Source organism: Flavobacterium sp. B183, from assembly GCF_023539155.1.
In the GTDB taxonomy this organism is placed as follows: Bacteria; Bacteroidota; Bacteroidia; order Flavobacteriales; family Flavobacteriaceae; genus Flavobacterium; species Flavobacterium tructae.
The window spans coordinates 1,095,758-1,211,100 of the sequence record NZ_CP097434.1 but is presented as its reverse complement, the minus strand read 5'-3'; the positions used below and the strand labels follow the sequence as shown (position 1 = coordinate 1,211,100).

Sequence of the window (115,343 nt, the reverse complement as noted above, 5' to 3'; positions counted from 1 at the left end):
TGTAAGTTTAGATTTAAACAACGAAAAAAATACTTTGCTAAACAAAAGCACTTCGTTGTTTAACAATAATCCGGATTTAAAATGTATTCAGGTGGATGACGAAAGTTATTCAAATACAAATTGGGCAAACTTAAAAGACGCAACCGCTTCATACAATAAATTTTGTAACTCATTTACAGCAATTCCGGATGCTAATTTTGAAGGAAAATTAATTGCTTTGGGAATAGATACTGACGGGAAAAATGGCAAAGTATTAAGTTCAAGCATTGCCGCTGTAACCACTCTTAATGTTTCAAACAGCAATATATCAAACTTAAAAGGAATTGAAGGTTTTACGGCTTTAAAAGAATTAAATGTTTCTTCAAATTTATTAGTCGAAATAAATCTGACAAAAAATCTTAAACTGACTACTTTAAATTGTAACTCAAATAAAATTTTAAGTTTAAATCTTTCGGCAAATACCGAACTTACACAAATACAATCGTCTTCAAACAATTTATACAGCCTGAATCTGAAAAATGGTAAAAACACCAATTTAACCAACATGACTCTAGGCAATTTCACCAACAACCCTTCATTGACATGCATTGAGGTTGATGATATAAATTATTCGACTACAAATTGGGCAAACGCAAAAGATGCTAATGCAAACTACTCTGTAACCTGTACCTCGGTTGCTTTTACCATTATTCCGGATGCTAATTTTGAGAAAAAATTAATAGCCCTTAAAATTGATACTGATGGGGTAAATGGAGCCGTACTTACTTCAAGTATTAACACACTTAAAGATCTTAATGTAAGCGATTCAAATGGCAGCCCTGTAAATCCTATTCAGGATTTAACCGGAATTCAGGATTTTGTTGCCCTGGAACAATTAAATTTCTCTTATAATTATATTTCAAAAGTAGATCTTTCAAAAAACACTGCATTAAAAACACTGTATTGTAATAAGAACCGCTTAACAGAATTAGATCTTTCTAAGAACACCTCTTTAAGGTTAATCTATTGCTTTGAAAATCAATTAACCTCTTTAGACTTTTCAAACAATACTGCCATTACGGAGATAATTTGCAGAGACAATGTACTGCGCAATTTGAATGTTACAAAAAATGCTTCTTTGAATTTATTAAATTGTGATCATAACCAATTAACGACTCTTGATCTTTCAGGAAACAAAAATTTATCTTATCTGCAATGTCAGGTAAATAACCTTACAAGCTTAGACTTTTCAAACAACTTGTATTTAGTGCAATTAACTTGTAACAACAATCAGCTGAAAAAACTGGATATGTCGAAACAGGTCTCATTACAGCATTTCATTTGTAATTCTAATCAGTTAACAGAATTAGATTTAACCAAAAACAAGGATTTATATGCCTTTAATTGTCAATCAAATCAGTTGTCTTCAATTGACATTTCAACTAATTCAAAAGTTGGCTTTCTAAATGTTTCTGATAATAAACTGACTTATCTAAACATTAAAAATGGTAATAATACTAAATTGAGCACCACTGGATACAGTAGTCTTGATTTTAGAAAAAATCCTGATTTAACTTGTATCCAGGTTGATGATGTTACCTACTCTAACACAAACTGGTCTACGCTAAAAGATGATACTGCAACTTACAACACTAGTTGCGGCGCTATCTTGACATTACCAATTGATAATTTTACTGTTGAATCTAAAAGTGAATCCTGCTTAAATGAAAATAATGGTGAAATAAACATTACTGCAAAATCTACTCAAAACTATACGGCTGTAATAAATAGTAAAAACTATGATTTTACCAATAATAGTCTAAAAGTTTCAGGTTTAGCGCCGGGAACTTATAAAGTATCCATTACGGTTGCAGGCCGCACATTCGAGCAAAATTTTACGATTACAATTGCAAAAGCAACTACCGTTTCAGGAAAATCTGTTGTAACTGATAAAAAAGTTAATGTTGAAATCATTGAAGGAACAGCTCCGTTTACTGTATTTGTTAACGGAACAGAACAGTTTCAAACCAATGATGCTTCTTTTTCTGTAGATGTTACTAAAAATGCTTTAGTAGAAGTAGTAACTGCAAAAGCCTGTGAAGGTGCTTTTGCTAAAAATGTTTCTGTTTCTGATTTCGAATCACAAATTTTATCTGCTTATCCAAACCCTACTTCAGGAAGTTTTGAGATAGAAATTCCAGGCGCTAAAAGTGAAGTTCAAGTAGAATTATACAATTTCTCCGGTCAATTAATTTCAACCAAAACACTTATTATCGAGAGTGGAAAAATAAAATTAAATCTTGAAAATCAACCTTCAGGAATCTATGCTATAAAAGTTTATTTAGATACTCCTGAATACATTAAAATTATAAAAAAATAAAAATGAAAAATCTTATATACCTCACAATCATTGGTCTTTTATTTGCGGCTTGTGGTGGCAGTGATGATTCAGGATCATCCGAAGCTATCAATGTAGCGCCAACGGTACCTGCATTAAAAGTTCCGGCTGATAATAAATTATGTGTAGACAATACTGTTTCTTTTCAGTGGGATCTTTCTACCGATGCTAATAAAGATGTTATTACCTATCAAATTCAGGTAGCAAAAGAGAATACGTTTGCTCAAATTGTAAAATCATCTGAAGTGACTACTAATAACACTTCAATAGCACTGGAAAAAAACACGGCCTACTACTGGAGAGTAAAAGCAACAGACAGTAAAGGACTGGCAAGTACTTATTCCGCTACTTTTAAACTCTATACCAGTGGTGAAACAGTAGTAAATCATATGCCATTTTCTCCTGAATTGATATCACCGGTTTTAAACGCTACACTAAACGCAACAACTGTTTCCTTAAAATGGAATGCAACTGATGTTGACACTGCAGATGCACTGACTTATGACGTTTATTTTGGAACAACAAATCCGCCAACAGAAAAAGTAAGTGAAAATAAATCTGAAAAAACAATTGATGTTACAACGGTAGCGACCAAAGAATACTTCTGGAAAGTTGTTGTAAAAGATAACAAAGGAGGAGAAACTGTTGGTCAAATCTGGAAATTTAAGACCAATTAAAAGCCTTAATAATTACAATTAGTTAACCAAAAAATCCTGTTTTCGATATACTGAAAACGGGATTTTTTATGCCTCCTATGATCCGCTCCGAATTACAACCATGTCCATTACGTCTTCCCGTAAGGAAATACCGATCTAATTTTGTAGACTTGCGCGATACTATCATAAATCAAGTCTATGAAAACAAAACTACTCTTGTTGCTGTTACTGGCAAGTTTTTCTATTTATGCACAACAGTATACTTCTATTCCTGATGTGAATTTTGAAAACAAGTTAATCGCATTAGGAATTGATTCCGGAACTGCTGATGGAAAGGTATTAACTGCCAATATTATAAAAGTTAAAATTTTAGACCTTGGCACCACAATAATTTATGACTTAACAGGGCTTGAAGATTTTTCTAACTTAGAAACCTTGTATTGCTCTGGAGCTTCCAACCCTAGTGGAGGAGTAACAGGTAAATTGACAAAATTAAACGTTACTAAAAACACAAAGCTAACCACATTATACTGCTCCGGAAATCAGCTAACAGACTTAGATGTATCCCAAAATTTAGCCTTAAAATTGCTCTATTGCCCTTATAATAAACTGACAACAATTGATATCACTAAAAACTTATCATTAGAGAAATTTTTTATTGCAGGAAATAGTCTAACCACTATAGATGTTACCAAAAACCTTTCATTAATTCAATTAAATGTGAGCTCAAATCAAATTTCAAATATTGATTTAACCGCTAATACAGCCCTGGAATGGCTTACTATTAATCAAAATAAAATAACAGATCTTGACATATCTCAAAATTTAAAACTTACTTATTTGTCCGTATCCGGAAACAATTTAGCAAAAAGTCCTGATCTAACCAAAAACAAAGCTCTTGAATCTTTCACTGCAGCAAACAGTCAATTAACAACGATAGATCTTTCTCAAAATAAAGCTTTGCGTAGTCTGGACCTTCGTCAAAATAAGTTCGAAACATTAGACGTTTCCAATAATCCGACCCTAACTACTTTATATTTACAAGAAAATCTATTGACAAGTTTAAATCTCACTAACAATACATCCTTACTTGCCAATCAAATCTCTTTCATATCAAATCCAAAATTAACTTGTATTCAGGTTAGTGATGTTACAGCTGCAAATACAAATTGGTCAATCAAAAAAGACCCAACGACATCCTTTTCCTCGACCCCTTGTATCGCTCCTGGATCATACACCTTAATTCCGGATATTAATTTTGAGAAAAAACTAATAGCATTAGGAATCGACTCGGGAGCTCCAGACGGAAAAGTTCTAACTTCAAAAATTTCCACTATCACAGAAATAGATCTTTACTATAGTAATATTAGCGACTTAACCGGAATTCAGGATTTTAAATCTTTAACGTCATTAAGCTGTATGTCCAACAACATAACCAGTCTTGACATCTCTCAAAATTTGCAATTATTATCCCTAGAAGCAGGTTTCAATAATTTAACAACATTAAATACATCAAAAAACCTTACTCTACTATACTTATCACTTGCTTACAATCAAATAACAAATCTCGACCTTTCGCAAAATGTTAATTTGAGACTTCTAAGCGTTGATTCAAACAAACTAACCAATATTGATACATCCAACAATAAAAATCTATCTGCATTATGGTGCGCTTCAAACCTGTTAACAAGTTTAGATCTTTCTAAAAACCGATCTTTAACATCTTTAGAATGTCCTGAAAATAAATTATTGACCACAATAAATTTAAAAAATGGAAACAACCGCTCTATGCAAATTACTTACAATGCTACTAATTTTACAAAAACACCATTATTAACTTGTATCATAGTCGATAATGCTCTTTACTCAAATGAAAAATGGAAAGACTTTAAAGAAACTTCCGCATCGTACTCAACTGTAGACTGCTCTCAGGTCACGGCAATTCCAGATCCCGCTTTTGAAGATAAGTTAATTTCATTAAACATTGACAAAGACGGTAAAAACGGTACAGTTTTAAACAGCAGTATTGAAAATATAGCTTCTTTGGACGTTGCTTCAAGCACTATAAAAGACTTAACCGGAATTAAAGGTTTCACCAATTTAAACGCTCTAAATTGTTCAGGGAATCTATTGTCTCTTGTAGATGTTTCTCAAAATAAAGCTTTAACCCTTCTTAATTGCACCAATAATTCTTTAGAAAGTTTAAATCTAAAGAACGGGAATAATATAAATTTTGATGTAAATTCTAATTTTAAGAACAATCCTAATTTAAATTGCATTCAGGTTGATGACGATGTTTATGCCAATACGAATTGGAGTACTTTCAAAGATACGGCTGCGAACTACAATGTAGACTGTACTATATACACCCTAATTCCAGATTCTAATTTTGAAGATAAATTAATTGCCTTAGGAATTGACAAAGACGGTAAAAATGGAAAAGTTGCAACTGCAAATATTCGCAAAATTAATATATTAGACCTCTCCAGTTCTAATATTAGTAGCTTATCGGGAATAGAAGATTTTACAGCATTAACTAGCTTAGACTGTAGTTCCAACAAAATAAACAGTATAAATATCACAAAAAATGAAGCTTTAACTGGTTTAGAACTTCGTGAAAATAATTTGACCAGCTTAGACGTTACCCAAAACAAAAAGTTAGTTGCCTTACGCTTTAGTAAGAACCAAATTTCATCAATTGATTTATCGCAAAATAGAGAACTGCAATTTTTATCATGTGATGAAAATTTACTAAACGATCTGAATATTTCTTCAAATACTCTATTAGGCTATCTTTATTGTGGCCGTAACAATTTAACAGTACTAGATGTATCTAAACACCCCAACTTAAGAGGATTATACTGTACCAATACTACAATCTCAAAATTAGATGTTTCTGTTAATACCAAATTGGAAGATTTATATTTCAACAATGCTCAATTAACCAGCTTAGATTTAAGTAACAACCCACTATTAAAAAGAATAAACCTATGTTGGAATCAACTAACCTCATTAAATTTATCGCACAATCCTATTTTAGAATTGGTTTTCTTAGAATTTAACCCATTAACAACTTTGAATGTTAAAAATGGTAATAACAAAAATTTTATATTACCCACTCAAACCGGGAAAAATGCCGCTACGGCCATATACACCAGCTTCTTAGGAAATAAAACACTAAACTGTATACAAGTGGATGATGCCGATTATTCAAATGCCAATTGGGCAAACATTAAAGAAAAAAACGCTACTTATTCTAACACTTGTAAAACATTAGGTATTGATACCAACAATTTTGAAAAAGTAACAATCTATCCAAACCCAACTAAAGGCGAAGTAAACATTCAAAATGCAAGTTTAGAAAAAGCAAATGTTTATAACAGCTTAGGCCAGCTTGTAAAATCATTTACGTTAAATTTAAGTACTACCCATAATACGATCGATTTATCCGGTCTGCCAAAAGGCGTTTATTATGTGTACTTAATCAATGGGGATGCTGCCTCAGCCAAAAAAGTAATTGTCGAGTAATTATAATTTGTTGAATTAAATTTGTTAATAAAAAGTCCCACTTTCGACATCATGAAAATGGGACTTTTTTGCATTTATAGCTTTAATTTTAAAGAATTTCTTCGCAGGTAAATACTTCTTTTAAGCGAACACCTTTTTCGGTCTGTTCTACTGTTATAATTTGATTATGTGCATCATGCTCTAAAAACAAATAATAATTGTGGTCTGCAGCCGCGTTCAAAAATTTAGATTTCTCCGGCATTGTCAATAAAGGTCGTGTATCATAACCCATTACATAGGGTAACGGAATATGCCCGGCAGTGGCTAACAAATCGGCACAGAAAACAATCGTTTTATCCTGATATTGGATATGTGGAATCATTTGCTTTTCGGTATGGCCATCCACATAATAAATTCCAAAATTCATTTCTTCAGAAAAACCAAAATCACTTTCGGGACGCTTTATAAAATTCAGCTGTCCGCTTTCCTGCATAGGCAGAATATTCTCTGAAAGAAAAGAAGCCTTTTCGCGTGCATTGGGTTTTGTTGCCCATTCCCAATGATTTTCATTCGTCCAAAACTTTGCATTTTTAAAAGCAGGCTCGTAAAAAGTCCGGTCTGAATTCCATTGCACACTTCCTCCACAATGGTCAAAATGCAAATGTGTCATAAAAACGTCTGTAATATCGTCTCTCTGAAAACCATATTTTGCCAACGATTTGTCTATCGAATGCGATCCCCACAGCGAATAATAGCCAAAAAACTTCTCCGATTGTTTGTCTCCCATTCCGGTATCAATCAAAATCAGACGATTTCCATCTTCAATAAGCAGGCAGCGTGCAGCAATATCAATTAAGTTATTTGCATCGGCAGGATTGGTTTTGTTCCAGATGGTTTTAGGAACTACGCCAAACATAGCGCCTCCATCTAACTTAAAATTTCCGGATTCTATAGGATAAAGTTTCATGAGAATAGATTTTTAATAGGAAAACAAAACTAGGAAATACTATTTCATTTTTACAACAAACCATCATAAAGTCTTCAAAAAACAATAATAAAGTCTCATTCTTTTATCAATATAACATATATCTATTTTAACATTTGTTATAATAATGTGAACCGTTATGGAAAAAGGTTTTTAAGTCGTATCTTTGCCGATAATTTCATTTCAACATTGAAAGACAGCACTTTAAAATCGTAATCTTCGGATTACTATTTTTAAGAGCAAAATTGAGGTGAAAGCAAAAATAAACACGATAAACAATGATAAAAGTTTCTGATACTGCCAAAAATAAAATCATCGATTTGATGAGAGAAGATGGTTTTGATGCTGCTAGCGACTACGTAAGAGTAGGCGTAAAAAGCGGTGGATGCTCTGGTTTGTCTTATGATTTAAAATTCGACAAAACCAAAGGCGACGACGATAAAATATTTGTAGACAACGACATAACAATTGCAGTTGAAAAAAAATCATTTCTATATCTGGCCGGAACAATTCTTGAATTTTCAGGTGGATTAAACGGAAAAGGTTTTGTATTCAATAATCCGAATGCAAGCAGAACTTGTGGTTGCGGAGAATCCTTTTCACTATAAAATAATTAAACGATTGCAAAATTTAAAGATTTAAAAATTACAGAAGTGATAGTATTTAAATCCTTCAATTTTTGAATCTTTCAATAAAGAAACAATGAGCAAATACACAGAAGACGATTTAAAAATCGAACTCGAAACTAAAGAATACGAATACGGGTTTTATACTGATATTGAATCGGAGACCTTTCCTATTGGCTTAAACGAAGACATCGTAAGAGCTATTTCCCTTAAAAAAGAAGAACCTCAGTGGATGACCGACTGGCGCATTGAAGCTTTTCGTACCTGGAAAGAAATGATTGAACCGGAATGGGCAAATGTACATTATGAAAAACCAGATTTCCAAGCCATTTCATACTATTCTGCTCCAAAACAAGTAGATCCGAACAAAACTTTGGACGATGTAGATCCTGAACTTTTAGAAATGTACAAAAAGTTAGGTATCTCTGTCGATGAACAAAAAATGATGAACAATGTCGCTATGGATATTGTAGTCGATTCTGTTTCTGTAGCTACGACCTTCAAAAAAACTCTTGCTGAAAAAGGAATTATTTTTTGCCCAATTTCAGAAGCTATAAAAGAACACCCTGAATTAGTTAAAAAATACTTAGGAACTGTTGTACCTCAAAAAGACAACTTCTATGCTGCCTTAAACTCAGCTGTTTTCTCTGACGGAAGTTTTTGCTATATTCCAAAAGGCGTTCGTTGCCCAATGGAACTTTCCACTTATTTCAGAATCAATCAGGCAGGAACTGGTCAGTTCGAGAGAACACTAGTTATTGCTGATGAAGGAAGTTACGTTTCATACCTTGAAGGCTGTACCGCTCCAAGTCGTGACGAAAACCAACTTCACGCTGCTGTGGTTGAACTAATCGCTTTAGATGACGCTGAAATTAAATATTCTACCGTTCAAAACTGGTTCCCTGGAAACAAAGAAGGAAAAGGTGGTGTTTATAACTTCGTTACCAAAAGAGGTTTATGCGAAACAAATGCTAAAATTTCATGGACACAAGTAGAAACAGGTTCTGCTGTAACCTGGAAATATCCTTCTTGTGTACTTAAAGGAGACAATTCGGTTGGAGAATTTTATTCAATTGCCGTTACCAATAATTACCAACAAGCTGATACCGGAACTAAAATGATCCATTTAGGAAAAAATACTAAATCGACTATTATTTCTAAAGGTATCTCAGCCGGTAAATCACAAAACAGCTACCGCGGACTAGTTCAAATTAGCCCAAGAGCTGAAAATGCCAGAAACTTTTCGCAATGTGATTCTCTTTTAATGGGGAACAATTGTGGTGCACATACTTTCCCATATATCGAAAGTAAAAATCCATCAGCCAAAATAGAGCACGAAGCAACAACAAGTAAAATTGGAGAAGATCAGGTTTTTTATTGCAACCAGAGAGGTATCCCTACTGAAAAAGCGATTGCCCTAATTGTAAATGGTTTCAGTAAAGATGTATTGAACAAATTACCAATGGAATTTGCAGTTGAAGCTCAAAAATTATTAGAAATTTCTTTAGAAGGATCTGTTGGTTAATTGCGAGATGGAAGATAAAAAAGTAATCATTTTAGGTTCCTCCAGAAAAAACGGAAATACAACCAGAATCGCGGATGAAATTTCTAAAGAAACCGGAATAGAAGTAATTAATCTGAGTGATTATAATATTTCCTATTATGATTACGAAAGTAAAAACAGAGAAGATGATTTTTTTCCTTTAATAAAAGGTATCATCGAGAAGTATGACACTTTAATTTTTGCAACGCCTATATATTGGTATAACATGAGTGGAATCATGAAGGTATTCTTTGACCGCTTTTCGGATTTAATCCGAATTGAAAAAGAAACCGGAAGAAAACTCAGAGGGAAGAAAATTGGTGTGATCTCCAATTCACACGATAATGAAATTGAAGAGAGTTTTTACATTCCGTTCAAAAAATCAGCCGATTATCTAGGCATGGAATATTTAGGACACGCGCATTTTAATGCCAACATCCTAAACGAAACAACAAAAATAGAATTGACATTTATATAAAATAAAAAGACAATGTTATCAATAAAAAACCTTCACGCCTCAATTGGTGATAAAGAAATCCTTAAAGGAATTAATATAGAAGTAAAAGCTGGCGAAGTACACGCTATCATGGGACCAAACGGTTCAGGAAAAAGTACACTTTCGGCTGTAATTGCCGGAAATGAAAACTATGAAGTTACTGACGGAGAAGTTTTCCTTGACGGAGAAGATCTTGCTGATCTTGCTCCTGAAGAAAGAGCACACAAAGGAGTTTTCCTTTCTTTTCAATATCCTGTAGAAATTCCGGGAGTTAGCGTAACTAACTTCATGAAAACTGCCATCAACGAAACCCGTAAAGCAAACGGTCAGGAAGAAATGCCTGCAAACGAAATGCTGAAAGTGATTCGTGAGAAATCTGAATTGTTAGAAATCGACCGTAAATTTCTATCACGTTCTCTTAACGAAGGATTTTCCGGAGGAGAGAAAAAAAGAAATGAGATTTTTCAAATGGCAATGTTAGAGCCAAAATTAGCCATCCTTGACGAAACAGATTCTGGACTTGATATCGATGCCCTTAGAATTGTTGCCAATGGTGTTAACAAATTGAAAAGCGAGAAAAACGCCATCATCGTAATCACGCACTACCAACGTTTATTAGACTATATCGTTCCGGATTTCGTTCACGTTCTTTACAACGGAAGAATCGTAAAATCTGGTGGAAAAGAGCTAGCCTACGAATTGGAAGAAAAAGGATACGACTGGATTAAAGCGGAGAATTAATTTTTAGTTTCAAGTTTCATGTTTTTTTAGTTTCAAGTTGATTTATGTTTTGTAAGTTTAAACTTAAATTATTTAAACAGAAATTATGGCGACAATAACTCGATTTGAAGATTTAGAAATTTGGAAAGAAGCTCGACGATTAGCGAAAGAAATTCATCTTATTGCAATTCACAGTGAGTTAAAATCAGATCTCAGATTCAAAAATCAAATAAAAAGCTCTTCTGGTTCAGTAATGGATAACATTGCTGAGGGTTTCGAAAGGGATGGAAACTTAGAATTTAGACAATTCTTATCCATCGCAAAAGGTTCAGCCGGAGAAACAAGATCACAATTATACAGAATTTTTGATTTTGAATACATTTCAGAACAAAAATTTGAGGCTTTAAAAACAGATTATGAAAATTTAAGTGGTAAAATAAAAAACTTTATCTCTTATCTAAATAAAAAAGATTTCAAAGGAAATAAGTTTCAGTAGATTAAACGTGAAACTTTAAACCTGAAACAAAAGGATTCAAAGGAATTTAAGTTCCGGCAAACAACCTGAAACTTGAAACCTGAAACTCCGAAGGAAACAACAGAAAAATGGATTTAAAAGAAAAATTAGTATCGTCTTTTATGGCTTTTGAAGAGCGTGTCGATGTACATTCAGATTTGCATGACATTCGCACCAAAGCACTAAAAAACTTTGAAAATAAAGGTTTCCCAACCAAAAAGGAAGAAGCTTGGAAATACACATCGTTAAACGCCATCTTAAAAAATGACTTTACGGTTTTTCCTAAGCAGGAAAGTGCAATCGAATTTAATCAGGTAAAGAAATATTTTTTACATGAAATCGACACTTATAAATTAGTGTTCATCGATGGTGTTTTTAGCTCACATTTGTCTTCAACTACACATGACGGAATCGATGTTTGCTTAATGTCTTCGGCATTGACCAAACCAAAATATAAAATGATCATTGATACCTACTTCAATCAGATTGCAAGTAAAGACGATAGTTTGACTTCGTTGAATACTGCCTTTGCAAGTGAAGGAGCCTTCATCAATATCCCAAAAAAGAAAGTAGCCGACAAACCTATCGAAATCATGTATTTCTCTACAGGTAATGAAGCTGCATTAATGGTTCAGCCTAGAAATCTGATTATTGTTGGTGAAAACTCACATGTTCAGATTATCGAGCGCCACCAGAGTTTGAATGAGAATCCCGTTCTGACCAATTCGGTTACAGAGATTTTCGCTCAAAAACGTGCCATTGTGGATTATTATAAAATTCAAAACGACAATAGCGAAGCGAATTTAGTAGACAACACTTACGTTTCTCAACAACAGGAAAGTCATGCTTATGTTCATACCTTTTCATTTGGAGGAAACCTAACGCGTAACAACTTAAACTTTTATCATTTTGGTGAAAGACTGACAAGTACACTTAACGGAATCTCGATCCTAAACGACAAACAGCACGTTGATCATTATACTTTAGTGAATCACGCAACGCCAAATTGCGAAAGTTTCCAGGATTATAAAGGAATTTTCTCTGATCGTTCAACAGGAGTTTTCAACGGAAAAGTTTTAGTAGAGAAAGAAGCTCAAAAAACAAATGCTTTTCAAAAAAGCAACAACATTTTATTGAGTGACAAGGCTACGATCAACGCCAAGCCGCAATTGGAAATTTTTGCCGATGACGTAAAATGTTCTCACGGCTGTACAGTTGGACAATTAGACGAAACAGCAATGTTCTACATGCAGTCACGCGGAATCCCGAAAAAAGAAGCAAAAGCGTTATTGATGTACGCCTTCTCAAATGCCGTAATCGAAAGCATTAAAATACCGGAATTAAAACAACGAATTACTAAAATCATCGCTACAAAATTAGGCGTTAATTTAGGATTTGATTTGTAAAATGATTTAACCGCAATCCCGATAGCTATCGGGAGCTAAGAGTTACGCAAAGTTCGCAGGGTTTAGTTTTAAACTTTGCGAACTTTGCGCTTTTTACTTGGCATCTTTGCGGTTAAATTTATTTTTTAACCCTAAAGAGAAGTAAAAATCCAAGAAAGAACAGACCTAATCCCACGCAAAAAGAAATTGTACTTATTGGATGTCCCAATGTTGTAGTAAATCCAAAACCTGCAAGAAACCAACCAAAAAATATCATAAAAACAGCCAACAAAAGATTATTCTTTCTCATTATAAAGCTTATTTCTTCACACTCTCAATAACCTCCTTCAAAAATTCATTAAAATCAAAATAATGATCTCCTTCATTCACTCCCATCCTAACAATTACCATATCCAGAGACGGAATAATCGCTACCATTTGCCCCTGATAGCCATTACAATAAAACATATCACGAGGTGCATCGGGAAACTTCCCTCCGGCATTTAACCAAAACTGCGCTCCATAACCTCCATTTGAAGTATTCGTTGGAGTTGCGGTATACTTTACCCAGCTTTCCTCTAAGACCTGCTCTCCGTTCCAGCTTCCCTTATGTAAATACAGCAGTCCGAATTTTGACCAGTCTCTCGCTGTTGCCCACGCATAAGAAGATCCTACAAAAATTCCCGACATATCCTGCTCTACAATCATCGAGTTCATCCCAATTTTATCAATCAAGGCACTGTACCAGAAATCAAGATACTCCTGTTGTGTCTTAAACTGACCTCTTAAAATTCGGCACAATAGATTAGTGGTTCCCGAAGAGTAGTACCAATGGGTATTAGGCTTAAATTTAGCGGGTTTATCCATTTGCACTTTCCCCATATCTTCTGCCTGAAAAAGCATTTCTGTCGCATCACAAATTTTAGTATAATCTTCCTCCCATTCTAAACCTGAGTTCATATGAAGCAAATCATTAACGGTAATATTTTTACGATCGTCATTTCGCCATTCTGCAATTGGAGCAGGTTTATAAATGTCAATTTTTCGTTGTTTCACTAAAACACCAAAAGCCGAACTGGTGATACTTTTAGTCATCGACCATCCTAAAATTTTACTGTCTTTATTAAAACCTGTATCGTATTTTTCTGCAATTAGTTTGTCTTTATATACCACTACCACAGCACGTGAACGTTTATTCTTTTGGCCTTTTACATCAAACGAACCGTCAACAGCCTTTTTCAGTTTGGCATAGTCAATATTTGAAAAAGTGGTATCCTTTGGTTCTTTATTCCCATAAGGAAAAGAAAGATTGTTAACCAATTTTGTTCTTTTTGGAAGCAGGTACGGCTTCGAAATATCATAATCATCGTCAATCAAAGTAGCGCCCAGTCCTTCTCTGTAAATTGCTTTTCTTTCTTTCAATCCATAAACTGTAGAAACAGCAAACTTACCGGCATCATCAATAGTATTCTCCGCTAAATCAATCATGTGGATATCATTATCCGTTTTTTCGATCAATTCCTTCGAACGATTGTCAATAAAATGACCTGATGCGACACTCTTGGCCGAGAAGCCTGAAATCAAATCCAGTTTGGGATAAGTAGTAAACCCGAAATATAAAAAAGCAAGAATTAAAACAAGTACAAGTAATTTAAGAATTCTTTTCATCTGGTTGTGGTATTTTTAATGCAATATAAATAATTTACAATCAATATTATACAACTCAATTTAGATTTAAAATTCACAAAACATAAAAAAAAGAATCAATTTTTAAAGAATCTATAAGCAAACGTTCAATTAATAGCATCATAAAAGGAAATTATAGTTTTAATGGATAAACCAATTTTGTTTTAGTACTTTTGTAGGTAGAATTTTTCTAAATAAGACATGTTAGACATCCAAAAAATAAGAGCTGATTTTCCGATACTTTCAGAAAAAGTGAACGGAAAACCTTTAGTATATTTCGACAACGGCGCAACTTCACAAAAACCACAAGTTGTGATTGATGCGATCGCAAAGTATTATCAGGAAATAAATGCCAACATTCATCGTGGTGTTCATACTTTAAGCCAATTGGCGACTGATGCTTACGAAATTTCAAGAGTAAAAATCCAACATCATATCAATGCGAAATTCTCGCACGAAGTACTTTTTACTTCGGGAACAACTCACGGAATTAACTTAGTAACCAACGGTTTTGCTTCTATTTTAAAACCCGGAGATGAAGTTATTGTTTCTTCATTAGAGCATCACAGTAACATCGTGCCTTGGCAAATGTTATGTGAGAAAACAGGAGCAACACTTAAAGTTATTCCAATGAATGAAGAAGGCGAACTAATAATAGAAGCTTATGATGCCTTATTGTCAGAAAAGACAAAAGTGGTAACGGTAAACCATATCTCGAACGCATTGGGGATTATCAATCCGATCAAATACATGATCGAAAAGGCTCATGCTGTTGGCGCTGCTGTTTTGATCGATGGTGCACAGGCCGTCCCGCATTTAAAACCTGATGTTCAGGATTTAGATTGTGATTTTTATGCTTTTTCAGGGCATAAAATGTGCGGACCAACGGGAACCGGAATTCTTTATGGAAAAGAAGAATGGCTCAATAAATTACCTCCCTATCAAGGTGGCGGTGAAATGATCAAAGAAGTTACTTTCGAGAAAACGACTTATGCCGATTTACCTCATAAATTTGAAGCAGGAACTCCAAATATTGCAGGCGGAATTGTTCTAGGAACGGCAGTTGATTATTTGAACCATATTGGTTTTCATAACATTCATCAGCATGAAACACATTTATTACAGCACGCAACCAAACGTTTATTAGAAATCGAAGGATTGAAAATTTACGGAACCGGAAAAAATAAAGCTTCCGTGATTTCGTTTAATATTGATGGAATTCATCCGTACGATATTGGTTCCATTATTGACAAACTGGGAATCGCAGTAAGAACCGGACATCATTGCGCACAGCCAATCATGAATTTTTTCTGCATTCCGGGAACGATCCGTGCTTCATTTTCTTTTTACAATACCAAAGAAGAAATTGACATAATGGTTGAGGCCATTAAAAAAGCGAAAGCTATGTTAAGCTAAAAAAATCTTTTATGAGGATATTATCTTTGTTACTCTTAACCTTTTTTATTGGAACAAGCTGTTCCAGCCAAAAAAAAGCCGACATGAAAGCTACCGAAATTGAATACTCTGCAGTTTCCCGAGGCACTTACAAAGTAATCGTGGTACAGAATAAAACAGTTTTAGTAACCAATGGCCGCAATGCTCAACCGGTAGAGAGCAAAATAGATGATTTAAAATGGAAGCAGATTGTAGCTGAATTTTCAAAAATCAATCTCAAAACTATTCCGGACTTAAAAGGCCCAACACAAAAACGCTTTCATGATGGAGCTGCTCTGGGAAATTTAAAAGTCACTCAGGATCAGAAAATATATGAAACTCAGGGTTTCGACGATGGATACCCTCCAAAAGAGATAGAAAATTTGGTAAATTTGCTACTGGATTTTACGAAAAAATAATTATGACGATAAAAGAAATACAAAACGAAATAATCGACGAATTTTCGATGTTTGATGACTGGATGCAACGTTACGAGTACATCATCGAATTAGGAAAAAGTCTTCCGTTAATCAAAGAAGAATATAAAACCGACGACAATTTAATCAAAGGATGTCAGTCGAAAGTTTGGCTGCAAGGAGAACAGAAAGAAGACAACATTGTCTTTACTGCCGATAGTGATGCCATTTTAACTAAAGGAATTATCGCGATTTTAATTCGTACATTCTCCAATCAAAAAGCATCCGATATTTTAAGTGCCGATGTTGATTTTATTGACGAAATTGGTCTAAAAGAACATTTATCTGCAACACGTGCGAATGGTTTGGTATCGATGATTAAAAACATCAAAATGTACGCATTGGCTTTTGATTCAAAAAATAAAAATTAAATCATTAAGACATTAAGTTTCGTAAAGACTTATACTTAATATCTTAATGATAAAACAAAAAACTTACGTTGAAAAACAAAAAATAAAATGGAACAAGAAATAGACACAAACGAATTAGGAGAATCTATCGTAAAGGTTTTAAAAGGCATTTACGATCCGGAAATTCCTGTAGACATATACGAGCTGGGATTGATTTACGATGTAATGGTCAACACCGATTACGAAGTAAAAATCTTAATGACTTTAACTTCTCCAAACTGCCCTGTCGCAGAAAGTTTGCCAAGAGAAGTAGAAGAAAAAGTAAAAACAATTGAAAACATAAAAGATGTTGATGTTGAAATTACTTTCGATCCGCCATGGAGCAAAGACTTAATGAGCGAAGAAGCAAAATTAGAATTAGGAATGCTTTAATAAAATTTGTTTCAAGTTTCAAGTTTCAAGTTCACACAACCTGAAACTTGAAACCTGAAACTAACTTTTCACATGGAAGAAATCATCAATAAAGTTGCCAATAGTGCCTTGGAGGTTTTTGATCTTGAAGATTATTACCCAAAAGGAGCACGTGTGCAAATCGATATATCACAATGGCTTTTAGAAGGTTTTTTATTAAAAGAAAAAGACTTTAGAGAGCATTTAAAAAATCACGACTGGTCGCAATATCAAGATCAATATGTGGCTATAAACTGCAGTACAGATGCAATTGTACCTGCCTGGTCTTCTATTCTGGTTGCAATCCATTTGGCCCCATATGCTAAAAAAGTGGTGAACGGGACTATAGAAGATCTCGAAGCAAGCTTATACGAAGAAATATTAAGCAAACTTGATTACACTCCCTATAAAGGCAAACCTGTTATCGTAAAAGGCTGTTCCCGTAAACCTGTACCTACCCGTGCCTACATTTTAGCAGCAACCTATTTGCAGCCTTTTGCAAGAAGTATCATGTATGGTGAGGCTTGTTCGGCGGTACCCCTATACAAAGAACCAAAGAAATAACACTCCTTACCAACTGCATCCCATAAGGCTTTTTAACGATTATTTAGTATATTTGTTCTTACACATTTAAACCAGATATCATGAAAAAGCTAGCGTTATTACTTCTTATTTTAGCAAACTTTACTTTTGTTCATGCGCAAAATTCAGAAAAGGAACTGATCCAGAATACTGAAAAAGCAGTAAAAAAAATAAATGATACTATAGAAGATGAAGGATGGAAGGCAAAAGGTACTGTGTCTCTTTTACTGAATCAATCGAGCTTTAACAATTGGGTTGCCGGGGGCGAAGACAGCTTCTCCGGAACTTTAGGAATCAATTATGACTTTAACTATAAAAAAGACGATCTCACCTGGGACAACAAGATTCTGGCTTCGTATGGTCTTTTGCAAACTAAAAATGCCGATTTCGAAAAAAAGACTGATGACCGTTTAGAATTTAATTCAATTGTAGGAAAGAAAGCTTTTGGAGATTGGTATTATTCGTTCTTTTTAAATTTCAGAACCCAATTTACAACTGGTTATCTTTATGGGAAGGATGTAAACGGGAAGGAAATCCGAACTGAAAACACCAAGTTTATGTCTCCGGGGTATCTAACTACAGGACCTGGTATTTACTGGTCTAAAACGGAGAATCTAAAAATAAACTTTGCTCCTTTAACTTCAAAATTCACTTTTGTAGACCGCGCTTATACTTCGGGAATTGATCAGGCAACAGGGCTTCCTTATGTAGACGGAGCCTACTTTGGAGTAGATGCTAATAAAAGTATGTTATACGAACTCGGATTTTATACTTCAGTTTATTACAAACTGGCTATTATGACCAACGTAACTGCCGAGAATACCCTGAATTTGTATTCTAACTATTTAAGAGATCCGCAAAATGTAGATATCAACTATTCGTTGAATGTTATCATGAAAGTTAACAAATTTCTATCGGCAAACTTATCCTTCCAGGCCATCTATGACGATAATGCTTTCAGTGGATTCCAAACCAGGCAAGTATTTGGTGTAGGAATAAATTTCGGCTTCTAATAAAAACCAAAACGGCTTTTGATTACTCAAAAGCCGTTTTTTTATTCTTCTTCTTTTTCGATTGCATCTTTATAATCCGGATACAAAAACTTATTATACGGAAATCTGGTGATATGAATCTGGCGGACTGCCTCGTAAACCATTTCTCTGAATTCTTCAAAATTCTGTTTTTGTGTTGCCGAGATAAACAGTGTTTTATCTTCTCCAACATTACTCATCCAGGTCTGTTTCCATTCCTCAAGAGTATAATGTCTTCTTGTTCTCTCCGTAATTAAATCATCTTCATCAATCGTCAAATGTTTGTAGGCATCAATTTTATTAAAAACCATAATAGTTGGTTTGTCATTACTCTTAATCTCTAACAAAGTTTGATTTACCGATTCGATATGGTCTTCAAAATCAGGGTGTGAAATATCTACAACATGCAATAATAAATCGGCTTCACGCACCTCATCGAGTGTACTTTTAAACGAATCTACCAGTTGCGTTGGCAATTTTCTAATAAAACCTACGGTATCTGATAATAAGAACGGTAAGTTTTTAATCACTACTTTTCGAACAGTGGTATCTAAAGTTGCGAATAATTTATTTTCAACAAAAACATCACTTTTACCAATCGCATTCATAAGGGTCGATTTTCCAACATTGGTATATCCTACCAATGCCACACGAACCATCGCACCGCGATTACTGCGCTGAATGCTCATTTGTTTGTCGATGGTCTTGATTTTATCCTTTAATAACGAAATTCGGTCACGCACAATACGTCTGTCCGTTTCGATCTCGGTTTCTCCCGGACCACGCATACCAATACCCCCTTTTTGACGCTCAAGGTGTGTCCATAAACCTGAAAGTCTAGGCAGTAAATATTGACATTGTGCCAACTCAACCTGTGTTCTTGCATAAGAGGTCTCTGCTCTTTGTGCAAAAATATCCAGAATTAAATTCGTTCGGTCTAAAATTTTACAATCGATAATTCTGGAAATATTCTTTTGTTGTGATGGTGATAATTCGTCATCAAAAATCAACGTCGATATATTGTTTTCTTTTACAAAAAGATTGATTTCATCTATTTTTCCTGTCCCTACAAAAGTCTTCGGATTTGGACGTTCCATTTTTTGAGAAAAGCGCTTAATCACTTCACCTCCAGCGGTAAAAGTCAAAAACTCTAATTCATCCAGATATTCGTTAAGTTTTTCTTCACTTTGATTTTGAGTTATAATACCTACAATGGCTGTTCTCTCAAAATTTATAACTTCTTTTTCTAACATAGCTTTGAATAAGGTGCAAATTTAATGATTTGTAAGGTACTAACACTTATAGAACTTCTTTTTTAAACTGTATTTGAAAAATTACCTTATTCTTTAAAAAATCCAAATCCCAAATTCCAATTGTTAATCGAAGTTTGGGATTTGGGATTTGATTTTTCAGTTTTAAAATTTACGTTACTCGTAAATAAAAGTCTTTTCTGTTTTTACAATTCCATTCTCCTCTATCTGAGAACAAGAGATTGGAAAGTTCAACTTGTTGTATTTGTATTTTCTACTCACTCCGACCAATACAGTAGAGGAAGGACTAAAAACAATTTCGTTATTAGGGGAGATGGATTCAAAGCTAAATTCTTCCTCATGATAGGAGATCATTGGCACAATCACTTTATAATTGTCTCCAAATAAGCTTTTAACAATTAAAACGTCAACAGAGTTTTTATCATCAAAAATAAAACTTTTCGAAATTTTATCTCCTACCAAACCTTTATGCTTTATGACATTATCGTTGAAGTAAACATATTCAATTTTACCAATGATGGCTTTATTTCTGTCTCGGGAAGTACGTCGCACAATAGCACCATTTTCAACAATATACTCGATATCATCAACTAAGTTCTGGTGATTAGTGCTCTTTTTCGTAATTACCTTTACTCTGGCTCCTTCGTAGGTAAAAGTTACTACCTTGGTAATATAATCGTTCCCTTCCTGGTATTTTTTTACAAACTTTGTAATGTTATTATCGGCATCATACGTATAATTCACCACTTCTTTCCAGTCACTTCCTACCTTATCTTTAACCGTCATATCCAATAATCCTTTGGTATTGTAAAAGAAATGCTGAATGACATCTGAAGTAGTAATGGTTTGTATTTTTCCGTCTTTAAAAACTACTGTTTTGTTTACAATTTCACCATCTTTAGAATTCTGGTAATTTGTTTTTACAATATTAATTTGTTTCAGTCTCACAGGTTTAGCATCCTGATTCTGACTATGTACTAAACAAGGGAAAACCATCATGATGATGGCAAGAAAATAGATTTTCATAGTGGTATTTGTATTGATTTGGGGTGACCAAAATACAAAATTCTATTAAAATTTAACCGTTTAAATCTCAAAAACAATACCGCATTAAATTATCATCTAAAAATCAACACCTTAACTGAATCTCTATTAAAAACAGCCTTATTTTTCGGCAAAAATCCTAATATCATCAACCATAAAAGCGCCATTCAAAGTTTTATCCTTACCTGAACCCATATATTTAAATGCAATATTAATATTTCCTGAATAGGAAGATAAATCAATTGCTCCGGAACTGATAAAAACCCGGGACGGTGTTGACAATGATGGAAATTTTGCTGTTAGTTTTGTCCATTTTGCTTTGGTTACACTAGAACCATCAAAATTAGTTGAAACATAGACTTCAAGCACATTTAATGGCGAATCAATCTTTAAGTCGTGCTGTGCGCTTCTAAAGGATAATACTGCATTTTTATAACCGCTCAAATTGATTTTTGGAGTAACCATCCAGGCGACATTTTCGGCTGCGGTTGTACTTGTAGTATTAAACTCTGTATAACCGTTTCCGGCATACAGCATACTCTCCCATAATTTTGATGCTTTTTCAACAATGTTACTCCAACCCGGCAAAGTAAAATTCACATTGTTTTTTACGGATTGGAAATCTTCGGAAAAAATCGGAATATCTCTTTTTCCGTTCATTTCCAGATCTTTTTCTGATCTGCTCATTAGTTGATAATCTGATCCGTATTTGGTCAAAACTCCTCTCACTTTTCCACTTCCTTCCGGTACTAATTTATTAGCAAAACCAGCATAACCGCTTGTTCTGAAAATAATCTGATTGCCACTTTTATCCTGAAGGTTCCAGTTTGTAGAACCTCCTACATTGTTAGACTCTTCAAAATAATGACGTCCAATCGCTTCCTCGGCAAACTGGACTCCGCTTAACTCCACGAGCGTATTAAGCTTATCATCATTTAGCACTTCTTCTACAGAAATTGCTTTCACCAGCTTACTTTCATCCATTATTGTACAAGACGCATTAAGTACATTTTTATAATCGGTCTGCGAAATTCTGCCAATCGTTGGATCTCCCGAATTGCTTACTGACAAACTTCCAATACGCAAACCACCAAAATATAAATCTGTAAACTGATTCTTTAATTTTATATACACTTTATTCCCTACCCGAAAATCGATATAGGTGTTGGTAACATCAACCGCAACACTAAATCCTATTGCCGGTGTTTCATCAGTTGCGATAGTTTGCAGGAAAAGTATCTTAAAGAAATTCCCCCCCTCATCGCTTGACACTACGTAAGCCTCAATAGTATCATCGTAGCCATATTGTTTCGGAACGGGCCCTGAAAAATCTTTGACTTTCTGAACCTTTTGATTAATAACTAAATTGGGTTGTGTACATTCCAATTTTGGAATTTCAATTTCATTATTACAGCTATAAATTATCGGCAACAAGAATACATAACCGAAAACTAAGAATCTATTTTTCATTTCAAATTGGTTTTAAAATTTTACAAACTCATTGTAAGGTTCACAAAATATGTTCTTCCATATCCATAATAATATTTAGAACCAAATGAGGGAGTTCCGCTGGAAACATCCTGATTGAGAGCTCTGAAATTAGCATTTCGGGCTTGTTCAAAACCACCTGTTTTGAACACCACATTCAGAACATTATTAACACTCCAGAAAAGCCCAATATATTTGTGAGCGATACGCCAGGACTTTCCTCCTGTAATATTTAATAATGAAACCGGATTAAATCTTTCCTGTTTCAGCAAAGCAGCTGTCCGTTCTTCTGTCGCTTCCGGAAAGAGGTGACCATTCACAGCGTTTACATAAAACCGATTGGTTCGTGCAACTGGCGAAACGTCAATATAAGCTTCAGACAAATAATTAATATTCGCTCCCAGCCACCAAAATTTAGGATCTCTGTATTCTAATCCAATCGAATAAGCTTGTTGGGGCATACCGGGCTGTTTGTAGTTTTTAAGATAGGATTTTCCAAAATCAAAAGTGGTCTGGGTACCGCCTTCTGCCACATTTGCATCGTTAGTTATACATACATTAGGATTACTGCTATAGACATAATTACCGTATGCCGCAGATGAAGTCACTTTTAAAGTTGATGAAATTTGCCATTCAAGACTAAACTCCATACCAATATTTTTCTTGTCCAGATGTGTTAAAGTCTGACTAACAAATGCATCCGTATTGTTGTAAGCTGCGCCCTGATCAAAAATTCCTTCAGCGAAGAAAAAGGAAGTTCGGGTCGTATTTTTAATCAATGAATAATAAATTGTAGAACGAATTTTAAAATTTGGAGAACGAAAAACATAATTTCCTTCGGCACTACTTATACTTTCATTTTCAATTCCGTCAACTATTGAATTATTCAATCTGGAATTTAAAAACGTGTTTCGCAAGGATGGTGCTCTGCTAAGATGCATTCCGTTAAAAAACAACCATTGTTTTCCTGAAATTTTATAAGTCAGACCTCCTTTAAAACCAAAATTTTCAAAATTCACTTTGTTACTTTTTCCAAGTGATGATGTCGGATAAATCCCATTTTGATACAAACCTTCTCTCTGGTAATTGGAAACAGAATAAGACTGTCCTAAATAAAAATCTGTTTTATTATAACTGAATTTAAACTGTGTGAAAGCATCAATTGTGGTTGCAAAAAGATTATAATTGTAACCATAAGTATCTCCTTCTTTTACCTGACGATTTGGATGTTGTAAATCAGACTGTCCTTGATCACCTTGGTAAAACGCATCAATGTCTTCAAAATATTGTCCTCCCAACAAATCTAAAAGATATTGAAACTGATGTGATTTTAAATTTCTAAAAGTAATTCCTCCATCAAAAGCAGTATTCTCTGTTAATTGTATATTCAGATTTGAATTTGCAGCTAGGGTTTTATCAGCTGTCCGGTCTTCGTATAAAACATAATGACTTTGTGCAGGTTCAAATCCGCTAATTGTTCCATCAGCATTTAAAATTGGTTTCTGATTGGCACGATATAATTCATCCCAATTGATTTGGCGGTCTTCGAGAAAATTTGCTTTTGCTTTTTCGGCACTTATAAAATCGGGGGTGAAATCTCCTGAAAACTCCCCTTTGTCTTTTCCGTAGATTGAGTTATAATAACGGGGCATTTTTTGATAATACACCGGATCAGGACTGGCTGCATTTTGATAATCAATAGTACTGTTTCCTACCTGACCAAATTGATACATTAAACTGGAATTCAGATTTGTTTTCTCATTTATTTTGTAATAATGATTTAACATCAATACCGGTTCTTCGACTCTTTTTACTCGCGCATTTCTCTTTTTCCCGTTTTGAAATCCCCAATAAGAATTGTATTTCTCATTGGTTAGTTGGGTAACTTCATCTGTATTTGCTGAATTTTTCCCTCTTGAATTGGGCGTATAAAACCCTGTAAAGTTCAATGAATGGTTGTCATTCAGTTTCTTTTCTACACTAATAAAAAAAGATTCTGCTTTGAAATTTGTTCCGTCAAAATAACCTTCATCCGACCAGCGTTTTCCTGCTGAAAGTACATAAGCCCAACCGGAAGCATTCATTCCGGAAGCACAAGTAGCGATAGTCCGCCAATTGTAGGCTGTATTGCTCCCGGAAAAAGAAATCTGGCTACTTTTTCTGTACAATGAAGCACGTGTATTTATTTGCTGGGTTCCTAAAACTCCTCCAAAAGTATAACTTGAAGCGGCTGCTCCGACTGAAAATTCCTGATTTCGCAACACATTGTTCAAACCTCCCCAATTGCCCCATTGTGGTCTTCCGTCGTAAATTTTATTCATGACCATACCGTTAAGCATCATCGTCCCATTTTCGCTGTCCAGGCCCCGAACTCTAAATCGGGCCTGTCCCCAATTGAAAGCTGAAGCCTGCATAAAAGCATCTCTTGAAGATTGCAAAAGACCCGAAGTCATTTCAGAAGAACTATTATCATCCAAAAAATCGCTGTCTAATAAGGTGATGAGTGCTGCCGGTGTCTCCTCTGAAAAATTATCTTCTAACGGTAAAATCCCCAGTTCAACCTTTTGACCCGGGTTCGATTGTATTTTTAAAAGAAGATCTTTATAACCCTGACTGTGTATCCATAATAATTGTTCTCCCTTTATAGCAGAGTGTAATTCAAACTTTCCCTTTGCACCAGTTAATTGTGTTATGGAAGAATTTTGAATGTTTACCACAATATTTTCCAATGGATTTAGAGTCTTTGAGTCAACTATAGTTCCTGAAAAAGTGGTTTGTTCTTGTGCAAACAAAAGACTAATAGGCAATAAAACAAATAGTAACGTTTCTTTTTTTATCATGAAAACCCCAATTTACTTTTATAATTTTAGTTTTAGGATTGGAGGTTTTTAAAAACAAAAACATCCAATCTCTTACATCAAAAGATAAAATTGGTTTTTGGAAGAGATAAAAAATAATAAGCTAATACTCCTTATTTAGTTTCAGGATTCAAATATAAACAAAAAACAACAAGAAAGTATTTTCTTGTTAAATAAAATTCAACTTCAAAACAATCTCTCGCTTTTTTTTAGCGTACAAACTAAGAGGCTATCCTGATTTTGGAAACCATAAAAGCAATCAGAACTCCGAAAATTCCAATAAAAGCGAATGAAAACTGAAGTCCAAAAGTTTCAGCGATATGTCCGATAACCGGTGGTCCCATTAAGAACCCCAAAAAACTTACACTCGAAACGATAGTTAAAGCTTCTCCGGGTGGAACTGTCGGGTTTTTCCCTGCCATACTATAAACGGTAGGAACTATAGTGGCAACTCCTAAACCAACTGCCATAAAAGCAATGGTACAAGGTATAAGATAAGGAAGAAAAACGGCTGTAAAAAGTCCGGCAGAAATCATAACACCACTAATTTGCATCACACGTTCACGTCCAAATTTATTGATCAAACCGTCTCCCAGAAAACGTCCGCTTGCCATCATAATCATGAAGGAAGTATATCCTAAAATCACCAACGGACCGGGTGCTTTTACGATATCTTTAAAGTATACTCCACTCCAGTCAAACATTACACCTTCGCTTGCCATACTACAAAATCCAATCACTCCAAGCCAGATTAAAGCGCTGTCCGGTTTTGCAAATAACCTCTTTTTCTCGTTCTTAACTTTGATTTTTTCTTTGGCTTTAATTAAAAACTTAAAGTTAAAGGCAATCATTATTAATACGATTCCCGCTACGATCAGGAAGTGATGAAGAGGGCTTAGTTTTAAAGCCAGCATTCCCAACCCTACTAAAGCCCCGGTAAATCCGGCAAAACTCCACATGCCATGAAAAGACGACATGATTGTTTTCCTAAAAAGAACTTCGGTATAAACGCCTTGTGTATTGACTGCGATATTGGCCAGATTTCCAAACAATCCAAACAGAAATAATCCTAATGACAATTGTAAGGCGGTAGTAGCCAAACCTAAATTGGCCAAACATAAAACATACATGATTAAGGAAAGAATCAAAATTCGATGACTGCCAAATTTCGTAACCATCTTGCCTGAAAATGGCATAATTAGTAATTGTCCCATTGGCAAAGCAAAAAGAATAGAACCTAGATCCCCCTCAGTTAAATGCAATGCTGTTTTAATGTCCGGAATCCTGCTTGCCCAGGTCGCAAAACTTAAACCCATTCCAAAATAAAACATCCCAACAGCCAAACGAATTCGGTTCAAATAAGAGATTTTAGCTTCTCTGTAAGCTTTCTTAATTTTTCCTTTGGTTTGGAATAATGCTAATGGATTGAAGTCGATCAAAATAATGGGTTTTGGATTTAACACTATAAAAGTACTAAAAAGCTGCTTTATGGCCTATAAAACCTGACTGTTCCTCAATTTACAACGTTGTATGTTTATAATTTTTTTGAGGGACAAAGGTTCTGAGAAGCAAAGGCGCAAAGTTTTTTATCGTTAACTACTTCTAATTGTTTTATTTTATAGACTATGATACTTCTTTTCAGATTTCAAGAATTAAAAAATCCGTGACAATCTGTTTTATCCGTCAAATCTGTGCGCAGCTTCACGACAAATGAATTACTTTTTGCTGCGTATGACTTGCGATTGCTGCTTCGATAATCTGCATTACTTTTACTCCGTCCTGTGCGGTAACCGGTTCTTTTTCATTCTTTACGATAGCCTCATAAACACCATCAAAGAAAGAAAAATAATTGCCCTGAAGCGTTGGAATTTTTTCCCTGATTACTTTTCCCTCAATTTCGGTGTGTAAAAGGCCTTGTAAAACCTCTGATTCTGTACCCCAGGATTCCAGATTTGGTTTTTTACCTAATTTTAAATCATCTTCCTGAACATCTCCACGAGGTTTTAAAAATGATCCTTTTTTACCGTGAATCACATAAGCAGGATTAGCTTCTCTCACAAAAAAACCGGCTTTTAAACGGACTCTGAAATTTTCATAAATCAGCAATAGATCGATCCAGTCGTCCACCAAAGTATCGGCTCTGGTAAAACGAATGTCTCCAAAAACTGCATTTGGAGAACCGAACAAACAAACGGCCTGATCAATTAAATGCGGACCTAAATCTTTCAGGATTCCGGCACCATCATTTACAGTTTCTTTATGTGCTTTAGGGCTTAATAACGGATTGTATCTGTCAAAATGAAATTCAGCTTCGATCAAATCTCCTAAAGCTCCTTCATGGATTACTTTTTGAACCGTTTTAAAATCACTGTCCCATCTTCTGTTTTGAAAAACGGCTAATTTCAGTCCTTTTTCTTTTGCAATTGCAGCCAGTTCCTGAGCTTCGGCTACAGTTGTGGTAAATGCTTTTTCAACTACGGCATGTTTTCCGCTCAAAAGCACTTGTTTTGCATATTCATAATGCGTTCCCACCGGTGTATTTACAATCACCAAATCGACATCATCCGCCAACAAGTCTTCGATCGAGGTATAACTTTTTACAGCCGGATAATCCTGCTGAATAAGCTTTTTGCTTCTTTCCCAGGAACCTAATAGTTCAAATCCGTCGTGTATGTTTAAAAATGGGGCATGAAATACTTTACCCGACATTCCGTATGATAATAATGCTGTTCTAATCTTTTGCATTGGTTTTCTTTTTGTTTGGTTGCCACGACCCGAGCGATAGCGAACGGACGAAGTAATTCATAAATTAAATTCGTGAATTCGTGGCAAATAAAAATATTAAAGTTTCGCTCTTTCGTATTGTTTTGGCCACTGAATATTGTCGTTTAATTCTTTAGCAAAATCTAAAGGTAAATTCGGATTTCTGAGCGATTCTCTGGCAAACAAGATCACATCGGCCTGACCACTCTCCAAAATTTCTTCTGCTTGCTTAGCTTCTGTAATTAAACCGACAGCCCCTGTTAAAATAGAAGCTTCTTTTTTTATTTTGGCTGCGAAAGGAACCTGATAATTGGGCTGCAAAGGAATCTGCTGATGCGAAACTAATCCGCCTGACGAGGTATCAATTAAATCAACACCTTTTTCTTTTAAGAGTATCGAAAGTTGTACGGATTCCTCTGGATTCCATCCTCCTTCTGCCCAATCTGTAGCTGAAATTCGAACCAATAAAGGCAAATCAGACGGCCATTCGGATTGTACAGCTTCAACAATTTCTAAAGTCAGACGGATTCTGTTTTCGAAACTTCCACCATATTCATCATCTCTGACATTCGTTAAAGGTGACAAAAACTGGTGCAGCAAATATCCGTGCGCTCCATGAATTTCCATGACCTGAAAACCGGCTTTAACCGCTCTTTTTGTTGCTGCTTTAAAATCTGAAATTACTTTTTGAATTCCATTTTTATCTAAAGCTTCCGGAAGAAAAGGCTCATCATCATGATACGGGATCGTACTTGCCGAAACAGTCTGCCACCCACCTTGTCCAATATCTAATTTTTTATTGCCCTCCCATGGAATCGAAACACTTGCTTTTCGTCCGGCATGTGCCAATTGAATTCCGGGTACAGCATTTTGAGAAAGAATAAATTCGTTAATTGTTTTTAATTTTTCAATATGTTCGTCTTTCCACAAACCTAAATCAGAAGGAGAAATTCTTGCCTCAGGAGAAACTGCGGTAGCTTCCTGGATGATTAAACCTACTCCGCCACTGGCACGACTACCCAGATGAACCAAGTGCCAATCGTTTGCAAATCCGTCTATGGCTGAATACTGGCACATAGGCGAAATAACAATTCTATTTTTTAAAGTAATCTTTTTTATGGTTAAGGGAGTAAATAATAATGAGGTCATATTGTAACTTTTAATTGTTTTAAACCGTCTGTTGGCTATGACGGCACTCTAAAAAGTAAAGTTACGGTATCTGCTTAAAAGTAAAAATTCAAATGTTTATTAATTAACAAACATTTAAAACAAGTCTCGCTTGTTCCAAAGAGCTTAATATTCCTTTTTGATCGGGCTGAATGTTAGAATTCCAGGATTTTAAAATATTAAAGTATTTTATCAATCATTCTTCCCACCAAATCATTAACTTTTTTAATGCGCCACAGTGAATAATACATGACCCATCACTTTCGTCACGAAATAAAACACTGCCATAAATATTGAACAGGCATAAAAAACAATTAGTGTCCCTAAAAACAAGCTTTCAATTTTTGTCATTTTCTTTCTCATCGTAGTTTATTTTAGTTTAATTGTAAAAGAAAAAAGCAAACAAAACCAATTTCTTTATAAGTATTATACTACAACAAACTTAGTGGACTTCCGTCTAATAACATTGGACGGAACTCTTAACCTCCGAAAATTTCTTTCCTTTCTTCGTCTTTAATTATACTGGGCGAATAATGCACTATTAGCTCAAAGGAAGTTTCATAATAAAAGCTCTCTCTTTTTTTACAATATTTTAATGGCGCATCAAATCCTTTAATTATTTCCAATTCATTGTAAAGCTGGCTTCTGCTTAAAAGCATTTTTTTTGCAAAAGCAGCCGGCGAGCCTGTTTTCTCCTCACAGATTAACTGATGAATCCTTTTCATTCGCTCTATTTTCTCTATAAAACTCATCGGCTGCCATAAAATTAAGTGAAACATAAAATCATTAAACACCTGTTCTTTCTTCTTCATAGGAAAGTAACGACATCAAAAAGTAGGAAAATTACAAAGTATTTTTACAACAAATTGCCTCAATAAGCCATAAGACTATCATAATAAGACTTATTTCACACCCAAGTATCTTTCTATCACGAGGCAAGAGAAAAAAACATTATCTCTTTCATTTTTATGAAGAAGACTTTAGTTCTGTTTCAGAAAAATAAGAATGAAGTATTAACAAACATTTAAAACCTTATGTATTATATTGCACTATCAAATTAAAATAGAAACGTTACTTTTGTGCGTTAAATACGAACTAAAAATACAAAATGGATATAGTTATCAAACTCTCTCAATTTCTATTGAGTTTATCTTTACTTATTATTCTTCACGAATTAGGGCATTTTATTCCCGCAAAATTATTTAAAACAAGAGTCGAAAAATTCTACTTATTTTTTGATGTTAAATACTCTCTTCTAAAAAAGAAAATTGGCGAAACTGAATACGGAATTGGTTGGTTACCTCTTGGAGGTTATGTAAAAATCTCCGGAATGATCGACGAAAGTATGGACAAGGACCAAATGGCTCTTCCTCCACAACCTTGGGAATTTCGTTCGAAACCGGCGTGGCAACGTTTAATTATTATGTTGGGTGGTGTTACGGTAAACTTTATTCTGGCCTTTATTATTTACATTGGAATGGCATTTGCTTACGGTGATATTTATGTAGCCAATGCGGATTTGAAAGATGGTGTTTTGGTTGAAAATCCTGTAATGCTAAAAACAGGTTTTAAAACCGGAGATAAATTCCTGGCTGTTGACGGACAAAAAATCGAAAATTTCGATAATGATATCAACATGAAAATTATCATGGCCAAAGAAATCTTAATCGAAAGAAACGGACAGCAACAAACCATAAAAATGCCAACTGACTTTGTCGATCAATTGTCGAAACAGGAAAAAGCACATCTTGTAGACATGAGAATCCCTTTTGCAGTGGCAAGTGTTACGGAAGAATCCGGAAATACAGCTTTAAAACCAAAAGATTTAATTGTTAGCCTTAACGGTCAGGACGCAAGATACTATGATCAGGTAAAAACAATTTTAGAAAGCAACAAAGGCAAAAATATTCCTGCTGTTGTTTTACGTGATTTAAAGAAAGTACCAATTACAGTTAAAATTTCTACAGCCGGAAAACTTGGTGTTGGCGTTGGAGGTTTAAATATCGAATCCTTAGAAAAATTAGGATACTATAAGGTAAGCAAAAAAAGCTATACTTTCTTAGAATCAATTCCGGTTGGACTTACAAAAGGTAAAGATCAGTTGGTAGGTTACGGAAAACAACTTAAAATGATTTTCAATCCTGAGACGAAAGCTTACAAACAAGTGGGTGGTTTTGCAGCTATTTTCAACATTTTTCCAAGCAGCTGGAGCTGGGAAACCTTCTGGTCGATCACTGCTTTATTATCAATTATGCTTGGAGTAATGAATTTATTGCCAATTCCTGCTCTTGATGGCGGTCATGTAATGTTTTTATTATACGAAATAATTAGCGGCAGAAAACCGAGTGATAAATTCCTAGAAAACGCCCAAATGGTTGGTTTCGTTTTACTTATAGCACTGCTTTTATTTGCTAATGGGAACGACATTTATAAGGCAATTGTGAAATAGAAAAAAAAATCAATAAAAAGTGCTAAAATATTTTTGAGAAACTAAAAAACGTCTTATATTTGCACTCGCTAAAAAGAACAGCAACTTCCTCCTTAGCTCAGTTGGTTAGAGCATCTGACTGTTAATCAGAGGGTCCTTGGTTCGAGCCCAAGAGGGGGAGCAACTTTTTAGCAAACATATTTACCTTTAAGGTGATTCCTCCTTAGCTCAGTTGGTTAGAGCATCTGACTGTTAATCAGAGGGTCCTTGGTTCGAGCCCAAGAGGGGGAGCTTACTAAAAACCACTTACAAACGTAAGTGGTTTTTTTTTATTCTTTATATTTCACACAATACCAGGATCACAATCTAAAACTTTCGCTTTTGATAAGGCATACCCTCACCGTCTTCACAATAACCTTTAAGACTCAAAAGAAACATCGCCCAGTTGTAATTGCACCATTGATAGAATTCCGTTAGCTCGCGCCAGCCAAAATGCTTCAAAACAACCGCCGTTACCCCATCCTTCTCCGTTAGATCAAACGAAACACCTGTTCCAATCCACTCCGGGTCCGAATCTACACATTCCCACAACACTCTTTTATTTTCAATCAATTCGACCACCTTCATTTTTGTCACATCCTCATCTCCGAAACCAAACTCATTTACAAAACCCACTTCTGACTTAGCAACTAATTCCTCCGTCCAGACAGCAGCCAAACCTTCCTGCACCGTCAATACCTTATAAACCTCCGCGATAGGTGCTTTAATATAATTGATATGCTCTATTTTTTCCATTTTCATAACTAGATTATTATTCACATACTCAAAGTTAACAAGTTTTACACTACTTCAACACAAGCCGTTATCTCAAAATTCCAAGAACTTTAATTCACCTCTTCAACAAAGAACACACCCCTTCACAACATCAATAGACCACAAACCCACACAAACACAACAAAAAAACCCGCAGTTTCAACCGCGGGCAATATTCAAATCAAAGATCAAATTCAAAATTTATAAAGCACAAAAAAAAGCCCCTTCTAAACAGAAGAGGCTTTAAGTACCCGGAGCCGGAGTCGAACCGGCACGGTTTCCCACAGGTGTTTGAGACCAGCGCGTCTACCAATTCCGCCATCCGGGCTTAGCAGACGAAAAAACAATCAAGATTTGATTATTTCAACGCAATAGAATAAGTTCATTATGATGTCATAACTGTGCTTATTCCTTTAACACGGTGCAAATGTAAAAAATAAAATTAAAAATTCTAATAAAAATACTTAATTTTTTCCTTTCAGTGTCCAATAAATTTTCTAAATTTGCACCTCGTTAAAACGAAGCACACACAACTAACTACAAAACAACAAATTAAATGTCGCACCTAGAACCAGAAGCTAAAATTTTTGCTTGTTCACAAAGTGTCTATCTTGCAGAAAAAATTGCAGAACAGTACGGAATTCCGTTAGGAAAAGTAACGATGTCGAAGTATAGTGATGGAGAATTCCAACCATCGTACGAAGAATCAATAAGAGGATTACGTGTTTTTATCGTGTGTTCAACTTTCCCATCTGCTGATAATTTGATGGAATTGTTACTCATGATTGATGCAGCGAAACGTGCATCAGCAAGACACATTACAGCTGTCATGCCTTATTTTGGTTGGGCAAGACAAGACAGAAAAGATAAACCAAGAGTTCCGATTGGAGCAAAATTAGTAGCTAATTTATTAGATGCTGCCGGAGCGACAAGAGTAATGACAATGGATTTGCACGCAGATCAAATTCAGGGGTTTTTCGAAAAACCGGTAGATCATTTATTTGCATCTACAATCTTTTTACCATACGTAGAAAGTTTAAAGTTAGACAATCTAACCATTGCATCTCCGGATATGGGAGGTTCAAAAAGAGCATATGCTTACTCTAAGTTTCTAGAATCAGATGTAGTAATCTGCTACAAACAAAGAAAAGCAGCCAACGTTATCGACACTATGGAACTAATTGGTGAAGTAAAAGGCCGTAACGTAATATTAGTAGACGACATGATCGATACAGGTGGAACATTAGCTAAAGCCGCAGATTTAATGATCGAAAAAGGAGCATTAAGCGTTAGAGCCATTTGTACACACGCCATTTTATCAGGTGAGGCCTATGAAAAAATTGAAAACTCTAAATTAAGCGAATTAATCGTTACCGATTCTATTCCTTTAAAAAGAGAATCAAAGAAAATAAGAGTCGTGAGTTGTGCACCTCTTTTTGCCGAAGTTATGCACATGGTGCACCACAACAATTCCATCAGTGGAAAATTTATAATGTAAATTTTGGACGTAAGCTTTAAGCAATAAGCCGTAAGCACTCCAATAGTTACTTTATAAAAAGCTTAAAGCCTACTGCTTAAAGCTTATAGCAACATAGAATATTTATTAATAACTATATTTTTTTTACAATGAAATCGATTACAATTAAAGGATCAGAAAGAGAAAGCGTGGGCAAAGTGTCAACTAAAGCCTTACGTAATGCTGGAGCGGTTCCTTGCGTGTTATACGGAGGAAATCAAGCAGTACACTTCTCAGCAGACGCTGCAGCGTTCAAAAACTTGGTTTACACTCCAAACGCACACACAGTTGTGATTGAGCTTGGAAAAGGAAAATCATTTACAGCAGTTTTACAAGACATTCAGGTTCACCCTGTTTCTGACAAAATTTTACACATTGACTTCTTCCAATTATTTGATGATAAAGAAATCACAATGGAAGTTCCTGTGAAAATCGTTGGTACATCTAAAGGTGTTCTTGCAGGTGGTGTTTTACGTTTAAACCAACGTAAATTAAAAGTTAAAGCTTTACCTAAAAATCTTCCTGATTTTGTTGAAGCTGACATTACTCCACTTGAAATGGGTAACAAATTATATGTTACTAAAGTTGGAAAACCAGAGTACAAAGTTATGCACCCGGACAACACAGTAGTTTGTCAGGTAAGAATCTCTCGTGCTGCTATGAAAGCTGCTCAAGAGGCTGCAAAAGCTGCAAAAGCTCCTGCAAAAGGAAAGAAAAAATAATTTTTTTCAATTCAAAATACAAAGCATCAATCGAAAGGTTGGTGCTTTTTTTTTGAGGTTCTGAGATGCTGAGATACTAAGGTTCTAAGATTTTTTACTACAGGACGGTTTCGACTCCGCCCAGTCCGACATTTTTGACAAATATTAAGTGTGTCCGGCTGAGCGAAGTCGAAGCCCTTTAAAGCTAATTCTCTAATTATCTGTTTTTTTTTCTTAGAAGCAGAAAATCCCGTTTTCATAAAACGCGACACTCCTGCCATCCGCTATATCTTTTTATCCGCAAAAAAAAGCGGCTAAAAAGGATACCGCTTCTGTCAGGGCTAGCCGGAAGTTTCGTTTTTCATCAGACCAGAGGCGTAAAGGTTCAGAGGTACAAAGGCGCAAAGGTTTTCAAACAATCTTGTCAGTATGATAAAAATGATAAAAAATAATCCGCGCAAATCCATTCAAATCCGCGTCATCAGCGTGCCATTCTTTGCCGTTAAACGCAAATTATCTAATTAACAAATTGGCACATTCTCTAATTAACCCTATTTTTGTATCATGATAAAATGGATAACAAAACTGTTTTCATCAACCCAAAAAGAAGAGAACACTGATTATATGAAAAAATATTTAATCGTTGGATTAGGCAATATTGGTGCCGAATACGTAAATACAAGACACAACATAGGTTTTAAAGTACTTGATTTTTTAGCTAAAAAAGAAAGTCTTTCATTCGAAACCGTAAAACTGGGCGCTTTGGCCGAATATAAATTTAAAGGAAGAACTTTTTTTCTGCTCAAACCAAATACGTACATGAACCTGAGCGGTAAAGCCGTAAAGTACTGGATGGACAAAGAAAACATTCCATTAGAAAATATCCTGGTAATTACAGACGATCTAAACCTCTCTTTTGGAACTATCCGAATCAAACCAAAAGGCAGTGACGGAGGACACAACGGACTTAAAAACATCAATTTAGTTTTAAATACTCAACAATATACCCGCTTTAGATTTGGGATCAGCGATCAATTTAAAAAAGGACAACAGGTCGATTATGTTTTAGGAGATTGGGATGAAGAAGAAAAAGCAAAATTGCCCGAACGTTTAGAAGTAGCTTCAGAAATCATTAAATCTTTTGGTACCGCCGGCTTAGAAAACACGATGACTACTTTCAACGGAAAATAAAGAATTACAATACGTTAGCATTCCGAAAAACGAATTATCAATTAATTAAATGGAATAATAACGAAATAGTATTTCCAATTCCAAAGTTAAATGTCTAAATTTGGAATAAATAATTATAAATCATAAAATCATAATATCATGGCTTTTGAATTACCTCAATTACCTTATGCATATGATGCATTAGAACCACATATTGATGCCCGTACAATGGAAATTCACCATTCAAAACATCATAATGCTTACACAACAAATCTTAATGCAGCAATCGCCGGAACAGATTTAGAAGGTAAAACTATCGAAAACATCTTAATCAATCTAGATAAATCAAATGCAGCAGTTCGTAACAATGGTGGAGGTTTTTACAACCACAATTTATTCTGGACTGTAATGTCTCCAAATGGCGGTGGATTACCAACAGGTGATTTACTTGCTGCTATCGAAGCTTCTTTTGGAACTTTTGAAGAATTTAAAGCAAAATTTGCTAAAGCTGGTGCTACTCAATTTGGTTCAGGATGGGCTTGGTTATGCGTACAAAAAGGTGGAAAATTAGACGTTTGCGGAACTCCAAATCAAGACAATCCATTAATGCCGGAAGTAGGTTGTGATGGAACTCCAATCTTAGGAATGGATGTTTGGGAGCACGCTTACTACCTAAACTACCAAAACAGAAGACCTGATTATATTGAAGCTTTCTTCAACGTAATCAACTGGACTGAAGTTGCAAGAAGATTTGCTTTAGAGAAATAAGAAAATAGAGTAAAGATTATAGAAAAAAGACGAATTGCCTAACGGTTATTCGTCTTTTTTTATCGTTTAATTTCGCTCAAACATTTCATTTACATAATACTGGATATAACCAGCATATAGATCAGCAGTGCCATAAAAAATAATATCAAATTAATATTACGTAATTCTTCCTCTTTCTTCATTTGTAAAGCTATGGTTTCAGCAAACATATAGGCAAACCATACTATCGGAGCAAATATACTAAGCAACAGAAATTCAAACTCACTTCTATTACTCAAATCAGGAAGCGACAATAGCACGAGTGGCCCTCCCGCAATAATAGCCAAAATTATAATCCGGACAAATAAATGTCTGACTCCGCTTTTTGCTTTTAGAATTACACCCCTTGAATTTCCATTATCTGCTTCAAAAGACTCCTTAAGTTCCTGATTCATTTTTTTTCGAGTTAACCTATTCTTCCCTATTCTTTACACAAGAAGCATTGCACTTCTAATTGAGTCCTAATATACCGCAAGAAAGGGTAATAAAAAAATTACAAAAAAGAGAAATGTGTGAAAATTAACCCATCGTATTGTTTGACTTAATTCAGAGTCATATTACTATTTAGAATCCAACTTTCTTGTCGTTAAAAGCCAATTCTTCTTAATACAGAAGAAAATAGAACAAAGATTATAAATAAAAAAAAAGACGACTGCCAAATGGTACTCGTCTTTTTTGTCGTTATATTTCATCTTTACTCTATTCTCTTTGTTCTATGCTCTATTCTCTAAAAAAAAGAAAATAAAAAAGGCGGAATCACTTCCACCTTTTTTGCCCCAAATCTACCATAAACTTAACCTACTAATGTTATGGTTCTGTAAAGGTATGGCAGCTATTCGAATGAAAAAAACTTTCTAGACGAATGGCAAATATATCCGATAAAGTGAATGTAATATCTTACTTTAGAAATACTTGAGTTTATTCCAATAAAAAAGGTGGAATTACTTCCACCCTTTTTGCCCCAAATCTACCATAAACTTAACCTACTAATGTTATGGTATTTCAAAAGTATTGCAGCTTTCCAATTTCACCAAACAAATAAGACGAACGGCAAAAAAAATCGATGAACTGCACAATTTAACCTTTTGTTAGTATTTTATTAATACGCTCTCGCGTCTTTTCCTTCGTAAAAATTCATGAAAGCTCTGTTAACCACACGGTTCCCTCCTGGAGTTGGATAATCCCCTGTAAAGTACCAATCTCCTAAATTTTTCGGACAAGCAATATGCAAATCTTCTACTTTTTGGAAAATAATTTTTACTTCGGCATTAATTTCAGGCGAGCTTAACATTTCGGCTATTTTATCTGAAATCTCTTCAGGAGTAAACTGATCGTAAATTGCCGTAACGTAGTTTACAACATCCGTATCTACATAATTCTCCTGAGCTTTACACTTCGCATAAACCTCGTCAACAATATGATACAAGTTTCTTTCTTTCAACAAAGCCAGAGCCGCTCTAAAAGCTACAAGGCCTTCCAGTTTCGCCATATCGATTCCGTAACAGTCAGGATAACGAATTTGTGGTGCCGATGAAACGATTACGATACGTTTAGGTTTCAAACGATCCATCATCTTTATGATACTCATCTTTAAAGTAGTACCACGAACAATACTATCGTCAATAATAACCAGATTGTCCGTTGGCTTAATTACTCCATACGTAACATCATACACGTGAGCAACTAAATCATCACGACTACTGTCTTCTGTAATAAAGGTTCTTAGTTTAGCATCTTTAATCGCTACTTTCTCTGTACGAATCTTTACAGCCAGTAATTCCTGTAAAGTCTCAGCATTAAGTGTATTTCTGTTCGCTAAAATATAATTGTTTTTTCTTTGATTTAAAAAATCCTGAGCCGCTTCAACCAAACCATAAAAAGAGGTTTCAGCTGTATTTGGAATATAAGAAAACACCGTATTATCGGTATCACTGTCAATTGATTCCAAAACAGCAGGTAAAATTAATTTTCCTAAATTTTTACGTTCCTGATAAATTTCAGCGTCACTTCCTCTTGAGAAATAGATTCTTTCGAATGAACATGCTTTTTTAACAGTTGGCTCTAAGATTTGATTCATAGAAACTTTTCCGTTTTTCTTAATGATCAAAGCATTTCCCGGTTCGATTTCCTGTACACTTTCAAAAGGCACATTAAATACGGTTTGAATAACCGGTCTTTCAGAAGCCACCACTACCACTTCATCATCCTGATAGTAATATGCCGGACGAATTCCTGCAGGATCTCTAAAAACAAAAGCATCACCATGACCCAATAATCCGGCCATTGCATATCCTCCGTCTAAGTTTTTAGCAGAACGGGCTAAAATTTTCGCAATATCCAATCGGTCTGCAATTACCGGAGAAGCCTCTCTTTTAGAATATCCTTCGAGTTTGCAATCCTGATAAAGCTGCATTACTTCTTTGTCTAAGAAGTGTCCGATTTTCTCCATTACAGTAACCGTGTCAGCCATTTCTTTCGGATGCTGCCCCAGTTCTACTAAATTTTCGAAAAGCTCCTTAACATTGGTCATGTTAAAGTTCCCTGCCAAAATTAAATTACGGTGCATCCAGTTGCTTTGACGCAGGAATGGATGTACACTTTCAATGCTATTCTTTCCGAAAGTTCCGTAGCGAACATGCCCCAGAAACAACTCTCCTATATAAGGTATGTTTGCTTTCTGTTTGGCAACATCGTCTGCATATTCCGGATGAGAACTCATCTCTTCATTAATACGCTCATTGATTTGCTTGAAAACATCCTGAATGGGCTGTGAATGATTGGAACGAACTCTGCTGATATAACGTTCACCGGGAGCCACATCTAATTTAATGCTTGCAAAACCGGCTCCGTCTTGTCCACGGTTGTGCTGCTTTTCCATCATCAGGTACATTTTCTGTATCCCGTAAAAAGCGGTTCCGTATTTTTCTTTGTAATATTCAAGCGGTTTAAGAAGTCTAACCAAAGCTATACCACATTCGTGTTTTAAAGCGTCGCTCATTGTGTTGTGTATTTTGTGTTGTTGTAAGTTGTGTGTATAAACGTAATAAAAAAGCCCCGTTATTATTCGAGGCTTTTGGGCATTATATTTCTATGTCAAACTGAGTTAACGACTTAAACTGTTGTAATCGAATCGCTACTTCAGCTTTACTTAAACTCTCCATCCTTTCTGTTCCAAATTTCTCTACACAGAATGATGCTAAATTTGAACCGTAGATTATTGCATTTTTCATATTGCCAAATGAAATGTTTTCACTTTGCGCAATGAATCCTGAGAAACCACCTGCGAAAGTGTCTCCCGCTCCTGTTGGATCAAAAACATCTTCTAATGGTAATGCCGGAGCAAAGAATACTTCTCTGTTGTGGAATAAAAGCGCACCGTGCTCTCCTTTTTTGATCACCACATATTTTGGTCCCAATTCCTGGATTTTAGCTGCTGCTTTTACTAAAGAATATTCTCCCGAAAGCTGTCTTGCCTCTTCATCATTGATCGTGATTACGTCAACACGTTTGATAACGTCTAACAATTCAGGTAAAGCACAGTCCATCCAGAAGTTCATAGTATCTAAAACTACTAATTTTGGTTTTTTCTCTAACTGATCCAAAACACTGCTTTGTACTAATGGATGTAAGTTTCCTAACATCACCACATCGGCATCTTTATAGTTTTGAGGAACTTTTGGTTGGAAATCAGCCAAAACATTAAGTTCTGTCACTAAAGTATCTCTGGAATTAAGATCGTTGTGGTACAAACCGCTCCAGAAAAATGTTTTACCGCCTTTTACAATTTCGATACCTGAGATATCAATATTTTTTGAAGTCAATAAATCCAAATGTTCTTGAGGGAAATCGTCTCCAACTACAGAAACAATAGCCGATTGCAGGTTGAAAAAAGATGCTGATAAACCAATGTAAGTCGCAGCACCACCTAATATTTTATCTGTTTTTCCGAAAGGAGTTTCAATCGCGTCGAAAGCAACCGTTCCAACAATCAATAATTTATTCATTTTATGAATTTCGAATTAGGGTGCAAAGATACTTCATAAGTTACAATATTGCAACGGTTTAGGTTCTCAAAATTTTCATAAATAAACAAGAGTGTTTTTCAACACAAAACAATTGTAAATGAAATACTTACACCATAATATTTTAGGAAGTCAAAATATGTTTTACAGATTTAAAATACAAGATTTATTTTTACGAAATACTTTTGAAGCTTTTACTGATTTACAACACCAAGACCAGTTTTATACCTGATATTTTTTATCAAAATAATTTTTCAAAACTCCCACCTGAATCAAAACCATAAAAGGAACCACTAAAATCGCATATAAAACATTTTTAGATAAATGTATCCCTGAAAACAGCGTCGAAATCTTATCCGTATATGATTTTCCAATTTCCAGGTTATTGTTGGTTCCGCCAAAGAATACTGCGTAAACCATCAAAGCAATCAAACCTAAGCCAATCACAAACCAAGTCGATTTAGAAATCAGAGGTTTATACCCTTTGGCCGCACTCTTTTCAGTTACCTGAATCTGAGCCATTACTTTTGAGGTAAAATCAATTGAAGGCGAATCTAAAGTGGTTTCGCTCATCATTTTATCAATAAGATTTTCTATATTTTTATCGCTCTCTTTCATCACATTACACTATTTCGGGTTCTAATTTCTTTTTCAATATCACAGCTAATTTTTGTCGGCTTCTAAATAATTTCACCTTAACATTATTGGCTGTAATCCCCATAACTTTTCCAATTTCTTCTAAACTCTGATCTTCGAAATAAAATAAAGTCAATAAAAAATTCTCTTCTGCCGGCAGCAAATTCAAACAGTTCTGAATCGTTTGCTTTCGTTCTTTATCTTCTAAAGCACTCAAAGCATTGTCCATGGTCTTAATTAAATGTGCCGAAAATTCATCTATCGAAATATTCAGATCTTCTTTTTTATTTTTCTTCAAACGATCCAGACACGTATTATAAGCTACTTTGTAAACCCAGGTCGAAAATTTCGAATCTCCTTTAAATTTACTCAATGAATTATAAATTTTAATAAAAGTGTCTTGCGAAACTTCTTCAGCCTCTTCTCTGTTTTTAACCATTTGAAGCGCCAGAGTAAAGATCATATTTTTATAGCGATCTACCAGCACGGCAAACGCATTAGTCTCGCCCCGCAAAATTCTATCGATATAATGTTGATCCGGTATTGTACTCATATTATATAGGACGACAGTTTATTATTGCAGGTTACAAGAATTTTAAAATAAATCTCAAAAAATAAATTCCAAATCTCAAAATCCAAGTTTCAAGTTTCAAGTTTCAAGTTTCAAGTTCTAAAATCTGATTATTGAATACATTAGCGCTTTGTCAAAGTTTCGATATTCAAAATTAACTCATAATCAGCAAGTTTTGGAATTTGGAATTTATTTTTTGATTTTTTTTACCTAAAGTTGTAACCTAAAATTTAAAGCTGTCGTCCTATGGAGTATCAATCAATTAAACAATAAAAAATATGGGACCAGAAATTTTAGTACCAATAAGCCTGTTTCTAATGATCTTCGGGATTATTTATCTTATTTATTCCACCAGAAACAGAGAGCGCTTAGCGCTTATAGAAAAAGGCGTTGATGCCAGTATCTTTTTAAAAGGAAGCGGAAAAGGCGTTCCAACCTGGAAGGTTCTTGTTTTAAACCTGGCCTTCTTATTAATAGGAAGCGGTGTCGGGATTTTCGTTGCTTTACTGATTACAACCTACACTTCACTGGAAGATTCAGCGGTATACCCGTCTATTATTTTTATCATGGCAGGAGTTGGTTTACTTGCCGGATTCAGCAAAGCAAAAGAATTAGACAAAGAGTAAAAACAGTACGTAATACTTTTAACAACAAAAAACGCGTCGAAAGAATTGTTTCCGACGCGTTTTTTTTTATGACTTTGAACCTATGGTTTCGTAGTAAACGTCTACAGAAAGTTTTTTCTGCATCGATGCCATAACAGCCAACTCATCACAGCGTTCGTTCTGCGGATGATTGTTATGACCTTTAATCCATTTAAAATCGACCTGATGTTTGCGGTAAATAATCAGGAAGCGTTTCCATAAATCCGGGTTTTTCTTACCGGCATAGTTTTTTTTCTCCCAGCCAAAGACCCATTTCTTTACCACAGAATCGATGACATATTTAGAATCTGAAACCACCAGAACCTTCATATTGGGCTTTTTTAGCTTTTCAAGCCCCACAATTACAGCCAAAAGCTCCATTCGGTTATTAGTAGTAAGGCGAAACCCTTCATAGAATTCTTTCTTATGCGGAGTTCCAACTAATTCCATCACCACTCCGTACCCCCCGTTTCCGGGATTCCCTTTTGCAGCACCATCTGTATATATATGTACTTCGTGACTCATTTTTTTTTGACTTCTTAGATATTTAGATTGTTAGATTTCTTAGACTGTTAGAATTCTAGATTGTTGGATTGTTAGACTATTCGATTTTTAGACTTCCTTGATTTAGCAAAATCTAAAAAACATTAAGCATAAAAAAAGAAATCTAAGAAACCTAAGCTTCTAATAATCTCGAAATAATTTCCGGAAAGTACTTTTGTTCGAGTTCATGAATCTTTTCAGCCACAGTTTCCGGGGTATCTTCTTCGGTTAAGACCACACTTTTCTGAAAAATGATACCGCCTTCATCATAATTTTCATTTACAAAATGAATAGAGATTCCGGTTTCTTTTTCTTTATTATCCACTACAGCCCTGTGTATGTGCATTCCATACATTCCTTTGCCCCCGTAGTTAGGTAAAAGCGCAGGATGAATGTTTATTATTTGATCGGGATATTGCTCTATTATGTTCTCCGGAAATTTCAACAGGAAACCTGCAAGAACTATCAGATCCGGACCTATTTCTTGTATTTTTTGTAATACATTTCGCTCCAAAAGTTCGTTTTTAGAGAAGATTTCGACTGGAATTTGATGATTTTTTGCTCTTTCTATAACTTTTGCCGAAGCGTTATTTGTAAAAACCGAAACAACCTTTGCAATTTTGGTTCTCGCAAAATACTTTATAATGTTTTCAGCATTAGTCCCTGATCCTGAGGCAAAAACAATAATTTTTTTCATAATCCAATTTATTTTTAGACTGCAAAAAACGGAATAAAAATCGAAAATAAATAGTCTTAAAAAGTCTTTCTTGAAATTAATTTTATAAATTAGTGTTACATTTATAAACTAAATAGTTGTTTTAAAATAAAGTTTTTTATTTTTGCCAACAAATTAAATTCTAAAATTAAAGATTATGTCAGACATTGCATCAAGAGTAAAAGCGATTATCGTAGACAAATTAGGTGTTGACGAAAACGAAGTTGTAACAGAAGCAAGCTTCACTAATGATTTAGGAGCTGACTCATTAGACACTGTTGAGCTTATTATGGAATTCGAAAAAGAATTTGATATTCAAATTCCAGACGATCAAGCAGAAAACATTGCTACTGTTGGTCAAGCTATTTCTTATATCGAAGAAGCTAAAAAATAATAATACCGCACCCGATTTCTAAAAATCCCCATTTTTTGAAATTCCAAACTCCAGTTATTGGTATTTGTTTTTTAAAATTTGAAATTTTTAAGGATCGGGTGTTATTATTTTTTCTCAAAATTAAATTTCGATTGATTTTCAATCAAAAAGATATATTTATATTGTAATGCCCATGGCTCTTAAGTAAACAGTACAGTTAAGAAAGCGTGGGTTTTATTTGTTTAAAGTACAAAATACATATTTATGGCATTAAGGCGAGTTGTTGTAACAGGATTAGGTGCACTTACTCCTATCGGGAATAATATCCAGGAATATTGGAATGCACTTGTGAATGGAGTTAGCGGAGCCGCTCCTATCACATATTATGATACAGAGAAGCATAAAACGAAATTTGCCTGTGAAGTAAAAAACTTCAATATTGAAGATTTTATGGATCGTAAAGAATCTCGTAGATTAGATAAATTCGCTCAATATGCAGTTGCTGCAAGCGATGAAGCTATTAAAGATGCCGGACTTACTAATGATAATATAGACAAAACAAGAGTTGGTGTTATCTGGGGAGCAGGAATTGGAGGTCTGGAAACTTTCCAGGAGGAAGTAATTTATTATGCTAAAGGAGACGGAACACCAAAATTCAATCCGTTTTTTATTCCTAAAATGATTGCCGATATAGCACCTGCACACATTTCGATGCGTAACGGTTATATGGGACCAAATTATACTACTGTTTCTGCATGTGCCTCTTCTGCAAATGCTTTAATTGATGCTTTCAACTACATTCGTTTAGGAATGTGTGATGTTATTGTATCAGGTGGTTCAGAAGCTGCCATTACCATTGCAGGTATGGGAGGTTTTAACTCTATGCACGCTTTATCAACAAGAAACGAAAGCCCTGAAACAGCTTCAAGACCTTTTGACGGAACCAGAGACGGTTTTGTATTAGGAGAAGGAGCCGGAGCATTAGTTCTTGAAGATTACGAACATGCAAAAGCAAGAGGAGCAAAAATTTACTGTGAAATTGGTGGTGGCGGTATGTCATCTGATGCTTACCACTTAACAGCACCACATCCGGAAGGAATTGGGGTTATTGCAGTAATGAAAAACACTTTAAGAGATGCCGGAATGAATCCTGAAGATGTTGATCACATCAACACACACGGAACTTCTACTCCTCTTGGAGACGTTGCGGAATTAAAAGCAATTAGTGCTGTTTTTGGAGATCATGCAAAAACAATCAATATTAACTCTACAAAATCAATGACAGGTCACTTACTGGGTGCTGCCGGAGCTATTGAAGCAATTGCTTCTATTCTGGCTATGCAACACGGAATTGTACCTCCAACGATTAATCATACTGTAGTGGATGAGAACATTGATCCTTCATTGAATCTTACCTTAAACAAACCTCAAAAAAGAGAGGTAAATGTTGCTATGAGTAACACTTTTGGTTTTGGTGGACACAATGCTTGCGTATTGTTTAAAAAATTAGTGGACTAATTTCTGCATATGAATATTATCAAAAAAATATTTTCAAAATCCCGTTCTCAAGAAGACGGGATTTTTTTTGACACTATTCAGAAAATACTTGGATTTCAGCCTGTTTCTATCGATTTTTATAAGAAAGCTTTTACACATCGCTCTTCCAATAAATTAGACGAATCAGGACATCCGATTAATTACGAACGTTTGGAGTTTTTAGGAGACGCAATGTTAAGTGCCGTTATCGCAGCACATTTGTTTAATAAAGCGCCCAAAGGCGACGAAGGTTACCTTACCAAAATGCGCTCGAAAATTGTGAGTCGCGAACATTTGAATGAATTGGGCAAAGACCTCAATCTCGTTCGATTTGTAGAAAGCAAAGTTCCTATTCAGCATTTTGGCGAAAATATTCATGGTAATATTTTTGAATCTCTTATTGGAGCTATTTATCTGGATAAAGGATATTCGTTTTGCGAAAAGTTTATTCAAAAAAGAGTGATCACTCCTTATGTCGATATAGCACGACTTGAAGGAAAAGTAATTAGCTATAAAAGTTTGGTTATCGAATGGTGTCAGAAAGAAAAAAGAATCTTTCATTACGACATTTTTGAAGATAACGGCATTGATGGCCAACGTTTGTTTGGCGTAAAATTAAGCATAGACGATAAAGTCATTGCAAGAGCAAGAGCAACCTCAAAAAAGAAAGCAGAAGAAAAAGCCTCACAAAGGGCATATTTTGCATTTCAGGAAAAAATAGACAAGAAATAGCTACAAAACACTTGTAACTATCTTAAAGCTATAACGTTTTCGTTTATAATTTAACAAAAACATACACTTCTTAACTATTGATGCTCCGTTAGAAATAGTATATTTACACTTTATTTTTCATGACATGGCTATTCATAGATTGGATTTAGACGAATTTGACGAAATTGATTATTATTTAATGGCAATTCACACTTCATTAGAAGATTACAGATTGGCCTATTTTATCAATAAAAACCTTCCGATAAACTTAAGTAAGAGCAAAAACGAGATCCATGCTCAGACTAAAGAAGGCGAGGCAAATTTTTCGAGATTTTATTATTATGACTCCGAAAAAGCAGTTTCATGGAATCTGATTCAGAATAAAAATGAGATCATTTCAGTGAGTAAAAATGATTCTCAAGATTTGTTTTCCAATGAAACAAGTGAGGTTTCAACAACAATTCATTTACTTCCTGAATTCAAAAAAGTAGATTTTTTCCTGAAAATAGACAATAGCGAAGAAGCTCTTGACTTTTCAGAAATTCAACAGCAATTAAACAAAATAGAAAGTATTGCAGCAATTTATGCTGTAGATACTGACAAGATAAAATCAAAAAACAATCTAATTTTTTAAAAAAAATGCTAAAAACAAACAAAAAAACCAAAATTGTTGCTACACTTGGGCCTGCATGTAGTACGAGGGAGATTATCAAGGATATGATCGAGGCAGGGGTTAATGTGTTTAGAATCAATTTTTCGCATGCTGATTACGACGGAGTAAAAGATAAAATTAATATTATTAGAGGTCTTAATGAAGAGTTTGGTTACACTACTGCAATCTTAGGTGATTTACAGGGACCAAAGCTTAGAGTTGGGGTAATGGAGGAAGGAACAGTAGTAAATGATGGTGATGTTATTACTTTTACAACTGCTGAAGATATCATAGGAAACGCTCAGAAAGTGTTCATGAAATATCAAAATTTCCCAAATGATGTTAATCCGGGAGAACGTATTTTATTGGATGACGGTAAATTAATCTTCGAAATTCTTACCACAGACAAAAAAACAGAAGTTACCGCTAAAGTAATTCAGGGAGGAGAATTAAAATCTAAAAAAGGAGTTAATCTTCCAAACACTAAAATTTCTTTACCGGCTTTAACAGAAAAAGATATTGCTGATGCGATTTTCGCGATCGAACAAAAAGTAGACTGGATTGCGCTTTCGTTTGTAAAAACACCTCGTGATTTACAAGATCTTCAAGAATTAATCGCAAAACATTCAGAACATAAAATTCCAATTGTAGCTAAAATTGAAATGCCGGAAGCTCTTGAGAACATGGATAAAATTGTAGCATATTGTGATGCCTTAATGGTAGCTCGTGGAGATTTAGGGGTTGAACTTCCTGCTCACGAAGTACCATTGGTACAAAAAGATCTGATCCGCAGAGCAAAAACGGCAAGAATTCCGGTTATCGTTGCAACACAAATGATGGAAACAATGATTACTAGTTTAACGCCTACAAGAGCTGAAGTTAACGACGTTGCTAACTCAGTAATGGATGGAGCTGATGCAGTAATGTTGTCAGGTGAAACAGCTACAGGAAACTATCCGGTACAGGTTATTCAAAAAATGACACAAATTTGCGAGGCAGTTGAAGACTCTCCGCTTATTCAGGTTCCGCAAAACACACCACAAATTAAAACAAAACGTTTTGTTACTAAAACAGTTTGTCATCAGGCAGCTTTATTGGCTAATGAAATCAAAGCAAAAGCGATTTGTACTTTGACAAATAGTGGTTATACTGCTTTCCAAATTTCAGCCTGGAGACCATCTGCACATATTTTAGTATTTACTTCAAACAGAAGAATCCTGACGCAATTGAATTTGTTATGGGGAGTAAGATCTTACTTCTATGACAAAGACGAAAGCACAGATGATACTGTAACTGATGTTAACGAAATTGCAAGAGAAAAAGGATATGTTGTAAAAGGAGATTATTTAATCAATCTTGCAGCAATGCCAATTAAAGAAAAAGGAATGGTAAATACCATGAGAGTTTCTGAAATAGAATAGTTTACTTCTTAAAGTTTACATGGAAAGCCATTCGATAATCGAGTGGCTTTTTTTTATTCCTGCATTTTAATACCAATTGTATATTGATAATAGTCCTGTTGCATTGTACTATTTTCATATTACATCGGCATTTATATCAGAAAACATTGGGCTAAAATATAAGTAAAATTGATTATACTCTCCTCTTTTCATCAAAAGCAAGGACCTCGCATTATGCCATTTAAATAAAATCATTTATCTTTGATAGAGAAGCAATTAACTAAATTACAACAACTTACAACAAACACCACTATTTTCATTTAACACAACTTTACCTATACTCCGGATTTAATCAATATTTTAATAATATCAAATTAAACTAATTTAATCATTAATTTAAATACCAAAAGATGAATATTAAAAGAAAGAATCTTCGTATAATCCCACTGTTTTTATTGGGTTTACTGTACAGCTGCTCTCCAACTGTACGAGTTACCACCGATTACGATCGTGACACCAATTTCAGCGAGTATAAAACTTTTGCCGTTTACGACTTAAAAGCACAGGAAGGCCAGGTTAGTCAATTAAACGTTGACCGTGTTACAAAAGCCATCCGCAGCGAAATGCTGAGTAAAGGTTTTACAGAAACTACAGCTAGCCCGGATCTAAAAATCAATGCTATATCAATCTTAAAAAACAAAACTGAGGTATCGGCAAACACTGACTTCTATGGCTATGGTGGCATGTATCGTCCGTATGGATATTGGGGCAGAGGTGTCATGATGGGAGGCGCCAATACTTTCGTCAACACCTATGATTATGTCGATGGCTCACTAATCATCGATATTGTATCAACGAAAACAAAAAAACTGATATGGCAAGGAATAGGTAATGCTAAAATAGACAGCCAACCTAACAATCCGGAGGAATTTATTGCGTCCTCTGTCAAAAAAATCCTGGCAGGATTTCCTCCCGGACTAGCAAAAAAATAAAATTATCTACTTCTAAATCTAAAATCTGTACAGATGCTAATACGGCAAAAAAACCTCAAGACTTAGCAACTAGTAAGAGGTTACCTAGCAGATTCTCTATCAACATCAAACCCTACCGGTTGAAAAACTGGTAGGGTTTGATGCTGTTTGTATTTTGCGTATTTTGTAAGTTTATATAGCTTAACAAAAACATTTTATAAAAATTAACGGTTACAGGTTAGTTTTATTAGTTAAAATTTAATTGTTTTGTAACAAATTAGAAACACGAGAGACTAATTTATCAAAATCTTAAACATAAATTATGAATACATTTTCATTCAAATCAGTACTGGCAGCTTCTGTATTTTTTGTTGGGGCAACTGGATGTTTTGCACAGGACATTTTAGTGAATTCACTAAAACTGAATGCAAGCGAAAAAAGTAAAGAAAACTTTAAATTCACTGAAGTTATTAATCTTGGAACTACCTCAGTAAAAGCTCAGGGTTCATCAGGAACTTGCTGGAGTTATTCGACCAACTCTTTCTTAGAATCAGAAATGATTCGTCTAGGAAAACAACCGGTTGAATTGTCTCAGATTTTTTCGGCAAGAAACGTTTATGTTGAAAAAGGAATCAATTACGTACGTATGCACGGAGCGGTTAGCTTAGGCGACGGTGGTGCATTACACGATGTAATTAATATGTACAAAAAATACGGAACTGTTCCGAGAGAAGTTTACACAGGATTAAACTACGGAACCGACAAAAATAAATTTGGCGAAATGGCCGCTCTTATCGAAGGTGTTTTGGCTGCTGTAGTGAAAAATCCAAACGGAGAATTAACTCCAAACTGGCAAAAAGCATACGCTGCTGTTATCGACTCTTATTTAGGAAAAACACCGGATAACTTTACTTACAAAGGAAAAAACTATACTCCGCAATCTTTTGCTAAAGAAGTAGTAGGAATTAATCCTGATGAGTATATCGAAATGTCATCTTTCACAACTTCTCCGTACTACCAAAAAACAACTATGATGGTACCGGACAACTGGTCATTTGATCAAGTTTACAACGTAAAAGTAAACGACATGACAGATGTTATCGACAATGCTTTGAAAAAAGGATACACGGTAGCATGGGCAACTGACGTAAGCGAAAAAAGCTTTAGCTGGAAAAATGGTGTAGCTTATGTGGCGACTAAAAAATTCGACGACATGACGGCTGAAGAAAAAGCAGACATGTTCAACGGACCAAAAGCGGAACCAGAGATTACTCCGGAAATGCGTCAAACAGCATTTGACAACTACACTACAACAGATGATCACGGAATGCACATCATTGGTTTAGCCAAAGATCAAACTGGAAAAGAATATTACATCGTTAAAAATTCATGGGGAGAAACAAACGACTACAAAGGTTTCTTGTTTGTAACTAAAAACTTCGTGAAATACAAAACGACTGCCTTAATGGTAAACAAAGGAGGAATTCCTTCTGATCTTGCTAAGAAATTAGGGGTATAATTACCTTAGAGTTTTAAAAAATAAAGAAGCGCTGCAATGAAAATTGTGGCGCTTTTTTATTTTAACCGCAAAGAACGCAAAGGTTTACGCAAGGAACGCAGAAAACTTTTATCGGTAACCAATAATAAAAATCCGTGCTAATCCGTGCTTTCGTGAAACGAATCCGTACAATCCGTGTGCTGTTTTTTTAACCGCAAAGACCGCAAAGATTTACGCAAGGAACGCAGAAACCTTTTATCGGTAACCAATAATAAAAATCCGCGCTGATCCGTGCTTTCGTAAAACGAATCCGTACAATCCGCGGGCTATCTTTTTAACCACAAAGGGCGCAAAGGTTTACGCAAGAAACGTTAAGCACTATTTTTTCGCATAAATCAGGTATAAGTACTTGGATGAGTTGTTTTTAGTATCCATAAATTCGTCTTGCTTAAGCAATTAAGAGGCACCTCCGAAAAGCCTGAAAAGAGTAGGACAAACAAATCAACTATTAAAACATGTCAACATCACAAGTAATTACAGTACCTATTACAGAGCAACAACATCTGCTATTTTTATTTCTTCCGTTAAAAAAAGGCCTTTTGGCAGAGGCACTAAAAGCTTCTCAGCTAATTAGAGAAGCTGCAGCTCCTGCAACAGCTCCAAACGGAGATCTCCGCAAAACAACCGGCGTGCATTATTTTACAATTTATGCACAAGAAGACGGAAAACCTACTCCGGGAATTCCGGTTCCGGGATTTCAATCTTTTCCGGGAAAAGACGTAATGGTAGTAATGTCAATCTACGACGGACAATTTGATGCTTATATCAATGCTTTTTTTGAAATTGACGCCGTAGTAAATGGTTTAAATGGGCTGTTACATTTAATAGATGAAACAGGAATTCCTGGCGTAGACCCGGACGGACCGACCTCAGCAAAACATATCATAAAAAAGAAAGGAGTTAAAAAAAATGCAGCAGCATTCTTTTGTTTCCTAATGCGTTATAATTTTGGAGATCCTGTTTTTTCTGCCGGCGATAAAAACGGAAAATATACTTTTGGCACCAATTTCCCGGGTCTTACAGTCGCCAAGATTATTGATAAATATCCAAAAGCCAGTGAAATATGGCCACCAGCTCCAAGTGATATCACTTATAGTTTTCCAAAAGCCCAAAAACCGGATTGCAAATAATTCCTAATCTTATTGCGATAAAAAATGAGCAATTCAAATCAGGCTGAGATGAATGATGTGCAGGGATTAATACTCAAAGGGTATAATTTTCCACATATCAGATACATTATTCTAAGCATAAAAGACGTTAATGGAGCAAAAAAATTCTGTGCCGGTCTTGCTTCACAAAATAGTACCACAGGTTTGCATATTACTACTGCTGAACCTTGGGAAAACATGGTTAAACCCGATTATTGTCTGAATATCGGGTTTACGTATTGGGGTTTGGAAAAACTCATAGGGACAGTCAATTGCGACGAAATAAATGATGATTCAAGTGCCGAAGTCTTTGCATCCTTTAAAAAAGGAGCTATAGCTGACGCAACCGAAATGGGAGACACAGACGAAAGCGCTCCGGCTAACTGGTGGAAAAATGGAGGCTGGATACCAAAGCAAAAACCGAAACCGGACGGCAGTGATCTTCATATTCAATTAACGCTTTTTACTTTAACACCCAAAAACAGAGAAAAATATTATACCGATTTGTTGCAAATGATTCCCAAAGCAGCATCGGGAGGAGCATCAGTAATTCCGGTCTACTATCAGGATTCAGATCCTATAACGGTCGATGGTAATTCAGATTATGTACATTTTGGTTATCGGGACAGTTTATCTCAGCCACGTATTGATGATATTGTATGGAACAAACCCAAACTAAAAAAATTAATGGGAATAAGCAGTATCGACGACAGACCAAAAGTTCCGCTGGATCGTTTTGTAATAAGTTCGGATGCCGATGATTATAATGCACATCCCCTTTTGGTAAACGGTTCCTTTGCGGCATTTAGATTATTGTATCAGGATGAAGCGAAGTTCAACAAATTCATCCATTCAGACCCTAAAACGTCACCCGAATTGATGGCTGCCAAAATGTGCGGACGCTGGCGCGATGGTACGCCTCTTGTGGTCTCTCCTGACAAGGAAGATAAAACTCTGGGAGAACCAAGTTCTAAAAATTTCAATTTTACGAACTTCAATTATTTAGCACCAAGTCCCAACCAACATGGCGATCAAAGCAGTGACGAAAACGGGTTAAAGTGTCCTTATGCAGCACACATACGAAGAGCAAACCCACGGGACGATTTTAATGTAACCGGAAACAACAACAATGCCGAAACCCACAGAATTGTAAGACGCGCTTCGCCTTATGGTCCCGTGTATGATCCTAATGAAAAAGCCGGTATACAAAGAGGACTCGTTGGACTGTTTATTGGAGCTGTTCTCGATTTTCAATTTCGCTTCGTTACGAAACTCTGGTTAGAAATGGGCGGTTTCAGAAATCCCGATGATTCTCCAAATTACAGCGGTGTTGATCCACTATTTGGTCCACAAGTTTCGGATACCAATCCCTATGATTCCGCTTTTGCTTTCAATAAAAACGGCACCTATAACGAAGTTCCTGGTCTGACCCGTTTCATTCGTACTGATGGAAGTTTGTATTTGTTTTTACCGGGAATTACTGGTTTAAAATATATTGCAGAAGGGAAAATTCCACCGTCATCATAGATTGAGAATTCTTTTTGATCTTGCTGAGAAATTAAGGGTTTAATTACCTTAGAGTTTTGTAAGGATAAAAGCGTTGTAATTTTCATTATAGCATTTTTGTAGCCTCAAAAAGTATCATAACTAATATATCCTCATATTTTCAGAAAGAAAAACATTAGATGTTGATGATTCTTTAATCACAAATGAAAAATGATAATTAAAGTTCTTACCTCATGTTTTTTTAATATAAACAAATATCTTTTATAACAAAATTAATAAGATATTTACTTTAATTTAAAAAATTTGGACAATTATGGAATATAAAATTAAAAAGCAACAAGTACACAGGCTTCCTGTTTATTTAGCAAATTCATTCCTTACAAGAAGTGATGCTGAAAACTTTCTTGAGGAAATTAATAATGAAGACCCAGATATCGTTTATTCAATTGTATATGGTAAAAGTTATCCTTGGAACGGAACATTTGCAGAATTTCCAGAACCTATTAAAAAATAAAAAAAATGATAGAAACAGTTATTGATTTTGATTTAACAGAAAATTACGATGAGAATATTTTTGACAACTTTATGTCAACTGTTGAAAGATTAAATTTAAGTGGAGAAACTTCTATTGAAGAATCAAAAAAATTAGAGAATCTAGTTCTTAAACTTGAAAGAAATGTTCAGGATTTGACAGATCTAAGTACAGAGTTTAATTCTCTTATTTTAAATAATGTTAAACGAATATTGTCAGACTATAATAAAATTTTAATACATAGTCAATCAAATGAAATGTTAGGTTTAGCTTTTAATACTTTTCAAACGCTCAACAATAGTATTTACCATTATCAACATGACAATGCCTTTAACAAGTTAGTAGATGTAACTAATCGATTATCGATTAGCAATAATTTAAACGGAAATTTATCTTCTTTAGAAAATATAAAAAAAACGGCTTTTATAGGGCTCACAAGCTTAGAATATGAATATTCTTACGTTAACAATCTCTTCGATAATATACTTTATGAATCAAGTGAGATTTTAATAAATTTTAAAACTAAAGAAAACGAAACTCATAAGCCTTTAGAATTTATTTATCAATTTATTGAAATATTAAATAAAATAGAAGGAGTTAGAGTTGAAATAGAAGAAATAAAAAAGGGATCACTTGTTGTTACTTTAAGAGCATATTTCAATTCTAAAAAAGCTAAAGATGATGCATGTGAATTATTAGAAGGTGCAAAGAAGTTTGCGTCAGGGAAATTAGAAAAAGAATATGAGGAGAAAGAAAAAATAAAGGAAGAAAAACTGAAAATAAATGTTGAGAAAAAAATATTACAACAAGAATTAGATCAAAGTGTAAACTTAGACTCACTCTATTTAAAGGCATTAAATATTAAACAATCCGAGGAAGATTTAAAAAGAAAACAATTAGAAAATATAAAGCTAGGTTTAGAGGTTTTAAAGGATAGTCGTGATTTATTTACTGAATTAATTGGTGAAGGGTTTGTCTCTCAATCTGATTTTGATATGTTTATAAATCAAATACCTTTTCTTCAGAAAATTGATGGAAAGCTAACGGTTGGTGAGAATGCTTTAATAGATAAAAAAGATCAAAATTAAAATATTGTAGTCTTAATGCAATAAATAGAAAGAATAATACAATTCCTCTTTTAGGCATTTGAAAAGTTTTGTTGATTTTTGTTCAAACTAAAAAAGAGGCTTAAAAGCCTCTTTTTTTTAAGAAAATATCTTTAAAAGACCTACTTCCCTTTCATAAACTTCTCTAAATACTCCTCTTTATCCTTTTCAGCCTAAATCAAACGATCGTAAAGTTCTACAACTTTATCAATCGAACTTTGATTGCCATTTCATTTTCAAAAAGAACCTGTAACAAATTATTTTTTTCTTCCAATTTGTTTCAAAAGCTGTAACAATTTTTAAAAAATTTCAATTTTGTTACAAAAACTGAAACAAAATATTTTTATTTCGTTTTTTGTTACAAGAACTTTGAAATGTAAACAGACGCACTAAACAAAAAAAAGAGAGATCTCAAACGAGACCTCTCTTTTATATAAATGATATGTTTAAAAAGAATTACTTCCCCTTCAACAATTTTTCTAAATATTCTACTTTCTCTTTCTCAGCCAGAACCAAGCGTTCGTAAAGCTCCACCACTTTATCGAGAGGGTTGAAATTACAGCTATATGCACTTCCATTAACAACATTGCTGTCGTGATAAGTATTTCCAATAATATTTAAAACTGCCTCATCTGAAAAGTTTTTGATAGCTTCCGCAGAAACACCAAGTACCTCAGCAATTTTCGCCAATTTCTCCTCATCAACTGTTTCGCTTCCTTCAATATTTGAAACCGATTGCTGGCTTACACCAATAGCAATTGCCAGGGCTTCTTGTTTCATTCCTCTAAGCTCTCTGATTCGGCTAATGTTTCTGCCGATATGTTTTGGTTTTGTTGCTGTGCTCATAATTCAAAGATATTTAAAATTGTTGAGAATTTATGGAGATTGTGAAACACAAGCTTTGCTTAGTGGTTTACAATCTTACGTTTTTCGATACCATGCTATCTATCGCTTAATTGCGGCTTAAACAAAAGTACGTTTTTTCGTATAATTATTAACCATAAACTAAACGCCATGCCAAAAGAAAATCAAAGCCCTAAAGATCAAAATAACGTAATAACTGCTGTAGCTCAATTTCTATCGACACTCTGGATGGAAGGAGAATTTAGAGATCAGCCCGCTTATTTAACCGAGATTTTCGAAGAGATTCTTAAAACCGAAATTGGAGATGATCTCGATCTGCGAACCAAAATGATCAGCTGTATCAAAACCAGTAAAATGCTGGCAAAAGCCTTAAATCCTTTTACCGATCAGGAAATCGAAAAAGCCTGTATCGAAATGTTGAACACAAATTAGCACTAAAAAAAGGAACGCGGATTACGCAAATTCGCTTTGCGAAAACGCTGATAAAAACGGATTTCTAAAGGACATCTAAAAAGAACTTATAACATTAAGAATAAAAATTATCCTCAGACAAATAATATAAAAAAATCCGTGCTGATCCGTGTTTTCGTGAAACGAATCCGTACAATCCGTGGGCTATTTTTTAACCGCAAAGAGCGCAAAGGTTTACGCAAGGAGTGCAGAAACCTTTTACTGATCAGGAAACAGAAAAAACCTGCCTTAAAATCAGGAATATTTAGAAGGATTAAGCAGTCCGAAAGAGCGTTTTAACGTTTTTAAAAGGTCGTTGGTAGATTAAATAAAATATACCAAAGAACTATAAGTACCTTTAAGTAAAGTTCTGATATTTTCAACAAACTAATTTAAACATCATGAAAACGTATGCAACACTTTTACTCATTATGGTGCCTGTTTTTTCGTTTAACTCATTTGGTCAGCATTCAGCTCCCACTCCGGCAGCAATCGAAAACGCAACTTTACTATTGGACGGCACCCCTAAAGACGGACTTGTTATTGTGGGCTATTATGTCGAAGAAACCGTTAATATGGCTTTTGGAAAAAGAATTACCCAATACGAAGTCCCAAAAATAAGTATGATCGATACCTACAATCTGGGTCCGAACAACACCCGAACAGTAACTCCCATTTATGGAAAAGCAAAAGTAAAAATAGCGGAAGAAAACTTGCAGCCTAAAACTGTTTCTAAAACGGTTACCAATGTCATTAACCCCGTTAAAGTCGCGGTAATTGCTCCCACTAAACCTCAGAAATACATCAATGTAGATGTGGTAACGACCTACGAAAAAGTAATCGACAAAGGTTACAAAACACCGGAAATGCTTGCAAAAGTGGCTGACAGAGCTTATTTTGAAGGTGATTTGGTTACGGCTGCTAAATATTATGGCCAGCTTATTGAAATGAATGCTGATCTGGAGGCCATGTATTATTACCGCTATGCACAATCCTTAAAAGAAATTAATCAGATCGAAAAAGCCAATGAAATAATGAAACTGTTCGAAATTAAAAATTCGGCTAGTAAAGTGGCCCGAAAATAATATAACTGTAAAGTTGAGACTTCTACTTATTTGCTGTTGCTTTAAAATCACAGAAGTTCACTAACAGAAATAAAGGTTCTAAACCTCACAACTTCCGTAATGTGAAACAGGAAAATTGCAAGAATTGGCAATAAAACACAATTGGTTGGCCTTGGTATGAAGTGCATTGGCCAGTTCAATCTGATCGGCGTTTGCAATTTTTACTTTTGGGTAGAGGTGAACGGCAACAAAGCGCCCGCTTCCATCAGGAGAAACTTCAAGGGTTGCTTCTGCATGATCTGAATATTCCAGAACTTCTATTCCGTTTTGAAAACATACATACAGATAGGACATCATGTGACAGGAAACGAGGCTGCTCAGCAATAAATCTTCGGGATTATACAATTCAGGATCTCCTTTAAAAGCTTTGGCAGCCGAAACATTTAAAACTGGTTTCCCTTCTATGGTAATCTGATGGCTTTTGCTGTAAAATCTTTTTGTTGCGTCTTCTCCTTTTTCTTTAAAAGTCCATTTTACGGCTGCCTTGAATAAATGTTTCATCACGATTGCATTTTTGTTCTTGCGAAGTTAAGATTTTATATGGTTTACGAATTAGTCTTATCTGAATGTGACATTTTTTACAAACTCATCCCAAACAAAAAATGGCCGGAATTTCTTCCGGCCATACTTACTCAATTAGAAACTTGAGTTTACTATTATTTTGTTGGATGTGGAGCTATTAAATTAACTGTAACAGAACCTCCGCCATCTAAAGTAGTTCCTTTTTTGAAAGCTCCTGTAGCAGGATCAACTTCGTAAATTGAGGCTACAGCATCAACAGGACTAATTGCGGTGTAATACTTTCCTTTGTATACCAATGGTGAACGCACCATTGAAACTGGGCTTAAAGGTGTATTAATCAACGAAACTGTTTTGTTTTTCAAATCAATTCTAACCAACTGCCCTACGTTTTTTAAACGGTCTCTTACTGAAGTCATTAACTCTTCGTATTGAACGGTACCAATTGCAATTCCGTTACCCACATAATTGATTCCCATCAAACAGGCTTGTTTTCCTAATGGTGTTGTTACATCAATAAAATAATCTTTATCAAAATCTGCTGCGCCTTTTTTAATACGTACCACTCCTGATTTTCCGCCTACACCTGTCCAGAATTTACCGGCACTCGCTACAAAGTAATGGTTTCCTTCTTCGTCTTTGTCTAATGAATTTAAGTAGTCATAACCCACTCCACCTTCAGTTGCAGTACTTTTGATTACTTTTAAGTTATTCATTGCAGGATAATCGTAAACTAAAGCTCTTACGCCATCAACTGTATATGATTTTGATTCGTTGTCGTAAAAATAACCACCAAGAATAAGCTTCCCGTTGTCTACGAATGCTCTTCCGACAGAAAACTGAACTCCTTTTTTAACGGCGTCGTATGGTACGGCCAATGTTCCTTTTGCTTCGATTGTGAAATCACTTAGTTTGATTCTGGCCCAGCCCACAGTACCATTATTGATATCCAGTCCTCCAAGAACCAACATGGTATTATCGTCTACAATATTCAGCGATTGAAAGTAATTCGGAACCACTCCGTCTGTAAGTATAGCCCCTTTTTCTTTTAAACTTCCGTCTTTACCCATTTCGTATTGGATGAATTTTTTCTGCGGAAGGTTCATCAAATAAACATACTGTTTGTGCCAGATATAACGAGATCCGTTGGCCTCAATACCTTTGCCTTTAAAAGTTAAAGATCCTTCTGATAATGAAGGTACCGATGCGATATATTGCAAATCCTGAGTCCAGCTGGCAATTGTAAAATGCTGTGCCGTTTCGACTTCTACTTCATCTGACTTTGAACTGCAAGAACTTACAACTGCAGCAAACACAGTAACAGCAGAAACCATAAATGTTGTTTTCTTTAAGAACGATTTCATTTTCATTGATTTTAAATTTAATTGGTTATTGTAAAAAATATCTTAGTTTCAAACTGAAAAACCTTCCCGGCTTTTGCAGTAAGTAATTGTCATAAACTTGCTTGTCTAAAATATTGCGGCAGGCGAAATTGGCACTGTAACGTCCGTTTCCAAAAGTGTAACCAAAACCGGTATCCTGAACGAACTGGGTTGGAATGTACATTTTCTCGCGTGCTTCTCCCAGACTTGGCCAGCCTAAGTAATACTGATGAACATAATGTGTGCTAACAAAAAATGAAATTTTAGGTTTCATTTGAAACATCTCATCCAGAAATAATCTCGCCTCTGCATTTGCCATTACGTAAGGCGTATTTCGTAATCGGTCTCTATAAACATGATTTGGTGCACCGTTTCCTTCAAAACGTTGCATGTTTCTGATATCCTGATACGTAAAATTGAATGATGTTTCAAGCCATTGCTTTCGGGCATAATTGGCTTCAACCTCAACCCCAAGCGTACGTATTTTTCCTAAATTTTCGTAGCGGGCGGTTCCCATCAAGTCCCCCTCTGTTAACCAAATCAGATTTTTGGTGTCTCTGAAAAAAACATTAAGACCGAAATTTACATTCTGAACCGTATTACGGATTGTTTTCTGAAGGGATGCATTCACATTGAAACTTCTTTCAGGCTGTAAATCCGGTGCATTTACAATCGTATTACAATTGCCCAGAAGCTCTATGGCTTCAGGTAACCGGGCAGTATTTTCGGCAGAAAATTTTATGGTATAGTCTTTTGGTAATAACCATTTAGAGCTGTATCCAAAAGCCCATGCATTGTCTTTTGTATTCTGATAAAAAGTTTCCTTAGAACTCCCGCCATTGTAATCAAATACAACAGCATTGGCTTCATAAGCAAAATACTTTGTAAAGAAAATATTCTTCCAACGGTCCTCAAATGAAGAAATCTCATACGATAAACCTGCGATATGTTTGTTCAGATCCTGAGGTTGTCTAAGCGGAATTGTCCAATCAGCTTCCGCAATAGCGTCACTGCCTTTTCTTCTGGTACCGGTAAACACATAATTTAAGTTAACCTCCTGATTTTCTTTTAGGTGATATACAAAATTAATTCTCGCCAACTGTGTACGATCCTGAAACGAATAAATGGACTTTCCTGATCTAATTCCGCCCAATTCTCCATCTACTGTTCCGATAGGTTTTCCTGTCCAGTTGTATTTATAAGAACTGGTATCTGTAGTTGTACCTCTTAACTTGTTTACAGAAGCGTACAGATCTACATCTAAATTTGAAAATAAAAACCCTTTCTTAGAATAGCGCAAAGAAGGCATAACAAACTTCTCATTATAGCGCACGTCTCCATACACATAAGCCATTGTTCTTCCGGTCTGTATTCCTCTGTCCTGATCTGCTAAAGTAAAACCTAACAGCAAGGCATCTGCCCATTTGACATTGGTAAACCCAATATCAGTTCTAATGGTGTACGATTTATAATCGTCATTAAATCTTCTGAATCTTGGATAACCCGGAATCGGTCTTCCATTTTCTCCCGCAACTTCTACCGTTGGACCCCAAACTTGATAATTATTATCGGAATAATTAAAAAAAGAATTGGTTTGCAACGTAAAGCCGGATTCATTTCTCCATTTTCCGGAAACTGCTGTACGATAAGTATTAAATGAACCTATGGTTTGCGACACATCGATATAATTTTTAAGTCGGCTGCGTGTTACCAGGTTTACAGAACCCCCCAGTGCATCGGCACCAAAGGACACCGGAGTAACTCCTTTATAGATTTCGATTCTTTCGAGTGTATTGATGGAAAAATTGTTGATGCTGAAGGATGATCCGAAGTTTTCCATCGGAATTCCATCTACAAAAAACTTTACGGCTTTACCTGATAATCCATTAATCGAATAATTGGTTTCAGAGCCCATTCCACCAGATTCCTGTACGCGAATACCAGATACTCCATCCATTAAACGATTTAAATCGACATCGCGTTCGGCTAATTTTTTTGTACTGATAACAGAAACGGCAAACGGCTGTTCTTTGATTTTGGTTTCAATCGTTTTGCCAAACAAATCAACAGAATTTAACACAACCGAATTCGATTTTAACGCTATAACAATTTCTTCTTTCTGATTCTGTCCGACAACAACAGCCATTTCCCGGATTTGATAACCCGTCATCGATACCACTAACTGATACTTTCCTGATGCAATATTTTGAAAAACAAATTTCCCTGAGCTATTACTTTTCACTACCACGGCAGTATTTTGCAATTGAATTTCGGCACCGGCAACAGGCTGATTGTCATCGTCAAGTATATAACCTGTAAAACTGGCATTCCTATTATTCTGAGCATAAACTGCAGTACATATGATCATTAAAATAACCGTTAAAAAAAATCTTTTAAATTGCATCACTGATAATTTGTTCCCTAAACCAATAACATCTCTATTTCAGTTATATCGGTTTTTCTATACTTCTTATTTCTATTTTTTTATAATTTAAAACGTTCCGACAGCCTGGAGCTAAATACTCTTGGTAAACCTTCGGCAATTTCATCTCTGGTTGCCGTTATCACCTCATAGTCAGCATCTGTCATGGCGAGATACGTTTGTCCTTTTTGCAATTTTACCTTGTCCTGATACACCGTTGTACAACCTGAAGTTCCGGTGCCAATATTAAATTCCTGTACTTTTGCCGAATCGCTAATAACCGAAACGGCCCCGCAAAACTTAACATCGCTTGCCTCACCCAAAAAATCCATTGAAATGTTGCACTGGCTGCCCGGCTCAACCAAGAAAGATAAACTACCAATGTTTATTTTCTTAATCTCCTGACCGTTTAAATTGTTTACTAAAATCTGCGAAGCAAATGTTGATGAATTGTAGTAATGTAAACTGACAATCCCAAATAACACACAGGCCGCAGTTGTTAGGGCAGCATAAAGAAATCTGTTCTGAGATTTTGGTTTTGCAAGAATCGTTCTGGAAGCAATATTGCTCCAAATCTCTTCTTTTAACCCGGCTTGTTGCGGAGAGGTAATAACTTCACGTTCTAAATCTATAACACTTAACCACTGCTCCACTGTTACCCTTTCGGCAGCGTTGCATTCCTTTCGCGCATATTTTTCTAATAAATCGGATGTAATAAACACAGTCTTGGTTTTGTTATATAATGATGTAGTTGCACAAGTCCTCGCTAACCCTACATAGGGGAGTAAAAAAAATGACCAAACTGCGAAAAACTTTTAAATGGTCGCGAATGTGCCGAAGCGCTCTTGTAATATTTCCTTCAACGGCTTTTTCTGTAATAACAAGAGAGGCGGCAATAGAACGGTTATCCATCCCGTCTTCTCTGCTCATTAAATATACCTGCCTGCAACGTTCCGGAAGTGTGCTGATGGCCAACTGTAGTTCCCGAAGCAAATCTTTATGCAAAATGTGCTCTTCTGTATTGTTGGAAACTTTATTCATTTCGGCAAAATGAGTACTTTCGTGCTTCTTTTTAGTAACCTGCTTTCGATGATATTCTACTATTTTGAGTTTTGCAGCACCGTATAAATATGCTCTGACGGAAGTTTCGATTTGTAGTTGTTCCCGCCTTTCCCAGATACTGATGAAAATTTGCTGTACAATTTCCTTTGCTGCTTCTTCGTCGCCGGTATGATGTCTGCAAAAACAAAACAGTTCATTCCAATACAAATCATAAATCTCCGGGAAATTTTTGGCGTTAATGTTTAGATATTGCTTTTCCATAGAAATAAAAATATGACGCAAAACTATCTTATTTAGACTAAATAAAATTAAGAATTTTTAAAATTTGTGCTGTCTTTTTAAATCTGCTTGCGTAATAATCTGGTAATTTGCCTTTTAAAAAAGCAAAAAAAATCACGATATAGCCTCTATTTTACTGGGATTAAACCAATATTTGTCTTAGAGTCGTAAGGAAATACCGCAATGTTTTCTTTGTTATAAATTGTATTTCCTTTCACCAGGTCCTATCAGAATCGTCTTTCTTTTTCAGGAATGCTTATTCATTTCGCCAATGCATCCCTCGTTCAAAAATTGATCAATTGACAGCGCCAACTCGTTTCGCTTCGCAATCAATTTAGCAGCAAAAAACGGTCCTGAAAGCATTTATAACAAGTAAGAATTATCTTCTTATTTTATTGTGTAAAAGTGACGCTTTGCCATGTAAAATGATATTTTATTTAAAAAAACTTGTAAAAAAGGTTAAAAAATGACCGCTTTAATAATGATTTTAGCATTAAAAAACCATTACTTTTGTAACTGAAGTCTCAATCAAAGCAGTTAATGTAACTTTTACAGACGGTTACATTTATTAAGTGTATACACAACGTTTAAAAAATTGAGAAACGAAATTAACAGGATTATATATTTACCACTAAAAATTTGAATATGCTTAACAGTTATAGCTCTGCAGATAAAGTTTTATTAGCAGTAGATTGTATTATTTTTGGGTTTGATCGCGAAGGTTTGAAAATTCTCTTAATCAAAAGAGGATTCGAGCCTGAAAAAGGAAAATGGTCTTTGATGGGAGGTTTATTAAAGCAAGACGAAGTACTCGACAATGCTGCGATAAGAGTTTTAAAAATGTATACGGGATTAAACGATGTGTATATGGAACAACTTTATGCCTACAGCGAAATTGATCGTGACCCTTTAGAAAGAACCATTTCGGTTTCGTACTATGCTTTGATTAATATTGAAGATCACAATGCCGAACTTATTGAAAATTATCATGCACAATGGTTTAGTGTTGCCGATGCTCCGAGTTTAATTTTTGATCATAACGAAATGGTGCAGCAAGCGATCAGAATATTACGTTATAAAACTTCGATCAAGCCAATTGGTTTTGAATTACTTCCCGAGAAATTCACCATGCGCCAATTATTAGAGTTGTACGAAGCTATTTTGAGCAAAGAACTGGACAAAAGAAACTTTATCACTAAGATTAACACGATGGGAATCCTGAACAAACTGGACGAAAAAGACATGCAGTCTTCCCGAAAAGGATCGTATCTCTACACTTTCAATAAAGAAAAATACGAGGAAAAACTACGCAACAATTTTGTTTTAAACTTGTAAAGTAATTCGTCTGTAGTTTCTTAAATCCGGAAGCGCAGACGGAATAATTATAATGAGTTTCGAATCAAAAGAGACGATTTATTTTCTATCTGCTGCTTGTGTCCGTGAAGCACCATATCGGCTAAAATTTCTCCCATCATTTCAAAATCGGTCGAAATGGTGGCAATGCCGTTAGCCACAATCTTTTTCAAAGGAGTTTCGTTATAAGAAATAATTCCAAAATCCGTTCCAAGTTTAAGGCTTTGCGATTGGGCATTTTCAATAACGCGAACCAAATCACGATCGTTTGGTATAATGTACAAGTCACCTGCATTGATTTCTCCGTTTGTAAATTCTGTGATGATATCAAACTTAAAATCATACTTTGTACAAAAAGCAATAAAACCGGTTTTCATTCCCAACGGTTCTCTAAATCCCGGAAAAATCAAAATAAGTTTTTTGTACTTATCCATTCTTGCTTTCCCGTTAACTAAACCTTCAAAAATATCTTTTTCGTGATTTTGATAAACTGCCGGATACAATTTCAAATCCGGATTGGTCTGATCCAATATGATAACCTCCCCTACTGGTAGGTTTTTTATTGCCTCTGCCACATCGGTTAAATTGGTAGGCATAATAATGTACTTGGTGTAATTTCCGTTACTGTCGGTAATCAGTTTTTGAAATACCTGAACATTAAAATGATGAAAGAAAATATCAACCTGAACGTTCTTTCCAATATTTTGTATAAACGAATTATAGATGTCTTCTTTGAAACTGTTTAACTCATCAAAAAGTAAAAAAATCTTTTGCTTGATATTGATTTCAACGCTTTTAACATAATACCCTTTACCCGGAATGGCATAAATAATACCTCTTTTTTTAAGCTCGTCATATCCCAACAATACCGTATCACGTGACAGCGAAAATGCCAGACAAACTTTATTGACAGACGGAAGCCGATCGCCTTTTACCAATTTTTCTTCCTCAATTGCTTTCTCTACGGAGAGAATAATCTGTCTGTATTTTGGCAAACCAATATTACTTTGGATAGAAATTATATTCATACAAAATGGATTTTGGTGCAATATACAAAAAACTGGTAGGTACTGGTATGTAAAAACAGATATTGTTTCTATTTTTGGTTTTCATTTTTGGCAAAAAAAATATGAATATAAAACAAATATCGCACCTTCCGAATACATCTGCCATGGAATCATTTGGTTTATTGCCCGATAACGAAGAAATTCTTTCTTATGAATTGTGCAACAAAAACGGAATGAAAGCAAAAATTATCAATTACGGTGCAACACTGACCTCTTTGTTAATTCCGGTTGCAACAGGTGAGGTTGTTGATGTTGTTTTAGGTTTCGATACTTTAGAATCTTATCTGGCTTCTTATCATTTACCAAGCGCTCCTTACTTTGGCGCTACCGTTGGGCGTTATGCCGGACGAATCGACAAGGGTCTTTTTGCCTTAGACGACCAGACATTTCAATTGAATACCAACAACAATGGTAATGCTTTACATGGCGGGAATATTGGCTTTGGACAAAAAACATGGAACATTACCCATATTACTTCGGGCGATAATCCTTCGGTAACTTTAAGTCTTTTGAGTGAGAATTTAGAGGAGAATTATCCTGGGGCTTTACAGGTTGATTTGACTTATACCCTAACAGAAGAAAACGAATTAAAACTGGAATATAAAGCGACCTCAACTGAAGATACGATCGTGAATCTTACGCATCACACTTATTTTAATCTTGACGGACATCATCGGGATTTGTTAAACCAAACCCTCTTTATTGCTTCTGACAAAATGTTGGAAACGAATACTGAGAATATTCCAACCGGGAATTTCATTGCTCTTTCTGGCCATGATTTTGATTTCAGAACGGCTAAAAAATGCCCGGAAACTATTGACAATTCGTTTGTAATTGAGTCTGAAAAAGCGGTTTCCGCCACTTTATCCAGTGTCGAAAACAATTTGCAGATGAAGGTTATTACGGATCAGCCCAGCGTACATATATATGTAGGCGGAAATTGTTTTGGATCTCTAAAAGGAAAAGAAAACACTAATTATCATACATTTAGCGGAATATGTTTTGAAGCACAAAATTTTCCGGATGCCCCAAACCACAAACATTTTCCGAATTCGGTTTTACGAAAAGGGGAAACCTATCATCAAAAAACCCTTTACCGATTTGAAAACATAACCTAATATTTGCTAAAAAAACAACCAAGAACTAAAAGCTATTTCTTTCAACCACTACCTAATGAATGATATTTTAATACAAAACACAACCGCTTTTTTTGAAAAGTCTTTTGGGTCGGCTCCGCAAAAAGTGGTGCTCTCTCCCGGAAGGATCAATATTATAGGAGAACATATTGATTACAACGACGGCTATGTTTTACCGGCGGCTATTGACAAGATTATCTGTTTTGCTTTTGAAAAGAACAATACCAACAGCTCTAAAATAATAGCCATCGATTTGAACGAGGCTTTTGAAATTGATTTAACTGCAGAAATTCTTTTAAGCGAAGAGGTCTGGACCAATTATATTCGTGGCGTAATCAAACAATTACAGGACAACGGTTTTGTGTTTGAAGGTTTCAACTGTGTCTTTAGCAGCAACATTCCGGTAGGTTCCGGTTTATCCTCTTCTGCTGCTTTAGAATGTGGAATGATTTTCGGAATTGCATCGCTGTTCGATTTAAAAATCAAAAAGGCCGACATCGCTTTGTTAGGGCAAAAGGCAGAACACTGGGTAGGGATCAATTGTGGCATTATGGATCAGTTTTCGAGTGTTCATGGTCTTGAAAATAAGGTCATAAAACTAGATTGTAATACCCTGGATTTTGAGTATCACAATGCCGATTTCAAAGATTACGCTCTGGTTTTGTTTGACAGTAATGTAAAACATTCTCTTTTTACCTCTGAATACAACACCAGGAGACAGGAGTGTGAGCAAGGGCTGGCGATTATAAAACATCATTTTCCTCAAATAAAAAGTTTTAGAGATTGTACCGAAGAACAGCTTTTGACGCTGCAGAATCAAATGTCAACAACTATTTTTAAAAGAGCACATTTTGTAGTAAAGGAAATTGATCGTGTTGAAAAAGCTTGTGAAGCATTAGATCAGGGGAATATTACACTTTTGGGGCAATTACTTTTCGAAGCCCATTATGGTTTATCGCAAGAATACGAAGTTAGCTGTAAAGAGCTGGATATGCTTGTAAATACGGCAAAAACGGACGCTTTTATTATTGGATCACGCCTCATGGGGGGTGGTTTCGGGGGGTGTACCATAAATTTTATAAAAAAAGGGCATGAAAATGAGGTGAAAAATAAGTTTTCAAATCTTTATTTAAATACATTTGGGATTGAATTAAAATTTTATGATGTAACAATCTCTAATGGAACAAGACTACTTCTTTAACATCACAAAAACTATAAATGAAAAACTTTGACATCAACGAAGATCCGCACAGACGTTTCAATCCATTACTAAACGAATGGATTCTGGTATCACCTCATCGAGCAAAACGTCCGTGGCAAGGGCAAAACGAGACTCTTGCAACTGAAACTCTTCCAAAGCACGACCCAAACTGTTATCTCTGTCCGGGTAACGTTCGCGCCAATGGAGAGCACAATCCGACCTATAAAGACAGCTTTGTCTTTGAAAATGACTTCGCCGCAATGAAGCAGGACGAAATTATATTTGAAGAAGACATCAAGCACACTTTTTTTAAAACAAAACCCGAACAGGGAATTTCAAGAGTAGTCTGTTTTTCACCAAGACATGATCTTACTTTACCGGAAATGGAAATTGAAGGAATTGAGAGCATTGTAAAAGTCTGGCAAAAAGAATACGCTGAACTGGGAAGCATCAAATACATCAATCACGTTCAGATTTTTGAAAACAAAGGAAGTATTATGGGCTGTAGTAATCCGCACCCTCATGGTCAGATCTGGGCGCAGTCGTCGCTTCCAACTCAGGTTGAAAGAACACAACAAAATTTGAAATCTTATTTTGATAAAAACAACCGAACGCTTCTTCAGGATTATGTTCAGGCAGAATTAAAAACGGGTGATCGTGTAGTAATCGAAAACGATGATTTTATTGCTTTAGTTCCGTTTTGGGCAACCTGGCCTTATGAAACAATGATTGTAAGCAAAAGAGTTGTAAATAAAATTACTGATTTTACGGAAGAAGAAACCAATTCCTTTGCCGTAATTTTAAAACAACTCACCATCAAATACGATAATTTATTCAGTACTTCTTTTCCATATTCATCAGGAATCCATCAATCACCTACAGATGGTTTAGAACATCCGGAATGGCACTTCCACATGCATTTCTATCCGCCTTTGTTGCGATCAGCCACAGTAAAGAAATTTATGGTGGGTTATGAAATGTTAGGCGAATCTCAAAGAGACATTACCCCTGAAAGATGTGCCGAAGTTTTAAGACAGCAATCAGACATTCATTACAAACAAAAATAAAATAAAACTTTAGCCTATTTTGCCCCACAAATTGTTACAGCTTTGAACAACATACTTAAAAAAACAGGTACGTCTTAGCTCTTTTTTACCCTTTAATACAGAATCACATTAATAAATCAAATCAAAAACGAATAATCGACCCAAATCAAAAAAAATAAAAAAACAATATTTAAACCACCTCAGACAAATATTGTTTTTTACCCTCTACTAATCAAACAATCACTATCTAATTATTAAAAATAGTACTATCAATGAACCAGAACCTTGCTTTCGCAGATTATGCGGTTTTTATTATTTACTTCATCGTAGTTTCGGCCTACGGTTATACGGTTTACCGAAAACGTAAACAAGACGAACAGGATGCTAAAGCTTACTTTTTGGCCGAAGGAAACCTGACCTGGTGGGCTATTGGAGCTTCTTTAATAGCTTCAAATATCTCGGCAGAGCAATTTATCGGAATGAGTGGTGAAGGTTTCTTTTTAGGAATTGCCGTTGCGGCTTATGAGTGGATTGCAGCTATAAGTCTTATTGTGGTCGCCGTTTGGTTTATTCCCGTATACCTAAAGAATAAAATCTATACGATGCCACAATTCTTAAAAACACGTTATAATGATTCTACAGCTTTAATCATGGCTGTTTTCTGGCTGTTCTTGTACGTTTTTGTAAACTTAACTTCTATTTTATATTTAGGAGCTGTGGCCATTAACGGTATGGCCGGCGGAGAATATCTGCATATTATCATGATCGGACTGGCATTGTTTGCCCTATTCATCTCTCTTGGAGGTATGAAAGTTGTCGCATATACGGATGTCATTCAGGTGGCCGTTTTAATCATTGGAGGTTTAGTTACCTCGTATATTGCTCTTACGACCGTAGGACAATATTTTGGAGTAGGACAAAATGCAATTGCGGGTTTCAAAGTTTTAATGAGAGAAGCACCGGAACATTTTAAAATGATTATTCCAAGGCCAACTGCAACATCTTCTCAGCTTGACATCAACAAATATCTTACTTTCCCAGGTCTGATGTCATATCTTGCCGGTATCTGGATCATCAACCTGAATTACTGGGGATGCAACCAATACATTACGCAAAGAGCCTTAGGTGCCGATTTGCAAACTGCACGCACCGGTATTTTGTTTGCCGGTATGCTCAAATTGTTAATGCCTTTAATTGTAATGTTACCGGGTATTGCTGCCTATGTTTTATATCAAAACGGACATTTACCACAATTAGTCGGAGGAAAAGACGGAGCTTATTCTGCTGTACTGACTTTCCTTCCAACCGGATTAAAGGGGCTTTCAGTAGCGGCACTAACCGCAGCAATAGTCGCTTCGTTAGCCGGAAAAGTAAACAGTATCTCGACAATCTACACTTTGGATATTCACAAAAAATACATTCAAAAAGAAGCTGGTGAAAAACAGCAGGTAAACATAGGAAGAATTGCCGTTTTTGGAGCGATGCTTTTAGCAGTATTATTTACCTGGAATGATATTTTAGGAATTGGAGGTGTTGGCGGATTTACCTATATCCAAAAATACACGGGCTTTATCAGTCCGGGAGTTTTTGCCATGTTCGTTTTAGGAATGTTCTGGAAACGAACTACGGGAGCTGCAGCCGTAGTAGGCGTAATTTTAGGTTTTGTATTATCCGTACTATTCAACGAATATGCTCCAGCCTTATTTGGAAATGAGACTTTATTGTACACTGCTTATCCAAACGGAAAAGGAGCTTTTGAAATCCCTTTTCATATTTGTATGGGATTATCATTCATCTTTACCACTTTGGTGATGGTTTTAATCAGCTTTGCAGGTCCTAAAGTGAATCCTAAAGCATTCGAAATCGATGCCGAAATGTTTAAAGTAAAACCACAAACCACTGTTTTAATCGTCATTACATTATTGATTATTGCAGCCCTGTACATTAAATTTTGGTAGTTTTATTGTATTCTTTTTTGAAAAATAAAACCGTACCGGGAAAATCACATTTTTTAAATATTATGTTATTAATTTAGAAAAAACCTACTTTTTTAATCATTGTTAATCAGGCTTTTACGCGCCAAATTTTATTAAACCCGACAAGTTTTAGAGCTTGTCGGGTTTTTAATTATTGTAGGTCACCGCCTTATTTTACACTATTTCCCACAAAATCTTCATCACCAAATTCTTTGCCTTTTTTTCAAAATAAAAAAACCAAATCACTAAAATTCAAATATTTTACTTACAATACTGATTATTTGTACAAAGTAATTTCTTACTATATTTGATTTGCGTATGGTTAATCTTTAAATTTTAGGTACCAAATTTAAAGAGGCAAAAACGATACGTTTTTTCAAACAATCACAATTAACGGAATGTATAACGTATTAAATGTTTTTACTATGATAAAAAATTATAAACTTTTATTCTTCTCTTTTCTTGTCTGTTTTATTCCAACTCTGGCTAAAGCTCAATTAGGCAGCTCCTGTGGAATTCCAGCTTGGTATTCGGTCACGCAATATTCCAGTAACTCTTATGTTCGTTACAATAATATAGTGTACAAAAACAATTCCTGGTCCCAGGGAGCCGGCAGCACACCCGGATCAAGCAGTGTCTGGTCTGCAGTAGGCAGCTGTGACGAGCAATTAATTATCAATAATCCATCTCTGGCTTATACTGCCTGTAATACCGTTTCTGATTGGAACAGCGCAACACCCAACTATAATGTAAACAACATTATACGATACAACAATGGTGTCTACAAAGCCAAGTACTGGGTCGCCGGAACAGAAATTCCTGATCAGTCTTCTGCTTACACTTTTCTTGGTGTGTGTATCAAGCCCATAGCCATTTCTCCTGCCTACGCCGATGGACAAATTATTATAAAAACCACATTATCGGCTATCAATCTTACTGCATCACTCAATCTGTACGGTTTTTCGGCAACACAAAATAAGGTCGAAATAAAAAAGACAACAGAGTCTTCTTATACAACTTACAATATGAGTTTATCCGGCAACACGATATCGTACAATTGGACCCCAACCGCTTATGGAGATTACAACATTCGATATACCACTGTAAATTCGATTGGAATAAGCACCGTAGTCAATACAACTATTAAAATTGCGATTACTGCTCCTGCTGTGATAACGATTACCGGTCCGCCAAACGCCACTTCCTATACTCAACTTAATTTTTCGCCTATAAGCATTACTTTTACTATTCAGCCTTCGTCCGGAAGTTCCATTAGCAGCATACTGTTTAAAGATCTTACCGCCGGAACTAATGCTAATGTGAGTACCAATCCACAAAATTCTTATACCTTTAATTGGACCCCTCAGAATTATGGAAACAATTCACTGCAAATAGCAGTCACAGACAACAATGGGACCATAGCAACAACCGGTTTACAACTTACTATTGTGAATCCTGCCACACAAAATATTTCCTTTGCTTCACTTCCAAATCAAATAAAAGCGGTTAATGGAATACCTAAAACATTCGTATTCGATAAGGCTATCACTTCCTTAAAAAGAAGAAACACTACTGTATTTGATTATACTATTACCGGAAATACTTTAAAAATTATCCCTAAAAAAGCAGGCAGATCCGGGCTTCAGATAACCACTTCAGATGGTACCATATATTATCTTGGTTTAAGAATAGACAATACTAATGGAAGCGTATTAAAATATCCTGATTATGTTTCTGTAGGATCTGTATCTGAAGACACTACCGATGATGTCAATTTTTACAACAACAATATCGACGACAGCAATCTGCTCAAAAACAACAGAATGGATGTAAGATACATCTATATCAATGGAGGGCCAATCGCAGGATGGAATACCTGGCAGCCTGACAGAGCTATAAAATTTGCACGGAATTCTTTAAAAATGGGGCTTATTCCTTTCTTTGTTTTTTATAACATTCCCGACGGAAGCGAATCTTACGAACTGGATCTGGCACACGTAAAAGATGCTTCCTATATGACGGCTTATTTCAATAATCTCAACCTTTTTCTGAATCAGGTTAAAGCGGAACTGGGAGATGAGTTTTTTGGAGTGGTATTAGAACCTGATTTTCTGGGCTATATGCAGCAGTTTAACGAACCTATAACGACTACAACAGCCGTAAATGCAACAAGTATTGCCCAAAATGCAGGTACATTAAAAACCCTGGTAGAAAGAATCAATTTTGAGCTCAACAAGAAAAGAACAGACGAAAACCTGAATATGGAATTTGGATGGCAGCTTAATCTTTGGGCAAAAGCTGGTGTAGCCGGTCCAAAAGGAATTATCAGAGAAACGGATACCGGAACTTTTACTACCCAGCTTAACAAAATTAAACAAACCGCTGCAGATATTTTTCAATACACCAATAGTATGGGAATTATGTCTAATAATGCAGACTTTATTTCTATAGACAAATACGGTCTTGATGCCATGGGCGCCGGAAGTACCGGAAACCCTGCAGATCCCTTCTCTTATACCTGGTTCTGGAATAATGACCACTGGATGAATTACCTGAATTTTGTTCAAAAACTTTACGAAGCCTCTGGCAAACATGTTGTCCTCTGGCAAATCCCGGTAGGACATATCAATGGTTCAGAAACCGTAAATGAACGAACAGCAGGTCCTTTTCAAATTTTAAATAATACCAGCCAGCACTACGAAGATTCTGCTTCTACTTTTTTCTTTGGGGATACCGTAAATTTCTCAAATGACGCGACTCGTTATAACTATTTCAGTCAGAATAAACATGCCGACCCTAAACTTCTGGTTAATCCCACTACAAAAAAAGTGACTTTTGGAAATCACTTTGCAGAAGTAAAAAATAGCGGAACCAAACTTGTCTTAATGGGAGCAGGTGTAGGAGCCAGTACGGATGGAATTGGAAACCCGGGAACTACGCTGACTGATGATCATTTTTGGATTCAAAAATTACAAGATTATTATATCAATCAAACTTCCGGCACTAGCACGTCCAGTACTGCTGCTCTAAATGATGATCTAACTTTTAATTCCTCTCTGATTATCTACCCTAATCCCGTTAAGGAAGAGCTAAGTATCAACACAAAAGAAAAAGTTGAAGTTGTATATGTTTTTGATATGAATGGTGAAAATGTTATCACCCTGAAAAATAAAACTAAAATCAATCTCTCCGAACTTAAAAACGGCTGGTATATAGTGGCTGTAAAACTTGAAAATGGTAAAAAGATTTCTAACAAAATATTAAAAAATTAAACAGGATCTTAAACCTAAAATTATTTTTTAAATAATATAAATAATAAGGAGGCGTTAGTGAACGCCTCCTTTTTTGTTTTGGTGTATCTGTTTCCTTATGTAAACCTTTACATGCTTTGCGGTTAAAAAAAACAGTATACGGATTGCACGGATTCGCTTTGCGAAGACGCTGATAAAAACGGATTTATTAGGAATAAAAATTATTATCTAACCAGTATTAAAAAATCCGCGCTGATCCGTGTTTTCGCAAAGCGAATCCGTATAATCCGCGTTCCTTTTTAAGTGCTAATTTGGGCACAGCATTTTGATGTAACAAAACAGGAAATAAAAATATTTTGTTACAGTTTTTGAAACAAAATTGAAATTTTATAAAAATTGTTACAGCTTTTAAAACAAATTGAAATAAAAAAATAATTTGTTACAACTTCCTTACGTAGACCTTTGCATGCTTTGTGGTTAAAAAACAGTACACGGATTACACGGATTCGCTTTGCGAAGACGCTGATAAAAAACGGATTTATTAGGAATAAAAATTATTATCTAACCAGTATTAAAAAATCTGTGCGGATCCGTGTTTTCGCAAAGCGAATCCGTGTAATCCGCGTTCCTTTTTTAAGTGCTAATTTGGGCACAGCATTTTGATATTGGTTACCGATAAGATGTTTCTGCGTTCCTTGCGTAAACCTTTGCGCTCTTTGCGGTAAAAACATTTTTGAACTTTAGCTAATAAATGATTTTATTTTAACAGGAAAAATGTTTGTATAAACATTTTAATTACTTTTAACACACTAATTAACCAAAAACAAAACAAAAAATGAAAAAATTAATCTTTGCTTTATTTATTATTTCCGGAGCAGCTTTTGCACAGGACATGGAAGTAGTAAAAGGAAACTTTGATTTCTTAAAAGATCAAAAAGAAATCAATACCGAATTTGATTACAGCAACTTCACGATGATGAAGGAAAAAAAATCGGAAGCACAGTATGTCCAGGAGCATAAAGCCGAGTTAGATCAAAAGGCAAAAGGCAACGGAAACATCTGGGAAAAAAAATGGATTAGTGCAAAAGATCAAATCTGGACTCCTAAATTTTTAGAAATTGCTAATATTGTTTTAACTAAAGAAAAAAAGGATTTGAACTTTCAGGAAAATTTAAAAACTCCTTATACTTTAATCGTGACTGCAGTATGGATCTATCCGGGTTGGGATGCCGGAATTATGAAACAGCCCGCAAAAGTAACGACCAACTTAAAATTTGTTGAAACTGCTAATAAATCAAATGTCCTATTAGAAATTACAAGTGAAGAAGCTCCGGGTGATCAATGGGGCAGTAATTTCAGTAACGAAACCAGAATTGGTGAAGGTTTCGCCAAAACAGCAAAATCAATGTCTAAACTGATAGTAAAAAAAGCATATAAATAAAACGATAAGAGGAGAGCTGTCATAAAAACAGCTCTCCTCTTTATTTCCCTATACTAATTTTAAAAAACAATAAAACCTAAAATATGCCGCTCCTCCGGAGCTCTCTTCTCTGTCTCGATTTTATCTATAAAGATTTTGCTCCGTTGGAGCAATCCACTGGTGCTTTTTTCCACGTATAAATCTATTTGTTATAAATATTTTGCTCCGACGGAGCAGACAAAGCCAATTATCTAAATAAAAACAGAAAAAAACATTCGCTTTTTTATCCCGGAGGGATAACATATTTATAGGTTCATTTATAAATAAGAGCCCTTTAGGGCGAAATATGACGCTGCAATAGAAACAATCACCTAAACAAAAAGCCCTGATTATTCAGAGCTTTGTTCTTTTTGCATATTTAGTAAATAGGCCATATTCTTTATCACGTGATCGTGTTTTTTTACAAACGGATTTTCTTCGTTCCAGACATATCCTGCCAATACCGAACAGATCTTTTCTTTCACATCCGGATTTTCTGGCTGATGAAAAAACAAAGTCTGAAGATTCCCGGTGTACCATTCCTGTACATACGTGGTAAAAACAGCTATCCCCCTTTTCATATATCCGGTGAATTCTGTTTCCCAATCTACTTCGATTCCCTGAGATTCTTTAAGGTACAATTTGGCTGCCAGCATTCCGGATTCGGTTGCAAAGGCAACTCCAGATGAAAATACCGGATCTAAAAATTCAGAACTGTTTCCGGTCAGGGCAAAACCATCACCGTACATTCTTTTTACCGCTCTTGAATAATTCTCCAATTTTACCGGCTCAAACAAAAATTCTGTTCCTTTAAATCTTTTGATATAATAATCTGATTTCTGAATCGCATTTCGTAAAGCCTCGGCATTGTCTTTATTTTCTGAAAGCGAATTAATAAAATCGGTCGGTCCCACAACCCCCAGACTCGTATTTCCGTTGGAGAAAGGAATTACCCATAGCCAAACTTCGGTTTCCAGAATATCAAAAGAAATTTGAGTTCCCTCTTCTCCTTCTTCTCTGTTAATATCTTTTACATGTGTAAATATCGAAGAATGCGGATCTAATTTTGATGGGGTATCCAAGTCTAAAAGTCTTGGTAAAACACGGCCGTATCCACTGGAATCAATAATGAATTTAGCATGTATTTCTTTTAGGTTTCCATCCTTATCTTTTACAATTGTTTTAGAGTTTTTACCCTCAAAAGAAACCTCCAGAACCTCTGTTTCAAATTCCAGATCAATTCCTTTTCTAATCACTTCCTGCGCCATGGTGTTGTCAAAATCAGCGCGCGGTACCTGCCAGGTCCAGTCCCAGCCTTCACCAAATTTTTTGCTGAAATCAAAAACACAAATTTCTTCTCCTCTGATAAAACGAGCGCCAAGTTTTTTCTCAAAATTCATCGCATCCAAACTCTCAAAAAGCTCAGCCTCAGCAAAATGATCCATTACTCGAGGGATAAGACTTTCCCCTACTACAAGTCTTGGAAATTTTGTTTTTTCAACTACTTTTATCTTAATGTTGTTTTTGTGAAGATACGATGCCGAGACACATCCTGATGGTCCTGCGCCAATGACTAAAACATCAACAAACTCCTTTATCATATTAATATTATTATCAATTATTAACCTACATTTGCCATCATCAAAATAACTACATTTATTTTGATAAATAAAATTAAATTAGCACAACCAAAAACGATTTAATGAACACAATTAATGAATATTTAAGTTTAGCAGAATTCGAGTCTATTATTTTTGGAAATAATAAAGTTGTCATCAGCGATATTGTTTTAAACAGAGTGAATGAAAGCTTCAATTTCCTAAAAGAATTTTCAGGAAACAAAGTAATATATGGTGTCAACACTGGTTTCGGACCAATGGCCCAATATAGAATTAAAGAATCTGATCAAATACAATTACAATACAATTTAATCCGAAGCCACTCTTCGGGAACGGGAAAACCTTTAAGCCCTGTTTGCGCGAAAGCAGCAATTTTGGCTCGTTTAAACACTTTATCATTAGGTAATTCAGGGGTTCATCCTTCTGTAATTCACCTGATGGCAGAACTGATCAACAAAGACATTACTCCTCTTATTTTTGAGCATGGCGGTGTAGGTGCCAGCGGAGATTTAGTACAATTATCACACTTAGCTTTGGTTTTAATTGGCGAAGGCGAAGTTTTTTATAAAGGAGACCGAAGACCAACCGCTGAAGTTTTTGAAATTGAAGGCTTAAAACCTATTCAGGTAGAAATCAGAGAAGGTCTGGCTTTAATCAACGGAACTTCGGTAATGACCGGAATTGGAGTTGTAAATGTGCATCTTGCCAAAAAATTATTAGACTGGTCTTTAAAATGTTCCTGCGCAATCAACGAATTGGTTCAGGCATACGACGATCATTTCTCTGAAGAATTAAACCAAACCAAACGTCATAAAGGACAACAGGAAGTAGCCTCAAGAATGAGACAAAATCTTTCAGACAGTACCTTGATCCGTAAAAGAGAAGATCACTTATATTCCGGAGAAAACACCGAAGAAATCTTCAAAGAAAAAGTTCAAGAATACTATTCTTTACGTTGTGTTCCTCAAATTTTAGGACCGGTTTTAGAAACTATAAACAATGTCGCTTCTATTCTTGAAGACGAATTTAACTCGGCAAACGACAATCCTATTATAGATGTAAAAAACAAACACGTTTATCACGGAGGAAATTTCCACGGCGATTATATCTCGCTTGAAATGGATAAACTAAAAATTGTTATTACCAAACTAACCATGCTGGCAGAACGTCAGTTGAATTATTTACTGAATTCAAAAATCAACGAAATCCTTCCTCCATTTGTTAACTTAGGAACTTTAGGATTTAATTTCGGAATGCAGGGGGTTCAGTTTACCGCTACCTCAACCACTGCCGAAAGCCAGATGTTATCTAACCCAATGTACGTTCACAGCATCCCGAACAACAACGACAATCAGGACATTGTAAGTATGGGAACCAATGCTGCCGTTATTACTTCAAAAGTAATCGAAAACTCATTTGAAGTTTTAGGTATCGAAATGATCACCATCGTTCAGGCTATTGATTATTTAGGACAAAAAGATAAAATTTCATCCGTTACCAAAAAATGGTACGACGATATCCGAAACATTATTCCTGAATTTAAAGAAGATCAGGTGATGTATCCTTTTGTTCAGAAAGTAAAAGATTACCTGATTCACAGTTAATACTTATTTTTACATTATTAATATTGAACCTTTAAAATCATGAAAAAGACACTTATTATTTTATTTGCATTCACTATTCAATTTGTTAATAGTCAGGAATTGGCGTTAGTTAAAAAAGATTCAAAAATTGGATATCTTTCCAAAGACGGAAATTTTAAAATTGAGCCTCAGTACAAATCCGCAAGAAGCTTTTCTGAAGGATTGGCAGCTGTGGAAAATAATGGAAAATGGGGGTTTATAGATGCTAAAGGAGCCTGGGTAATTCCGGCAGATTTTAAAAATGTTAAAGATTTCAACAGCGGAATTGCAGTTGTACAAAAAGACAAAGACTGGGTGTATATCAATACAAAAGGAGAAGTTCAGAACGCTCCTGTGTCAGACAAACTTTTTGATTTCGAAAATGGCGTAGCGTTCATTCGACAAAATGGCAAAGTAGGATTAATCAATTCGAAAATGACCGTTGTTTTAGAACCAAAATACGATCAGATCAAATCTTTTGAAAACGGTTTTGCCAGAGTTGAAAACAATAAAAAATGGGGAATTATTAATACTTCCGGTAAAGAAATGATCGAGCCTGCGTATGAAGAAATAGGAAATTATTTCAAGAACACAAGCTGGGCAAGAAAAGATAAAACCTTTGGAATCGTTAGTTCAGGAAATTTTATTCCCGTTGACGGAGCTGAAAAAATCTGGGATTTTGACACGCAGGATCTTACATACGCCAAGAAAAATGGCAAAATTGGATTCATTGACCTGAAAGGAAATTGGGTAATTACTCCAATTTATGACAAGGTGAAAGCGTTTTCAAAAAGTTTAGCTCCTGTGTGCGTAGGTTCAAAATGGGGGTATATCAATCCGAAAGCTGAATTTGTAATTGAACCTACCTACAGCGATGCCGAAGTTTTTAGTGCTGATGGACTGGCTCCGGTAAAAGAAAAAAACTGGGGATTCATCAATCAAACCGGAAAATTAGTTATTCCAACCCAATACAATATTACAGCAAATGGTTTTGTTATTGCGCTGTTCGTAAAACAAGACAAAGGCTTTATCGATGGTCTGGCCCGAGTAAAAAATGAAGGAAAATGGGGTTTCTTAAAACCAGATGGAACGGTATTAGGCAACCAATGGTTTGAAAATGCTGAACTGTTTTCACAATCAAAAGAAAGAATCAGCACAGCAGAAATCGCGGCAGAGAAACCAAAAGCAGAAGCCAAAACGACTGAAAAGTCAGAGACAAAAACTACCAAAAAACCGGTAGCCAAAAAGAAGAAATAAAACCTATTAACCAAATAAGTTCTGCATATGAAATTGCTAATCAAAAAGTGATTTTATACCGAACAAATAAAAATAAATTCTGAATATGAAATGTGTATTAGTAACTGGCGGTTCACGAGGAATTGGAAGTGCTATTTGTAAAAAATTAGCCGTTGATGCAAATTATCATATCCTGATTAACTATCACTCGAATAAAACAGCTGCAGAAGTAACACTTCAGGAAATACAAAAACTAGGAGCAACGGGAGAAATCTTAGGTTTTGATGTTTCCAATTTTGAAGACGTACAAAAAACATTAACACAATGGCAGGAAGCTAATCCGGAAGCAATTGTAGAAGCAATTGTAAACAATGCCGGAATTACAAAAGATGGTCTTTTTATGTGGATGAGTCCCGAAGACTGGAATGGTGTAGTAAACACCAGTTTGAATGGATTTTTTAATGTTACGCAGTTTTTTATTCAAAAAATGCTACGCAATAAATACGGCCGAATTGTTAATATGGTTTCTGTTTCAGGAGTAAAAGGAACAGCCGGACAAACCAATTATTCGGCAGCAAAAGGCGCAATTGTTGCAGCCACCAAAGCACTGGCTCAGGAAGTTGCCAAACGAAATATTACTGTAAATGCTGTTGCACCCGGTTTTATTAAAACGGACATGACCAGTGAACTGGATGAAAAAGAATTGTTAAAGCTGATTCCGGTAAACCGTTTTGGAGAAGCTGAGGAAGTTGCAGATTTGGTAAGCTTTTTGATTTCAAAAAAATCAAGTTACATTACAGGAGAGATTATCAATATAAATGGAGGAATATATTCTTAATAATCCTATGTTTGTGAGATTGTTTTAAGTTTTTTTAAACGTCAAAAATTGCTCACAAAGACGCAGAACTCCAAAGTTTTATTAAAAAAACTTTAAAAAAAATACACTTTAAGGATAGAAAATACTTTGAAATACCACCATGAATAAAAGAGTTGTAATTACTGGAATGGGAATTTATTCTTGTATCGGAACTTCTTTAGATGAAGTAAAGGAATCTTTATACCAGGGAAAATCAGGTATTCAGTTTGATTCTGAAAGAAAAGAATTTGGTTTCCAATCGGCCCTAACGGGAATGGTTCCGAAGGCTGATTTAAAAAATTTATTGACCCGCAGACAGCGAATGAGCATTGGTGAAGAGACCGAGTATGCTTATATGGCTACGATCGAAGCATTGAAAAATGCGAATATAGATGATGCCTTTTTTGAAGAACGCGAAGTGGGAATTATGTACGGAAACGACAGTGTGTCTAAAGCTGTTATTGAAGCTACTGATATTGTCAGAGATAAAAAAGACACCGCTTTAATAGGTTCAGGTGCTATTTTTAAATCGATGAATTCAACGGTAACCATGAATTTATCAACGATTTTTAAACTTCGCGGTATCAATCTTACCGTAAGTGCAGCCTGTGCCAGCGGATCACACTCTATAGGACTCGCTTATTTTTTAATCAAAAGCGGATTTCAGGACGTTATCATCTGCGGAGGCGCACAGGAAATCAATAAATATGCGATGAGCAGTTTTGATGGTTTGGGTGTTTTTTCGGCCAGAGAAAACGAACCGGAAAAAGCTTCCCGTCCGTTCGACAAAGACCGCGACGGATTAATTCCGAGTGGTGGCGGTGCAACGTTAATTCTGGAGAGCTATGAATCGGCTATTGCCAGAGGCGCAACCATCATTGCCGAAGTTGCAGGTTACGGATTCTCTTCAAACGGCGGACACATCTCGACGCCTAATGTTGAAGGGCCGTCTATAGCCATGCAACGAGCGCTTGACGATGCACAGCTAAAAGCAACGGATGTTGATTATATAAATGCTCACGCAACCTCAACCCCTGTTGGAGACGGAAATGAAGCCAAAGCTATTTTTGAAGTTTTCGGAGAGAGAAATCCATATGTAAGTTCTACCAAATCGATGACAGGTCACGAATGCTGGATGGCAGGAGCAAGCGAAGTAATCTACTCTATCCTAATGATGCAGCACGATTTCATTGCTCCAAACATCAATTTAGAAAATCCTGACGAAGATGCTGCTAAATTAAATTTGGTCAAAACTACTTTAAACAAAAAATTTGACATATTTTTGTCCAATTCCTTCGGATTCGGAGGAACCAACTCTGCGTTGGTGGTTAAAAAGTTTAAATTGAACGATGAATAAAGAAGAGATTATAGCAAGAATTAATGGTTTTTTGGTTGATGAATTTGAAGTAGACAATGATGATATCGAACCGGATGCTAATTTAAAAAACACACTTGGATTAGATAGTTTAGATTATGTAGATTTAGTAGTCTCGATCGAATCTAACTTTGGTGTAAAACTGGTAGAAGCTGATTTTGTTGGAATTGCTACTTTTCAGAATTTTTATGACCTTATTGAAACCAAACTAAAAGCTAAAGCTGTTTAATGAGTCAATGGGATGGCAAATCAAAAGGAACAGTTTTAGGCTATAGAATATTCGTTTTTTTAATACAAAAAGCGGGTATTAAGGCTGCTTATGTCCTGCTTTATTTTGTTGCTTCATATTACTTTTTGTTTTTAAAAAAAAGCAACAAAGCCATTTTCTATTACTTTAAAGAAAGGCTTCAATATTCCTGGTTCAAATCTAAAAAAATGGTCTTCAAAAGTTACTATACTTTTGGACAGACGATCATTGATAAAATTTCCATTTCGGCAGGAATGCGAAACAGATTCACTTATGAATTTGACGGAATTGAGGTACTGAAAAAACTTCTGGCCGAGAAAAAGGGAGGTGTTTTAATTAGTGCACATGTTGGAAATTTCGAAATTGCCGAACATTTCCTGGGTGATATTGATCTTAATTTTCAAATCAATCTGGTTACTACCGATTTGGAACATTCTGCTATAAAAAACTATCTGGAGAGCGTTACCCAAAAACCTACCGTAAAATTTATCATCATTAAAGACGATTTGTCTCATATTTTTGAGATCAATGCTGCTTTGACCAATAACGAATTGGTTTGTTTTACCGGCGATCGCTACTTTGAAGGCACCAAATCTCTTTCGGAAAATATATTAGGTAAGGAAGCTAATTTCCCTGCAGGTCCGTTTTTAATTGCTTCACGATTAAAAGTTCCTGTTGTTTTTGTTTACGTAATGAAAGAACCTAACTTACATTATCATTTGTACGCCAGAGAAGCTGCCTCGAAACATCGTGATGAAAAAGGACTGCTGAAAGAATATGTACAAAGCGTTGAGACTATTCTGCAAAAATATCCTTTGCAATGGTTCAATTATTTTGACTTCTGGAATAATCTGAAATAAAACTTAAAAAATCTCGCTGAGACGCGAAGTCGCAAAGTTTTTACTCCGTTTTGTCATTTCGACCGAAGGGAGAAATCACACCCCGTTTAGTCACAAAGATTGTCGACTTAGTTTGCGGAGTTTCTTATGTGATTTCTCCCTTCGGTCGAAATGACAAACTGTACTTAAAAATTCATTTCAAATTAAAACTTTGCGCCTTCGCATCTTTGCGAGATTAAAAAAACAACAAAAATTCATCGCCAAAAACAATTCATTTAAACAAGAAAATTCGTTTAAATAAATTTGCCTATTTTTGTTCGCAACCAAAAGCAAATAAACCTCAATGAAAAATGTTCTTGTTATTTATTATACGCAGTCTGGACAACTGGGAACAATTGCACGAAATATTGCAAAACCCTTCCTGAATTCAGAGGAGATAAATGTAACTTTTCACGAAATACAACTACAGAAATCTTTTCCTTTTCCATGGAATAAAGACGCTTTTTTCGACGCTTTTCCCGAATCATTTCTGCAAATTCCAACCGAACTAAAACCGGTTCCGGAAGAAATTCTAAACACCAAATACGATCTGGTATTGTTTCACTATCAGGTTTGGTATTTGTCCCCTTCTATTCCGATTAACTCTTTTCTGAAAAGTGCCGAAGCCAAAAAAATATTAAACAACACACCTGTTATCACCATAAGCGGCTCTCGTAATATGTGGATTATGGCACAGGAAAAAATCAAAGTTTTACTAAAAGAAGCCAATGCTCAGCTTGTTGGAAATGTGGCTTTAGTAGATCGTGTTGGAAATTTAATCAGTGTAATTACGATTGTAGAATGGATGTTTTCGGGCGTAAAGAAAAAATATCTTGGTATTTTTCCACTGCCGGGAGTATCAGAAAAAGACATTCAGGAGTCAGATAAATTTGGAGAAACAATACTTTCTGAATTTAAGCAAAATCAATTACAGAACTTACAACCCAAATTAGTTGCCATTGATGCCGTTAAAATCAGCCCTTATTTGGTCACCGTTGATAAAACGGCAAATAAAATTTTTAATAAGTGGTCGAATCTGATTTATAAAAATCAAAAAAACAGAAAAACACTTCTTAAAGTATTTAATGTTTATTTATTCCTTGCAATATGGTTAATCTCGCCAATAGTGTATATATTGCACCTTATTACCTACCCCTTTAAGTTAAATACCATAAAAAGAGAAACTCAATATTATCAAGGAGTTTAGAAGACGAAATTAGATTATGTTTGAAGTATATATTACCAAAGCCGCAAAGTATTTGCCAAATGAAGCCATTTCTAATGATGAGATGGAAAGTTATTTAGGCCTCATTAATGATGCTGCCTCTAAAGCAAGACGTATTATTTTGCGCAATAATAAAATCACAACTCGTTATTACGCAATAGATAAGTCCGGGAAAAGCACGCATAACAACGCCGAGTTAACCCGAAATGCAATTCTGCAATTGTTTGATGAAAACTTTACAGCACTGGATCTTGAAGTACTTTCATGCGGAACCTCAACACCTGATATCTTTCTTCCTTCACATGCTGCGATGGTACACGGTTTATTGAAAAACAAATCTGTAGAACTAAATTCTTCAACAGGAGTTTGCTGTGCAGGTATGAATTCTTTAAAATTTGGTTTCCTGTCTGTAAAATCCGGAAACTCCAAAAATGCTATTTGTACAGGATCCGAAAAAGTTTCGACCTGGCTCAATGCCCAAATGTACAACCACGAAGCGGCGAATTTGAAAAATCTGGAAGAACAACCCATCATTGCCTTCAAAAAAGATTTTTTACGCTGGATGTTATCTGATGGTGCAGGTGCGTTTTTATTAGAAAACCAACCAAAAGGAGCGATCTCATTAAAAATTGAGTGGATGGAAGCCTTTTCGTATGCTTACGAATTAGAAACCTGTATGTATGCCGGTGGTGATAAATTAGAAAATGGTGAGATCAAAGCCTGGAGCGATTATGCACCGGAACAATGGTTAAACGAATCGGTTTTTGCCATCAAACAAGATGTGAAATTACTGGACGAGTTTATTCTTTCCAAAGGAGCAGAAAGTATGAAAGATGCTATGGATAAAAATAATATCACATCAGATCATGTCGATTATTTTATCCCTCACGTTTCTTCTAACTTTTTTGTGGAAGGACTAAAAAAAGGACTGAATGAAAAAGGAATCGGTATGGCCGATGAAAAATGGTTCATGAATCTTTCAAGAGTTGGGAATGTCGGTTCTGCCTCTATTTACTTAGCTTTGGAAGAATTAATGAATTCAGGAAATTTGAAAAAAGGAGAACGTATTCTATTATCTGTTCCGGAAAGCGGAAGATTCTCTTTTGCGTATGCTTATTTAACTGTTTGCTAATGGAAACTGCTTTACTTTTAGAAAAAAATGCTGTCGAAAATTTATTGCCGCAAAAATTTCCTTTTGTTATGGTTGATAAAATGTATTCGTTTACCGAGACCTCATTGGTTGCGGGATTAAAAATTGAAAACGATAATATTTTTTCCGACAACGATACCTTTTTAGAAGCAGGTTTAATCGAGCATATGGCGCAATCTGTGGCTTTGCACACGGGCTATCAATTTTTCCTGAAAAACGAAACAGCCCCAACAGGCTACATTGGATCGATCAAAGAAATTGAAATAAAAAAGTTACCCAAAGTCAACGACACAATTCAATCGACCATAACTATTTTACAGGAGTTTGCCGGAATTACTCTGGTAGACATCGTAACGTATCTGAATAATGAAGAAATTGCGAACGGACAAATGAAGACCGTTTTAGCCAAATAATATAATAGGAATGAAAACCGGAGTCGACATACAAAACTACCTACCCCACAGAGCACCATTGCTTATGGTGGATTTAATTTTGGATATAAATTCCAGTTTTGTAGAAACTACATTTTTGATCCGTGAAGACAATATTTTTGTTGACAACAACATTTTTATTGAAGCCGGGCTCATCGAAAATACCGCACAAACCTGTTCCTCAATTGTAGGTAAAAAATATTTTTTTGACGATGACGGAACAGAAAATGAAAACGTAAATGTAATTGGTTTCATCAGTGCTATAAAGAATCTGAAAGTACATGCACTGCCAAAAGTTAATGACACTATTATTACCAAAGCAAATTTAGTTTCAAAATTTGCGGGTGACGATTATACTTTATGCACCATGAGCTGCGAAAGTTTAGTTGATGACAAACTACTTTTAGAATGCGAAATTAATCTGTTCATTCAACAAACGATTTCGGCTATTTCATAACTTCTCCCGAAAATAAAAAGGCCATGGAAAAAGAAAAAGTACCACAAGACAGCGGCAATTTAACCAAAAATAATCTCAAAGAACTGCTTTATGCCACCGATGAAAATGGCGACTATACCACAACTTTAAGTACCGGTTGGGAACCTAAAACCATCGCACTATCCAATTCGATTGATGACATAAACGAACGAATTGCCGAAGCAAAACAACAGGTAGAAATGGGTGAAGTAAGTCCGATTTGTTATTATATGGAACTTAATAAAATGGATCTCACCATTCTTTCCAGTTATGTTGGAATGTGGAAATGGCGTGTAAAAAGACATTTTAAACCCTCTGTTTTTGCCAAATTGAGCAACACTACTTTACAGAAATATGCCGATGCTTTTGAAATTTCAATAGCTGAATTAAAAAATATTAAAACCGCGTAATGCAAACTAATTTTACACATCATCAATCTGCCCATTGCGAAAATGGAGTAGCTTCGAATTTGTTAAAAAACAACGGACTGAATATCAGCGAACCAATGGTTTTTGGTATTGGCTCCGGACTTTTCTTCGTATACCTGCCGTTTATAAAAGTCAATCACGCTCCGGCCATTAGTTACAGAACTTTGCCCGGACAGATTTTTAATAAACTGGCGAGTCGTTTAAACTTAAAAATAAAAAGACAAAAATTTTCCTCTGTAATAAATGCCAACAAGGCCTTAGATGAAAATTTAAAAAATAATATTCCAACCGGATTACAAGTTGGCGTGTATCATTTGAGTTATTTCCCTGATGAATACCGCTTTCATTTCAACGCACACAATTTAGTGGTTTACGGAAAAACCGAAACCGATTATCTGGTGAGTGATCCTGTAATGGAAACCGTTACCACCCTGACACATGACGAACTTGACAAGGTGCGTTTTGCCAAAGGAGCTTTTGCACCAAGAGGACAAATGTACTATCCGATTCAAATTCCGAAGGATGTTGATTTAAAAAGTGCTATTATAAAAGGAATCAAAAATACCTGCCGTGATATGTTGGCGCCAATGCCTATCGTGGGTGTCCGCGGAATCAAATTTGTTTCCAAACAAATCCGAAAATGGCCTGTAAAACACGGTACTAAAAAAGCCAATCATTATTTAGCACAAATGGTTCGTATGCAGGAAGAAATAGGTACAGGAGGCGGAGGTTTCCGATTTATTTATGCCGCTTTTTTACAGGAAGCTTCAGTTATTCTGAACAATGAAGAATTAAAATCCCTTTCAAAAGAAATGACACAGATTGGAGATTCATGGCGTGATTTTGCCGTTGAAGCCTCAAGAATTTACAAAAACAGAAGCGCCAAAGAAGATGCCTACAATACAATTGCCGATGAACTTCTGGACATTGCCAATCGTGAAGAAATCTTTTTCAAAAAACTAAAAAAAGCTATTAGCTAAGAATATTTTGCAATCCATAATAAAAATAGAATCCCTTTCGAAAAAGTACAAAAATGCAGATCTGTATTCTTTGAACGATGTTTCGCTGGAGATTAATCAAGGTCAGATTTTTGGGTTATTGGGACCAAATGGTGCCGGAAAAACCACTTTAATCTCCATGCTTTGCGGGTTGATCAAACCAACTTCAGGGCATTTCACTATTGATAGTCTGAATTATACTCATCATTCCTCCAAAATCAAAAAAATAATTGGTGTTGTCCCTCAGGAATATGCATTGTATCCTACATTGACAGCCCGGGAAAATTTACATTATTTCGGAAGCATGTATGGACTAAAAGGCAATTACCTAAAAGACAAGGTCATTGAAACCTTAGATCTTTTAGGATTATTAAAATTTGCCGACAAGCGTATTGAGACTTTCTCAGGCGGTATGAAACGCAGAGTCAATCTGATTGCCGGAATTTTACACAATCCCAAAGTTTTGTTTTTAGACGAACCAACCGTGGGTGTTGATGTACAATCGAAAAATGCCATCATAGACTATTTAAAATTCTTAAATCAAAACGGAACCACCATTATATATACGTCACACCATTTAGCAGAAGCGGAAGATTTCTGTACTCATATTGCCATTTTAGACCGTGGCAGAATTTATGCCCAAGGTACACCTTCGAGCCTAATTGCTTCTACTGAAGAAGCCCGCAATCTTGAAGAAGTTTTTATTTCATTAACCGGTAAAGACTTTAGAGATGGTATATAAAATTTGGATGTCGGTCGTAAAAGAATTCCTCCTGCTCAAACGAGATCTGGGTGGTTTGATCATTTTATTCATCATGCCTTTGGTTTTGGTGATCACCGTAACCTTGATTCAGGACAGTACTTTCAAAACCGTTAGCGATAACAAAATTCAGATTTTACTGGTCGATAACGACAAGGGTTCAGTGTCTAAAACCGTTTTTGATAATTTGGAGAAAAGTCAGCTTTTTAGTGTGGTCACACAAATTGATCATAAACCCATTACGGAAGAAATTGCCAGGGAAGCCGTTTACAAAGGAAAATTTCAGCTGGCCATTGTAATTCCGGAAAAACTAAGTGTTGATCTGCAAACCAAAATTGATCAGAATGTCGAAAACATTGTGAGCAAAATGGGGTTAACAGAAACAGATACCTCGGCTCAAGCCAAAAAACCGAAAGTAATTAAAGAAAAAGAAGTCAAATTGTATTTTGATCCTGCGGTTCAAATGAGCTTCAAAAATGCCGTGATGAGTTCCATCGATAAGATGATTTCACAGATCGAAACCAAGTCTATTTATACCACTTTTCAAAATCAGCTGGGAGAAGGAAATGCCGAATTTGAACAAAAAAGTTTCATCACTTTTAAAGAAATTATTCCGAAAATAAACAACAAAGAAGTGCGTCCGAACTCCGTGCAGCATAATGTTCCGGCCTGGACCCTTTTTGCAATATTCTTTATTGTAATTCCGTTGTCTATTAATATTGTAAAAGAAAAATCACAGGGAACGTTTGTTCGTTTATTGACCAATCCGGTTTCTAATATTGTGGTTATAATTGGTAAAACCATCACCTATTCTGTCATTTGTATGATACAGTTTTACATGATGGTTGCTGTGGCAATCTTTTTATTTCCACATATTGGTTTGCCTCCTTTGAATGTTGAAGGCCATTTATTTTTAATGAGTGTTGTAGCCTTATTTTCAGGTTTCGCGGCGATTGGTTTCGGAATTTTATTGGGAACGGTCGCAAGCACGCAGGAACAATCGGCTCCTTTTGGTGCGACAAGTGTTATTATCCTGGCGGCGATTGGCGGAATCTGGGTTCCCGTTTTTGCAATGCCGGGCATCATGCAGCTTATTGCCAAATCATCACCCATGAACTGGGGATTAGAAGCTTTCTATGATGTTTTACTCCGCAACGTATCTTTCCTTGAAATCATTCCAAAAATAAGTTTGCTATTTTTGTTCTTCATTATCACAACATCCATTGCATTATTCTATGACAAAAAGAAAAGAACAGTTTAACGAAGCAACCGAACTAACCGTTTCACATGAAATCAGAATTCGTTTTAACGAAACGGATCCGCTTGGCATCGTGTGGCACGGCAATTATATCACCTATTTTGAAGATGGACGTGAAGCTTTTGGTCGCCAACACGAACTTACCTATTTGGATATTGCCAAAACAGGCTACACAACTCCTATCGTAAAATCGAAATGTGAACACAAATTGTCTTTGCGTTATGGCGATGTAGTAACCATAGAAACTACGGTAATTGACACACCCGCCGCCAAAATGATCTATCGTTTCAGAATACTGGACGATAAAGGTGAAGTGGCTTGTACCGGAGAAACCGTTCAGGTATTTTTAGATCAGGAAGGAAATCTAATGTTGACCAATCCTCCTTTTTATGAAGAATGGAAACGAAAAGTTGGGCTGTTGAAGTAAAACACGAATGGCACGAATTTTCACAAATTTAAGAATAAAACAAGCAGTGCAAATCTGCCTAATCTGCTAAATCTGCGTGCTATAAAAATCACGCTGAAATAAAATCATAAAATGTTAAAAGAAATATACATTACACAAACCAACTGCATCACACCATTAGGTTTTGATGTCGAATCAAACGTTGAAGCGATTCTTCGAGGAGATTCCGGCATTCAGCTTCACAATGATATTTCTTTGATGCCGATTCCTTTTTATGGTTCGGTGATAAATAACGAAAAACTCAACCGTACCTTTGCAAAAATAAGTACGGAAACCCAATATTCCCGTTTAGAGAAAATGATGATTTTGGCTTTAGAACCGATTATCAAAAATTCGAAAGTTGAATTAAACTCAAAAACTGCTTTTATTCTTTCGACCACAAAAGGAAATGTAACGGCTTTAAAAGATAATTCAGAAGAAAGTTTTACTAATGCATATTTAGACGTTCTGGCAAAAAATGTTGCCACTTTTTTCGGATTCCAAACACAACCTATTGTGGTATCGAATGCCTGTGTATCTGGAATTTTAGCTATTTCTGTTGCCAAAAGAATGATTCAGTCAGGTCTTTATGACCATGCTTTTGTCGTGGCGGGTGACGAAGTTTCAGAATTTGTTTTGTCCGGTTTTAATGCTTTTCAGGCTATGAGCGATTTGCCATGCAAACCGTATTCTAAAAACAGAACCGGTGTAAGTTTGGGGGAAGCGACGGCCGCAGTGTTAGTTACCGCCGAAACTGCAAATGCCAAAATAAAAGTGATCGGAGACAGTTCGATAAACGATGCCAATCATATTTCTGGTCCTTCAAGAACAGGCGAAGGTTTGTTCAGAAGTATTCAAAATGCTTTGAAAGAAGCTCAAATTGAAGCTACCAAAATCGATTATATTTCGGCACACGGAACCGCAACGCCTTTCAACGACGAAATGGAAGCGATTGCCTTAAACCGTTTAGGTTTACAAAATGTCCCTGTCAATAGTCTGAAAGGATTCTACGGTCATACCTTGGGCGCTTCGGGATTGTTAGAAACTGTAATTGCCATTGAATCTGCCAATCAAAATATACTTTTCGAATCAAAAGGTTTTGACGAGATGGGCGTGACCGAGCCGATCAATGTTATTGAAACAAATAAAGAGCATAATATTGAGTATTTTTTGAAAACGGCTTCTGGATTTGGTGGTTGTAATACGGCAGTGGTTTTTGAGAAAGTGAAATAGAAAATATAACTTTTTAAAGAATGCTGAATTTTTTAATTCCCTTTCTTTTAAAATAGTAGTAACGATTTTAACAACTTTAGTCTTTGAAACATATTGTTCTTCTAAAACCATTTTAGAATACACGGTTTCAACAAGAATTTTTGATAAAAAGCTTTTTTGTTTTAATTGTAGATATTTTTCATAGAATTTCATACAGTATCAAATCTATAAAATTAATTCCAACTTGTAAATAAATCTTACAAGTTCAATTTTTTAAAAATAAATGAAACTATCAAAATTCATATTTATTAGTTTAGTTTTACTTTCTCTTTTTGGATGTAAAAAAAAGGAAGTTGAGAAGGTTGACGAACTACGATTTGAGAAGGGAGTCTTAAATAATGTCTTCGTTGAAATTGTAGATTCTATCTATATGGATCGAAGAATTATTACTCCTCCTCCATTTCCAAAACGAGATTTTAAAACCAATATAGAAGATACAACAGGTTATCATGCTGAATTAAAAAAATTTTACCATCATCGAGACAGTATTAAAAATGATAAAACAAGAATACTTCTTAGTGTTTATACCGATGTAGAAAAAATAAGTTCTTTTGAAACTGAAATGATTCATAAACAAATTAATATTTCATCGTATACTTATGACATTTCAAAAGAAACAGATAATTACAAAATTGATTTAAGAACTTTTGAAAGCAATAAAAAGTTTAATTTTCAAAACACATCAAAATATCCTGATCAAAAAAAATGGGATTTAAATGATATCAGTAATGTACGATTTCCTGTTGGAACAATTTCGGTATCAAGAATTCAATTCAATAAAACAAAAACGAGAGGAATTTTGTCAGCAACTGCTTCATGTGGCGGCGGAAAATGCGGTAGAGGTTTTTTAATTATAATTGAAAATAAATCTAGAACGTGGAAAATTGCCGAAGTTATTCATACTTGGGTTTCTTAAATTAAAACAAATGAATCCAAACAAAACTCACATACAATCCTATTGCACCATTGAAAACAACGAAATTGTTTTGAACGGAACTTCGGTATTCAAAATTGAACCGACCAATTTTAGTGATTTCTCTAAACAGGCCTATCGCAATTTTGACCTGCAATATCCAAAGTTTTTCAAAATGGATGCTTTGAGTAAACTGGCTTTTTTAGGAGCTGAATTACTTTTAAGTCCGATAACTTCTGATGAAAAAGAGAACAATATTGCCTTGGTTCTGGCCAACAAATCCTCGAGTTTAGATACCGATGTGAAATACCAGGAATCTATTTCCGACAAAGAAAACTACTTTCCGAGTCCGGCAGTTTTTGTTTATACCCTGCCAAATATTTGTCTGGGCGAAATAAGTATCCGCCATCAGCTGAAAAGTGAAAATTCTTTCTTTATATTTGATGCCTTTAACACCGAATTTATGTCCAATTATTCTACTATTCTTCTGAATACAAATAAAGCCGATAGGGTTCTTTGTGGCTGGGTAGAATTTTTCAATGACGATTACAAGGCTTTTCTTTGCACCATTAACAAAGAAGAAAGCACAAAATATAACAACGAAACTATCAATACATTATACAATAAATAATCATGGAAGCATTAAAAGAAGAATTAAAAAACAAAATCATTACTACTTTAAACCTTGAAGATATCGCGATCGAAGATATTGCAGATAACGATCCTTTGTTTGGAGATGGTTTAGGTTTAGACTCCATTGATGCGCTTGAATTGATCGTGATTCTGGATAAAGATTACGGAATTAAACTGGTAGACCCAAAAGAAGGAAAAACCATTTTTCAATCCATCGAAACGATGGCGGCCTACATTAGCGCTAACAGAACGAAATAGATTTTTAGATTGTTGGATTATTAGACTTTTAGATTTCTTAAATGAAAATATTCAAAAATCTAATTCAAAATAGTTTTTAAGACTTTTATGAACCAAAAAGAATAGTCCAACAATCCAACAATCCAATAATCCAATAATCTAAAATGACAAAAGGTGTTGCAATAACCGGAATGGGAATTATCTCCTCGATTGGAAATTCAGTCGAAGAAAATTACATTTCTTTAATCGAAAATAAAGTTGCGGTAACGCGTATCGAAAACATTGAAACGATTCACGCTGCTATAAATAAGGTAGGGGAGATTAAAAAAACCAATGATGAATTGGTTCAGGAATTAGACCTTACTCCCGATAATAACTTTTCGAGAACTGCGATGATTGGCACTTTTGCAGCGAAACAGGCTGTTAAAAATGCCGGAATCACGGCAATAAACGAATTCAGAACCGGACTCATTTCGGCGACAAGCGTGGGTGGGATGGATATGACCGAAAAGCATTATTACGATTATTTCAAACATCCTGAACTTGTCAAATACATTACCTGTCATGATGCCGGTGATGTAGCCGAAAAAATTGCAGAAGAGTTAGGTTTAAAAGGGATTGTTACCACTATAAGTACAGCTTGTTCATCGGCAGCAAACGCAATTATGCTGGGTGCAAGACTTATAAAATCCGGAAAACTGGACCGCGTAATTGTTGGCGGAACCGACGCTCTGGCAAAATTTACGATCAACGGATTTAAAACCCTCATGATTTTATCTGACGAATACAACAAACCTTTCGACAACAACCGAAAAGGTCTAAACCTGGGTGAAGCAGCCGCTTTTCTGGTTTTAGAATCTGATGAAGTCGTTCAGAAACAAAACAAAAAAGTTCTGGCCCGTGTGTCAGGTTATGGCAATGCCAATGATGCTTTTCACCAAACGGCTTCTTCAGAAAATGGAGACGGTGCTTACCTGGCCATGAAAAAAGCCTTTGACGTTTCAGGTTTAAAACCAAATGAAATTGACTATATCAACGTGCACGGAACAGCCACTCCCAACAATGATTTGTCTGAAGGAAGAGCTATACTTCGAATTTACGGTGATGAAAAAGTACCCGATTTTAGTTCGACGAAACCTTATACAGGACATACTTTGGCAGCTGCGGCCGCCATTGAAGCTGTTTACAGCGTTCTGGCGATTCAGAATAATGTGGTTTACCCCAATCTGAATTTTGAAACACCAATGGAAGAGTTTGACTTAAAACCGCAAACAACTTTAAAGAATAAAAAAATTGAACACGTTTTATCAAACTCTTTTGGGTTTGGAGGAAACTGTTCCACTCTTATCTTTTCAAAATGCAATTAAAAAAAACATATATAAATGGAATAGGTTGTATTTCGACTCAAAAAACATTTGATACTGTTTTTTTAGAAGAAGCCACACACAACCTCAACGAGAATGTACTAAAAATCGTTCCGCCGGTTTACAAGGATTATATTTCTCCTGCTGCCATAAGAAGAATGGCAAAAGGTGTAAAAAACGGAATCGTGGCCTCGGCAATTGCCATGAAAGATGCACAACTCGAAAATGTGGATGCCATTATTACCGGAACAGGATTAGGATGTATTGAAGATTCTGAAAAATTCCTGACCAACATCCTCGATAATGATGAGCAATTCTTAACACCAACTTCATTCATTCAATCGACTCATAATACAGTTGGCGCTCAAATTGCGTTGTTGCAAAAATGCAACGGTTACAATTTTACCTATGTCAACGGAGCGGTCTCTTTTGAATCGGCACTTTTAGATGCTAAAATGCAAATTGAGGAAGAAGAAGCACAGTCTGTTCTTGTGGGCGGTGTGGATGAAAATGGCGATTATACTACTGCGCTTTTTAAATTGTCAGGACGTATCAAACCAGACGGTCAACAACCTTACAACCTTTTAGATTCTACTACAAGCGGTGCCGTTTATGGAGAAGGTGCCAGTTTTTTTGTTTTAGAAAATGAACGAAAAGAAACTACCTATGCTGAAGTTCTGGACATTGCCATAGTAAATACTCTGGAAGAAAATGAAATTGAAGCAGCAATCAGATCCTTTTTGAAATCCAATCAGTTAGAAATTTCAGATGTTGATGCCTTGATTTTAGGATTTGACGGTAATGCAGATTTTGAAAATTATTATAAAAATCTAACCCAAAAGGACTTCGCTCAAACTCCGCAATTGTATTACAAACATTTGAGTGGTGAATACGATACAGCTTCGGCTTTTGCTTTATGGATGGCGTCTAAAATTTTAAAAACTCAGGAAATCCCTGAAATTATAAAAGTAAATTCAGTCGAAAGACCGGCTTATAATACGATTTTATTGTACAATCAGCTCAACGGAAAAAACCATAGTTTTACGTTACTTTCAAAATGATAACGCATAAAAACATTTCGTTATTCTTTCTCTTTGTATTGCTACTACTGCTTCTTCTGAATCTCTATACAGCAATTAACGGAGTATGGTTTATCGCAATTGTTTTAATTTGGTTAGGTATAAATGCTGTGGGCTCTGCTGTAATTTCTTCTAATTATCACGTAAAAACTTACTGCAATAATTCCTCAGAAACCCAAAAGAAAATTGCGATTACTTTTGATGACGGACCCTCTATTTTTACTCCGGAAGTTTTGGCTCTTTTAAAGAAATATGAGGTCAAAGCTACTTTTTTCTGCATCGGAAAAAATATCGAAACTCATCCTGAAATCGTACAACAAATTATAGCAGAAGGACATTTGGTTGGCAATCATTCGTACAGCCATTCTCCTTTTTTTGATTTTTACAATGCTAAAAAAATCACGGCTGAAATTCAGAAAACAGACGCTCTTTTAGAAAAATACACCTCCAAAAGAATAAACTTCTTCCGCCCGCCCTACGGAGTTACAACACCCTCCATCCGAAGAGCTTTAAAACGTACCGGCCACAAAGTGATAGGATGGAATATTCGCTCGCTGGACGGTGGCACAACCAACCAAAGTTTAATTTTCAACCGCATCATAAAACGTATTTCTCCGGGAGGAATTGTACTTTTGCACGACACAGGAGCACACTCTGTTTTGGTACTGGAACAGTTTTTGCAATTTTTGCAGCAAAACAATTATAAAGTAATTTCAACCGAAGAACTTTTGAATCTTAATGCTTATGAAAACTGAACGCGGATGAAGCAGATTCGCTTACGCGAAGACGTGGATAAAAACGGATTTTAATAATTTAATCTATGAAAATCCTTTAATCTGTGGCAAAATAATAAAGCGCAATTCGTAATAAATATGAAAACTAAAATAGCACTCTTAATTTTATTCATCTCAGGCAATTTGTTCGCTCAGGAACAAAAAATGTCTGATGCCGAAATTAATGCTTTCAAGCAGGATGTAAATGTAGTTTCCAAAAAAATCAAAACCCTGAGTACCGATTTTGTTCAGTACAAACACTTGGACTTTTTATCGAAAGATATTGAAACTTCGGGAAAAATGATTTTTAAAGAACCTTCTTTATTACAATGGCAATACAAGAAACCATACAATTACAGTATTGTTTTTAAAAACGGAAAAATCCTGATTAACGACGAAGGGAAGAAAAGTGCCGTTGATATTGGCAACAGCAAAATCTTTGGCAGAATCAACAAATTGATTGTCGGAAGTGTAAGCGGTAATATGTTTGACGACAAGGAGTTTGTCATTTCTTATTTCAAATCAAAAGGACAGAATATCGCTAAGTTTGTTCCTAAAGATGCTACTTTAAAAAAATACATCAAACAAATTGAACTGACTTTCGACAAAGAAGAAGCAACCGTAATTCAGGTAAAACTGTTAGAGTCCTCTGAAGATTATACCCGAATTGTACTTAAAAATAAAGTGATCAATGCAAAAATCGACGATTCAGTTTTTAATAATTAATTGCTTCCTTGCAATTGTTCTGGTTTCTTGCGGTTCTGTCACAAAAAACTATACTTCTAAAAAATTAGACCGAACGTCTTATCAGGTCCCTTATTTCGCAGATTCAAAAACCGATTACGTTTATAAAACCAACATCACAGTTTACGGCCATGAAATGTCTGGAATTTTCATCGCCAAAAAAATCAATGACACCACGCACCGTATTGTTTTTACAACAGAATTTGGCAACAAATTAATGGATTTTGAAATTTCTGAAACAGAATTTAAAATCAATTGGATTGTATCCGAATTAGACCGAAAAATCCTTATCAATACCTTAAGAGAAGATTTTCGCTTGCTGCTGAAAAAAGATTATATCTTTCAGCAACAATTCGAAAATGAATCAGCAGACATCTATAAATCACAGGATGGAAAACGTGACAACTATCTTTTTATCTCCAAAAAGGACCAAAAGTTAGAAAAGGTCGTTCAGTCTTCTAAAACAAAAGAAAAATTTACACTGACATTTAGTTCAGAAAACAATATTTTTGCTGAGAAAATTTTGATTAATCATCAAAATATTAAACTGAAAATTGAATTAAATTATTTGAAATCAGAGTAAAAATTTAAACTAAACCTAAACTTAAATCAAACCAAAAATGAAAAAAATAACCGTAATTGCCTTTGTTTTATGTATTGGAGTTATAACGTCAAATGCCCAGGTAAAGGTTAGTCCGGGATTACGCGGAGGTTTAAATATATCGGATTTAAGTAATATGCCGGAAAATAGCAGTTCAAAATCTGATTTTTATGTGGGTGCATTAATGGCTATAAAATTCAATAAATATTTTACGTTGCAGCCTGAGTTGAATTATTCCAGACAGGGTTCTGAGATTCGTTTGTCTTATTTAGATTTTGACAACAATACTTCCCGTCGCAGAAGCCAGAAAGCCGAAATTAACTATCTTACACTTGGAGCTGTGGCTAAATTTAATTTTAAAGGAAAAGGTTTCCACGTATTAGCCGGACCCTCTATAGATTTTAAAACCAATGATAATTTTGACAAATTTGGAGAGAACCCAGTTGATGTTGACTTTGCTATTGTTGGCGGAGTTGGGTATACCCTTCCAAACGGATTAACTTTTGAAGCCCGCATAAAACAAGGATTAGTTGATATTTATGGCTACGACGGATATGATTATGATAATGAAAACAGACGCTATTATGATGACATTACTTTAAATCAGGTTTTCCAAATAGGTATTAGTTACACTTTCAAAGTAAAATAAATTAAATCATGAACAAAAGAAATTTAATAATTATCGTATTGGCCTTGTTTGCCCTAACAAGCTTACAGGCACAGGTTACCTTTAAACCCGGTTTGAGAGCAGGAGCTTCTTTTTCTACATTCTCCAATACACGTTCCGACTATAAAACTGATTTTTATATAGGTGGTTTTGGTGAAATCAAATTAACCAAAATTTACACTTTACAACCCGAAATCACGTATAGTCAGCAAGGTGCGAGTAACGTTAAAACTTTTATCAGTTATAATAACGGTAACGATGTTGTGAGTTTGAAAGATTTAGAAATTGATTATCTTTCCATTGCTGTAGTCAATAAATTTACTTTAAAAAATGGCTTTCAGTTTCAGGCTGGACCCACTTTAGATTTTAGATTACGAGACAACTTACTTTATGAAAAATCAGATATTGATCTGGCTTTTATAATGGGTATTGGTTATAGATTACCTTCCGGATTGACTTTTGAGGCCCGTTTCAAAAAAGGAATTGTGGATGTTCTTGATAGTGATTATTACGGCAGCAACGGTAACAATAATGATTATTGGTTTAGAGATTATAATACAAATGTTAGTTTTCAAATAGGTGTTTCTTATCCTTTTGGCAAATAAAAAAATATGGTTTTAAAAGATTTTTACAAAGTTCTTTCCGAAGAAAAAACAGGAGATTCTAAATACACAATTTCGATTCTGATCAATGAAAAACATGACGTTTTCAAAGGTCATTTTCCGGGCAATCCGATTATGCCGGGAGTTTGCATGATTCAGATTATAAAAGAACTTACGGAGTCTATCACCAAAAGTACTTTGATCATGCAGACACTTTCCAATGTGAAGTTTATGGCGCTCATTAATCCGGAAGTAAATCCGGAATTACGTTTAGAACTTGATATTGTTACAACAGAAGAAAATTTGGTTAAGGTGAAAAACACCACTTATTTTAACGACACCGTTGCGCTGAAACTGAGCAATGTGTACAAAAAAATATAACTATGAAATTAGTATTGTCATTGTTTTTATGGGTTCATTTTGTGAGTACTCCGGATTTATCCAGCATTAGAAAAATGTATGCCGACGTCACAAAATCAGAAGCAAACGCTAAAGAATTTTCAGAAAAACTTTCCGGTATTTCTGCCGACGATGATAAAATTCTGGTAGCCTATAAAGCGGCTTCTATTTTATTGGATTCAAAGTTTAAAAACCGGTTAAAAGATAAAATGGATCGTTTTAAAGAAGGTGCAAAATTATTGGAAGCCACTATAAAAAATGATCCCAATAATATCGAAATGAGAATGATTCGCCTGAGTATTCAGGAGAACGTTCCCGGAATTACCGGCTATAGAAAAAACATTAAAGAAGACAAAAAATACCTCACTGATCATTACGCAGAGCAAAGTGCTGCTTTAAAAGAATATCTAAAAAACTTTGTTTTACAATCAAAGAGTTTCTCTGAGAAAGAGAAACAATTTGTGAAGTAGATAAAGGAAAAAAAACTCATGATACCTACTTTACCACAGCAGGAATTACTAAACGCTACAAATTTTTGTGTGATTGTTCCAACGTACAATAATCACAAAACATTGAAAAGAGTGTTGAATTCTGTTTTAGATTTCACTTCAAACGTCATTATTGTTAATGACGGTTCGACCGATGAAACTTCTGAAATTCTGAAACACTATTCGCAATGCACTCAGATTCATCATCCTAAAAATCTGGGAAAAGGAAGAGCTTTACGAAATGGTTTCAGAAAAGCAATCGAGTTAGATTTTGAGTATGCCATTACAATTGATTCGGACGGACAGCATTTTGCTGCCGATATTCCTAATTTTATTGCTGAGATTCAAAACAATCCTAATTCATTATTGATTGGGAGCCGGAATATGACTCAGGAAAATGTTCCCAAAAAGAGCAGTTTCGGAAATAAGTTTTCTAATTTCTGGTTTAAATTTGAAACCGGAATTCAACTCGACGACACTCAATCCGGTTACCGACTGTATCCCTTGAAGCTCATTCCGAAACAATTTTACACGAATAAATTTGAATTCGAAATTGAAGTAATCGTTCGCTCTGCCTGGAAAGGTATTGTGGTTAAAAATATTCCTGTACAAATTTTGTACGATCCTGCTGAACGAGTTTCGCACTTTCGTCCGTTTAAAGACTTTACCCGCATCAGCATATTAAATACCGTTTTGGTCATTTGGGCATTGCTGTACATCAAACCCAGAGATTTTTTTAGAAAAGCAAAAAAAAAAGGTTTTAAAAAATTCTTTTTAGAAGACATTTTAGAAAGTAGTGATTCCAATTTCAAAAAATCGGCAGCAATTGCTTTGGGAATTTTTATCGGAATTTCTCCTTTTTGGGGGTTCCAAACCATCCTGCTTTTAACTTTTGCTACCTTATTTAAGCTTAACAAAGTGATTGCTTTTCTGGCTTCAAATGTAAGTTTTCCGCCTTTCATTCCTTTCGTTATTTACGGGTCTTTAAAAATGGGAAGTTACTTTGTTTCAAACGATGTTATGCTAACTGCAAATGGTTCAGTTACACTTGATGATATTCAAAAAAATGCAACACAATATATCGTGGGAAGTCTTATTTTAGCATCCGTTTTAGCGCTCTCTGCAGGCCTGGTAAGTTATTTACTTTTAACCGCTTTTAGCGCTAAGAACCAAACCAAGATTACATAACGTCTTGCCACAGATTGAAAGGATTATACAGATTTTTTTTAGCCACGAATTGGCAACCGCATTTAGAATCAATTTAATCCTTTCAATCTGTGGCAAAAAAAACTGTAAGCAAAAACAATAATAAATAAACATGCATCAATACTTCTACGCCATTCATATGTTTGTAAACCGAAGAAAATCTTTATCGGTTGTTCTGGCTATTTTGATCCTTTTTGTTTTTGGTTTTTTTGCCTCTCAAATTAAATTTGAAGAGGATATCACCAAACTGATTCCCACAAATGATAAAACAGATGTCACGGCAAAAGTGCTTAAACAGCTTAATTTTGCTGATAAAACTACCGTTATTTTCAAACTCGATAAAAACGGAACCGAAGACGATCTAAAAGAAATGGCAACTGCTTTTTCAGACAGTGTCACTCAATCCTGCAAGCCCTATGTAAGCGGTATTCAGGGAAAAATTGACGAAGAAAATATTCAGGAAACCATTGATTTCGTCTATCACAATCTGCCTCTTTTTCTGGAAAATAAGGATTACGAAGTCCTGCAAAGTAAACTTCAAAAAGACAGTATCGCGGCGACAGTTCAGGGAAATTATAAATCAATTATCGCTCCATCAGGATTTATCACGAAAGATTTTATTTTACAGGATCCGTTGGGAATCTCCTTTATCGCTTTAAAAAAATTACAGCAATTAAATATTGGTGACGATTTTACGCTTGACAATGGTTTTGTCATGACCAAAGACAAAAAGAAATTACTTCTTTTTATTACCTCAAATCTTCCTTCAAGCGAAACCGAACAGAATACCCTTTTTGCAGCAAAACTGAAATCCATTCAGGACAATCTGAATCAGAAATACAAAACCAAAACCTCGATTCATTATTTTGGCTCTGCCCTGATTGCAGTCGCAAATGCCAATCAAATCAAGAGTGATATCATCCTGACCACATCAATCGCGATGTTTACACTGATGCTCATTTTGATTTTGTTTTATAGAAAAGTATTGATTCCGATAATTATTTTTCTTCCTACTGTTTTTGGCGCTTTGTTTGCCATCGCCTTTTTATATTTTGCAAAAGAACAAATTTCTGCTATTTCATTAGGAATTGGTTCTATTTTACTGGGAATCACCATTGATTATTCCCTCCATATTCTCACACACTACAAGCACAACAGCGATATAAAAACCTTGTACAAAGATATTACTATGCCGGTCATCATGAGCAGTTCAACAACGGCTGTTGCCTTTTTGTGCCTGCTTTTTGTAAAATCAGATGCCTTAAATGACTTGGGGATTTTCGCTGCCGTTATCGTAATGGCTTCGGCATTTTTCTCTCTTTTAATTATTCCGCATCTCTACAAACCAAAAGAGAATAACATAGAACACAAGAAAAATGTGATTGATAAACTGGCTCATTTTTCTTTTCACAACAACAAATTTCTAATTGTTTTTTGTGTTTTAATAGTCATTGTTTCCTGCTTTACTTATAAGAATGTGGGATTCAACAACGATTTGTCACAACTGAATTTTATTCCGACAGAAATAAAAGCGGCTGAAAAAGATCTGGAAGAAAGTACAAGCCTCACCTCCAAAAGTATTTATGTAGCATCCTATGGAAATAGTATGGAAGAGGTTTTACGAAATAACTCTGCCCTGTTCTCCGATTTATCAAAAGAAAAACAAAACGGCAAAATATTGAATTTTAGTTCTGTTGGCGGTATCATGCTTTCGCAAAAGGAGCAACAGCAAAAAATCGATCGTTGGAATTCGTTTTGGGACGCCAACAAAAAACAGCTTTTACAAACACAACTAATTGCCGAAGGTTCCAAACTCGGATTTAAACCTACGACTTATACCGCTTTTTTTGAGCATTTGAATTTCAATTTCAAACCCATTTCCGCACAGGAATATTTGAAAATACAGGCTTTACAGCTAAAAGAATTTGTAACCGAAAAAAACGGATTCTTCACCATTTCTACTCTCGTAAAAGTGAGTCCTCAACAAAGAGATTCTTTCGTAAAATCAACTGAGACTAAACAAAAGCTGATTGCAATTGATCGCCAGCAGATGAATGAAACGTTTTTCAGTACTTTAAAAACCGATTTCAACACACTGGTAAATTATTCGTTTATAGCGGTGATTCTGATTTTATTTTTCTTTTTCCGAAGACTGGAATTGGTTATTGTAAGCTGTATTCCAATTGCTTTAACGGGAATTGTTACGGCTGGAATTATGGGTGTTTTTGGACTTCAGATGAATATATTCAGCTTGATTGTCTGTACCCTGATTTTTGGTCACGGCGTCGATTTCAGTATTTTTATGACCAGCGCCCTTCAAAAAGAATATACGACTGGGAAAAACGAAATTGCCATTTATCGAACCTCTATCATTCTTGCAGTAATCACCACTATTTTAGGAATCGGTGCAATGATTTTTGCTAAGCATCCAGCGTTGAGATCTATTTCATCTGTGTCACTAATCGGCGTTTTTGCGGCACTTATTATTACGTTTATATTCTACCCTATTCTTTTTAAAATATTCATTTCAAACCGCTCGAAAAAAGGAAATCCTCCGTTTGTCTTACGCACTTTTATACACGGTGTCATCTCTTTTTTCTATTACGGTATGGGCGGAATTTTGATGTCGCTTTTCAGCATCACTATTATGCCGCTTATTCCAATAAAGGAGAAAACAAAAATGAAAGCCTTCCGATACGTGATCTCAAAATTCATGAAATCGGTATTGTATTCCAATCCGTTTATTCATAAAAAAGTCGTGAATAAATTTGGAGAAACCTTCGAAAAACCGGCCATTATTATTGCCAACCATTCTTCGTTCATTGATATTTTGGCAATGGGAATGTTGAGTCCTAAAATTATATTTTTAGTAAGTGACTGGGTGTACAACTCTCCTATTTTTGGCGGTACCGTCAGAAAAGCAGGTTTTTATCCGGTTTCGGAGGGAATTGAAGGCGGAGTAGAACATTTGCGCCAAAAAGTAAACGAAGGGTATTCGTTAATGATTTTCCCCGAAGGAACACGTTCTGAGAGCAATCAGGTTAAACGTTTTCATAAAGGAGCCTTTTATCTGGCTGAAGAATTTAATCTGGATATTATTCCTGTGGTCATTCACGGAGCTTCAGAAGCGATTCCAAAAGGCGATTTTGTCATTCATCACAGCCATCTTACGATTTCAATCCTGGAACGAATTTCTCCGGACAATACTTCTTTCGGAAAAAATTATGCCGAGAGAACCAAACAAATGAGTGCTTTTTTCAAAGAAGAGTACCACAAAATTCGTCAACAATTAGAAGGTCCGGACTATTTCAAAAAAATGATTTTACACAGTTTCGATTATAAAGAAATCGAAATCATCAATAACGTCAAGAGGGATTTAAAAGAGCATCTGGAAGTCTATTATCGTTTAAACAAACAGCTTTCCGCGAAAGACAGAATACTCCATTTATCCAATGATTATGGGCAATTAGATGTATTACTAACCTTGCAGGAGCCTCAGCGAAAAATAACTTCGTTTAATTTTGACGAAGAAAAACGAGCAATTTCAAAGACCAATTATTTCCTCAAAAAAAGAAAAATCTCTTATTTAGATACGCTTGAACCGGCTTTGCAAAATCAATATGATGTTCTTTTGATTTCCGATAAAAATCAGGCGAATGACCTTGAAAAAATCGTTACTCTAACTTCTACAGTAATCTTGCTCAATCCTTCTGATTTAAAAAACACTTTGATTACATTTGACTTTGAATGTGTTTTTGAAGATAACAGTATAATTGTATTAAAGAAAAAAGGAGCATGAAAGAACATTACGATGTTGTAATTGTTGGCAGTGGATTGGGTGGATTAGTCTCTTCGATTATTCTCGCCAAAGAAGGTTATAGCGTCTGCGTGCTCGAAAAAAACAATCAGTATGGTGGAAATCTCCAGACATTTGTACGTGATAAAACCATTTTTGATACCGGAATTCATTACATCGGAGGCTTAGGAGAAGGACAAAATCTGTTCAAATATTTCAACTATTTGGGCATTATGGAGCATCTTAACCTCAAAAAAATGGACGATAACGGTTTTGACATCATCTCTTTTGAAGACGATCAAAACGAATATCCTCATGCACAGGGTTACGCTAATTTTACTTCCCAATTGGAACATTTTTTTCCGGAAGAAAAAACCGGTATTGAGGAATACTGCAAAAGAATAAAAACAATTTGCGAATCTTTTCCGCTCTACAATTTAGAATGGGAAGGTAAATACGATAATGAAATCTTAGGCTTAAACGCCAAACAGACGATCGATGAATGTACCCAAAATGAAAAACTGAAAGCAGTTCTTGCCGGTTCTAATTTTTTGTATGCCGGAATTGCCGACAAAACACCTTTTTATGTTCATGCACTTTCTGTAAATTCTTATATTCAAAGTTCGTGGCGCTGCATCAATGGCGGAAGTCAGATTACCAAGCAGCTTTTAAAACAGCTCAAAAAATACGGTGGTGAATTTTACAAATACAAAGAAGTTACCCGTTTTAATGTTGAAAATAAAAAAGTAACTTCGGTAAGCATGAAGGACGGGACCAATGTTTCCGGTTCCTATTTTATCTCTAACATCGAGCCAAAAACAACTCTGAAAATGACCGGAGAGGAACACTTCCGAAAATCATTTTACAGCAGAGTTCAAAGTCTCGAAGGCGTAATTTCGGCGTTTAGTCTGTACATCGTTTTTAAACCGAAAACTTTTAAATACATCAATCATAACCATTATCATTTTAAGAAAAGCAGCGAAGTCTGGACCGCTCATAACTATGATGATGATTCCTGGCCAAAAGGCTTTATGGCCTCAATGAATGCCTCCAAAAAACAGGAAGAATGGGCAGAAGGGATGACTTTTATTACCTACATGAAATACGATGATGTAATCCCGTGGGCAACTACTTTTAATACTACGGTTGAAGAAAATGACCGTGGAGAGAGTTACGAAGAATTTAAAGCCAAAAAAGCGGCAAAGTTTTTAGAAGAAATCGAGCTGAAATTTCCGGGGATCAAAAACTGCATTCAATCCGTTCATACCTCGACACCGCTCTCCTATCGCGACTATATTGGCGGGGACAATGGCAATATGTACGGATATGTTAAGGATTCAAATAATCCGATGAAAACGCTGATTCCCTCAAAAACCAAGCTGGATAATTTGTATCTTACGGGCCAAAGTATCAACATGCATGGAGTTCTCGGAGTAACTATTGGAGCCGTGGTAACCTGTTCTGAAATTGTTGGTAAAGAATATTTGGTAAACAAAATCAATCAGGCATCTGAATAAAAAGCTATGAAAAACCGAATTATATTCTTTTTATCTATCGGTTTTTTAACGATGCTGGCCTCTTGCGGAACATCAAAATCAATGCGACATCAGCCTGAGATTGCCAAATACAATGCGACAAAACCTGTTGTCACCAAACTTTCCGACAGTATTTTTATTTCCGGAAAAAATTCACTTTTAAAAAACAAACAAGGCCTTTGGGAATTGTATGCCGAAGGCGATCCATTAGAAATTGGACTCAACACGGGTGCTTTATCAGATTCGCTTTTAAAAAAACAAGAGCGTATTTTCTTCTCTAAAATACAGGATATCGTTCCGTCAAAATTTCAGCAGAAACTCCTTCGTCATTTCCTGAAATGGTACAATCGAAAACTATATTTGAATGTTCCGGAAGAATATCAAACCGAAATTTTTGGAGTTTCACAATACACCTCTCCTGATTTTAATAACATTGCACCACAATACCAACGCAGTTTGTACCTGCATGCTGCACACGACATTGGTCATGCTTTGCAGGATTTGGCTTTAGTGGGCTGTTCGTCTTTTGCGGCATGGGGAGAAAAATCGGAAGACGGAAATTTAATCCTCGGACGCAACTTTGATTTTTATGTGAACGATGCTTTCGCTGAAAACAAAATCGTGGCGTTTATCAATCCCAAAGAAGGTAACAAATTTATGATGATTACCTGGCCCGGAATGATTGGTGCGGTTTCCGGAATGAATGAAAAGGGACTAACGGTTACCATCAATGCCGGAAAATCTGAAATTCCGTTGATTGCCAAAACACCCATTTCAATTCTTACCCGTGAAATATTACAGCACGCCAAAAACATAAACGAAGCAATTGCTATTGCCAAAAAAAGAGCCGTTTTTGTATCCGAATCAATTATGTTGGGAAGTGCAGAAGATAACAAAGCCGTTCTGATTGAAGTCACACCTCAAAAAATGGACGTTTACGAGACTCCAAACAGCAATCAATTATTTTGTTCGAATCATTTTCAGGGAGAAGATTTAAAAAACGAAAAACGCAATCGGTTTCAAATGGCCAACAGTCATTCTGAATATCGTATGGAAAAGATGAAGGAACTTTTTTCTCAAAATCCGAAAATCGATCCTAAAATTGCCTCTGAAATTCTTCGAAACAAAGAGGGTTTAAACAATATTAATCTGGGATATGGTAATGAAAAAGCACTTAACCAGCTGATGGCTCATCACGGTGTTATCTTTAAACCTGCTACAAAACAGGTTTGGGTGTCTACAAATCCGTATCAATTAGGTGAATTTGTCTGTTACAATCTGGATAGTATTTTTAAAGAAAGAAAAACGGATCGCATTGTTTCCCTACAGCAAGTAAATTTAGACATTCCAAAAGATCCTTTTTTAGAAACAATAGCCTATAAAAATTACCAAAAATTTAGAGTCGAAGATCACAAATTTGATTCATATCTGAAAAACAAAGAAACAATAAGTCCTCAATTCATACCGAATTACCAATCGTTAAACCCTGACTATTGGGTTGTGTATTACAAAGCAGGGTTGTACTTTTATCAAAAAAAAGAGTACCGTCTTTCTCAATCCAATTTTGAAAAAGCACTAACAAAAGAAATCACAACTGTTCCAGACAAAACAGTGATTGAAAAATATTTAAAAAAAATCAAAAGAAAATTACAATGATTCCATTAATAGAAAAAAATTCTCTAGAAGAAATTAAAATTTTTCAAGAGCAGAAGTTAGCGGAACTATTACACTATATCAGTCAAAATTCTCCTTTTTACAAACGTCTTTTCGCCGGACAAAATATTGACCTTTCTAAGATTAAAACCCTTGAAGATTTACAGCATTTACCCGTAACAACAAAAGAAGATTTACAAGAGTACAACGATGATTTTTTATGTGTTCCGCAACATCAGATTATTGATTATGCTTCTACTTCCGGAACTTTGGGCGATCCTGTTACTTTTGGTTTAACCGATTCTGATCTGGATCGTCTGGCTTATAACGAAGCCATTTCGTTTGCCTGCGCCGGAATTGCCGAAGGTGATGTAGTACAACTGATGACGACAATTGACAGAAAGTTTATGGCCGGTCTGGCTTATTTTCTGGGACTGCGAAAATTAAAAGTGGGTGTAATCCGCGTTGGTGCTGGAATTCCGGAATTGCAATGGGATTCGATTTTAAAATACAAACCGTCTTACCTGATTACTGTTCCTTCCTTTTTACTGAAATTAATCGAATACGCCGAAGCACACGGAATTGATTACAACAACTCCAGCATAAAAGGCGCCATTTGTATTGGCGAACCTTTGCGAAATCAGGATTTTTCAATGAATACCCTGTCAAACAAAATCACTGAAAAGTGGAATATTAAGTTGTTCTCCACTTATGCCTCTACCGAAATGAGCACTGCTTTTACCGAATGTGAACACGGTGTTGGTGGTCATCATCATCCGGAGTTGATCATTGTAGAAGTTTTAGATGAAAATAATAGACCTGTAAAAGAAGGTGAAATTGGCGAATTGACTTTTACCACTTTAGGTATCGAAGCCATGCCTTTACTGCGTTTTAAAACCGGAGATATTGTTCAATTACACAATGCTCCCTGCGCCTGCGGGAGAAATACCTTGCGTGTTGGTCCGGTTGTTGGCCGCAAAAAACAAATGATCAAATACAAAGGCACAACACTTTATCCGCCTGCAATGAATGATGTTCTGAGCGGATTTGACAATATCGAAAATCATATTATCGAGATCTCTACCAATGATTTGGGAACCGATGAGATCCTGATCAAAATAGCCGTAAAAAATCAGACTCCTGAATTCTTACAGGAGATTAAAGATCATTTCAGAGCCAAATTAAGAGTAACCCCAAAAATTGAATTCGCTCCAAAAGAAGCGTTAAATCCTTTGGTTTTTAACCCTATGAGCCGAAAACCTATTCGTTTTTTTGATTACCGTTGAGAAGGCTCAAAGGGACAAAGGTTCAGAGGGAAAAAGGTTATCTGAAAAATTTTGAGCCTTTGCTACTCTGAGCCTCCGAGTCTCAATTCTTTTAAAAAACAAAGACAGAATACCGTTCAAAAAACAGACAAAAAAACCTTTGAACCTTTGCCTCTCTGAACCTTTGAACCTCAATTGGGTACAAATTGAACTAAATGTTGTAATTTTGCAAAAAATATTGAAGATGGTCAAGATTGGCAACATAGAATTACCCGAATTTCCTTTATTACTCGCACCGATGGAAGATGTGAGCGATCCACCGTTTCGCAGATTGTGCAAAACGCATGGCGCTGACTTAATGTATTCTGAATTTATTTCGTCGGAAGGATTAATTCGTGATGCTATCAAAAGTCGAATGAAGCTGGATATTTTTGATTACGAACGTCCTGTTGGAATCCAGATTTTTGGTGGTGATGAAGAAGCAATGGCACTTTCGTCTAAAATTGTTTCTGCCGTAAAACCGGATTTGGTGGATATTAACTTTGGATGTCCGGTAAAAAAAGTGGTTTGCAAAGGTGCCGGAGCGGGAGTTTTGAAAGATGTCGATCTGATGGTACGTTTAACCAAAGCGGTGATCAGAAGTACCGATTTACCTGTAACGGTAAAAACACGTTTGGGCTGGGATGATAGCTCTATTAATATTGATGAAGTAGCCGAAAGGCTTCAGGATATTGGTGTTCAGGCTCTGACAATTCACGCCAGAACCCGTGCACAAATGTATAAAGGTCATTCGGATTGGTCGCACATTGCACGTGTAAAAAACAACCCGAGAATCACCATGCCTATTTTTGGAAATGGCGATATCGACAGTCCTGAAAAAGCATTGAAATATAAAAATGAATACGGTATCGACGGAATCATGATTGGTCGCGCTGCGATTGGTTATCCGTGGATTTTTAACGAAATCAAGCACTATTTTAATACCGGTGAGCATTTACCTTCTCCTACCGTAATTGATCGTGTTGAAGCCGCCAGAAATCATTTGCAATGGTCTATGGATTGGAAAGGCGAACGCTTGGGAATTGTTGAAATGCGCCGTCATTACACCAATTATTTCAAAGGAATCCATTCGTTTAAAGAATACAAACAAAAACTGGTTACTACTGATGAACCTGAAAATCTTTTCGCCGTTATGAAAGAAATCGAACAGGTTTATGCCGGATATGAGTTTGTTTAAATATTTAAATTAATCTTTGTCAAAGTTGGAAGCTTTGACAAAGATTAACTCTTTTTATTTTTTTGCCTCTATTTGTTCCAGTCTTTTTTCAATGTCAGTAAACCTTTTGTTTTCTTTTTGAAGTTCATTAATCTTTTTATTCTGTTCAATCGTATAAAGAGTTAACTCTTCAATTTTTTGTAAAAGTTTTATATTCATCTCTGACAAATTAATACCATTATTTTGCATTTCTGTAGCCGAAGCAATTTGAGGTAAATGTTTGTTTTCTTTAATATAATTATCCACAAATTCTAACGATGGTAAATTATAATCTTTCTCAAAAACAAAATCAGCACCGGCATCTACGCTGACTCTAACTTCTCGTGAATTAATATCCCCTGCTACAGTTAATTTTGCAGTTGGTTTCTGGGTTCCTATACCAACATTACCATTTTCAGCAATTCTAACTTTTTCAGTTAAATCGCCATTATTATCTGCTTTTGTCCAAAAGGTCAAATATCCCATATATGTTCCTCCAGCTCTGGGCATTCCAATTCTTGCTATCTCTACAGATTCCTGTTTGGCACTTATTCTACCCACATCAACAAACGACAAATCATTTCTTTTGCTTTTTAGGGAAACTACAGCCGGTGTAGTATCTGAGTTATAAATTTCGAGTTTTTCACTCGGATTTGGAGTTCCTATACCGACATTTCCAGTAATTGTTTGATCTCCTATAAAATTATTTTTCCCTCTGGTTGCTAGCTCATGCCACTTTGGATTGATTGCAGTTGCATCTCCGGCTGCTAACTTTCTGAAATACAATTTATCATTCTCAGATATAATTGAAGCTATCTGCAATTGATAATTATTGTTAAGATTTGGGTGTCTGACTACAAATAAATGTTGCCAATCATTTTCAGGTAATGTTCCAGTTGGATTTAGTGCGCAATACGTTCCTGAAAGAAGAGGTACTGTAAAATCACCTATTCCCTTCGCCAATCCATCCCCTATTTGCTGTGAGTGCATGGTAAAAGCGAACAAACCCACTCCAATTGTAATCTTAATTTTTCTAAACTGATTTTTCATTATTCTATAATTCAAATATTTTGATTGTTTTAAATTCAAAAGTACTATTTTATCTACGTTTTTATAGTTTGCACCTATTTATACTAAACAAGAAAAACCTTCAAAATAGAAGGTTTTTCTAATATTAAAAAAATATTACTCTTAAGAATTACACCTGAACACGTTTCCATTTTCCTTTTTTATAAAAGAAAATCCCTGCTAAAGTAATAGCAGTTTCAGCAACCGGAATGGCAATGAAAACCCCTTTTGGTCCCATATTAAAATGTTTTGCCAGCACAAATGCCAACGGAATCTGAAACAGCCAAAATCCAAAGAAATTAATTCCTGTTGGTGTCCAGGTATCTCCCGCCCCATTAAACGTATTGATCAAAACCATCCCGATTCCGTAAAAAATAAATCCGATACTCATAATCTGTAACGCTTCAACAGCAATGGTTTTTACCATTTCGTCATTGGTGAAAAATGAGATGATATATTCGCTAAAGCACAAGGTAATGATCATAATAGTCGCCATAAAGATGACATTGTATTTTGCTGTAGTATAAACAGATTTCTCCGCGCGCTCAATTTGTTTGGCTCCTAAATTTTGCCCCACCAAAGTCGCAGCGGCGTTACTCAATCCCCAGGCCGGAAGAATAAAAAACATCATTATTCTAAGAGCGGTCTGATAACCTGCCGATCCGTGATCTCCTCCTGTTGTTGCCACCAGCTGCGCCAGAAAAATCCAACTGCAGGAAGCGATCACAAACTGTAATACGCCTGGTGCCGCAATTTTTACTAAGGCATTTATCTGTTTAAAATCCGGTAAGAGGTAGGACATTTTAATTTTCAAAACTCCATTTCCATAGAACAAATGATAAATTTGATACAGAACACCAATACTTCTTCCGGTAGTTGTGGCGATCGCAGCACCAAGTAAACCAAGTGCAGGAATTTCGGCAAAACCATTAATTAGTATCGGGCATAAAATAATATTACAAATATTGGCAATCCAAAGACTTTTCATGGCGATTGCAGCATTTCCGGCACCACGGAAGATTCCATTAATCAGGAATAAAAGCGTAATACTTAAACTGGAACCAATCATAATCTGGGTATATCTAAAACCATGTTCGGCCGCGTCTGCAGATGCTCCCATTAAAAGGAGAATATCTTTGGCATAGATAATTCCAAAAATGCTTAAAAAAATACTTAACACAAATGCAATAACGATGGCCTGCATTCCTGCTTTTGCAGCAGCGACGGGATCTTTTTCTCCAATACGCCTTGCTACGACTGCAGTTGCAGCCATACTTAACCCGATGTCAATAGAATATATAATGGTTAAAACCGATTCGGTTAATCCAACCGTCTGGATTGCAAAACTGCTGTGCTCCAAATGCCCGACAAAATACAAATCGACTAAAGCAAAAACAGATTCCATCATCATTTCCAAAACCATCGGAATGGCTAAGAGAATGACTGCTTTTTTAATGCTTCCTGCGGTATAATCAAAAGACTCATCTCCCTGGAGAGCCTGTTTTAAAGTCATGTAAATTTTAGAAAATAGATTTTTCTGTATGGTAGTTTCTGTCATAATAAATTAAGATAAATGATAAAATTTGTCCAGATGCAACGATCTGAACTCAAAAAACAAACGTAAGTATCCTAATTATTCTAAAAATAAAATAGGACTAAGCAGAAACTATCATATGCTGTAGATTTTTAAGACGGTAAATATAGGTAATATTTTTCTGGTAGAAATACTAATCAAGAAGCTTTTTACTCACACGGCTGCTGGCAATTAAAGAAGCAACAAAACCAAGTGATACAATGGTTGCCATCACGATAAGTACATTTTCTAAAGTAAAAACGACCGGATAGGCCAAAGTAGGTGTCAGCATAATCAAATTGTATTCTTGTTGAAGCAATACTAAAATGATTCCCAGAACAAGACCAATTATACCTCCAAAAACACTTAACAAAGTTCCCTGAAGAAGGAATATTTTGCGTAAACTGGTGATTTCTGTTCCCAGATTAAAAAGCGTTTTCAGATTGTGCTTCTTCTCTAAAATCATCATAATTAAAGCCCCGACCAAATTAAAAAGGGCTACGATAATTACCAATGTAAAGATCAGGTACACTACAATGTTTTCGGTATTGAGCATCTTATACAAAGATTCGTTAAGCTGTGCTCTGTTTTTTATAGTGATTTTATTTTTGAATAATTTTTCCAGCTGAGATCTGATCGCAGTTTCATTGGCGTTTCCTTTCAGATTGAATTCTATTCCGGAAATCTGGTTTGTTTTATACATCAGTAATTCCTGCGTCAGACCCAAATCAGCAAAAACATATTTTGAATCTAAATCTTCACTGATGGAGTAAATTGCAACTGGTAAAACGTCTGTTTTATTGAATGCTTCTTCCGGATTTTCGATCGCTCCTTTTCCTGGTTTGGGTGCAAATATTTGCAAAGGATTTTCGAAATCAAGAATTCCTAACGAAAAATCACGAGCAATTCCATAACCAATAACCACCTGATAAGTATCCGGTTTTAGCCATTCTCCGTTAAAAAGTTTTTTCCTGATATCGTTAACAACAATATAGTTTTTGTCAACGCCTTTTAAGTAGGTTACCAGCTGTTTGTCTTTAAATAAAAACAAAACCCGTTCTTCGATAATCTTACTGTAGGAAGCAATTCCTTCAATGTTTTTAAGCTGTGTTTCCTGATCCGGCGTTACAAAAAACGATTTTCCGTAAGTGCTGCTTA

Annotated in this window: 104 protein-coding genes and 3 tRNA genes (2 of these 107 running past the window's edge); 77 read left to right on the top strand and 30 right to left on the bottom strand. The window is 35.4% G+C overall.

The genetic code is table 11. The annotated features are described in order from the left end of the window. The 3 genes from M4I44_RS05415 to M4I44_RS05405 form a co-directional block, all read left to right on the top strand. Positions 1–2,359, top strand: the 3' end of a protein-coding gene (locus M4I44_RS05415; protein WP_249966724.1) for a T9SS type A sorting domain-containing protein. Its footprint begins 2,468 nt before the window's first position; only the last 2,359 of its 4,827 coding nucleotides appear in the window; its start codon lies off the left edge, out of view; its stop codon occupies positions 2,357–2,359. Positions 2,360–2,361: 2 nt separating this feature from the next. Further along, entirely contained in the window at positions 2,362–3,054 is a 693-nt protein-coding gene (locus M4I44_RS05410) for a fibronectin type III domain-containing protein (RefSeq protein WP_249966723.1), read from the top strand. A 177-nt stretch (positions 3,055–3,231) separates the two neighbouring features. Then, positions 3,232–6,561, top strand: coding sequence for a T9SS type A sorting domain-containing protein (locus M4I44_RS05405; protein WP_249966722.1), 3,330 nt, complete (start codon positions 3,232–3,234; stop codon positions 6,559–6,561). An 88-nt stretch (positions 6,562–6,649) separates the two neighbouring features. On the opposite strand, the gene M4I44_RS05400 is transcribed toward M4I44_RS05405, so the two are convergent. Beyond that, on the bottom strand, positions 6,650–7,507 hold the full coding sequence (locus M4I44_RS05400) for an MBL fold metallo-hydrolase (protein WP_249966721.1): 858 nt from the start codon (positions 7,505–7,507) through the stop codon (positions 6,650–6,652). Positions 7,508–7,803: 296 nt separating this feature from the next. Between M4I44_RS05400 and M4I44_RS05395 the strand changes: the two genes are divergently transcribed. The 6 genes from M4I44_RS05395 (at position 7,804) to sufD (ending at position 12,830) form a co-directional block, all read left to right on the top strand. Next, positions 7,804–8,133, top strand: a complete 330-nt coding sequence (locus M4I44_RS05395) for an iron-sulfur cluster assembly accessory protein (protein WP_017494570.1) — start codon at positions 7,804–7,806, stop codon at positions 8,131–8,133. Positions 8,134–8,227: 94 nt separating this feature from the next. After that, positions 8,228–9,676 (top strand): Fe-S cluster assembly protein SufB, encoded by a 1,449-nt coding sequence (gene sufB / locus M4I44_RS05390; protein WP_249966720.1) that lies wholly within the window; start codon positions 8,228–8,230, stop codon positions 9,674–9,676. Positions 9,677–9,683: 7 nt separating this feature from the next. Further along, positions 9,684–10,172 carry a flavodoxin family protein gene (locus tag M4I44_RS05385; protein ID WP_070906136.1) on the top strand — a complete coding sequence of 163 codons (489 nt, stop codon included), beginning with the start codon at positions 9,684–9,686 and terminating at the stop codon, positions 10,170–10,172. A 12-nt stretch (positions 10,173–10,184) separates the two neighbouring features. Continuing rightward, complete coding sequence (gene sufC, locus M4I44_RS05380) at positions 10,185–10,931, top strand: Fe-S cluster assembly ATPase SufC (RefSeq protein ID WP_017494567.1); 747 nt, start codon at positions 10,185–10,187, stop codon at positions 10,929–10,931. Positions 10,932–11,016: 85 nt separating this feature from the next. Next, positions 11,017–11,406: a four helix bundle protein gene (locus M4I44_RS05375; RefSeq protein WP_249966719.1), complete on the top strand. Its 390-nt coding sequence runs from the start codon at positions 11,017–11,019 to the stop codon at positions 11,404–11,406. Positions 11,407–11,513: 107 nt separating this feature from the next. Next, positions 11,514–12,830, top strand: coding sequence for a Fe-S cluster assembly protein SufD (sufD, locus tag M4I44_RS05370; protein ID WP_017494565.1), 1,317 nt, complete (start codon positions 11,514–11,516; stop codon positions 12,828–12,830). A gap of 297 nt (positions 12,831–13,127) precedes the next feature. Here sufD and M4I44_RS05365 read toward each other — a convergent pair whose 3' ends face one another. After that, on the bottom strand, positions 13,128–14,477 hold the full coding sequence (locus tag M4I44_RS05365; RefSeq protein ID WP_249966718.1) for a serine hydrolase: 1,350 nt from the start codon (positions 14,475–14,477) through the stop codon (positions 13,128–13,130). A gap of 219 nt (positions 14,478–14,696) precedes the next feature. On the opposite strand from M4I44_RS05365, the gene M4I44_RS05360 reads away from it, so the two are divergent. The 6 genes from M4I44_RS05360 to M4I44_RS05335 all read left to right on the top strand — a co-directional run bounded on the left by M4I44_RS05360 (position 14,697) and on the right by M4I44_RS05335 (position 18,800). Continuing rightward, on the top strand, positions 14,697–15,911 hold the full coding sequence (locus M4I44_RS05360) for an aminotransferase class V-fold PLP-dependent enzyme (protein ID WP_017494563.1): 1,215 nt from the start codon (positions 14,697–14,699) through the stop codon (positions 15,909–15,911). A gap of 11 nt (positions 15,912–15,922) precedes the next feature. Then, on the top strand, positions 15,923–16,348 hold the full coding sequence (locus tag M4I44_RS05355) for a hypothetical protein (RefSeq protein ID WP_026109772.1): 426 nt from the start codon (positions 15,923–15,925) through the stop codon (positions 16,346–16,348). Between the two features lie 2 nt (positions 16,349–16,350). After that, positions 16,351–16,776 carry a SufE family protein gene (locus tag M4I44_RS05350; RefSeq protein WP_249966717.1) on the top strand — a complete coding sequence of 142 codons (426 nt, stop codon included), beginning with the start codon at positions 16,351–16,353 and terminating at the stop codon, positions 16,774–16,776. Between the two features lie 87 nt (positions 16,777–16,863). Beyond that, positions 16,864–17,187, top strand: a complete 324-nt coding sequence (locus M4I44_RS05345) for an SUF system Fe-S cluster assembly protein (RefSeq protein WP_017494560.1) — start codon at positions 16,864–16,866, stop codon at positions 17,185–17,187. Positions 17,188–17,259: 72 nt separating this feature from the next. After that, positions 17,260–17,769, top strand: coding sequence for a DUF2480 family protein (locus M4I44_RS05340; protein WP_017494559.1), 510 nt, complete (start codon positions 17,260–17,262; stop codon positions 17,767–17,769). Positions 17,770–17,849: 80 nt separating this feature from the next. Beyond that, entirely contained in the window at positions 17,850–18,800 is a 951-nt protein-coding gene (locus M4I44_RS05335; protein ID WP_017494558.1) for a DUF3078 domain-containing protein, read from the top strand. Positions 18,801–18,841: 41 nt separating this feature from the next. On the opposite strand, the gene hflX is transcribed toward M4I44_RS05335, so the two are convergent. From hflX to M4I44_RS05295, 8 genes are all read right to left on the bottom strand, one after another. Continuing rightward, positions 18,842–20,071: a GTPase HflX gene (gene hflX / locus M4I44_RS05330; RefSeq protein ID WP_017494557.1), complete on the bottom strand. Its 1,230-nt coding sequence runs from the start codon at positions 20,069–20,071 to the stop codon at positions 18,842–18,844. A 174-nt stretch (positions 20,072–20,245) separates the two neighbouring features. Beyond that, the gene (locus M4I44_RS05325) at positions 20,246–21,115 is read right to left on the bottom strand and encodes a hypothetical protein (protein WP_017494556.1); all 870 of its coding nucleotides are present in this window, start codon (positions 21,113–21,115) and stop codon (positions 20,246–20,248) included. Positions 21,116–21,253: 138 nt separating this feature from the next. Then, a complete protein-coding gene (locus tag M4I44_RS05320; RefSeq protein ID WP_249966716.1) occupies positions 21,254–22,603 on the bottom strand; it encodes a DUF5689 domain-containing protein in 1,350 nt (449 codons plus the stop codon). Positions 22,604–22,623: 20 nt separating this feature from the next. After that, positions 22,624–25,461, bottom strand: a complete 2,838-nt coding sequence (locus tag M4I44_RS05315) for a carboxypeptidase-like regulatory domain-containing protein (RefSeq protein WP_249966715.1) — start codon at positions 25,459–25,461, stop codon at positions 22,624–22,626. 239 nt (positions 25,462–25,700) lie between these two features. Further along, positions 25,701–26,918 (bottom strand): MFS transporter, encoded by a 1,218-nt coding sequence (locus M4I44_RS05310; RefSeq protein ID WP_249966714.1) that lies wholly within the window; start codon positions 26,916–26,918, stop codon positions 25,701–25,703. Positions 26,919–27,180: 262 nt separating this feature from the next. Beyond that, the gene (locus tag M4I44_RS05305) at positions 27,181–28,224 is read right to left on the bottom strand and encodes a Gfo/Idh/MocA family oxidoreductase (RefSeq protein ID WP_249966713.1); all 1,044 of its coding nucleotides are present in this window, start codon (positions 28,222–28,224) and stop codon (positions 27,181–27,183) included. A 96-nt stretch (positions 28,225–28,320) separates the two neighbouring features. Continuing rightward, entirely contained in the window at positions 28,321–29,391 is a 1,071-nt protein-coding gene (locus M4I44_RS05300) for an NADH:flavin oxidoreductase/NADH oxidase (RefSeq protein WP_249966712.1), read from the bottom strand. Positions 29,392–29,888: 497 nt separating this feature from the next. Beyond that, on the bottom strand, positions 29,889–30,221 hold the full coding sequence (locus M4I44_RS05295) for a hypothetical protein (protein ID WP_249966711.1): 333 nt from the start codon (positions 30,219–30,221) through the stop codon (positions 29,889–29,891). Between the two features lie 296 nt (positions 30,222–30,517). Here M4I44_RS05295 and rseP point away from each other — a divergent pair, with 296 nt between their 5' ends. From rseP to M4I44_RS05280, 3 genes are all read left to right on the top strand, one after another. Further along, entirely contained in the window at positions 30,518–31,858 is a 1,341-nt protein-coding gene (rseP, locus tag M4I44_RS05290) for an RIP metalloprotease RseP (protein WP_249966710.1), read from the top strand. 86 nt (positions 31,859–31,944) lie between these two features. After that, a tRNA-Asn gene (locus M4I44_RS05285) sits at positions 31,945–32,018 on the top strand. Between the two features lie 36 nt (positions 32,019–32,054). After that, a tRNA-Asn gene (locus M4I44_RS05280) sits at positions 32,055–32,128 on the top strand. 75 nt (positions 32,129–32,203) lie between these two features. Here M4I44_RS05280 and M4I44_RS05275 read toward each other — a convergent pair. Together M4I44_RS05275 and M4I44_RS05270 are read right to left on the bottom strand one after the other, a co-directional pair. Continuing rightward, on the bottom strand, positions 32,204–32,638 hold the full coding sequence (locus M4I44_RS05275) for an SRPBCC domain-containing protein (RefSeq protein WP_249966709.1): 435 nt from the start codon (positions 32,636–32,638) through the stop codon (positions 32,204–32,206). Positions 32,639–32,898: 260 nt separating this feature from the next. Then, positions 32,899–32,978: transfer RNA gene (locus M4I44_RS05270), tRNA-Leu, on the bottom strand. Positions 32,979–33,206: 228 nt separating this feature from the next. On the opposite strand from M4I44_RS05270, the gene M4I44_RS05265 reads away from it, so the two are divergent. From M4I44_RS05265 to M4I44_RS05250, 4 genes are all read left to right on the top strand, one after another. Further along, a complete protein-coding gene (locus tag M4I44_RS05265) occupies positions 33,207–34,148 on the top strand; it encodes a ribose-phosphate pyrophosphokinase (protein WP_017494542.1) in 942 nt (313 codons plus the stop codon). A 128-nt stretch (positions 34,149–34,276) separates the two neighbouring features. Further along, on the top strand, positions 34,277–34,888 hold the full coding sequence (locus M4I44_RS05260; protein ID WP_017494541.1) for a 50S ribosomal protein L25/general stress protein Ctc: 612 nt from the start codon (positions 34,277–34,279) through the stop codon (positions 34,886–34,888). Between the two features lie 543 nt (positions 34,889–35,431). Beyond that, positions 35,432–36,058 (top strand): aminoacyl-tRNA hydrolase, encoded by a 627-nt coding sequence (gene pth, locus M4I44_RS05255; RefSeq protein WP_089076679.1) that lies wholly within the window; start codon positions 35,432–35,434, stop codon positions 36,056–36,058. A 138-nt stretch (positions 36,059–36,196) separates the two neighbouring features. Next, the gene (locus M4I44_RS05250; RefSeq protein ID WP_017494539.1) at positions 36,197–36,805 is read left to right on the top strand and encodes a superoxide dismutase; all 609 of its coding nucleotides are present in this window, start codon (positions 36,197–36,199) and stop codon (positions 36,803–36,805) included. Positions 36,806–36,894: 89 nt separating this feature from the next. Here the strand turns inward: M4I44_RS05250 and M4I44_RS05245 are convergent, their stop codons facing one another. The 5 genes from M4I44_RS05245 to M4I44_RS05225 form a co-directional block, all read right to left on the bottom strand. Then, a complete protein-coding gene (locus tag M4I44_RS05245) occupies positions 36,895–37,239 on the bottom strand; it encodes a hypothetical protein (protein WP_249966708.1) in 345 nt (114 codons plus the stop codon). Between the two features lie 704 nt (positions 37,240–37,943). After that, positions 37,944–39,842: an amidophosphoribosyltransferase gene (locus tag M4I44_RS05240; protein ID WP_017494536.1), complete on the bottom strand. Its 1,899-nt coding sequence runs from the start codon at positions 39,840–39,842 to the stop codon at positions 37,944–37,946. 82 nt (positions 39,843–39,924) lie between these two features. Further along, on the bottom strand, positions 39,925–40,848 hold the full coding sequence (locus M4I44_RS05235) for a PfkB family carbohydrate kinase (RefSeq protein WP_017494535.1): 924 nt from the start codon (positions 40,846–40,848) through the stop codon (positions 39,925–39,927). A gap of 240 nt (positions 40,849–41,088) precedes the next feature. After that, positions 41,089–41,484, bottom strand: a complete 396-nt coding sequence (locus tag M4I44_RS05230; RefSeq protein ID WP_249966707.1) for a hypothetical protein — start codon at positions 41,482–41,484, stop codon at positions 41,089–41,091. A 4-nt stretch (positions 41,485–41,488) separates the two neighbouring features. Further along, positions 41,489–42,055, bottom strand: a complete 567-nt coding sequence (locus tag M4I44_RS05225) for an RNA polymerase sigma factor (protein ID WP_249966706.1) — start codon at positions 42,053–42,055, stop codon at positions 41,489–41,491. A 296-nt stretch (positions 42,056–42,351) separates the two neighbouring features. Here M4I44_RS05225 and M4I44_RS05220 point away from each other — a divergent pair, with 296 nt between their 5' ends. Then, complete coding sequence (locus M4I44_RS05220; protein WP_089076676.1) at positions 42,352–42,699, top strand: DUF6249 domain-containing protein; 348 nt, start codon at positions 42,352–42,354, stop codon at positions 42,697–42,699. A gap of 66 nt (positions 42,700–42,765) precedes the next feature. Here the strand turns inward: M4I44_RS05220 and rnhA are convergent, their stop codons facing one another. Both rnhA and purN read right to left on the bottom strand, forming a co-directional pair. Beyond that, complete coding sequence (rnhA, locus tag M4I44_RS05215; protein ID WP_070906155.1) at positions 42,766–43,242, bottom strand: ribonuclease HI; 477 nt, start codon at positions 43,240–43,242, stop codon at positions 42,766–42,768. A 151-nt stretch (positions 43,243–43,393) separates the two neighbouring features. Then, positions 43,394–43,957, bottom strand: coding sequence for a phosphoribosylglycinamide formyltransferase (gene purN / locus M4I44_RS05210; RefSeq protein ID WP_249966705.1), 564 nt, complete (start codon positions 43,955–43,957; stop codon positions 43,394–43,396). Between the two features lie 175 nt (positions 43,958–44,132). Here purN and M4I44_RS05205 point away from each other — a divergent pair, with 175 nt between their 5' ends. The 11 genes from M4I44_RS05205 to M4I44_RS05155 all read left to right on the top strand — a co-directional run bounded on the left by M4I44_RS05205 (position 44,133) and on the right by M4I44_RS05155 (position 55,450). Next, positions 44,133–44,369: an acyl carrier protein gene (locus M4I44_RS05205; RefSeq protein ID WP_007137004.1), complete on the top strand. Its 237-nt coding sequence runs from the start codon at positions 44,133–44,135 to the stop codon at positions 44,367–44,369. A 243-nt stretch (positions 44,370–44,612) separates the two neighbouring features. Then, positions 44,613–45,866 (top strand): beta-ketoacyl-ACP synthase II, encoded by a 1,254-nt coding sequence (fabF, locus tag M4I44_RS05200; RefSeq protein ID WP_017496946.1) that lies wholly within the window; start codon positions 44,613–44,615, stop codon positions 45,864–45,866. Positions 45,867–45,875: 9 nt separating this feature from the next. Continuing rightward, the gene (gene rnc, locus M4I44_RS05195; protein WP_017496945.1) at positions 45,876–46,616 is read left to right on the top strand and encodes a ribonuclease III; all 741 of its coding nucleotides are present in this window, start codon (positions 45,876–45,878) and stop codon (positions 46,614–46,616) included. 124 nt (positions 46,617–46,740) lie between these two features. Further along, complete coding sequence (locus M4I44_RS05190) at positions 46,741–47,229, top strand: IPExxxVDY family protein (RefSeq protein WP_017496944.1); 489 nt, start codon at positions 46,741–46,743, stop codon at positions 47,227–47,229. A 5-nt stretch (positions 47,230–47,234) separates the two neighbouring features. Next, the gene (gene pyk, locus M4I44_RS05185; RefSeq protein ID WP_070906157.1) at positions 47,235–48,668 is read left to right on the top strand and encodes a pyruvate kinase; all 1,434 of its coding nucleotides are present in this window, start codon (positions 47,235–47,237) and stop codon (positions 48,666–48,668) included. Between the two features lie 434 nt (positions 48,669–49,102). Further along, entirely contained in the window at positions 49,103–49,639 is a 537-nt protein-coding gene (locus tag M4I44_RS05180; protein WP_249966704.1) for a DUF4136 domain-containing protein, read from the top strand. Positions 49,640–49,940: 301 nt separating this feature from the next. After that, positions 49,941–51,137: an aminopeptidase C gene (locus M4I44_RS05175; protein WP_017496941.1), complete on the top strand. Its 1,197-nt coding sequence runs from the start codon at positions 49,941–49,943 to the stop codon at positions 51,135–51,137. Between the two features lie 494 nt (positions 51,138–51,631). Beyond that, positions 51,632–52,306: a hypothetical protein gene (locus tag M4I44_RS05170; protein WP_249966703.1), complete on the top strand. Its 675-nt coding sequence runs from the start codon at positions 51,632–51,634 to the stop codon at positions 52,304–52,306. A 24-nt stretch (positions 52,307–52,330) separates the two neighbouring features. Next, a complete protein-coding gene (locus tag M4I44_RS05165; RefSeq protein ID WP_249966702.1) occupies positions 52,331–53,851 on the top strand; it encodes a hypothetical protein in 1,521 nt (506 codons plus the stop codon). Between the two features lie 292 nt (positions 53,852–54,143). Continuing rightward, complete coding sequence (locus tag M4I44_RS05160) at positions 54,144–54,344, top strand: hypothetical protein (RefSeq protein ID WP_070906160.1); 201 nt, start codon at positions 54,144–54,146, stop codon at positions 54,342–54,344. Between the two features lie 5 nt (positions 54,345–54,349). Continuing rightward, a complete protein-coding gene (locus M4I44_RS05155; protein WP_070906161.1) occupies positions 54,350–55,450 on the top strand; it encodes a hypothetical protein in 1,101 nt (366 codons plus the stop codon). A gap of 474 nt (positions 55,451–55,924) precedes the next feature. Here M4I44_RS05155 and M4I44_RS05150 read toward each other — a convergent pair whose 3' ends face one another. Then, positions 55,925–56,314, bottom strand: coding sequence for a helix-turn-helix domain-containing protein (locus tag M4I44_RS05150; RefSeq protein WP_249966701.1), 390 nt, complete (start codon positions 56,312–56,314; stop codon positions 55,925–55,927). Positions 56,315–56,482: 168 nt separating this feature from the next. Between M4I44_RS05150 and M4I44_RS05145 the strand changes: the two genes are divergently transcribed. Both M4I44_RS05145 and M4I44_RS05140 read left to right on the top strand, forming a co-directional pair. Next, the gene (locus tag M4I44_RS05145; RefSeq protein ID WP_249966700.1) at positions 56,483–56,764 is read left to right on the top strand and encodes a hypothetical protein; all 282 of its coding nucleotides are present in this window, start codon (positions 56,483–56,485) and stop codon (positions 56,762–56,764) included. A 419-nt stretch (positions 56,765–57,183) separates the two neighbouring features. Next, positions 57,184–57,867 (top strand): tol-pal system YbgF family protein, encoded by a 684-nt coding sequence (locus M4I44_RS05140; RefSeq protein WP_089076667.1) that lies wholly within the window; start codon positions 57,184–57,186, stop codon positions 57,865–57,867. 78 nt (positions 57,868–57,945) lie between these two features. On the opposite strand, the gene M4I44_RS05135 is transcribed toward M4I44_RS05140, so the two are convergent. The 5 genes from M4I44_RS05135 to M4I44_RS05115 form a co-directional block, all read right to left on the bottom strand. Then, on the bottom strand, positions 57,946–58,407 hold the full coding sequence (locus M4I44_RS05135; protein WP_249966699.1) for an OsmC family protein: 462 nt from the start codon (positions 58,405–58,407) through the stop codon (positions 57,946–57,948). 155 nt (positions 58,408–58,562) lie between these two features. Next, positions 58,563–59,789, bottom strand: a complete 1,227-nt coding sequence (locus tag M4I44_RS05130) for a DUF4374 domain-containing protein (RefSeq protein ID WP_249966698.1) — start codon at positions 59,787–59,789, stop codon at positions 58,563–58,565. Positions 59,790–59,814: 25 nt separating this feature from the next. Next, positions 59,815–62,175: a TonB-dependent receptor gene (locus tag M4I44_RS05125; RefSeq protein ID WP_249966697.1), complete on the bottom strand. Its 2,361-nt coding sequence runs from the start codon at positions 62,173–62,175 to the stop codon at positions 59,815–59,817. A gap of 116 nt (positions 62,176–62,291) precedes the next feature. Further along, a complete protein-coding gene (locus M4I44_RS05120) occupies positions 62,292–62,951 on the bottom strand; it encodes a hypothetical protein (protein WP_017496931.1) in 660 nt (219 codons plus the stop codon). Between the two features lie 13 nt (positions 62,952–62,964). Beyond that, positions 62,965–63,552, bottom strand: a complete 588-nt coding sequence (locus M4I44_RS05115) for an RNA polymerase sigma factor (RefSeq protein ID WP_249966696.1) — start codon at positions 63,550–63,552, stop codon at positions 62,965–62,967. Positions 63,553–64,215: 663 nt separating this feature from the next. Between M4I44_RS05115 and M4I44_RS05110 the strand changes: the two genes are divergently transcribed. Beyond that, positions 64,216–64,905, top strand: coding sequence for an NUDIX domain-containing protein (locus tag M4I44_RS05110; protein WP_017496929.1), 690 nt, complete (start codon positions 64,216–64,218; stop codon positions 64,903–64,905). A 47-nt stretch (positions 64,906–64,952) separates the two neighbouring features. Here the strand turns inward: M4I44_RS05110 and M4I44_RS05105 are convergent, their stop codons facing one another. Beyond that, the gene (locus tag M4I44_RS05105) at positions 64,953–65,951 is read right to left on the bottom strand and encodes a GntR family transcriptional regulator (protein WP_249966695.1); all 999 of its coding nucleotides are present in this window, start codon (positions 65,949–65,951) and stop codon (positions 64,953–64,955) included. Positions 65,952–66,052: 101 nt separating this feature from the next. On the opposite strand from M4I44_RS05105, the gene M4I44_RS05100 reads away from it, so the two are divergent. The 6 genes from M4I44_RS05100 (at position 66,053) to M4I44_RS05075 (ending at position 76,041) form a co-directional block, all read left to right on the top strand. Further along, complete coding sequence (locus M4I44_RS05100; protein ID WP_249966694.1) at positions 66,053–67,108, top strand: aldose epimerase family protein; 1,056 nt, start codon at positions 66,053–66,055, stop codon at positions 67,106–67,108. A gap of 55 nt (positions 67,109–67,163) precedes the next feature. Continuing rightward, positions 67,164–68,327, top strand: coding sequence for a galactokinase (galK, locus tag M4I44_RS05095; RefSeq protein WP_017496926.1), 1,164 nt, complete (start codon positions 67,164–67,166; stop codon positions 68,325–68,327). 17 nt (positions 68,328–68,344) lie between these two features. Beyond that, positions 68,345–69,394 carry a UDP-glucose--hexose-1-phosphate uridylyltransferase gene (locus M4I44_RS05090; protein WP_070906170.1) on the top strand — a complete coding sequence of 350 codons (1,050 nt, stop codon included), beginning with the start codon at positions 68,345–68,347 and terminating at the stop codon, positions 69,392–69,394. A 251-nt stretch (positions 69,395–69,645) separates the two neighbouring features. After that, positions 69,646–71,331 (top strand): sodium/sugar symporter, encoded by a 1,686-nt coding sequence (locus M4I44_RS05085; protein ID WP_249966693.1) that lies wholly within the window; start codon positions 69,646–69,648, stop codon positions 71,329–71,331. Positions 71,332–71,774: 443 nt separating this feature from the next. Continuing rightward, positions 71,775–74,621, top strand: coding sequence for a T9SS type A sorting domain-containing protein (locus tag M4I44_RS05080; protein WP_249966692.1), 2,847 nt, complete (start codon positions 71,775–71,777; stop codon positions 74,619–74,621). Positions 74,622–75,435: 814 nt separating this feature from the next. Further along, positions 75,436–76,041 (top strand): hypothetical protein, encoded by a 606-nt coding sequence (locus M4I44_RS05075; protein ID WP_017496921.1) that lies wholly within the window; start codon positions 75,436–75,438, stop codon positions 76,039–76,041. A gap of 368 nt (positions 76,042–76,409) precedes the next feature. Here the strand turns inward: M4I44_RS05075 and M4I44_RS05070 are convergent, their stop codons facing one another. After that, positions 76,410–77,660 carry an NAD(P)/FAD-dependent oxidoreductase gene (locus tag M4I44_RS05070; protein ID WP_017496920.1) on the bottom strand — a complete coding sequence of 417 codons (1,251 nt, stop codon included), beginning with the start codon at positions 77,658–77,660 and terminating at the stop codon, positions 76,410–76,412. A gap of 101 nt (positions 77,661–77,761) precedes the next feature. Here M4I44_RS05070 and hutH point away from each other — a divergent pair, with 101 nt between their 5' ends. The 34 genes from hutH (at position 77,762) to dusB (ending at position 111,526) form a co-directional block, all read left to right on the top strand. Next, positions 77,762–79,282: a histidine ammonia-lyase gene (gene hutH, locus M4I44_RS05065; protein WP_017496919.1), complete on the top strand. Its 1,521-nt coding sequence runs from the start codon at positions 77,762–77,764 to the stop codon at positions 79,280–79,282. 39 nt (positions 79,283–79,321) lie between these two features. Then, positions 79,322–80,557, top strand: a complete 1,236-nt coding sequence (locus tag M4I44_RS05060; RefSeq protein WP_249966691.1) for a WG repeat-containing protein — start codon at positions 79,322–79,324, stop codon at positions 80,555–80,557. An 85-nt stretch (positions 80,558–80,642) separates the two neighbouring features. Continuing rightward, the gene (gene fabG, locus M4I44_RS05055; RefSeq protein ID WP_017496917.1) at positions 80,643–81,374 is read left to right on the top strand and encodes a 3-oxoacyl-ACP reductase FabG; all 732 of its coding nucleotides are present in this window, start codon (positions 80,643–80,645) and stop codon (positions 81,372–81,374) included. 139 nt (positions 81,375–81,513) lie between these two features. Then, positions 81,514–82,749 carry a beta-ketoacyl synthase gene (locus tag M4I44_RS05050; RefSeq protein WP_017496916.1) on the top strand — a complete coding sequence of 412 codons (1,236 nt, stop codon included), beginning with the start codon at positions 81,514–81,516 and terminating at the stop codon, positions 82,747–82,749. Beyond that, positions 82,742–82,996: an acyl carrier protein gene (locus tag M4I44_RS05045; protein ID WP_017496915.1), complete on the top strand. Its 255-nt coding sequence runs from the start codon at positions 82,742–82,744 to the stop codon at positions 82,994–82,996. Before M4I44_RS05050 ends, M4I44_RS05045 begins: the two co-directional genes overlap by 8 nt. Continuing rightward, positions 82,996–83,874: a lipid A biosynthesis acyltransferase gene (locus M4I44_RS05040; protein ID WP_249966690.1), complete on the top strand. Its 879-nt coding sequence runs from the start codon at positions 82,996–82,998 to the stop codon at positions 83,872–83,874. The genes M4I44_RS05045 and M4I44_RS05040 overlap by 1 nt, the downstream gene beginning before the upstream one ends. Positions 83,875–84,196: 322 nt before the next feature. Beyond that, positions 84,197–85,099 carry a hypothetical protein gene (locus M4I44_RS05035; RefSeq protein ID WP_070906177.1) on the top strand — a complete coding sequence of 301 codons (903 nt, stop codon included), beginning with the start codon at positions 84,197–84,199 and terminating at the stop codon, positions 85,097–85,099. Between the two features lie 16 nt (positions 85,100–85,115). Continuing rightward, a complete protein-coding gene (locus tag M4I44_RS05030) occupies positions 85,116–86,249 on the top strand; it encodes a beta-ketoacyl-ACP synthase III (protein ID WP_017496912.1) in 1,134 nt (377 codons plus the stop codon). Then, the gene (locus M4I44_RS05025; RefSeq protein ID WP_070906179.1) at positions 86,249–86,680 is read left to right on the top strand and encodes a hypothetical protein; all 432 of its coding nucleotides are present in this window, start codon (positions 86,249–86,251) and stop codon (positions 86,678–86,680) included. The genes M4I44_RS05030 and M4I44_RS05025 overlap by 1 nt, the downstream gene beginning before the upstream one ends. A 10-nt stretch (positions 86,681–86,690) precedes the next feature. Continuing rightward, complete coding sequence (locus M4I44_RS05020) at positions 86,691–87,155, top strand: hypothetical protein (RefSeq protein WP_017496910.1); 465 nt, start codon at positions 86,691–86,693, stop codon at positions 87,153–87,155. A 23-nt stretch (positions 87,156–87,178) separates the two neighbouring features. Further along, a complete protein-coding gene (locus M4I44_RS05015; protein ID WP_017496909.1) occupies positions 87,179–87,583 on the top strand; it encodes a hypothetical protein in 405 nt (134 codons plus the stop codon). After that, positions 87,583–88,581, top strand: coding sequence for a BtrH N-terminal domain-containing protein (locus M4I44_RS05010; protein WP_070906181.1), 999 nt, complete (start codon positions 87,583–87,585; stop codon positions 88,579–88,581). Before M4I44_RS05015 ends, M4I44_RS05010 begins: the two co-directional genes overlap by 1 nt. Positions 88,582–88,588: 7 nt before the next feature. Further along, a complete protein-coding gene (locus M4I44_RS05005; protein WP_017496907.1) occupies positions 88,589–89,341 on the top strand; it encodes an ABC transporter ATP-binding protein in 753 nt (250 codons plus the stop codon). After that, positions 89,331–90,620, top strand: coding sequence for an ABC transporter permease (locus tag M4I44_RS05000; RefSeq protein WP_017496906.1), 1,290 nt, complete (start codon positions 89,331–89,333; stop codon positions 90,618–90,620). The genes M4I44_RS05005 and M4I44_RS05000 overlap by 11 nt, the downstream gene beginning before the upstream one ends. Then, positions 90,595–91,044 (top strand): thioesterase family protein, encoded by a 450-nt coding sequence (locus tag M4I44_RS04995; protein ID WP_249966689.1) that lies wholly within the window; start codon positions 90,595–90,597, stop codon positions 91,042–91,044. Before M4I44_RS05000 ends, M4I44_RS04995 begins: the two co-directional genes overlap by 26 nt. A 111-nt stretch (positions 91,045–91,155) precedes the next feature. After that, positions 91,156–92,295: a beta-ketoacyl synthase gene (locus M4I44_RS04990; protein WP_249966688.1), complete on the top strand. Its 1,140-nt coding sequence runs from the start codon at positions 91,156–91,158 to the stop codon at positions 92,293–92,295. A gap of 262 nt (positions 92,296–92,557) precedes the next feature. After that, positions 92,558–93,250 (top strand): hypothetical protein, encoded by a 693-nt coding sequence (locus tag M4I44_RS04985; protein ID WP_249966687.1) that lies wholly within the window; start codon positions 92,558–92,560, stop codon positions 93,248–93,250. 10 nt (positions 93,251–93,260) lie between these two features. Next, a complete protein-coding gene (locus tag M4I44_RS04980) occupies positions 93,261–93,878 on the top strand; it encodes a 3-oxoacyl-ACP synthase (protein WP_249966686.1) in 618 nt (205 codons plus the stop codon). 2 nt (positions 93,879–93,880) lie between these two features. Then, positions 93,881–94,138 carry a phosphopantetheine-binding protein gene (locus M4I44_RS04975; protein ID WP_017496902.1) on the top strand — a complete coding sequence of 86 codons (258 nt, stop codon included), beginning with the start codon at positions 93,881–93,883 and terminating at the stop codon, positions 94,136–94,138. 143 nt (positions 94,139–94,281) lie between these two features. Beyond that, complete coding sequence (locus tag M4I44_RS04970; protein WP_249966685.1) at positions 94,282–95,484, top strand: beta-ketoacyl-[acyl-carrier-protein] synthase family protein; 1,203 nt, start codon at positions 94,282–94,284, stop codon at positions 95,482–95,484. Beyond that, the gene (locus M4I44_RS04965; protein ID WP_249966684.1) at positions 95,475–96,542 is read left to right on the top strand and encodes a beta-ketoacyl synthase N-terminal-like domain-containing protein; all 1,068 of its coding nucleotides are present in this window, start codon (positions 95,475–95,477) and stop codon (positions 96,540–96,542) included. Before M4I44_RS04970 ends, M4I44_RS04965 begins: the two co-directional genes overlap by 10 nt. Then, the gene (locus tag M4I44_RS04960) at positions 96,539–97,315 is read left to right on the top strand and encodes a polysaccharide deacetylase family protein (protein WP_249966683.1); all 777 of its coding nucleotides are present in this window, start codon (positions 96,539–96,541) and stop codon (positions 97,313–97,315) included. The genes M4I44_RS04965 and M4I44_RS04960 overlap by 4 nt, the downstream gene beginning before the upstream one ends. A gap of 117 nt (positions 97,316–97,432) precedes the next feature. Beyond that, positions 97,433–98,059 (top strand): outer membrane lipoprotein carrier protein LolA, encoded by a 627-nt coding sequence (locus M4I44_RS04955; RefSeq protein ID WP_089076649.1) that lies wholly within the window; start codon positions 97,433–97,435, stop codon positions 98,057–98,059. Beyond that, positions 98,025–98,660, top strand: a complete 636-nt coding sequence (locus M4I44_RS04950) for a hypothetical protein (protein ID WP_249966682.1) — start codon at positions 98,025–98,027, stop codon at positions 98,658–98,660. Before M4I44_RS04955 ends, M4I44_RS04950 begins: the two co-directional genes overlap by 35 nt. Before the next feature lie 37 nt (positions 98,661–98,697). Continuing rightward, on the top strand, positions 98,698–99,327 hold the full coding sequence (locus M4I44_RS04945; protein ID WP_249966681.1) for a porin family protein: 630 nt from the start codon (positions 98,698–98,700) through the stop codon (positions 99,325–99,327). Between the two features lie 8 nt (positions 99,328–99,335). After that, positions 99,336–99,950, top strand: a complete 615-nt coding sequence (locus M4I44_RS04940; RefSeq protein ID WP_017496895.1) for an outer membrane beta-barrel protein — start codon at positions 99,336–99,338, stop codon at positions 99,948–99,950. Between the two features lie 6 nt (positions 99,951–99,956). Next, positions 99,957–100,328 carry a 3-hydroxyacyl-ACP dehydratase gene (locus tag M4I44_RS04935; protein ID WP_249966680.1) on the top strand — a complete coding sequence of 124 codons (372 nt, stop codon included), beginning with the start codon at positions 99,957–99,959 and terminating at the stop codon, positions 100,326–100,328. A 2-nt stretch (positions 100,329–100,330) separates the two neighbouring features. Further along, positions 100,331–100,816, top strand: coding sequence for a hypothetical protein (locus M4I44_RS04930; protein WP_026110034.1), 486 nt, complete (start codon positions 100,331–100,333; stop codon positions 100,814–100,816). Positions 100,817–100,834: 18 nt separating this feature from the next. Continuing rightward, entirely contained in the window at positions 100,835–102,022 is a 1,188-nt protein-coding gene (locus M4I44_RS04925; protein ID WP_249966679.1) for a DUF2062 domain-containing protein, read from the top strand. Positions 102,023–102,152: 130 nt separating this feature from the next. Continuing rightward, positions 102,153–105,839: a 1-acyl-sn-glycerol-3-phosphate acyltransferase gene (locus M4I44_RS04920; protein ID WP_249966678.1), complete on the top strand. Its 3,687-nt coding sequence runs from the start codon at positions 102,153–102,155 to the stop codon at positions 105,837–105,839. After that, the gene (locus M4I44_RS04915; protein ID WP_249966677.1) at positions 105,836–107,353 is read left to right on the top strand and encodes an NAD(P)/FAD-dependent oxidoreductase; all 1,518 of its coding nucleotides are present in this window, start codon (positions 105,836–105,838) and stop codon (positions 107,351–107,353) included. Before M4I44_RS04920 ends, M4I44_RS04915 begins: the two co-directional genes overlap by 4 nt. Positions 107,354–107,359: 6 nt before the next feature. Then, positions 107,360–109,027, top strand: coding sequence for a C45 family peptidase (locus M4I44_RS04910; RefSeq protein ID WP_249966676.1), 1,668 nt, complete (start codon positions 107,360–107,362; stop codon positions 109,025–109,027). Then, positions 109,024–110,310, top strand: a complete 1,287-nt coding sequence (locus M4I44_RS04905; protein ID WP_017496888.1) for a phenylacetate--CoA ligase family protein — start codon at positions 109,024–109,026, stop codon at positions 110,308–110,310. The genes M4I44_RS04910 and M4I44_RS04905 overlap by 4 nt, the downstream gene beginning before the upstream one ends. A gap of 223 nt (positions 110,311–110,533) precedes the next feature. Further along, positions 110,534–111,526, top strand: a complete 993-nt coding sequence (gene dusB, locus M4I44_RS04900) for a tRNA dihydrouridine synthase DusB (RefSeq protein ID WP_017496887.1) — start codon at positions 110,534–110,536, stop codon at positions 111,524–111,526. A 54-nt stretch (positions 111,527–111,580) separates the two neighbouring features. On the opposite strand, the gene M4I44_RS04895 is transcribed toward dusB, so the two are convergent. The 3 genes from M4I44_RS04895 to M4I44_RS04885 all read right to left on the bottom strand — a co-directional run. Further along, positions 111,581–112,594, bottom strand: coding sequence for a hypothetical protein (locus M4I44_RS04895; protein ID WP_249966675.1), 1,014 nt, complete (start codon positions 112,592–112,594; stop codon positions 111,581–111,583). Between the two features lie 148 nt (positions 112,595–112,742). After that, positions 112,743–114,170, bottom strand: a complete 1,428-nt coding sequence (locus M4I44_RS04890) for an MATE family efflux transporter (protein WP_249966674.1) — start codon at positions 114,168–114,170, stop codon at positions 112,743–112,745. 169 nt (positions 114,171–114,339) lie between these two features. Next, a protein-coding gene (locus M4I44_RS04885; protein WP_249966673.1) for an FtsX-like permease family protein crosses the window boundary here: on the bottom strand, positions 114,340–115,343 show its 3' portion. Its footprint extends 196 nt past the window's final position; the window shows 1,004 of its 1,200 coding nt (coding positions 197–1,200); its start codon lies beyond the right edge, outside the window — the gene reads right to left on this strand; the stop codon is at positions 114,340–114,342.

Excerpts from the sequence above, each read along its gene's own strand:
- M4I44_RS05265 (WP_017494542.1), top strand. The coding sequence starts at position 33,207 with ATGTCGCACCTAGAACCAGAAGCTAAAATTTTTGCTTGTTCACAAAGT.
- hflX (WP_017494557.1), bottom strand. The coding sequence starts at position 20,071 with ATGTTAGAAAAAGAAGTTATAAATTTTGAGAGAACAGCCATTGTAGGT.
- M4I44_RS04945 (WP_249966681.1), top strand. The coding sequence starts at position 98,698 with ATGAAAAAAATAACCGTAATTGCCTTTGTTTTATGTATTGGAGTTATA.
- M4I44_RS04975 (WP_017496902.1), top strand. The coding sequence starts at position 93,881 with ATGGAAGCATTAAAAGAAGAATTAAAAAACAAAATCATTACTACTTTA.
- M4I44_RS04950 (WP_249966682.1), top strand. The coding sequence starts at position 98,025 with ATGCAAAAATCGACGATTCAGTTTTTAATAATTAATTGCTTCCTTGCA.
- hutH (WP_017496919.1), top strand. The coding sequence starts at position 77,762 with ATGAACACAATTAATGAATATTTAAGTTTAGCAGAATTCGAGTCTATT.
- pth (WP_089076679.1), top strand. The coding sequence starts at position 35,432 with ATGATAAAATGGATAACAAAACTGTTTTCATCAACCCAAAAAGAAGAG.
- M4I44_RS05300 (WP_249966712.1), bottom strand. The coding sequence starts at position 29,391 with ATGACCTCATTATTATTTACTCCCTTAACCATAAAAAAGATTACTTTA.
- M4I44_RS04920 (WP_249966678.1), top strand. The coding sequence starts at position 102,153 with ATGCATCAATACTTCTACGCCATTCATATGTTTGTAAACCGAAGAAAA.
- M4I44_RS05205 (WP_007137004.1), top strand. The coding sequence starts at position 44,133 with ATGTCAGACATTGCATCAAGAGTAAAAGCGATTATCGTAGACAAATTA.
- M4I44_RS05130 (WP_249966698.1), bottom strand. The coding sequence starts at position 59,789 with ATGAAATCGTTCTTAAAGAAAACAACATTTATGGTTTCTGCTGTTACT.
- M4I44_RS05090 (WP_070906170.1), top strand. The coding sequence starts at position 68,345 with ATGAAAAACTTTGACATCAACGAAGATCCGCACAGACGTTTCAATCCA.
- M4I44_RS05100 (WP_249966694.1), top strand. The coding sequence starts at position 66,053 with ATGAATATAAAACAAATATCGCACCTTCCGAATACATCTGCCATGGAA.
- M4I44_RS05010 (WP_070906181.1), top strand. The coding sequence starts at position 87,583 with ATGCAAACTAATTTTACACATCATCAATCTGCCCATTGCGAAAATGGA.
- M4I44_RS05395 (WP_017494570.1), top strand. The coding sequence starts at position 7,804 with ATGATAAAAGTTTCTGATACTGCCAAAAATAAAATCATCGATTTGATG.
- M4I44_RS04910 (WP_249966676.1), top strand. The coding sequence starts at position 107,360 with ATGAAAAACCGAATTATATTCTTTTTATCTATCGGTTTTTTAACGATG.
- M4I44_RS04905 (WP_017496888.1), top strand. The coding sequence starts at position 109,024 with ATGATTCCATTAATAGAAAAAAATTCTCTAGAAGAAATTAAAATTTTT.
- M4I44_RS05030 (WP_017496912.1), top strand. The coding sequence starts at position 85,116 with ATGTTTGAAGTATATATTACCAAAGCCGCAAAGTATTTGCCAAATGAA.
- M4I44_RS05345 (WP_017494560.1), top strand. The coding sequence starts at position 16,864 with ATGGAACAAGAAATAGACACAAACGAATTAGGAGAATCTATCGTAAAG.
- M4I44_RS04960 (WP_249966683.1), top strand. The coding sequence starts at position 96,539 with ATGATAACGCATAAAAACATTTCGTTATTCTTTCTCTTTGTATTGCTA.
- rnc (WP_017496945.1), top strand. The coding sequence starts at position 45,876 with ATGAATATTATCAAAAAAATATTTTCAAAATCCCGTTCTCAAGAAGAC.
- M4I44_RS05145 (WP_249966700.1), top strand. The coding sequence starts at position 56,483 with ATGCCAAAAGAAAATCAAAGCCCTAAAGATCAAAATAACGTAATAACT.
- M4I44_RS04995 (WP_249966689.1), top strand. The coding sequence starts at position 90,595 with ATGACAAAAAGAAAAGAACAGTTTAACGAAGCAACCGAACTAACCGTT.
- M4I44_RS05355 (WP_026109772.1), top strand. The coding sequence starts at position 15,923 with ATGAGGATATTATCTTTGTTACTCTTAACCTTTTTTATTGGAACAAGC.
- M4I44_RS04935 (WP_249966680.1), top strand. The coding sequence starts at position 99,957 with ATGGTTTTAAAAGATTTTTACAAAGTTCTTTCCGAAGAAAAAACAGGA.
- M4I44_RS05040 (WP_249966690.1), top strand. The coding sequence starts at position 82,996 with ATGAGTCAATGGGATGGCAAATCAAAAGGAACAGTTTTAGGCTATAGA.
- M4I44_RS05335 (WP_017494558.1), top strand. The coding sequence starts at position 17,850 with ATGAAAAAGCTAGCGTTATTACTTCTTATTTTAGCAAACTTTACTTTT.
- M4I44_RS05350 (WP_249966717.1), top strand. The coding sequence starts at position 16,351 with ATGACGATAAAAGAAATACAAAACGAAATAATCGACGAATTTTCGATG.
- M4I44_RS05230 (WP_249966707.1), bottom strand. The coding sequence starts at position 41,484 with ATGAAAGAGAGCGATAAAAATATAGAAAATCTTATTGATAAAATGATG.
- M4I44_RS05155 (WP_070906161.1), top strand. The coding sequence starts at position 54,350 with ATGATAGAAACAGTTATTGATTTTGATTTAACAGAAAATTACGATGAG.
- M4I44_RS05000 (WP_017496906.1), top strand. The coding sequence starts at position 89,331 with ATGGTATATAAAATTTGGATGTCGGTCGTAAAAGAATTCCTCCTGCTC.
- M4I44_RS05175 (WP_017496941.1), top strand. The coding sequence starts at position 49,941 with ATGAATACATTTTCATTCAAATCAGTACTGGCAGCTTCTGTATTTTTT.
- M4I44_RS05275 (WP_249966709.1), bottom strand. The coding sequence starts at position 32,638 with ATGAAAATGGAAAAAATAGAGCATATCAATTATATTAAAGCACCTATC.
- sufB (WP_249966720.1), top strand. The coding sequence starts at position 8,228 with ATGAGCAAATACACAGAAGACGATTTAAAAATCGAACTCGAAACTAAA.
- M4I44_RS05140 (WP_089076667.1), top strand. The coding sequence starts at position 57,184 with ATGAAAACGTATGCAACACTTTTACTCATTATGGTGCCTGTTTTTTCG.
- M4I44_RS05250 (WP_017494539.1), top strand. The coding sequence starts at position 36,197 with ATGGCTTTTGAATTACCTCAATTACCTTATGCATATGATGCATTAGAA.
- M4I44_RS05075 (WP_017496921.1), top strand. The coding sequence starts at position 75,436 with ATGAAAAAATTAATCTTTGCTTTATTTATTATTTCCGGAGCAGCTTTT.
- M4I44_RS05020 (WP_017496910.1), top strand. The coding sequence starts at position 86,691 with ATGAAAACCGGAGTCGACATACAAAACTACCTACCCCACAGAGCACCA.
- M4I44_RS05245 (WP_249966708.1), bottom strand. The coding sequence starts at position 37,239 with ATGAATCAGGAACTTAAGGAGTCTTTTGAAGCAGATAATGGAAATTCA.
- M4I44_RS04955 (WP_089076649.1), top strand. The coding sequence starts at position 97,433 with ATGAAAACTAAAATAGCACTCTTAATTTTATTCATCTCAGGCAATTTG.
- M4I44_RS05405 (WP_249966722.1), top strand. The coding sequence starts at position 3,232 with ATGAAAACAAAACTACTCTTGTTGCTGTTACTGGCAAGTTTTTCTATT.
- M4I44_RS05235 (WP_017494535.1), bottom strand. The coding sequence starts at position 40,848 with ATGAATAAATTATTGATTGTTGGAACGGTTGCTTTCGACGCGATTGAA.
- M4I44_RS04965 (WP_249966684.1), top strand. The coding sequence starts at position 95,475 with ATGCAATTAAAAAAAACATATATAAATGGAATAGGTTGTATTTCGACT.
- galK (WP_017496926.1), top strand. The coding sequence starts at position 67,164 with ATGAATGATATTTTAATACAAAACACAACCGCTTTTTTTGAAAAGTCT.
- M4I44_RS05325 (WP_017494556.1), bottom strand. The coding sequence starts at position 21,115 with ATGAAAATCTATTTTCTTGCCATCATCATGATGGTTTTCCCTTGTTTA.
- M4I44_RS05050 (WP_017496916.1), top strand. The coding sequence starts at position 81,514 with ATGAATAAAAGAGTTGTAATTACTGGAATGGGAATTTATTCTTGTATC.
- M4I44_RS05080 (WP_249966692.1), top strand. The coding sequence starts at position 71,775 with ATGATAAAAAATTATAAACTTTTATTCTTCTCTTTTCTTGTCTGTTTT.
- M4I44_RS05160 (WP_070906160.1), top strand. The coding sequence starts at position 54,144 with ATGGAATATAAAATTAAAAAGCAACAAGTACACAGGCTTCCTGTTTAT.
- M4I44_RS04985 (WP_249966687.1), top strand. The coding sequence starts at position 92,558 with ATGAAACTATCAAAATTCATATTTATTAGTTTAGTTTTACTTTCTCTT.
- M4I44_RS05225 (WP_249966706.1), bottom strand. The coding sequence starts at position 42,055 with ATGAGTACAATACCGGATCAACATTATATCGATAGAATTTTGCGGGGC.
- M4I44_RS05240 (WP_017494536.1), bottom strand. The coding sequence starts at position 39,842 with ATGAGCGACGCTTTAAAACACGAATGTGGTATAGCTTTGGTTAGACTT.
- pyk (WP_070906157.1), top strand. The coding sequence starts at position 47,235 with ATGCTAAAAACAAACAAAAAAACCAAAATTGTTGCTACACTTGGGCCT.
- M4I44_RS04930 (WP_026110034.1), top strand. The coding sequence starts at position 100,331 with ATGAAATTAGTATTGTCATTGTTTTTATGGGTTCATTTTGTGAGTACT.
- M4I44_RS05135 (WP_249966699.1), bottom strand. The coding sequence starts at position 58,407 with ATGAAACATTTATTCAAGGCAGCCGTAAAATGGACTTTTAAAGAAAAA.
- M4I44_RS04990 (WP_249966688.1), top strand. The coding sequence starts at position 91,156 with ATGTTAAAAGAAATATACATTACACAAACCAACTGCATCACACCATTA.
- dusB (WP_017496887.1), top strand. The coding sequence starts at position 110,534 with ATGGTCAAGATTGGCAACATAGAATTACCCGAATTTCCTTTATTACTC.
- M4I44_RS04925 (WP_249966679.1), top strand. The coding sequence starts at position 100,835 with ATGATACCTACTTTACCACAGCAGGAATTACTAAACGCTACAAATTTT.
- M4I44_RS05035 (WP_070906177.1), top strand. The coding sequence starts at position 84,197 with ATGAAAAATGTTCTTGTTATTTATTATACGCAGTCTGGACAACTGGGA.
- M4I44_RS05295 (WP_249966711.1), bottom strand. The coding sequence starts at position 30,221 with ATGAAGAAGAAAGAACAGGTGTTTAATGATTTTATGTTTCACTTAATT.
- M4I44_RS05045 (WP_017496915.1), top strand. The coding sequence starts at position 82,742 with ATGAATAAAGAAGAGATTATAGCAAGAATTAATGGTTTTTTGGTTGAT.
- rnhA (WP_070906155.1), bottom strand. The coding sequence starts at position 43,242 with ATGAGTCACGAAGTACATATATATACAGATGGTGCTGCAAAAGGGAAT.
- M4I44_RS05115 (WP_249966696.1), bottom strand. The coding sequence starts at position 63,552 with ATGGAAAAGCAATATCTAAACATTAACGCCAAAAATTTCCCGGAGATT.
- M4I44_RS05110 (WP_017496929.1), top strand. The coding sequence starts at position 64,216 with ATGCTTAACAGTTATAGCTCTGCAGATAAAGTTTTATTAGCAGTAGAT.
- M4I44_RS05015 (WP_017496909.1), top strand. The coding sequence starts at position 87,179 with ATGGAAAAAGAAAAAGTACCACAAGACAGCGGCAATTTAACCAAAAAT.
- M4I44_RS05385 (WP_070906136.1), top strand. The coding sequence starts at position 9,684 with ATGGAAGATAAAAAAGTAATCATTTTAGGTTCCTCCAGAAAAAACGGA.
- M4I44_RS04895 (WP_249966675.1), bottom strand. The coding sequence starts at position 112,594 with ATGAAAAATCAGTTTAGAAAAATTAAGATTACAATTGGAGTGGGTTTG.
- M4I44_RS05170 (WP_249966703.1), top strand. The coding sequence starts at position 51,632 with ATGTCAACATCACAAGTAATTACAGTACCTATTACAGAGCAACAACAT.
- rseP (WP_249966710.1), top strand. The coding sequence starts at position 30,518 with ATGGATATAGTTATCAAACTCTCTCAATTTCTATTGAGTTTATCTTTA.
- M4I44_RS04940 (WP_017496895.1), top strand. The coding sequence starts at position 99,336 with ATGAACAAAAGAAATTTAATAATTATCGTATTGGCCTTGTTTGCCCTA.
- fabF (WP_017496946.1), top strand. The coding sequence starts at position 44,613 with ATGGCATTAAGGCGAGTTGTTGTAACAGGATTAGGTGCACTTACTCCT.
- M4I44_RS05105 (WP_249966695.1), bottom strand. The coding sequence starts at position 65,951 with ATGAATATAATTTCTATCCAAAGTAATATTGGTTTGCCAAAATACAGA.
- M4I44_RS05315 (WP_249966715.1), bottom strand. The coding sequence starts at position 25,461 with ATGATAAAAAAAGAAACGTTACTATTTGTTTTATTGCCTATTAGTCTT.
- M4I44_RS05305 (WP_249966713.1), bottom strand. The coding sequence starts at position 28,224 with ATGCAAAAGATTAGAACAGCATTATTATCATACGGAATGTCGGGTAAA.
- fabG (WP_017496917.1), top strand. The coding sequence starts at position 80,643 with ATGAAATGTGTATTAGTAACTGGCGGTTCACGAGGAATTGGAAGTGCT.
- M4I44_RS05070 (WP_017496920.1), bottom strand. The coding sequence starts at position 77,660 with ATGATAAAGGAGTTTGTTGATGTTTTAGTCATTGGCGCAGGACCATCA.
- M4I44_RS04970 (WP_249966685.1), top strand. The coding sequence starts at position 94,282 with ATGACAAAAGGTGTTGCAATAACCGGAATGGGAATTATCTCCTCGATT.
- M4I44_RS04980 (WP_249966686.1), top strand. The coding sequence starts at position 93,261 with ATGAATCCAAACAAAACTCACATACAATCCTATTGCACCATTGAAAAC.
- M4I44_RS04915 (WP_249966677.1), top strand. The coding sequence starts at position 105,836 with ATGAAAGAACATTACGATGTTGTAATTGTTGGCAGTGGATTGGGTGGA.
- M4I44_RS05150 (WP_249966701.1), bottom strand. The coding sequence starts at position 56,314 with ATGAGCACAGCAACAAAACCAAAACATATCGGCAGAAACATTAGCCGA.
- M4I44_RS05320 (WP_249966716.1), bottom strand. The coding sequence starts at position 22,603 with ATGAAAAATAGATTCTTAGTTTTCGGTTATGTATTCTTGTTGCCGATA.
- M4I44_RS05060 (WP_249966691.1), top strand. The coding sequence starts at position 79,322 with ATGAAAAAGACACTTATTATTTTATTTGCATTCACTATTCAATTTGTT.
- M4I44_RS05220 (WP_089076676.1), top strand. The coding sequence starts at position 42,352 with ATGGGACCAGAAATTTTAGTACCAATAAGCCTGTTTCTAATGATCTTC.
- M4I44_RS04890 (WP_249966674.1), bottom strand. The coding sequence starts at position 114,170 with ATGACAGAAACTACCATACAGAAAAATCTATTTTCTAAAATTTACATG.
- M4I44_RS05260 (WP_017494541.1), top strand. The coding sequence starts at position 34,277 with ATGAAATCGATTACAATTAAAGGATCAGAAAGAGAAAGCGTGGGCAAA.
- sufC (WP_017494567.1), top strand. The coding sequence starts at position 10,185 with ATGTTATCAATAAAAAACCTTCACGCCTCAATTGGTGATAAAGAAATC.
- sufD (WP_017494565.1), top strand. The coding sequence starts at position 11,514 with ATGGATTTAAAAGAAAAATTAGTATCGTCTTTTATGGCTTTTGAAGAG.
- M4I44_RS05125 (WP_249966697.1), bottom strand. The coding sequence starts at position 62,175 with ATGATCATATGTACTGCAGTTTATGCTCAGAATAATAGGAATGCCAGT.
- M4I44_RS05190 (WP_017496944.1), top strand. The coding sequence starts at position 46,741 with ATGGCTATTCATAGATTGGATTTAGACGAATTTGACGAAATTGATTAT.
- M4I44_RS05410 (WP_249966723.1), top strand. The coding sequence starts at position 2,362 with ATGAAAAATCTTATATACCTCACAATCATTGGTCTTTTATTTGCGGCT.
- M4I44_RS05360 (WP_017494563.1), top strand. The coding sequence starts at position 14,697 with ATGTTAGACATCCAAAAAATAAGAGCTGATTTTCCGATACTTTCAGAA.
- M4I44_RS05365 (WP_249966718.1), bottom strand. The coding sequence starts at position 14,477 with ATGAAAAGAATTCTTAAATTACTTGTACTTGTTTTAATTCTTGCTTTT.
- M4I44_RS05400 (WP_249966721.1), bottom strand. The coding sequence starts at position 7,507 with ATGAAACTTTATCCTATAGAATCCGGAAATTTTAAGTTAGATGGAGGC.
- M4I44_RS05025 (WP_070906179.1), top strand. The coding sequence starts at position 86,249 with ATGGAAACTGCTTTACTTTTAGAAAAAAATGCTGTCGAAAATTTATTG.
- M4I44_RS05165 (WP_249966702.1), top strand. The coding sequence starts at position 52,331 with ATGAGCAATTCAAATCAGGCTGAGATGAATGATGTGCAGGGATTAATA.
- purN (WP_249966705.1), bottom strand. The coding sequence starts at position 43,957 with ATGAAAAAAATTATTGTTTTTGCCTCAGGATCAGGGACTAATGCTGAA.
- M4I44_RS05085 (WP_249966693.1), top strand. The coding sequence starts at position 69,646 with ATGAACCAGAACCTTGCTTTCGCAGATTATGCGGTTTTTATTATTTAC.
- M4I44_RS05340 (WP_017494559.1), top strand. The coding sequence starts at position 17,260 with ATGGAAGAAATCATCAATAAAGTTGCCAATAGTGCCTTGGAGGTTTTT.
- M4I44_RS05375 (WP_249966719.1), top strand. The coding sequence starts at position 11,017 with ATGGCGACAATAACTCGATTTGAAGATTTAGAAATTTGGAAAGAAGCT.